This is a genomic window from Novosphingobium tardum, assembly GCF_042652045.1.
In the GTDB taxonomy this organism is placed as follows: domain Bacteria; phylum Pseudomonadota; class Alphaproteobacteria; order Sphingomonadales; family Sphingomonadaceae; genus Novosphingobium; species Novosphingobium tardum.
In genome coordinates this window covers 223,727-336,486 of record NZ_JBHSDR010000006.1, presented here as the reverse complement: position 1 = coordinate 336,486, position 112,760 = coordinate 223,727, and the positions used below count along the sequence as shown (strand labels likewise).

Genomic DNA, 112,760 nt, shown 5'->3' with positions numbered 1-112,760 from the left:
CGGTAGCGGACATCACTGACAGCCCCGCGGGACTGCTCCTCACGCAGGGGGAGCACGGCGAACTATCGCTCTCCGCGCGCTGGCAGTGGCGCACGATCGATGTCCCGGCGACCGCAATGGGCGCGCCGGCGGTCCGCTTCTTCGAACGTGACGGCTTCATTGTCGATCTCGACCAGGTCCGCAGCGGACATAGCCAGCGCGGCGAGTGCGGCGTCTTGCCAGCCTGGCTGGTCGAGGACGAGGCGGCGTGGGCAGTGGTCCCCCTGATCCATTTCGACCGCCTTGTAGGGGTGGTGGTGCTGACTCGTCCGCCGCTTGCCCGCCAGCTCGACTGGGAGGACTTCGACCTCCTGCGCGTGGTCGGGCAGCAGCTTGCCAGCTATCTGGCCGAGCATGCCGGACAGGAAGCGTTGCTCGACGCGAGCCGGTTCGACGAGTTCAACCGTCGCATTGCTTTCGTCATGCACGACATCAAGAACCTGGCTAGTCAACTGACCTTGCTGGCGCGCAATGCCGAGCGGCATGCCGACAACCCGGACTTCCGCGCCGACATGCTCGTGACCCTGCGCAACTCGGGCGAAAAGCTCAATGCGCTCCTGGCGCGCCTCTCGCGCTATGGCGCCAACCAGCTCGACCGCCTTGACGAGGTCGACGCGGTAGACGTTGCCAGGCGGGTCATCGCCTCGCTCAAGCAGCAACATGCGGTCGTGCTGCTCGAAGCTCACGACTGTCGCGTCATCGCCCAGCGCGACACGCTGGAGCAGGTGCTGACGCACCTCGTGCAAAATGCGATTGATGCCAGCGAGGCCAACGCGCCGGTCTACCTCAAGGTGACCAGCAACGGCCTCCACGGGTCGATCGAGGTTATCGACAGCGGCAGCGGGATGAGCGCGGACTTCGTGCGCAATCGGCTGTTCAAGCCCTTCGTGTCGACGAAGGCAGGAGGCTTCGGCATCGGCGCCTTCGAGGCCCGCGAACTCGTCCGCGCGATGCAGGGCCGGCTCGACGTGGAATCGCGCGAGGGCCTAGGCAGCCGCTTCATCGTTCGCCTGCCGCTGCTTGCTGCGGCGTCGCTCCTGCGGGCCTTCGACGAGGGATCGTCGCCAACTTCTTCTGACTCAGAACAGAAAGTCGCCTGATGACACAGAACTCTGCCGGTGCCCGGCCCAAGCTACTGGTGGTCGAGGATGACCCAGGCCTTCAGGCCCAGCTCAAGTGGGCATACGAGGACTTTGACGTAGTGATCGCAGGCGACCGCGCCAGCGCGTTGGCGGCCTTGCGTGCCGAGGAACCCGCCGTCGTCACGCTCGACCTCGGCCTTCCGCCCGATCCGGACGGAACGAGCGAGGGGTTCGCCGTGCTCGACGCGATAATGGCCCTCAAGCCCGATACGAAGGTGATTGTCGCGAGTGGCCACGGTGCCCGCGAAAGCGCGCTCGGCGCGATTAGCCACGGCGCTTACGACTTCTACCAGAAGCCGGTCGATATCGAGGCGCTGGGCCTCATCGTGCGTCGAGCCTTCCACCTTAGCCAGATCGAGGCGGAGAACCGCGCGCTGGCGGTGAAGCTGGGGCAGGAGAACCGCGTACTCGGCGGGCTGATCACCGCCGCGCCGGAGATGATCCGCGTCGCGCGCACGATCGAGCGGGTAGCCAATGCGAACGTGACCGTCATGCTCCTTGGAGCCAGCGGCACCGGCAAGGAACTGCTGGCCCGTGGGCTTCACGATTCGAGTGAGCGCGCCGGGAAGAACTTCGTCGCGATCAACTGCGCCGCAATCCCCGAAAACCTGCTCGAAAGCGAGCTGTTCGGCCATGAGAAGGGTGCCTTCACCGGGGCCGTGAAGACCACCGAGGGAAAGATCGAACAGGCAGACGGGGGCACGCTGTTCCTCGACGAGGTGGGCGACATCCCGCTGCAGTTGCAGGTGAAGTTGCTGCGCTTCCTGCAGGAGCGGACCATCGAGAGGATCGGCGGGCGGCGGTCCATTCCGGTCGACACGCGGATCGTTTGCGCCACGCACCAGGATCTCGAAACGATGATCGGCGACGGCCGCTTCCGCGAAGATCTGTTCTATCGTCTGGCCGAGATCGTCGTGAGAATCCCGAGCCTGGCCGAGCGACCGGGGGATGCGACGCTGCTCGCCAAGGCCTTTCTTGCCCGTTTCGCGCGCGAAATGAACCCGGCGGTCAAGGGGTTCGCGCCGGATGCGCTCGCGACGATCGACGGCTGGAATTGGCCGGGCAACGTGCGCGAGCTGGAGAACCGTGTGAAGCGCGCGGTTATCATGGCGGACGACAAGCTGGTCCACGCGGGCGATCTGGATCTGGGCGACCGCGCCGGCGAGGAGCCTCCGCCGCTCAATCTCAAGTCTGCCCGCGAAAGCTCGGACCGCAAGGTCATCCGCCATGCCCTCGCGCGGAGCGAAGGCAATATTTCCAGCACGGCGAAGCTGCTCGGGATAAGCCGTCCGACGCTGTACGACCTCCTCAAGCAGTATGATCTCCACGCCTGAATACAGCAGGCGGCTCGGCCGGCGGTTCATTCTGGCGGTGGTGCTGCTCGGCGCCACGGCGCCGTCCGAGGCCGAGACTGGTGCGCTCCTGACAGAGGCGAAGGCCGCGCTGCGGGCTGGCGATGGCATCGCGGCACAGGCCCGGTTGCGCGAGGTATTGCGCGACGGTGCCTCGCCAGATGCCGTGCGCGCGCTGATGGGCGAAGCACTGCTCGATCAGGGCGATCGGGTCAGCGCGCGCAAGTGGCTTGCGGCAGCGAGATTCACTCGGGAGACGCGCGGCCTAGGCTATCGGATACTCGGGCGCCTAGAGCAGGCGGATGGCAACCTTCCCGCTGCGGGGAAGGCATACGATCGCGCGCTCGAAAGCGATCCAAGCGATCCTGCATTGTGGAGCGACATCGCTCGCCTGCGTTTTGCCGGGGGTGAATTGAAGGGGGCGATAGACGCAGCTGATCATGCCGTGAGCATCGGCCAGAATTCTGCGCCGGCGCTGACCATGCGCGCGGTGCTGGTGCGTGAACAATTCGGGCTTCGTTCGTCCTTGCCATGGTTCCGCGCGGCGCTTTCCCGCGCGCCGAACGATCCCGATCTGCTGGCGGAGTACGCGGCGACTCTGGGGGATATGGGCCGTGCACGCGAGATGCTCGAGGTCGCACGCCGGCTTGTTGCCGTGTCGCCCGGCGATCCGCGCGGGTTCTTGCTCCAGGCAGCGCTTGCGGCGCGCGCAGGGAATAATCGCCTTGCGCGCACGTTGCTTGACCGGACCGGCGGATCGTTCACCGACCTGCCGGCAGCCATGCTGCTTGAGGGCGTCCTGGCGCTGCGGGAGGGCGATTACAGTGTGGCTGTGGCCCAACTGGATAGACTGGGGCGGCTCCGCCCGGATGATCCAATAGTGCAAGCCCTGCTGGCGCGGGCTCTTGCTGCAGGCGCCGGCCGCGCAGTCCCGTCCACGGTGCGCCCGGTTGGACACGCCAGCGTGTGGTCCGTGCTTGGCGCGGAGGAAGGATTGCAGACCGCGGCCTTGCGCCATGCCGATGCACCCACAGATGCGCAGGCTTGTGCCCGGTATGTGCGCGCGCTGCTAAGGGCCGGCGATAATGCTGCGGCAGCCAAAGTCGCCGCGCAGCTTATGCAAGCGCGGCCGGGATTGCCCGACGCGCATCTCATGGCAGGCGACGTTGCGTTAGCTTCTGGCGATCGGCCCGCGGCATTGCGTGCCTATCAGCAGGGGGCGCGTCTTAGCCTTGGCCGCGAGGAAGCACAGCGGCTTGCAGTCGTCCTGCGCGAGCTCGGCCGCGATGCCGAGGCCGTAGCGGTCTCCCGGCGGTTTGCACGCGAAAATCCCTTGGCCACCTGACTGCGACAGTCGCCGCTAGCGTTCGATTGGCGCTCGACACCCCAGCCGATGCGCGGCAAGGCAAATCGAAATTCAGCGGGAGACAACGAACATGCCAGGCGCGCTCGACGGAATCACGGTCATCGAATTTGCCGGCATCGGCCCGGGGCCGTTCGCCGGGATGATGCTGGCTGACCACGGCGCGCGGGTGATCCGGATCGAACGTCCCGGCAAGGGCGGTCGTTACGGCGATGGCGGCAACCGCGACATCCTCAATCGCAACCGCGAGCGCATCGCTCTCGACATGAAAGACTCTGCGTCGATCACGCGCATTCGGGAAATGGTAAAGCATGCCGATGCGATCGTCGAAGGTTTCCGCCCGGGGGTTATGGAGCGGCTCGGGCTGGGCCCCGACGTCCTCCTCGGTGACAATCCGAAGCTGGTTTACGGTCGCATGACCGGGTGGGGCCAGGAAGGCCCCAAAGCGCCGCTGGCTGGCCACGACATCAACTATATCGCCTTGTCGGGCGCGCTGCACACCTATGGCCGTGCCGGCGAAAAGCCGAGCTTCCCGGTGAATGCCGTCGGCGATTTCGGCGGCGGTGGGATGATGATGGCGTTCGGCATCCTCGCCGGCATCCTGTCCTCCAAGAATACGGGCAAGGGGCAGGTGATCGATTGCGCGATGGTCGATGGTGCGGCGATCCTTTCGGCCATGACCTACACCTTCTTCGGCAACGGCATGTGGAAGGACGAGCGCGGGGTTAACCTCCTCGACAGCGGCGCCCACTTTTACGACACCTATGGCACCTCGGATGGCAAGTGGATCGCGATCGGCTCGATTGAGCCGCAGTTCTATGCGCTTCTCCTCGACCGCGCCGGCCTTTCCGAGGATCCCGATTTCGCGCGGCAGAACGATGCCGCGCAATGGCCTGCCTTGAAAGACCGTCTGACGACCCTTTTCGCGACCAGGACCCGGGACGAGTGGTGCGCGATCATGGAAGATACGGACATCTGTTTCGCTCCCGTCCTGAACCTGCGCGAAGCGCCGTCGCATCCGCACAATGCGGTGCGCAAGACTTTCGTGGAGGCGGACGGAATGGTGCAGCCGGCACCCGCGCCGCGCTTCTCGGCGACGCCGGCTCCGATGCCGTCGCTGGCCGGGAAAGACATCGCCTGATCCGATGAAGCGCCTGCTGGCCCTTGTGCCGGACCCGATGGTCCGGCTGCTGGTCGTCGCTATCGTCATGGCGAGCCTGCTGCCGGTCGAGGGCGGCGCCAGCAAGGTCGCCCAGTGGATCAGCAATGGCGCTGTTTTCCTGCTGTTCTTCCTCAACGGACTACGGCTGCCGCGCCACGAGGTAATCGCCGGTCTCTCGAACCTGCGACTGCTCGGACCGCTCGTCCTGTGGGTGTTCGGTGCCATGGCGTTTGCCGGGTGGGCGATGTCGCACGCGGTGGCGCCTTGGGTGCCCTTGAGCGTCGCAACCGGGTTCGTCTTCCTCGGCGTGCTTCCGTCCACCGTGCAGTCGGCGACCGCCTACACCTCGCTGTCGGGCGGCAACGTCGCCAGTGCGGTGATTTCGGCTGCTTTGCTTAACATCCTCGGCGTCTTCGTCTCGGCTCCGCTCTTCGCACTTGTCGACCACGGCGGTGCGGCCGTTGTGGACGGTTCGGGACTGGCCAAGGTGGTGGGCACCCTGCTGGTTCCGTTTATCCTCGGTCAGGCGGGCCAGCGCTGGCTGCGGCCGTGGGTTCTCGAACACCGCGAACTCGCGACATGGATGGATCGAACCTCCATCGCGATTGCCGTCTATGTCGCGTTTTCGGGAGCTGTCGTCGCAGGGATCTGGAGCCTCGTCGGCATGGACGGGTGGATCGTGGTGACTGCCGCGACCGCGATCTTCCTTGTCTTCGGATATGGGGGTGCCTGGCTGCTGGGCGGTGCGATCGGGCTCGATCGCGGCAATCGGATTACGATGCTCTTTTCGGGCGCGCAGAAGAGCATCGCGATGGGCGCGCCGCTTGCCAGCGTGCTGTTCGATCCGCGCAGCGCCGGAATGATCCTGATGCCGGTCCTCGTCTATCACCTCGCCCAGCTAGTCGTCAGCGCACCGCTGGCGACCCGGCTGTCAGCGCCGGGTCACTCCATGAATGCAACGTCGAGTTCGGCTTCGGGCATGCGCCGCTTGTAGCGGACGGACCACAACAGCGAGGCGGCGATGAGGACCGCGCCGAGCAAGCCGGTGACCGCTTCGGGGATTTCGAACCGGGCGGAGAAAAGCATGATCACGCCCAGCGCGATGATCGCCCAGAATGCGCCATGCTCAAGATAGCGATATTCCGCCAGCGTGCCTTTCTGGACAAGCATGATCGTCATCGACCGCACGAACATCGCGCCGATCGACAGGCCCAGCGCGATCACCAGCATATTGTTCGACAGCGCGAACGCGCCGATCACGCCGTCGAAACTGAACGAGGCATCGAGGACGTTGAGGTAGATGAACCCGGCCAGACCTGAGCGTGCCACGCCGACCGCCGCTTCGTTCTCCTGCATTTCGAGCATCGTTCCGATGCCTTCCACCGCGACGTGCGCCACGATGCCGAGGATTCCGGCCTTGAAGAACGTCAGCGCTTCTTCCGCGGGAAGCATTGTCGAGATGCCGTAAAGCGCCAGGAGGAGAACGCCGATCTCGATCGCATCGATTTCCGAAAAGCGGGTGAGCTGTCGTTCGACCATCTCGATCCAGTGGATGTGCTTGTCGCTGTCGAAGAAGAACCTCAGGCCGACGAGCGACAGGAACGCGCCGCCGAAGCCGGCGATGCTGACATGCGCGCCGCTGACGATTCGTTCGTATTCCTCGGGCCGCGACAGCGAAAGCTGCAGTGCCTCGATCGGTCCGATGCCTGCCGCGATTGCGACGATGGCGAGCGGAAAGGCGATGCGCATACCGAACACGGCAATCAGCATGCCCCAAGTGAGGAAGCGCTTCTGCCAGACGGGCTCGAGTTCGCCCAATACCTTGGCGTTGACCACCGCGTTGTCGAACGAGAGCGAGACTTCGAGCACCGAGAGAACCGCGACGACCCAAAGGATCTCGAGCGTTCCCTCGATCGAGTGGTATCGCGCCCAGCCAACCCACGCAGCCAGCACAAGGCATACGATGGTAAACAGGATCGATCCGCGGAAGAACTTTAACACGGTGGGTCGACTCCGGATTGGCAAAGTGGCGCGCTAGGCGAACCGCGCCAACCCGACAAGGCGGACCGCAACGATCCCCTATTTCGGCTGATAGGTCTGATCGGGTCCGGGAAAGCTTCGTTCGCGCACTTCGCCGGCATAGCGGGCAGCCGCGGCGCCGATCACATCGGCCAGGCTCTCGTAGGTCTTAACAAAGCGCGGAGTCCTTTCGAACATCCCGAGCATGTCCTCGGTCACCAGGACCTGGCCGTCGCAGCGGGCCGAAGCCCCAATGCCGATGGTGGGAATTTCCAGCGTTTCCGTCAGCGCGATCGCAATCGGCTCGATGACCCCTTCGATCACCACGGCGAATGCGCCGGCACGCTGCACGGCCTCGCCGTCTGCGACGATCTTCGCATGCTCTTCCTGGCTGCGACCGCGCGCGCCATAGCCGCCAAGCGCGTTCACCGCCTGGGGGGTGAGGCCAATATGGGCCATCACGGGTATGCCTCGCTGGCTGAGGAAGGCGATCGTCTCGGCCATCGCCTGGCCGCCCTCCAGCTTGACCGCGGCGGCGCCGGTTTCGGCCATGATCCGGCTGGCCGAAGCGAATGCCTGCTGGGGCGACCCTTCGTACGAGCCGAACGGCATGTCGACGATCACGACGCTGTGATAGCTGCCGCGGACTACAGCCGCTCCGTGGGCGCACATCATGTCGAGCGTGACGGACAGGGTCGATGGCAGGCCGTAGATCACCTGCCCGAGCGAATCCCCGACCAGCAGCATGTCGCAGTGTGGATCGAGAAGCTGGGCCTGGCGCGCGGTGTATGCGGTCAGCATGACCAGCGGCTCGCCGGTCGCGCCGCTGGCCTTGCGACGCTGGATCGCCGGAACAGTCAGCCGCTTCATCGGTGCGGGAGTGGGATTGGCGCGGCTGGTCGCGGTGTCGAGCTGGAAGGTCGTGGACATGGGCAAGGTTCTAGACAGTCGGACAAGTCGCGCAAGACGGTCAGTTTGCGGGGGAAAAACACCTTGCGCACCAATTCCAGCCCGCTAGCTTCGCCGCCATAGAGTTTTGTCCGCCGTCGCCGGAAGAGCGACGCCGCGGATCAGGAAGGGAAATTGGATGTTCGGTCGCATCAAATCGCTCGATGCCATTTTGGCGACGGCGGAAAAGAAATCACTGCACCGCTCTCTCGGCGCATTTCAACTTACGATGCTTGGCGTCGGCGGGATCATCGGTACGGGCATCTTCGTCCTCACCGCCGAAGCCGCGCAGAAGGCGGGCCCCGGCATGATGTGGAGCTTCGTCATCGCCGGCTTCGTCTGTGCGGTGGCGGCTCTTTGCTATTCGGAACTGGCCTCGATGGTCCCGGTTTCGGGTTCGGCGTACACGTACACCTACGCAGTGATGGGCGAACTGCTCGCCTGGATGGTGGGCTGGGCCCTGATCCTCGAATATGCCGTTGCGGCGAGCGCGGTTTCGGTGGGCTGGTCGGGCTACTTTGTCGGCCTGATGCGGGATTACCTGGGCATCACGATACCGGCCACGTTGGCCAACGGGCCTTATGCCGGCGGCGTGGTCAACCTGCCCGCATTCTTCATCGCGCTGCTGGTGACCGGGCTGTTGATGATAGGAACCAAGGAAAGTGCGCGGTTCAACGCGATCCTGGTGGTGATCAAGGTCGCTGCGCTGACACTCTTCATCATCGCCACTATCGGCATCATCAATACCGACAACTTCACTCCGCTCACCCCGAACGGCTGGGGAACGATCGGCGTCGGCGGGGCCGCTGCGTCGATCTTCTTTGCCTATGTCGGGTTCGACGCGGTTTCGACGGCTGCAGAGGAAACCAAGAACCCGCAGCGCAACGTGCCGATCGGGCTGATCGGCAGCCTCGTGATTTGCACGGTCTTCTACCTCCTCGTCGCCGCAGGCGCGATCGGGACCATCGGCGCCCAACCCGTCACCGGCCTGGGCGGAGAGGTCCTGTCGCCGGGTTCTCCCGAACTGGCGCAGCGTTGCGCCGCGATCGTGGCGTCGGGCGTGACCGAGCCGCTAGCGTGCTCGAAGGAAGCGCTGGCCCACGTTCTCAAGACCATCGGCTGGAACAAGCTTGGCGCCGTGATTGGCCTCGCTGCCGGTCTGGCACTGCCTTCGGTCGTGCTGATGATGCTGTTCGGCCAGACGCGCATCTTCTTCGTCATGGCGCGTGACGGGCTGCTTCCCGAAAAGCTCGCGACGGTCCACCCGAAGTGGAAGACCCCGTATATCGTCACCGCGATCACCGGCGCCGTCGTGGCGGTTGGCGCGGCCTTCTTTCCGGTAGGTAAGCTGGCCGACGTGTCCAATTCGGGTACGCTGTTCGCATTCCTGATGGTGGCGATCGCGGTCCTGATCATGCGGCGGACCGACCCGGGCCGCAATCGTCCGTTCCGAACTCCGGTGGTGTGGCTGGTCGCCCCGCTGGCGATTGTCGGCACGGTGGCGCTCTACTTCCTGCTGCCGATCGATGCGATGCTGGTTCTGCCAATCTGGGGTGCGATCGGTCTGGTCGTCTATTTCGCCTACAGTCGCCGCAACAGCCATGTCGGGCGCGGGCTGGTCGAGGTTCACGAGGACGATCCGGATGCTCCGCCGCAGCCGGTTCCCCCGATGCCCGGGGCGCCCACTCCGGGCGGCATCCAGGCCTGATCGGAACTTAACAAAAGGAAGGGCCGCTCCTGATGAGGGAGCGGCCCTTTTCTTTTGCTGCTGCGGGGTTCAGAGCGCGGTTTCGGCGTAGCTACCCTTTGCCTCTTCGCGCACGTTCATGCCCAGCGCCATCTTCGCGGTGGCGAGCAGGCCGAGGTCTCCGGCCCAGATCGAGGCATCGCCCAAGTCCATGCGCAGCATCAGAAGGTTGGGATCATCCTTGCCGCCGGGAAACCACGCCTCGACGAAGTTGTTCCATTGCTTGTCCAGCCTTTCGCGGCTCGTCTCCTGGGTCAGCGTGCCGGAGAAGCGGGCGAACACGTCATGCCCCTTGCTTTCGAAGTTGGCCGTGGCGGCGCCAAGCGTGGCGAAGCGGTTGTCCTTCGAGGTGAAGAACCAGATGGCGTGATTGGCATCCTTGTCGAGCTGCGCGGTCATCGGAGCCGTGGAATCGGGGTCGGCGTCGAGCTGGAGCATGACGAAGGGAGAGTCGGCGAGCGCCTTCCAGAACTTCTCCTTCATTTCTTCGGGTTTGCCTTCGGAATACTTCATGGATCGGACCTTCGTTTTTTGCGGGGTGGGCATGGAACGGGAGCGTGAAGGGTTTGGTTCCCCTTGTTCACGAGCGGATTGCCAATGCAGGAGTGTGGGAACATAATAAGAACATAGGAGTCGATTCGTCATGACCGCCACCTCTCTTGCCATCCCGCTGGCACGGGCCCAGCCGACCGTGGGCCAAGGTTTTGCGTCCTTGGCGCGGCGGGGTAGCGATGCGCAATGGCATCCGGGAAGGGCGGATACCTGCCGTCACGGCGAGATTTTCGCGGCGGGACGCGAGGCTGGCGGGGCAGGGATGGCGCTGGCCTTGGCCCAAGATGCGCTGCGGTCCCAGGCAACAGATCCTGCGGCCGATACGCCCGACGAGCGTCCCTGGCTGTGGGTGCAGGATCGCGCCGCCATTCGCCTGGGCGGGCGTCCCTATCGCCACGGACTGCCGCCGGGGCTGCGCCACCGCCTTGTCCACGTTGCGGCGGAAAACTGCGCCGATGCGCTGTTCGCGTTGGAAGAGGGGTTGCGCTGCCGCGATCTTGCCTTCGTGATCGGGGAGATCGCGGGCAATCCCCGCGCGCTCGATTTCACTGCCTCGCGACGTCTGTCGCTCGCGGCGGAAAAGCATGGCGTGCCGCTGTGGCTGGTGCGGTTGGATGCGCGCCGCGATCTGGGGTCGGCACGAATGCGGTGGGAGGCGCGCGCTGCTCCTTCCGTTCCCCCGCGATGGAATGCCCAGGCTCCCGGCAACCCTGCCTGGAACGCCGAATTGTTCCGGGCGCATACGTATCAACCCGGACACTGGATATTGCGCGATGACGACCACGCCCTCGCCGCCGAGCCCTGCGTCGCCGCCACCGCGCCGGATCATGGCGATCTGGTGCATGGCGCTGGCGATGGACCGCTGGCGCCGCACCCGCTGCGCGCCTGATCCCGCCATCGGCAGGGCAAGCGATTACCCTGAGGACCGGCCCCACGCTCTGATCACCGAGACCGCGCACGGGCCGCGGATCGATGCGGTGAATCGTGCCGGGACACTGGCCGGTGCCATGCCCGGGATGATGCTGGCCGATGCCCGCACGCTGTGTCCGCAACTTGCGGTCGATCCGTCCGATCCCGCCGGCGACCTCGCCTTTCTCGAAACGCTGGCGCTCTGGGCGCAGCGCTGGGGACCGTGGAGCGCGATCGATCCGCCTGACGGGCTGATCGTCGACATTACCGGCGCCGCGCATCTGTTCGGCGGCGAGGGCGCTCTGCTGGCCGACGCGGCCGCCCGCCTCGCCGGCCGGGGTCTTGCCGCGCGACTGGCGATCGCACCCACCGCGGGCGCCGCCTGGGCGCTTGCCCATCATGGGCCTGAGCGGGCGATCCTTGGCACGGACGACGATGCGGTGGCGCGGCTCGCGGACCTGCCGGTTGCCGCGCTGCGCCTCGATGCCGATGTCCTGCTGCTGTTGCGCCGGCTGGGCCTGAAGCGCCTGGGCGAACTGGACGGCGTGGCCCGCCATGCCCTGGTGCGTCGTTTCCGCAATCGCCGTTCGCCCGGCGCGAATCCTCTGGTCCGGATGGACCAGCTTGTCGGACAGGTGCCCGAGCCGCTGTTGCCGGTGATTGATCGTCCCGCCCCTCTGGTCCAGCGCCGCCTGCTCGAGCCGATCCGTCATCGTCCGCTACTCGACCAGGTGGTGGCCGATCTGGCCGAAGACATGGCGCGGCTGCTGGAAGGTGCGGGAATGGGCGCGCGCAGGCTTGAGCTGGGCATGTGGAAGGTGGACGGTGATGTCCTCTTCCGCCGTCTCGAACTTGCCGCGGCGGCACGCGATCCGGCGCATATCTGCCGGCTCTTCGCGGCACGCCTCGATGATCTGGATGCCGGTTTCGGGATCGAACTGGTGCGACTTCGCGCCGCCTGGACCGAGCCGCTGGCCTTGGCCCAGCGCGATTTCGAGGCGGCAGCGGAACGCCACGGCACCAGTCTGGCCGCGTTCGTCGACCGGCTCGTGACTCGCCTGGGCACCGATGCCGTGCGCCGCCCCGTCGCTCATGCCAGCCACCTGCCCGAACGCGCCCAGCGCTGGCAGCCGCCGCTGGCCTCGCTGAGCCCCAGCCAGGGCCAGCTCGCGTTCCATGCGCGCCCGCTCAAGATGCTGGATCGGGCGGAAAGCATCGCCGTGCTCTATGCCACGCCCGACGGATTGCCGCGCCGCTTCCGCTGGCGCGGCGAAGTCCACGAGATCGCCCGCGCCGAAGGACCGGAGCGGATCGCGCCCGAATGGTGGCGCGAACGCTCGACCACCCGGCTGCGCGATTACTACCGGGTAGAGGACGATATGGGCCGCAGGTTCTGGATCTACCGCCACGGCATCGCGGGCGATGGCCGTGGCGGTAATCCGGAATGGTTCATGCAAGGGCTCTGCGCCTGAGTGCGAGGGCCTGCAGGATCAGGCGAGCGAGGCCGAACCCGCCATCGATTCGCGCGTCACCTCGTCGATGATCTCCTGCCGCTCGCGCGGGGTCGCGTCGTCCAAGCCGGAAAAGGCGCTGCGGTTGGCGTTGCCGTCGAGGAAGTCCAGGAGGTCTCGGGTCAGTCGCTCGCTCTGGGTGGCGAAGACGCCATGCGGCTCACCGGCATATTCGATCAGGCTCGCCGAAGGGACCTGGCTGGCCACAACGCGCCCCGTCGCATCGATGGGCACCGTCTTGTCGCCTGTGCCGTGGATCACCAGCGTCGGCACATTGAAGCTGGCGAGGTCTGGGCGGAAATCGGTGGTCGCGAATGCCTGCGCCGCCTGCAGGATCGGGCGCAGCCCGGCCTGCATCGTGACCCCCCAAGCCCAGTCCAGCGTCTCGTCGCTCACCGGCTGGCTGACGAAGCCGACGCCGAAAAAGTCCTTGAAGAAGCTGGCGAAGAACTTGCGGTGATCCTTCAGCATGCCTTCCGACATCTGGTCGAACGTGGCCTGCGGCACGCCGTGGGGATTGTCGTCGGTCTGAAGCATGTAGGGCACGACCGACGAGATTAGCGCGGCCTTGGTCACGCCCTTGCCGCCGTGGCGCGACATGTAGCGGGCGATCTCGCCGCCACCCATCGAGAAGCCCACCAGCGCAACATTGTCGGTCGCCCCGGTGGCAGCCATGACGTCGGCCAGGTCGTCCGCATATGTGTTGTAGTCGTTGCCCTGGCTGGGCTGATCCGAGCGTCCGAAACCGCGCCGGTCATAGGCGATGGCCTTGTAGCCCGCGTCCGCGAGCGCATTCATCTGCGGATCCCAGCTATCGGCCGAAAGCGGCCAGCCGTGGATGAGGACCACGGGAGCGCCTTCGCCCCAGGTCTTCACATAGAGACGGGTTCCGTCGCGGGCTTCGATATGGGGCATGCCGGTGGTCCTTGAATTTCCCGTCCGGTTTCAAACCCCCGGCGGATGGTCCGGTTCCGCCCGGCAAGCGGATCGAACAAACCCTTGGGACAAAAGGACTCGCCTGGCGGAGAAATAGAACATATAAGGAACGCATGAGTGCTCAATCCAGTATTCTCGACCGTCTCGGCATTCTGGCCGATGCCGCCAAGTACGATGCCTCGTGCGCCTCGTCGGGCACCGCGAAGAAAAGCAGCGTCGGCGGCAAGGGGATCGGTTCGACCGAAGGGATGGGCATCTGTCATGCCTATGCCCCGGACGGCCGCTGTATCTCGTTGCTCAAGATCCTGCTGACCAATCACTGCATCTTCGATTGCCATTACTGCATCAACCGCAAGAGCTCGAACGTGGTGCGGGCGCGGTTCACCCCGCAGGAAGTGGTCGACCTGACGCTCAGCTTCTATCGCCGCAATTATATCGAGGGGCTGTTCCTCTCCTCGGGGATCGTGAAATCGTCGAACCACACGATGGAGCAGCTGGTCGAAGTCGCCCGCATCCTGCGCGAAGAGCACGATTTTCGCGGTTACATCCACCTCAAGACCATTCCCGAAGCCGATCCCGAACTGCTCGCCCAAGCGGGGCTGTATGCCGATCGCGTGTCGATCAACGTCGAACTGCCGACAGACGCGGGGCTGAAGCGCCTCGCACCCGACAAGTCGGCCCCCCAGATCGCCGGGGCAATGGCCGGCCTGAAGCGCGAGATCGTGGAAGCCAAGGACGCGCGCAAGCGGTTCAGGTCGGCGCCGCAATTCGCGCCTGCCGGCCAGTCCACCCAGATGATCGTGGGCGCCGATGCCGCCAGCGACGCCGACATCGTCGGCAAGGCGAGCACGCTCTATGGCAAGTTCGGCCTGCGCCGGGTCTATTATTCGGCGTTCAGTCCGATCCCCGATGCCAGCGCGGTGCTGCCGCTCAAGCGTCCGCCGCTGATCCGCGAGCACCGGTTGTACCAATCGGACTGGTTGATGCGGTTCTATGGCTACACCACTGCCGAAGTGCAGCAGGCGGCCGACCCGGTGTCGGGAATGCTGCCGGTCGATATCGATCCCAAGCTGGCTTGGGCCCTTGCGTTCCGCGATCGCTTCCCGGTCGATCTCAACCGCGCGCCGCGCGAGATGCTGCTGCGCGTGCCGGGGCTGGGGGTGCGTGCGGTCAATGCGCTGATCGCCGCGCGCCGCCACCGCACCCTGCGCCTCGATGACGTCGCGCGCCTTACCGTCTCGATCGCCAAGCTGCGGCCGTTCGTCGTCACTGCCGACTGGCGCCCGACGTTGCTGGCCGACCGGGCGGACCTGCGCACGATGGTGGCGCCGCCGCGCAGCGAGCAACTTGAACTGTTCGCCGCATGACCGCGCCGTTTCGCGACATGCGGATCGCCACGTCCTATCTCGTGCCGCTCGCCGCGCCCGATGATTTCGAAGGCTGGCGCGATCACGCACGGCGCCTGCTGCGCGGTGATGTGCCGCCCGACCGCGTTGCCTGGAGCGAACCTGGCGGATCAGGCGGCGACCTGTTTGCGGGGGCGGAGAAGCGCCTGCCCACGCCTCCCGCCCATGCCCCGCAGCCGCGCGCTCCCCGCGCCTTCATGCAGCTTGCGCAAAGCGCCATTCTGCACCGCGATCCGCACCGGTTGGCCTTGCTTTACCGGTTGCTGTGGCGACTGCAGGCCAATCCCCGGACGATGGAGGATGCCGCTGACGGGGATGTCCGCAGGATCGGGGAACTGGCGCGCACCGTGCGCCGCGACATCCACAAGATGCGGGCGTTCGTGCGGTTCCGCGCAGTAGAGGAGGAAGACGGGAGCGAGCATTACGTCGCGTGGTTCGAGCCGGAGCATCATATCCTGCGCGCCAACGCGGCATTCTTCGTGCGCCGCTTCACCAACATGAAGTGGTCGATCCTCACGCCGCAGGGCACGCTCCACTGGAATGGGGCGACGCTCCACGAAGGCCCGCCTGCGCAGCGCGGCGACGCGCCGCAGGGCGACCCGGCCGAAGACCTGTGGAAGCGGTACTATGCATCGATCTTCAATCCCGCACGTTTGAAGATCGGGGCGATGCTCAAGGAAATGCCCCGCAAGTATTGGAAGAACATGCCCGAGGCCGCCCTCATTCCCGAGCTGGTCGCCGGGGCGCAGGCACGCGAGGCGACGATGGTGGATGCGGGAAGCAACCTGTTCGAAAACGAGGAGCGGCCGGCGAGCCTGGCCGCGATCGGCAAGGCGATCCAGCAGTGCCGGCGCTGCGAGATCGGCTGCAACGGCACGCGCGCGGTGATGGGCGAGGGGCCGGCCCGCGCCGCGCTGATGATCGTCGGCGAACAGCCGGGCGATGTCGAGGAGCAGCAGGGTCGTCCTTTCGTGGGACCCGCCGGACGGCTGCTGCGCGCGCATCTCGAGGATGCCGGGATCGATCAGGAAGCGGCCTACGTCACCAATGCGGTGAAGCACTTCAAGTTCGTGCCCAAGGTGATGCGGGGTGGCGGCAAGCGCCGGCTCCACCAGTCGCCCACGGCCAAGGAAATCGACGTCTGCCGCTGGTGGGTGGAGGGTGAGCGCACGCTGGTAAAGCCGCAGCTTGTCCTCGCCCTTGGCGCCAGCGCGGCGCGTGGGATGCTGGGCAAGACGGTCAGCGTGCAGAAGGTGCGCGGGGTCCCGCAGGCGCTCGACGATGGCAGCGAGCTATGGATCACCACGCATCCGTCCTATCTGCTGCGCCTGCAAGACGACGCCCGCGCGGGCGAGGAAGCGCGGTTTGCCGCCGACCTGCGTGCGGTTGCAGCACGCCTCGGAGCCCTGGCCAGCGCGTGAGCGTGCCTGCGGCCTATGCCCGAGAACGATCTTCTTGTTCCCCGCCGCCGGATCGAGCTCGATTCTGATGAGGTGACTCAGCCCGAACGCGCGCCGTTCGTCGAGCTGGGGGTGGCAAGCTGCTTTTCATTCCTGCGCGGGGCGTCGGACGCGGTCGACCTGGCGCTCACCGCGCGGGCGCTGGGCTACGACGCGCTCGGCATTGCCGATATCAATTCACTCGCCGGGATCGTGCGGCTTCATTCCGAGGCGGAAACGCTGCGCCTGCGCCCGGTGATCGGCTGCCGGATCGAGACGGTCGAGGGACTGGCGTTCCTCGCCTACCCGGTGGACCGCTCGGCCTATGGCCGGCTCTGCCGCCTGATCTCGGCGGGGCGGATGGGAACGCTCGACGGCGGATGGCAGGACAAGGGCGTGTGCGACATCTCGCTGGCGATGCTGGCAGGAGAGCAGGAGGGGGTGCAGCTGATTCTGATCCCCCCGGCCGATCTCGACCGGCCCTTCACGATAGGCGTGCCCAGCAATGTGGTGGTGCTGGGCGGCGATGCTCCTGCGGGGCAGGAGGTGGAAGTCACCGCGGCTTTTGCCGAACTGCTGCCCCATCTCGCCACGCGGCTGTCCAGCCTGCGCCATGTCGCCGCCAGCCACCTCTATGGGGGAGACGACGTGGCGCGGATCGACCGGCTAGATGCGCTCGCCCGCGCCGCCGGGCTGGGTCTGCTGGCGACGAACGACGTGCTTTACCATGCGGCCGAGCGGCGCCCGCTGCAGGACGTGATGACCGCGATCCGCCACAAGACCACGGTGGCGGCCGCCGGGCACCTCCTGTCGCCCAACGCCGAGCGCCACCTCAAGTCCCCCCAGGAGATGGCCAGCCTGTTCGCCCGCTGGCCGCATGCCATCGCCGCCGCGCGCCAGGTTGCCGACGCATGTACCTTCAGCCTGGCGGAGCTGCGCTACGAATATCCGGAGGAAATTTGTCCCGAGGGCCTCGATCCGCAGGCCTGGCTCGACCGCCTGACCTGGGAAGGCGCGGCGGGGCGCTATCCCGCCGGCGTGCCTGAAAGCGTGGCCGACACCCTGCGCCGCGAACTTGCCCTCATCGGCAAGCTGGAGCTGGCGTGTTACTTCCTTACCATCAAGGACATCGTCGATTTCGCGCGGGGATGCGATCCGCCGATCCTGTGCCAGGGGCGGGGCAGCGCGGCCAATTCAGCGGTCTGCTACTGTCTCGGGATCACATCGGTCGACCCGGCCAAGCACGCACTGCTGTTCGACCGTTTCATTTCGGAAGAGCGAAAGGAGCCGCCCGACATCGACGTCGATTTCGAGCACGAGCGGCGCGAGGAAGTGATCCAGTACATCTACCGCCGCTATGGCCGCCATCGCGCGGGCCTGTGCGCCACGGTGATTCACTACCGCCCGCGCATGGCGATCCGCGAGGTGGGCAAGGCGATGGGACTGTCCGAGGACGTGACCAGCGCTCTCGCGCGGACCGTCTGGGGCGGGCATGGCCGCGAAATCGGCGAAAAGCACGTGGCCGAGATCGGCTTGGACCTGAGCGACCCGCACCTGCGCCGCGTGCTGCGGCTGACCGACCAGATGATCGGGATGCCGCGGCACCTGTCGCAGCACGTGGGCGGGTTCATTCTCACTCACGGGGCGCTGACCGAGACCGTACCGATCGGCAACGGCGCGATGCCCGAGCGCAGTTTCATCGAGTGGGACAAGGACGACATAGACGCGCTCGGCATCCTCAAGGTCGATGTCCTGGCACTGGGCATGCTGACCTGTATCCGCAAGTGCCTCGACCTGCTGGAAGCCTATCACGACCGCGCGCTCGACCTTGCCAGCGTCCCGCGCGAGGATCCCGAGGTTTACGCGATGCTGCGCAAGGGCGATTCGCTGGGGGTGTTCCAGGTCGAGAGCCGGGCCCAGATGAACATGCTGCCGCGCCTGCGCCCGCGCGAATTCTACGATCTGGTCATCCAGGTCGCGATCGTGCGTCCCGGGCCGATCCAGGGCGATATGGTCCACCCCTATCTCAAGCGCCGGCGCGGCGCGGAAATGGTCGAGATCCCGGCGCCGGGTCCGGCGCATGGGCCGCCCGACGAGCTTTCCTCGATCCTCGCGCGGACGCTGGGGGTTCCGATCTTCCAGGAACAGGCGATGAAGATCGCGCTGGATGCGGCCAAGTTCTCGGCCTTGGAGGCCAACCGCCTGCGCAAGGCGATGGCGACGTTCCGCAGCCGGGGGATGGTCGACGAACTCCAGGACATGATGGTCGAGCGGATGGTGGCGCGCGGTTACGACCGCGATTTTGCCCAGCGCTGCTTCAACCAGATCCGCGGCTTCGGCGAATACGGCTTTCCCGAAAGCCATGCGGCCAGCTTTGCCCATCTGGTCTATGTCTCGAGCTGGCTGAAGTGCCACTATCCCGCGGCCTTTGCCTGCGCCCTGCTCAATTCGCAGCCGATGGGATTCTATGCGCCGGCGCAGATCGTGCGCGATGCCGCCGATCACGGGGTCGCCGTGCTGCCGCCCGACATCAATCATTCTCAGTGGGACTGTACGCTGGAGAGCCTGCCCAGGATGCATAGTCAGGGCGCGTCGGGGCAGTCGCTGGATCGCCATCTGGGGCTGCGCCTTGGTCTCCGCCAGATCGACGGGTTTCCCGAACATGCGGCGGCGCTGCTGGTCGCCGCGCGCGAGGAGGGCGGACGCTTTGCCGACGTGGCCGAACTGCGCACACGGGGAGGGCTGACCCCGGCGCTGGTCGAGCGGCTTGCCGCAGCGGACGCGTTCACCTCGCTCGCCCTGTCGCGGCGCCAGGCCTTGTGGGATGCGCGCAGCCTTATCGGCGGCGCGGGCCTGCCGCTGTTCGAGGCGGCCGACGCGCGCGACGAAGGCGCCGAGCCCGAGGCGACGCGCCTGCCCGTGATGCCTCTGTCGGAAGAAGTGGTGGCCGATTACCAGACCCAGCGCCTGTCGCTCAAAGCCCATCCGCTGGCGTTCCTGCGCCCTTCGCTGGCCGAGCGCGGATTTGTCCGCACCTGCGACCTGCGCGCGCGCAAGTTCCGCTCCATCGTCCAGGTCGCGGGCGTGGTCCTGATCCGCCAGCGCCCGGGCAGCGCCAAGGGGGTGTGCTTCATCACGCTGGAGGACGAGACCGGGGTGGCCAATCTGGTGATCTGGCCCGACCTGATGGAGCGCCAGCGCAAGGTGGTGATGGGCGCGCGGCTGATGGAAGTGCGCGGCAGGGTGGAGTACGACGACGAGGTGATCCACGTGATCGCGGCCCACCTGACCGACGCCACTCATGCACTCCACGCGTTGTCGGACGATCTTCTGCCGACAACGATCGCGCGCGCCGACCACTGCAACAACCCGCTTCCGTCGCGCTTCGCTCCGGCCGAGCCGTTCGAGGCGCCGGGACCGGGCAACCGCGATTGCGGGTTCGTCCAGGGTCATCCGCGCGATGTACGGATCATCCCGCGCGTTCTTCCCAATTCACGCGATTTCCATTGAATCTTTCGGGGAGAGCTCGCCGAGATCAATCCATCAGGATGATGCGGCGCATCGAGCGGGGCTGATCCGGCTTGCCCGACATTTCGATCAAGCGCGGATGCCGGCGACCGCGATGGCGACGCTGGACTGAAACCAGCCGAACCATACAGGCAACCAGGACCACGAGGGCGAAGAGCGAGAGTACCGTCACGGCAAAGATCCCCGAAAACGCCCCCGCCAAGGCAGGACAGCGCGACTTCCGGAATAACCCCGGCACCTTTGATCGGTTCCCCCCGATGCGACGAGCTGAAGCGGCGGATCCCTCCATCCACCGCTCCGCCATCAGAGCGAAAGGTCTGCCTGCCTTGCAGGCGGTTCCGTGGCCACGAATGCTTCGGATTTCCCCGAGCTGCCGCGCCAGCCAAGAAGACGCGCCAGAAGCTTCTGGCCCGGCATCCAGCTGCCCAGTCCGGAATGCGCATTGATGTGGCCGAGGTCGCCCGCATCCACGAAGTCACTGCCCCACAACCCGGCAAGCTGGCGTGCGCGCCCCAGCGGCACATAGGGATCGTTCCTGCTCGCCACGACGATCGACGGGAACGGCAACGGAAGCAGCGGCACAGGAGCGAAGCGCAGCAGCCGCCTGTCCGACGCGGCATCCGCATCTGGCGGTGCAACCAGGAGCGCGCCGACGACCTTCTCGCACCATTCTGGACGCTCGTACTCCGCCCACCAGGCAACGGCCATGCAGCCCAGGCTGTGCGCGGCCAGCACGACAGGCTGCCGCGCCCGCTCGATAGCCAGATTAAGGCGGGTGACCCACTGGTTGCGTCGCGGTTCGTCGACATCGCCGAGATTGACGCGCTGGCAATCCTCGCGCGCCGCTTCCCAGTGCGACTGCCAGTGCGCGGGGCCGCTGCCGGCGAGCCCGGGGACGGTCAGAACGAGTGGTCTGGGATCAGGGTGATAGACACTGTTCGAACGAGGGACGTTCATGGTTCGAGTCCTTTGAGGGCGGCCGCCAGCGATGAGCGACCGGTCTCAAATTAACTCAACTGGATTAGTAGACAATGAGCCTGCGACGGTGCGTTACGTATTAGCGCCGCTCCGAAGCTAGACCGCCTCGATCGCGTAACCCGCCGAGCGCACAGTGCGCACAGGATCGGCCAGCCCCGGCCGGTCGATCGCCTTGCGCAGGCGCCGGATGTGAACATCGACAGTGCGAAGCTCGATGTCGCTGCCCGTGCCCCAGACGGCGTCGAGCAGCTGTCCGCGCGAGAAGACCCGGCCCGGATGCTCCATGAAGTGACGCAGAAGCCTGAATTCGGTAGGACCGATGGCGACGGGATGGCCCGCCCGGGTAACGCGGTGCGCGGTCGTTTCGAGCGACAGGTCTCCAACGGTTAGCATTTCGCCTGCCAGCGCCGGCCGCACGCGGCGAAGGACCGCGCCGACGCGGGCAATCAATTCGCGCGGCGAGAAGGGCTTCGTCACGTAATCGTCGGCCCCGGTGTCGAGGCCGCGGATGCGGTCGTCCTCAGCCCCGCGAGCGGTCAGCATGATGATAGGGACATGAGCGGTGGCCTTGTCGCGCCGCAACCGCCGGCAGACCTCGATCCCCGACGTTCCCTCGATCATCCAGTCGAGAAGGACCAGGTCCGGAGTTTCCTCGGAGGCTAGCAGCAGCGCCTCGTCACCGTCGGCCGTTGACCGGACGACGTAGCCTTCTCCGCGAAAGCGATACTCGATCAATTCGGCAAGCGAAGGGTCGTCCTCGACAAGCAGGAGGCGCGGCGATTGCATGATCTGGACTCCTCGGCCCCTCAGGCGGGCGGAATTACTTCCTCGCGTTCGGGCAGGTAGGTGCCGGTAGCGGCATAATGGACCTGCTCGGCGATGTTGGTCGCGTGATCCCCGATCCGCTCGAGATTGCGCGCGACGAACAGGAGTTGTGCCGCACTGCTGACCGTGGTCGGGTTCTCCACCATGTGGCTGACCAGATTGCGGAAAATGCTGTCGTAGAAGGCGTCGACCTTGGCGTCGCGTTGGACGATCTCGCTCGTCGCCGCCCCATCGCGCGCCGCATAGGCAGTGAGCACGTCGTGAACCATGGTGCTCGCGATCTCGGCCATCGCCGGGAGCAGGGTCAAAGGCTCGAACTTCTTGCGGTGGGCGATGTGTCCGACGCGCTTGGCGATGTTCTTGGCGTAATCGCCGATGCGTTCGATCACGCCGGCGATCTTGAGCGCCGCGATCACTTCACGCAGATCGTCGGCCATCGGTGCGCGCAGGGCCAGGACGCGAACGGCGAGACGGTCGACGTCGGCTTCAAGCGCGTCGATCTTGCGGTCGCGCTCGATCACTTCGCGGGCCAGATCCTCGCGCCCTTCGACGAGAGCTTCCATAGCGTCGGATATGGAAACTTCCGCCAGGCCGCCCATCTGTGCGATCAGTCCACGCAGTCGCGTGATGTCCTCGTCGAACGCCTTGACCGTATGTTCAGCCACCATCGTCAGCCTTGCCTTTCGCGCGTCAACCGTAGCGCCCGGTGATGTAATCCTTGGTCCGCTCTTCCTGCGGATTGGTGAAGATGTCGGAGGTGCGGCCGTACTCGACGATCTTGCCGAGATGGAAGAACGCGGTCCGCTGGGAAACCCGCGCGGCTTGCTGCATCGAGTGAGTGACGATGACGATGGCGTAGCGCCCACGCAGTTCGTCGATCAGTTCCTCGATCCTCGCGGTCGCGATGGGGTCGAGAGCCGAGCAGGGCTCGTCCATCAGGATGACTTCGGGGTCGACCGCGATGGCGCGGGCAATGCACAGCCGCTGCTGCTGGCCGCCCGAGAGCGCCGTGCCGCTGTCGCCCAGGCGGTCCTTTACTTCGTCCCACAGGCCGGCCTTGCCCAAGGACTTCTCGACGATGGAGTCGAGTTCGTCCTTGCCGTTTGCGAGGCCGTGGATGCGCGGACCGTAGGCCACATTCTCATAGATCGACTTGGGGAATGGATTGGGCTTCTGGAACACCATGCCGACGCGTGCGCGCAGTTGCACGACGTCCATGCCGGAGGTGTAGATATCCTCGCCGTCGAGAAGGATCTCGCCTTCGACGCGTGCGCTTGGGATCGTGTCGTTCATCCGATTGAGGGAGCGCAGGAAGGTCGACTTGCCGCAGCCCGACGGACCGATGAATGCGGTCACGTAGCGTTGCGGAATGTCGATCGAAACGTCGTCGATCGCCCGTTTTTCGCCGTAATGCACCGAGACGTGCCGCGCGCTCATCTTGGCGGCATCGCCTCCAACGCGATCGGCGGTCGGCGTAACCTGGGGCACTGGAGGAGTTGTCATCGCGTCCATTCTATCGCCGCTGCTCGAACCGGTTACGCAGATAGATTGCAAGGCCGTTCATGGCGAGCAGGAACAGCAGCAGCACCACGATCGCCGCGCTGGTCCGCTCGACGAAGCCGCGGTCGATCTCGTCGGACCACAGGAAGATCTGTACCGGCAGAACCGATGAAGGCGCCGTAAAACCCGCCGGAGGGGTGGCGACGAATGCGCGCATGCCAATCATCAGCAAAGGGGCGGTTTCGCCAAGCGCACGCGCCATGCCGATGATTGCGCCGGTCAGGATGCCGGGAAGGGCTAGCGGCAGGATGTGGTGAAAGACGGTCTGGATCCGGCTCGCCCCGATCGCGAGCGCACCGTCGCGGATCGAGGGAGGAACCGACTTGATGGCGTTGCGGGCCGAAATCACGATCACCGGCATCGTCATCAGGGCCAGCGTCATGCCGCCGATCAGGGGCGCCGAACGATAGTTCGGGAAAATCGCGAGGAACACCGCAAGGCCGAGGAGGCCAAAGATGATTGAAGGCACCGCGGCGAGGTTGTTGATCGAAATCTCGATCAGATCCGTCCAGCGGTTCCGGGGCGCGTATTCCTCGAGATAGACCGCTGCCAGCACGCCCACCGGAAAGGCGAGGACGAGCGTGACCAGCATCGTGAGCATCGAGCCCTTTAGCGCTCCCCAGATGCCCGCTTGCTGCGGGTTAGTGGCATCGGACCGCGTGAGGAACCCCGCGTCGAACTTGAACGCGAGCTTGCCCTGGCGCTGGAGCTGGCGAGCCTGCTCGCGCAACTCGGGTGTTCCGCTGCCCCGCATCGCCCCCGCGATGTCGTCGCTTGCCGGCAGCGAGGCGGTGAAGGGCCGGCGCAGGAGGCCAGGATCGGTCACCAGCGTGGTCGCGACTTCCCGCCATGCCTGATCGCTGATCTGCGCGGCGCCTTCGGGGCCGAGCGCCGCGACCGCCGCGGCGTTTACTGCCTTCGGCAGGCCGGCATTCTCGAGTGCCTGTGCTGCGTCGGTCTGGCCGAGCAACTGCGGGTCGAAGGTCACCATCGAAGTGCGCAAGTCTATGGGCACCGTCACTTCGGCCCGCTGGAACCCGCCGATGCTGTTCGCGGTCATCGTCACGAGCAGGTAAAGCAGGACGATTCCGGAAAACGCGATCGCGGCGAAGCCGAGCAGCCGGAAGCGGCGCTCCGCGGCATAGCGCTTAGCGAGGCGAGCCTTCATCAGCGCGCTACGCGCGTCGGCGGGCGCAGCAACGGGAGCGGCGGGATCACTCATAGGCTTCGCGGAACCGCTTTACGACGCGCAGCGCGATGAAATTGAGCGCTAGCGTAACGAGGAACAGGACCATACCCAGCGCGAATGCGCTTAGCGTGGCGGGGTGATCGAAGCTGCCTTCGCCAGTCAGCATTGCGACGATCTGGAACGTGACCGTGGTCATGCTTTCGAACGGATTGGCCGAAAGCCGGGCAGCGGCACCTGCCGCCATGACGACGATCATCGTCTCGCCGATCGCGCGGCTGACCGCCAGCATGATCCCTGAGACGATGCCCGGCAACGCGGCGGGAATGATCACGCGGCGGATGGTTTCGCTGGTGGTGGCGCCCATCGCCAGGCTGCCGTCGCGCATGGCCTGCGGCACCGCCGCAATGCTGTCGTCGGCCATCGACGAGACGAACGGGATGATCATCACCCCCATCACGAGGCCCGCGGCGAGCGCGCTTTCGCTCGATGCACTGGCGATGCCGATGGCTTGCCCGAAATCGCGGATCGCGGGGGCGACCGTCAGCGCCGCGAAGTAGCCGTAAACCACGGTCGGAACCCCCGCGAGGATTTCAAGCATCGGCTTCATCCAGCGCCGTACGGTGGGCGAGGCGTACTGGGTGAGGAAGATCGCGCTCATCAGGCCCAGCGGGATCGCCACGATCATGGCGATGATCGCGCCGATGAAGATGGTTCCCCAGAATAGCGGAATGGCGCCGAAGTCCTTGCCCTGTCCGGCGCTCGGCGCGCTCATCGGATCGGGCGACCAGTGCGTGCCGAACAGGAAATCGAGCGGCGAGACCATGCCGAAGAACCGGATGGTCTCGAACAACAGCGAAACGACGATCCCCAGCGTGGTCAGGATCGCGACGAGCGAAGCGGCGAGGAGCAGCGCCATGACCGCCCGCTCCACCCGGGTACGGGCGGCAAACTCAGGCTTCAGTCGGGTGAAAGCAAAGGCGCCGCCGGCGAATCCAATGACGAGGGTGAGCGCCACGCCGATCGTGCCGAACAGCGCGTATGCATGACGGAACGGCTCGACGAGCGGATCGGCTGCGGCATTGAACACGCCGAACGCATTGCCCCGGGCGGCGGCGGCAGCCTCGGCAAGTATAGTGTCGCGCTCCATCCCGAAAGCGGGCAACGACGCTGCTGCCGGATCTGAAAGGACTGACTGGATCGCAAGCTGCGGGCTGAATATTGCCCAGGCAATCGCGAATGCCGCCGCCGGTACTGCCGCCCACAGCGCCACGTACCAGCCGTGATAGGCCGGCAGCGAGTGAATCCTGCCGGGGCGACGCTCGCCCTGACGGAAGGCCCACGCCCGCGAACGTGCCGCCAGCCAGCCGACAAGGCCAAGCCCGAGGGCCAGGAGTATCAGGACGGCTGGCGACACGCGGGTTTGCTTACTTGAGTACGGACGGATCGAGCGGGGTAAGGGCGCTCGCGATCTTCGCGCTCGAAGCCTGCACCGCATCGGGTGACACGACCATGCCCTGCTTGGCCAGCAGTCCGTCCTTGCCCCACGACTTGGCCCATTCGGCGACGTATTCCTTAAGGCCCTTGATCGCATTGAGGTGCGCGGCCTTCACGTAGATGAACAGGGGACGCGCGCCGGGGTAGGAGAAGTCCGAGATGCTGGCGTAAGTCGGCACGATCCCGCTCATTGTCAGGCCCTTCAGCTTATCCTGGTTCTCTTCAAGAAAGCTGTAGCCGAAGATGCCGATGGCCTTGGGATTGGCCTCGATCTTCTGGACGATCAGGTTGTCGTTCTCGCCCGAATCGACATAGGCGCCGTCATCGCGCACATCGCCGCAGAACGCGTCGTGCTTTTCCTTGTCGGTGTCCTTGAGTGCCTTCATCGCGGGATCGGACTCGCAGCCCTTGGTCAGGATAAGCTCCTTGAGCGCATCGCGCGTGCCCGAGGTCGACGGCGGGCCGTAAACGAGGATGGGCTCTGCCGCGAGCGCGGGGTTCACGTCCTTCCAGGTCTTGGCGGTGTTGGGCTTGCCGAAGGGCGTCTTTGCCAGCGCCTTGTAAACGTCGGTCGGGGTGAGCGCCATGTCGGGACCGCCGGTGGCCGACGCAAAGGCGATGCCGTCGAGCCCGACCTGAATCTCGACGATGTCCTTCACGCCGTTCGCGGCGCACTCATCGTATTCCGACTTCTTCATCCGGCGCGAGGCGTCCTCGATGTCGGGGAACTGGGCGCCGACGCCGGCGCAGAACAACTTCATCCCCGCGCCCGTGCCGGTCGATTCGATGATCGGGGCCTTGATGTCAGGGTTCGAGCGGGCGAGTTGCTCGGCAACTGCCTTCGCGAAAGGCAGCACCGTGGACGAGCCGACGGCCCGCACCTGATCGCGCGACGTGGTCTGTCCCCCGCCGCAGGCGGCGAGCGAAACGGAGGCGGCAAGAGCGGTCGAAGCGGCGAGGAAACGCTTTGTGGACATGGGAATCAGCCTTTGCGAACGAAACACCCTCGGGCCTTTGTGATAGTCATGTGACGCTATCATGACACTGCGGCAGAAGGCTGTGGAGCGCTATTATCGCCAGCATCGAAGCGCGCGGTCACCGTGGTTCCACGGCCCGGAGTGCTCGCGATGTCCAGCCTTCCATGATGGCGTTCGACGATGTGCTTGACGATCGCCAGGCCAAGGCCGGTGCCGCCGCCCGCGCGGCTGCGTCCCGGATCCGTGCGATAGAACCGGCGGGTGAGATGCGGAAGATGATCGGGTGAGATGCCTTCGCCCTTGTCGGCCACGGTCAACGTCACGCGCTCGCCCTGCCGCTCTACCGTAACCGCGACAGGCTCCGCGGGATCGCCGTACTTGAGCGCGTTGTCGATCAGGTTGCGCAGCAACTGGTCGAGCTGACCCCGATCGCCGAGGATGATCGCCGGCTCGCGCGGCCATTCGATCACCAGGCGACCGTCGCCCGCGACATTGGCGATCTCGCTCGACACGCTGGCGGCGAGTTGCCCCAGGTCAATCTGTTCGCTTGGCCGGTCGTGCTTTTCGGCCTCGATCCGCGACAGCGACATCAGGTCCTGGACAAGGCTCTGAAGCCGCCGCGCCTCGCGCAAGACGGTGGCATGAAAGCGGTCGACCGTCGCCGGATCGACCTTGCCGGAATCGTCGATCAGCGTCTCGATGTAACCGATGATCGAGGCCAGCGGGGTGCTGAGCTCGTGGCTCGCATTGGCGACAAAATCAGTGTGGGCGCGGCTGATGTCAGCTTCCGCCGTCCGGTTGATCAGTTCCAGCATCGCAAAGCGTTCGTCGATCGGGCGCCGAGCGACCTGCCAGATGGACCGGGGCGTGGTCAGGCCGGTGACGTTGGCGCTGCCGCTGCCGCCATGCTCGAGCAGTGCGATGGCCGCAGGATGGCGCAAGGCGATGCGCGCATCCTGGCCAACGATATGAGCGCCCAGCACCTCGCGCGCCGCGGCATTGGCAATTGTGATGCGTTCGCGGTCCAGCAGGATCAGCGGCTGGCCAAGCGGTTCGATCAGCGAATCCATCGTTCCCCGGGTCAGGTTCACGCCCTCGGACATGCGCCGTTCCGGCTGAGGTTCGGGACGGGCCAACCACAGCGAGCCCAACCACAGAAGCAGGATCCCCGCCGAAAGCCAGAAACTGGCTCCGGCCGTCAGCATCCCGGTGACGCCAAGCACGGCGATGACGGCGCTCGGCACGGGAAGCTTCGAGGCCTTCATCGATTTGTCAGTCCGGGTTGATTGGCGTGGAGGCCGAGGCACGGCGCAGCGGTCGGCCGCTCAATAAGGCTGCCCGTGGGGCGACGCAAGCGTGCCCGCGCCGCTGTCAGACTTCAGCGAATGTCACCGCGCCGTCTTGAGCCAGGCTATGATCTTCGCGCGTTCGGCGGGATCGGCGAGGCCGGTGAAGCTCATCTTCGTGCCGGGAACGAGGGTGAGAGGGCTCTTGATCCACGCATCCAGCGTCGCATCGTCCCAGGTCAGGCCCGATTTCTGCAATGCCTGCGAATAGACGTAGGGTCCGGTTGCAGCCTTGCGTCCATAGACGCCCCACAGGTTGGGGCCGATGCCGTTTTGTCCGTCAGGCGCAGCCTGGTGGCAGATGGCGCAGTTGCCGAACGATGCGGGCGGCATCCCCGCGCTGGCAACGGCGGGCGTCGCGGCAGCCGTCGCGAGGGAGGCGGGCTCGGCCGCAGCGGGGGCCTCGTCGTGGCCATCTTCATGTTCTTCTTGCTCGCGCGAGCAGGCGCCGAGGAGCAAGGCGATGGCGATCACGAGATTGGGAAAGTTGCGCACGCGAACCTCGTTATGGCAGGACGGAACCAAGTGGCGCGTAGATGCGCAATCGCACGGCGGCTGGCAATGGCCCTGGCGAAAACCAAGGAGAGTTTCCCGATGACAGCGCCGCAACCGGGCCGTCCCGACACTCCGCGCGATGCCGCTGCCCTGGCCGAGGCGCGCGCCCGCGTCGCCGCCGATCCCGAATCATATTGGCTCGACCAGGCGCGGCGGCTGGATTGGCTGCAATTCCCCACCCGCGCCAATGAGAGCTCGTTCGACGAGGCCGATTTCGGAATTCGCTGGTTCGCAGACGGCAAGCTCAACCTTTCGGTGAATTGCCTCGACCGCCATCTCGATACGCAAGGCGACAGCGTGGCTATCGTCTTCGAAGGCGACGAGCCGGGCGAGGGTCGGGTGCTCACCTATCGCGAGCTTCACGCGGAGGTCTGCCGCTTCGCCAACGTCCTGAAAGCTCATGGGGCCCGCAAGGGCTGCCGGGTCACGATCTACATGCCCATGATCCCCGAGGCGGCAATGGCGATGCTGGCCTGCGCGCGGATCGGTGCGATCCACTCGGTCGTCTTCGGAGGATTCTCGCCTGACAGCCTTGCAGGACGAATCGGTGACTGCGATTCCACCATCCTCGTGACCGCCGACGAAGGCATGCGCGGTGGCAAGCACATTCCGCTCAAGGCCAATGCCGACAAGGCGCTGGAAAGCTGCCCGGGCGTGAAGAGCGTCGTCGTGGTGCGGCGCACGGGCGGCCAAGTGGCGATGCGCGAGGGTCGCGACGTCTGGTACCATGAGGCCCGCGAAACGGTCGATGCGGACTGCGCGCCCGAGCCGATGGACGCGGAGGATCCGCTTTTCATCCTCTACACTTCGGGCTCCACCGGAAAGCCGAAGGGCGTGCTGCACACTACGGGCGGCTACCTGTTGTGGTCCGCGCTGACCTTCGACCAGTTGTTCGGTTGGACGCCGGGCGACCTGTTCTGGTGCACCGCGGACGTGGGCTGGGTCACCGGCCATAGCTACGTCGTTTACGGCCCGCTCGCCAATGGCGCTTCGACCGTGATGTTCGACGGCGTGCCGAACTATCCCGATCACGGCCGCTTCTGGGAAACTGCCCATCGGCTTGGCGTGACGATCTTCTACACCGCGCCGACGGCGATCCGGGCCCTGATGCGCGAAGGCGACAGCTTCGTCAAAGCGCACGACAGGTCGCAGATTCGCCTGCTGGGCACGGTGGGCGAGCCGATCAATCCCGAGGCGTGGCAATGGTACCACGACGTCGTGGGCGAGGGGCGGTGCGAGATCGTCGACACCTGGTGGCAGACCGAGACGGGAGCCGCGCTGATCGCTCCCGTGCCCGGCGCCGTCCCGACCAAGCCGGGCAGCGCGACCCTGCCACTGCCGGGGGTCTATCCCGCGCTGGTCGACGGCGAAGGGCATGTTCTCGAAGGTGCGACCAGTGGAAATCTGATCCTCACGAAAAGCTGGCCCGGGCAGATGCGCACCGTGTGGGGCGATCACGAGCGTTTCTTCACCACCTATTTCAGCACTTATCCCGGTGCCTATTTCACTGGCGACGGGTGCCGGCGCGACGAGGATGGCTATTACTGGATTACCGGGCGGGTCGACGACGTGATCAATGTTTCCGGCCACCGCATGGGCACGGCCGAGGTAGAGAGCGCGCTGGTCGCCCACACGCTGGTTGCCGAGGCGGCGGTCGTCGGGATGCCGCATGACATCAAGGGGCAGGGCATCTACGCCTTCGTGACGCTCAATGCGGGCGAGCAGGGCTCGGAAGACTTGCGGCAGACGCTGCGCCAGTGGGTCCGGCAGGAGATCGGGCCGATCGCGTCCCCGGATGCGATCCAGTTCGCGCCCGGACTGCCCAAGACCCGTTCGGGCAAGATCATGCGCCGGATCCTGCGCAAGATTGCCGAGAACGACACGGGCAGCCTTGGCGACACGTCGACGCTCGCCGATCCTTCGGTGGTGGACGACCTCGTCGCAAACAGGGTTGGTTAAGGCATTTGGCACGCCCGTTTGGACTGTTCGTTCATGCCGTCTGAAAAAGACGGGTTTACCGTGCGCGCCTAGCTTGCTGCGACGTTCGCAAGCAGGACAAGAACATGTTGCGGCACTTTGCTATATTTATGTCCGTCCTCACCCTGGCATGGTGGGCACACGGTTTCGATCCGGCGGCGGTGAAGCAGAAAATCCTGATGATCCGCGACCAGGGAACGAGCCTTGGCATCAACGACGACAGTCCCAATGACTGGGGCACGGGGTAGCGCCGCCAAAGTCGTGTTGGCTCACTGATGGGCCGTGCGCGGCGAGCCGGTGCAGACACCGGATGGTGACCCCTACGGGAATCGAACCCGTGTTTCAGCCGTGAGAGGGCCGCGTCCTAACCGCTAGACGAAGGGGCCTTGAGCCATGCGTTGCCTTGGCTTTGTCCGACCATCGCGTAACGCGGTCAAGCGTCTGGCGAATGGTGACCCCTACGGGAATCGAACCCGTGTTTCAGCCGTGAAAGGGCCGCGTCCTAACCGCTAGACGAAGGGGCCGGTCGGCACGAGCCGCTGGCAGGCCCGCGCGTTTAGGGTCGGGAACGGCGAGGGTCAACCCATGATCGGCACTCTGGCGCGGGCATCCTCGCACAATCGCCTCAGTCGGCCCAGGCGGCATCCTCGACATGGAGTTCGGCGGCGGGGCGACTGCCCCAGTCATCGATCTTCGCGCGTCCGGCGAGCCAGAACCGCCGGCCCTTGCTACCGTGAAGCAGCGCCTGGCCCAGCTCCGTCTCGGCCGCGCGGAAGGCGATCGCCTTGAACGAACGCCCGTCATCTCCCGAAACGATCATTCGCACGTGGTCCGTCCCGACAAGATCGGCCTTCACCATGCGGAGCGGTCCCACCGCCAACCGGGGCCCGGGCCAGCCGACGCCATAGGGACCTGCGCTTTCGAGCTTGTCCACCAGTTCGGGGGTGAGGCCCCCGGGGGCAATCGACAGGTCGAGCAGCAACGCCTGCGCGCCTTGAGCCGCAGTGACGTCGTGCCCCAGTCGCTGGTCGAGCCAGTCGCGCAGGCGGTCGAGGTTGTCGGCCGAAACCGTCAGCCCTGCCGCCATCGCGTGCCCGCCGCCTGCCACCAGCAGCCCCGCCTCGCGCGCGGCGATGATCGCGGCGCCAAGGTCTACGCCCGTGATCGACCGGCCTGAGCCTTTGCCGAGGGTCCCGTCGTCGTCGAGCGCGACGATCACCGTAGGGCGCCCGGTCGATTCCTTGATCCGTCCGGCGACGATTCCGATCACGCCCGGGTGCCAGCCGCGACCGGCGAGGACGACCACCGCCCGATTGTGCTGTGCGGCAAGCTGAAGTTCTGCGGCCGCCTGGACCTCCGCCTCGATCGCACGGCGCTCGTCGTTGAGGCGGCTCAGCTTCCCGGCGATGTCACGGGCCTCGTCAGGGTCCTCGGTCGTCAGGAGGCGGACGCCCAGCGTGGCTTCACCGACGCGGCCGCCTGCATTGATCCGCGGTCCAAGCGCGAAGCCAAGGTCGCTGCACGCGGGGGCGCGGGTCAGCCGGGCAGCGTCGATCAGCGCCGACATGCCGATGTTGTCCCGCCGCGCCATGACCTTCAGCCCTTGCGCCACCATGGCGCGGTTGAGCCCGTGGAGCGCCGCGACATCGGCTACGGTGCCGAGCGCGACGAGATCGAGCAGCGCGAACAGGTCGGGCTCGGGCCGTGCGCCAAAATAACCCCGCGTACGAAGGGTCCGCACCGTGGCGATCGCGAGCAGGAAGGCGACGCCAACGGCGGCGAGATGGCCGTGCGCAGCGGCTTCCTCAGCCTCGTCGAGCCGATTGGGATTGACGAGTGCGGCGGCTACCGGAAGCTCGTCCGAACACTTGTGGTGATCGACGACGATCACGTCGACGCCCGCGGCGTGCGCCATGGCCAGCGCCTCGTGCGCCATCGCGCCGCAATCTACCGTCACGATCAGGCTGCTGCCGCCCTGAGCAAGCGCGACGAGCGCTTCGCCGGAAGGGCCGTAGCCTTCGAGCAAGCGGTCAGGGATATAATGCTGCGCGCCCAGGCCCAGATCGCGCAGAAGACGGATAAGAAGCGCCGCGCTCGTCGCGCCATCGACGTCATAGTCGCCGAAGATCGTCACGCTCTCGCCGGTCAGCACCGCCTGCGCGAGGCGATCGGCGGCGCAATCCATGTCGCGGAAGATCGAGGGGTCGGGCAAGAATGCACGTAGCGTGGGAGAGCGGTGACGCTCGAGATCGTCACGTGACACTCCGCGCGCGAGGAGCAACTGGGTCACGAGATCGTCGCCCAGATCGCCCCGATCGGCTCCCGCGCCGAGGTCCATGTTGCCGCCGCGCCAGCGCCAGGCCTTCCCGCCCAGCGATCGCGCAATGCCCAGAATGCTGCTCATGCGTACGAGCGCTAAACGATGGCAGGGAGCTAGGAAAGCATCGGTTGGTCGAAGTGCGGGGAAAGGGCATCATGGCCATCTTTGGGCAGCGATCGGGTGCCCAAGCGTGCCAGGGGATTACGATGCTTGCTATCATCTGGCACAGCCGAACCGGCGCTTCGCGCGCGATGGCGCAAGCGGCGTATGCCGCGGCGCAGGAGATCGGCCCGGTGCGGCTGCTCCCTGCCGAAGCCGTGGCCGCGGAAGATCTGATTGGCGCGCGAGGCTATCTCTTCGCCTGCCCGGAAAATCTCGGCGCACTGTCGGGCATGATGAAGGAGGCGCTGGACCGTCTCTATTATCCGTTGCTGGGCCGGATCGAGGGGAGGGCCTATGCAACGCTCATCGCCGCTGGTTCGGACGGGACGGGCGCCGAACGCCAGCTTGACCGGATCGTGACCGGGTGGCGGCTGCGCCGCGTTGCCGACAGCCTGATCGTCAATCTCGGAGCCCAGACCCCGGAGGCGATTCTCGCGCCGAAAGCCCTCGATCAGGCGCAGCTGGACCGTTGCGCCGATCTGGGCGGCGCTTTGGCCCAAGGTCTGGCGCTCGGCGTGTTCTGACCAAAATGTCCGATCCGGACACAACCCTTTTCGCGGGACTCGACGACGACGCGTTATTGATGCCAGAACCCGTTAGCTTACGGGTCTAGGGACAACGGGTCATCGGTCAGGGTATTGAAGGGGAAGGGCAGGCGCGCGCGCTGCTTTCGCTGACCTTTGCGGGCGGCGCCATTCCGCGCGTCCAGGATATCGAGCGACTCGCGTCCGAAACAGGGGAGTTTGCCGTTTCTCACGTTCCGTCGGGCGAAGCGGGCTGGTGCGAGCTGCTTGTAAACGGAATGACGTTCGATCTCGCGGGTCTCGCTGGCGTCGGCGGGCCGCAGGAGGCCGAGCCAAGGCTAACATTGGGACCGGGGCCGCATCTGGCCGCGGGGGCTGCGATGATCCCAGTCGTCCGCGGACTTCTGCAACTGGGCGCGATCGTCGCCAGGCTCGAAGGGGTCCAGGCGGCGGGATGGTTGCCCTCGCAGGTTCCGCTCGCCCTGCCTGCGGCGCGGTTTATCGCGCTGGTCGATTCATGGCTGGCGGGCGGGCCGTTTCCCGCCCCGCTTCTGGTGGGCATGTCGTTCGCAGCCGCCGACGGAAATGGAGCTCACGGAGCGGAAATGCTGCACACGACTGGCCTTGCCTTCTTCATCGGCCAGGAGATTGCTCTTGCAGGGTTCGCGGGCGAAACGCGGGCGCAGGTTGCCAAGCGGGCGAACCGGGTAATCGACCGGCTGATTACCCATGGGCCGGTCAGGGACCGTACTTCGCTGGAATTGGCCGATGGCACGACCCTGGTGATCGAGCCTGACGGACCGAGAGTCTTGCGCGTGCGCTCACTCCCGGCATGAAGCGGCCGGCATTACCGTTCGCTTCCGTCAACCGCCGCGACCGTCCCGGATACGAGCCGGGCCTGCAGCGCCATCACCTGCTTCCTCGCCAGCTTCTGGCCCTGCGCTGGTTTCAGCGGATGGCGGATCGTATCTGCACCATCCGGCGGGGATTTCATGATTTCCGCGAGAACGGGATGCTACTTCCCTCGTGCGAGCGCGTGGCGTTGAGAACCGGGCTGCCGCTTCACCGCGGACCGCATCGGTTGTACAACGAACTGGTGGTCGAGCGCGCAGGCGGCATCGAAGCGGGCTGGCGGCAGGGCCGGGCGAGCAGCGAGGTCGAGGTGGTCCAGCGAATATCGCTGCTTCAGCGCGCTCTGCGCCGACGCCTGCTGGCCGAGCGGCGCGGCGCAGGCCTGCTGAACCTGAAGGACCCGCTTCGCGCCGAAGCTGACTTCGCGCTGCTGGACGCCCTGACGGACGATCTCTGGACCGTTACCGACTGAGGGCTCAGTACTTCGACTTTGCCGCCAGCGCTTCGCGGGCCTCGCAGTATTCGGCGTGCAACCGGTTCACCCGTGCTTCCACGGACTCCACGGCATGGACCGCGCCTACACCCTGGCCCGAACCCCAGATGTCCTTCCACGCCTTGGCCTCGGTATTGCCGCCAGAGCCGAAGTTCATCTTGCTGGGATCGCTCTGGGGCAGGTTCTCGGGATCGAGGCCCGCGTTGACGATCGACGAACGCAGGTAGTTGCCGTGTACGCCCGTGAAGAGGTTCGAATAGACGATGTCCGAAGCTTTCGCCTCGACGATCCCCTGCTTGTAACCCTCGGTCGCGTTTGCCTCGACCGTCGCGATCCACGGGGAGCCGATATAGGCGAAATCTGCGCCGAGCGCCTGCGCGGCGAGAATCGAGCGGCCGTGGGCAATCGCGCCCGACAGCGCGATGGGTCCGTCGAACCAGGTCCGCAGTTCCTGCATGAACGCGAAGGGCGAAAGGCCGCCGGCATGCCCGCCGGCGCCCGCAGCGACCGGGATGAGGCCGTCGGCCCCCTTTTCGACCGCCTTGCGGGCGAAGCGGTCGTCGATCACGTCGTGCATCACGATGCCGCCCCAGGCGTGGACCGCGTTGTTGATATCCTCGCGCGCGCCGAGCGAGGTGATCACCATGGGGACCTGCCACTTGGCGCAGAGCTGAACGTCTTCTTCGAGCCGGTTGTTCGACTTGTGCACGATCTGGTTCACCGCGAAGGGCGCAGCGGGACGTTCTGGATTTTCCCGATTGTGCTGGCTCAGTTCCTCGGTAATGCGGTGCAGCCACTCGTCGAGCTGGCTGATCGGGCGAGCGTTCAGCGACGGAAACGATCCCACGATCCCGGCCTTGCACTGGGCAATGACGAGCTCAGGCCCCGACACGATGAACAGCGGCGAACCGATGACGGGCAGGCGAAGATTTTCGAATCCGGCGGGCAATGCCATGAGATCTCCCTGGAAGGTCTGAGCGCTTTTAATCGCGCGGTTAAATTCGCTTAAGCAGCTTCCGTGCAACTGTCAAAGCCGCTAGCGCCCTCGCATGGAAGCGACCGTTATCGCCCTCGCCAGCGACGCCATCCACCGGGTCAGCAAGATCCGGCGCGATAGCCTGCGCCTGATAGCCGGGCTCGGCGTTGAAGCCGATGCCCATGCCGGCCTGACGATGCAGCATCGGTCGCGCTGGGTGAAGCAGCGCACCGTCCCGAACTTGCGCCAGGTTCATTTGATCCACGGCGAATTGTTCGAAGACCTTGCAGGCAAGGGCTTTGACGTCGCCCCGGCGGTGATGGGCGAGAACGTGACGACGCGCGGGATCGACCTGCTGAACCTTTCGCAAGGGGCGCGGCTGCGACTGGGCGGTGCGCTGATCGAAATTACCGGCCTGCGCAATCCATGCTTCAAGCTGAACCAGATCGCACCCGGCCTCATGGAGGCCGTGCTCGAGAAGGGGCCGGGCAAGACTCTGAACCGCAAGGCGGGGATCATGGCGATCGTGATCGAAAGCGGCGAGGTGGCGGTCGGAGACTCGATCACGCTCGAATCCACTCCCGCCATCCGCGTCCCGCTCAAGCCGGTCTAGGCGTCGGGCAGTATGCCTTCGATGCCATAGAACGACGCCGCCGTTCCGGCGAACAGCGCGCGCTTTTCGTCCGCCGAGGCGTCGGCCGCGAGCCGCTTGAAGGTGTTCCACAGCGTCGCGTAGTCGGCGCCCCACTTGTCGACGGGGAAGTTGCTCTCGAACATCGCGCGGTTAGCGCCGAATGCCTCGATGCAGGTTTCGATATAGGGCTTCCACAGCGGAGCGAGCCGCTCTGACGACCAGCCGGCTTCGGGTCCTTCGTCGGGCATCCCGCAGAACGCCATCGCCAGGCCGCCGAGCTTGACCGAGACATTGGGACAGCGCGCGAGCTCGCGGATCGAGCCTTGCCAGCGGGCGAAATTCTCGTCGAGACGGCCGGCGTAGCTGGCGATGTTGAGCGGAGTGCCGCAGTGATCGAGGACGATCGGCGTATCGGGAAAAGCGCGGGCCAGATCGGTCACATCGCCGATCTGGGGTTCCAGGACCCAGGCATCGAAGGTCAATCCCATCTGGCCAAGGTGCGCGAAACCGGCGCGGAACATATCGCTTGCGAGAAGATCGGGCCCGCCATGGAACGGCGGGCCGAGGACGTCTGAATCGGCATCCCATGCCCCCGCATGGCGAATACCGCGAAAACGGCCGTTACCTGCGGCGGCCAGGGCTTCGAGCACCGGCCGCGCCCGGTCGCCCAACGTCAGGTCCGCATGGCCGATGATTGCCGCGCAGGCCCGCAATTCGCCGTAAAGCCCGCTGGCGCTCTGTGCGGCGACGCCATTGACGTACTCGACTTCGCCGACTGGCTTGAATCCCTCGCTCGCGCCCGCACGGTAGAATGCACCGCATTCCATGAAGACGGTGCCGACGACGCGGTGCCCGGTCTGGGTGTCGGCGAGCAGCTCGTTGAACGTGTAGTATGGCGACCGGGCGATCGAATCGACGAACCGGTGGCGCGGCTCGGGGAAGTTTCCGAGCACCGGCCGCAGGTCCCACAAGTGATGGTGCGGGTCGATGATTGGCAAGTCGGCGTCGAGGATGGCTTCAGGCATGATGGCTCCAGGTGGCTTGATGGCGGTCGCTGCCGCCGTTTCGCGCCACCATTGTGCCTGGGCCTACGCCCGTCAATCCCGCCGCCGTTCTGGCGGCGGGTGACGGGGATCACGTCATGCGGAAGGAAGGCCCAGTGCGTTGGCCGCGCTGAGGATCGCACGGACGCTCGCCGTGGCGACATCCTCGTCGATCCCGACGCCCCACACGGTCCGCCCGTCCGAAGCCGCACATTCGACATAGGCGGCCGCTCGCGCGTCGGTGCCCGTCGCCATCGCATGTTCGGAATAGTCGCGAACCTCGACATCGAGACCGAAGCCTTCTCGCAAGGTGGCGACGACCGACGAGATCAGGCCGTTGCCGCGCCCGCTGACGGTGCGGACCTTGCCCTCGACCGCGAGCTTTCCGGCAAACACCCGGGTGCCGTCGGCGGCGCGGGTCTCTTCGTAGTCGACCAGTTGCAGTGGCTGCGGAGTGCCGAGCCGATAGACCCGCTGGAACACGCTCCAGATGTCTTCGGCCTGGAGTTCGCGACCGAGTTCGTCGGCGAGTTGCTGGACGTGGCGCGAAAAGTCCGCCTGCATCCGCTTGGGCAGCTTCAGGCCCTGGTCCTGCTCGAGCACCCAGGCAAAGCCGCCCTTGCCGCTTTGCGAGTTGACCCGGATGACCGCTTCGTAGCTGCGTCCCAGGTCGGCCGGATCGATCGGCAGATAAGGAACCTGCCACAGCGCATCATTGCGCTGTTCCTGCGCCGCGAACCCCTTCTTGATCGCGTCCTGGTGGCTGCCCGAAAATGCGGTGAAGACGAGTTCGCCGCCATAAGGATGGCGTGCCGGCACGGGCAGCTGATTGCAGTGTTCTACGACCGAGATCACCTGGTCGATGTCCGAAAAGTCCAGCCCGGGGTCGATGCCCTGGGTGTACATGTTGAGCGCCACGGTAACGAGGCAGCAGTTTCCCGTGCGCTCGCCGTTGCCGAACAGGCAGCCTTCGACCCGGTCGGCACCAGCCATGAGGCCCAGCTCCGCCGCGGCCACGCCGGTGCCACGGTCGTTGTGGGTGTGCAGGCTGATCGCAACCGTCTCGCGCCGCGGAATGTTGCGGCCGAAGTACTCGATCTGGTCCGCGTAGATGTTGGGCGTAGCCGCCTCGACCGTCGCCGGCAGGTTCAGGATCAGCGGACGCTCGGCCGTGGGCTGGAGAATATCCATCACCGCCTCGCAGCACTCCAGGCTGAAATCTAGTTCGGCCGTCGAAAACGTTTCGGGGCTGTATTCGAAATGCCAATCGGTATCGGGGAAGCGAGCCGCCTGGTCGCGCAGGACCTTGGCCCCGGCCACCGCGATCTCCTTGATCTGCGGGCGCTCCAGCCCGAACACGATCTGCCGCCAGGCAGGCGAAATGGCGTTGTAGAGGTGCACGATCGCCTGCTTCGCGCCCGCGAGGCTCTCGAACGAAGTGACGATCAGGTCATCGCGGCTTTGCGTCAGGACCTGGACCAGAACGTCGTCGGGGATCCGGCCGGAGCGGACGAGACCGCTGATGAAGTCGAACTCGGTCGATCCCGCGGCGGGAAAGCCCACCTCGATCTCCTTGACCCCGATCTTCACCAGAAGATCAAAGAAGCGGTTCTTCTTCTCGGAATCCATGGGATCGATGAGCGACTGGTTGCCGTCGCGCATGTCGGTGGAAAGCCACCGCGGCGGCGCGGTGATCGTTCGCGAGGGCCATTGGCGGTCGCTCAGGTTTACCTGGGGAAAGGGTCGGTATTTGACCGAAGGGTCGGCAAGCATAGGCATGACAGGTCTCGCGCTTGGGCGTGGCGTCGGGGGCGATCAGCCCCGGTTCTGGCAGGTCCCTTGGGCGCCGCGGCGCCGCCTCGAGGACGACGCGTCAGCTCACGCCCAAGGGCGTGTAAGTCGCAGAAGCAGGCCGAGCGGCGTGGTCATGCGGCGCGATATGCGGGGCGAGGGCGGGCTTGTCCAGCCCCTAGCCTCGTTGAAACGCGAAAACACCTGGAATTGGATCGGTCAGGCCTCCGCCTCGACCTCCTGCTTCGCTTCTTCGGCGATTTCCTCGGCCTTCTCGATCTCGCGTTTTTTCTTGGGGTTCAGGAGGTACTGCCACACGCCCCAGGCGTTGATCGCGAGGAGGATGCCGTTCTGCGCGATCAGCGGCACGGTGTGATTGATCACGCCCGAAACGATCCACACCACGGAGACCGCAACGAACAGCACGAAGCCCCAGCCGGTGACCCGGCGCCCGAGATCGAGCGCGATCATCGCGGCCGCCACGATGGCGCCGATCGCTCCAATCCATTCCAACGGTCCGTTCATGTCCGATGCCCCTTCGACCCCGTGGTTGCTCCAAGCCGCGACGCCTCATAAGGTTCCTTGCAAAAGGAGAGGACATGGCAGCATTCCCGGCGCATCCCGATGCGGTCGATACCGCATGGCTGAATGATCGCCTGCGTTCGGCCGGTGTGCTGCAGGATGGCGAGGTAACCGCCCTGACCTGGCAGGCGATCGGGACAGGGCAGGTGGGCGACAGCGTGCGCTTCGCGCTCGAATACGACCGCCCAGGGGCCGGTCCCGCGACGATCGCCGGCAAGTTTCCCGCTGCCGATCCGACGAGCCGCGCTACCGCCGCGGCGCACGCGCTCTATGCAAAGGAAGTGGCGTTCTACCGGGAACTGAGCGCTGCGCTCGACGTGCGCACTCCCCGCGCGCTGGCTGCCGAGGTAAGAGACGACGGTGCCGACTTCGTCCTTCTGTTCGAGGATCTCGGCCCGGCGCGTGGGGGCAACCAGCTTGCCGGTTGCAGCGCCGACGATGCTCGCGAAGCGGTGCGCCAGATAGCCGGTCTGCACGGGCCGAGCTGGGACAATCCGGCGATGATCGACAAGCCGTGGCTCAGGCCCAGGCCCGAATCGCTGGCCATGCTGTCCCAGGCCTATCCGCACGCGCAGGCGGTCTTTCGCGAACGCTATGCCGACCAGCTCGAGCCCGAGCTCATGGCGGTATGCGAGGATCTGGCGGCGACGTCGGCAAGCTGGTTCGGGCGCGACGGGCCGGTGCGCTGTATCGTTCATGGCGACTACCGGCTGGACAACATGCTCTTCGACATACGCGGAGGCGCCGAACCGCTCGGAGTGCTGGACTGGCAGACGGTGACGGCCGGCAACGGAATGACCGACATCGGTTATTTCCTCGGCGCCGGCATCGGAACGTCGCTGCGCCGCGCGATGGAGGACGAGTTGCTCGACCTCTATTGCGCCGCGATGTCCGCGCATGGCGTGTCCCTATCCCGCGCGGCGATCTGGGACGATTATCGCCGCGGCGCGCTGCACGGCGTTTCCACCGCCGTCTTCAGCGCCGCCTTCGTCGAGCGTACCGAGCGCGGCGACGCGATGTTTCTCCACATGGCCCGCGGCGCCTGCCAGCTTGCGCTCGACCATGACAGCCTTTCCACGATCCGGGAGTGATGTGAATGTTGAGCAAGGGCGACGATTATCCGCTGCACCAGACCCCGGAGCCGGTCGCTTTTGCCGGGACCGACCGCAATTTTTACGACCGCTACTTCTTCAACGGCTACAACCCCGATGGCACCGGCTTCTTCGCCGTGGCGTTCGGGGTCTATCCGCATCTCAACGTCGCCGATGCTCACTTCTGCGTGGTGCGGGATGGGGTGGAGCATTGCCTTCATGCCTCCCGCGAGCTGGGGATGGAGCGCCTCGACCTCGAGGTCGGGCCGATCAGGATCGAGATCATCGAGCCCCTGCGCATCCTGCGCGTGACCGTGGCCGAGCATTACGGCATTTCAGCCGAGCTGACCTTTACCGGGCGTTCGTTTCCGATCGAGGAGCCGCGCTTCACCCACCGGATCGGGCCGCGCACGTTCATGGACTACACCCGGATGACGCAGAACGGGCACTATGAGGGCTGGATATCGGTCGACGGCAAGAAGGAGGCTGTCAGCCAGGATTGCGCCGGAACACGCGACCGAAGCTGGGGCGTGCGGCCCGTCGGCACGCCCGATACGCAGCCTCATGCGGGCGGCCGGCCGACGGGCTTCTTCTGGCAATGGACCCCGCTCAACTTTCCGAACCGCAGCGTGTTCTTCCATCTCAACGCAGATGCCGCCGGCGACGCGTGGAACATCCGCGCGGTCGTGCTGCCTGACCATGCGAATGCCCATGGCGGCTTCGAGACGGTACAGGCGAAAATGGCCGCGCCCCTGACAGGTGGAACGCGCTGGCCCGAGGGCGGGGAGCTGGAAATCGAACTGCCCTCGGGGCCGATGCGGCTGAAGTTCGAGCCCCTGGGCCGCTTCCTGATGCGCGGACTGGGCTACACGTCTCCGACCTGGGGTCACGGCCTGCATCACGGGCCGCTCGACGTCGCGCGTGAGGATATCGATCTTTCCGCTCAGGACCCCGCACGGATGGACAACTTCCACGTGCAGCTTCCGTGCCGCGTCACCGTGCTTTCAGGCGAGGGCGCGGGCGAGGTGGGGGCCGGTGTCTTCGAACAGCTTATCCTGGGCGACTACGCACCGATGGACCTCAGCGGAATGGAGGTCGCTCCGGCCTAGCCGGCTCCCGCGGCAGTTAGCGCGGCGAGGTGCGCGTCGTCGAGCTTTAGGCGCGCGCCCTCAATCAACTGGTCGAGTTGCTCGACCCGACTGACACTGGCGATAGGCGCTGCGACGCCGGGTTGGGCATTGATCCAGGCTAGGGCGATCGCAGCGTGGCTCGCGCCCGTTTCAGCGGCGATCCTGTCCATCACGGCCAGAACCGGCGCACCCTGTTCCAGAAGGCCGGTCAGTGTCGTGCCGCGGGGGGACTGGCCGAGATCCTCCTTCGTGCGATATTTCCCCGTGAGGTAGCCCGAGGCAAGGCCGTAATAGGGCAAGAGGGCGACACCCTCGGCAACACAAAGCTCTTGCAAGGGGCCTTCGTATTCCTTGCGGGCAACCAGGTTGTATCGGTTCTGAAGCACGCCATAGCGCGCCGCGCCCACTGCATCCGCAGCGGTGAGCGCGCCGGCCAACCTCTCGGAACGGAAGTTTGATGCACCGGCCTCGCGCACCTTGCCCGCGCGGATCAGCGCGTCGAATCCGCCTGCGACGTCTTCCTGCGGCGTCTCCGGATCGTCGCGGTGGGCGTAGAACAGATCGACGTAGTCGGTTTGAAGCCGCCTGAGCGAACCGTCGAGATGCGCGGTGACCTTGCCCGGTGCCAGGCCGCCGGCTTCTCCGAGCACATTCGTCTTCGTCGCCACGAGCATGTCCGAACGGCAGCCACGATCGGCGAACCATTCGCCCAGCACGGTCTCGCTTTCGCCGCCCTTGTGTCCCGGAACCCACGCCGAATAAGCCTCGGCGGTATCGATCATGCGGCCGCCGGCCTCGCGGAACGCGTCGAGGATAGCAAAGCTGGCCTCGCGGTCGGCAGTCCAGCCGAACACATTGCCGCCAAGCACCAGAGGCAGCCCGCCTATGGCAGGGTGCGCCGCCGGGCCCGCGATGGTCACGCCGCGAACCGCTCGCGCAACTCGAGCAAGGCCAAGGCCGCCTCGGCCGCCTCGCCGCCCTTGTTCTTCTGTGCCGGATCGGCGCGAATGAGCGCCTGCGCTTCGTTCTCGACAGTCAGGATGCCGTTCCCGATTGCAGTGCCGTCCATCGTCAGCGCCATGATCCCGCGGGCGCTTTCGCCGGCGACGATCTCGAAGTGGTAGGTTTCGCCGCGGATTACCACGCCGATCGCCACGTAACCGTCGAAGTCGCCGCTTTCCTCGGCCAGCGCTATCGCGCCGGGAATCTCCAGCGCGCCGGGCACCGTGATCACCTCGGCTTCGTGTCCCGCGGCCTTGATCGCGGCGCGGGCACCCTTGATCAGCATGTCGTTGAGATGGTCGTAGAAGCGCGCCTCGACGATGAGAATTCTTGCCATAACTACTCCGCTGGCCGCCCTTGAAGGGCGAGGGCCGCGCCGTGATAGCGCGGGTCGTGGGTGATGTCGCGAACCGTCCTGGCCGTCGAAGTCAATTCCGGCAAGCCAAGGTCTGCCGGCGTCCCGGCCTCATTCCGCCGGGATCGGGCGTTCGCCGACGATGTTGATGCCGTACCCTTCGATCGCCACCACGTTGCGGTGGGCGTTGGTCAGCAGGATCATGTCGTGGACGCCCAGGTCCGCGAGAATCTGCGCCCCGATGCCGTAACTGCGCAGATCCATGTCTGGGGCTTCGCCGCCACCTTCAGGGCCGCTTTCGCGCGGGCGGATAAGAAGGACGATCACCCCCGCACCTGCGCGGCCGACTTCGTCCATGGCGCGCTGGAGCGTGCGCTTGCGCGGGCCGGGCTGGCCCAGCATGTCGTCGAGCAGCGAGATGGTGTGGACGCGCGACAGGGTGGGCTGGGCAGGATCCACCTGGCCCTTCTGCAGCACGAAGCTGACGCTGCCGTCGATCTTGTTGCGATAGGTGATGAAGCGCCATTCGCCGCCGTAGTCCGAGGTGAAGGTGCTTTCGGCGACACGGGTCACCAGGTGATCGTTGCGACGACGATACTCGATAAGGTCGCGGATGGTCCCGATCTTGAGGTCGTGGTGGCGGGCGAAGGCGACGAGGTCGTCCATCCGCGCCATCGTTCCGTCGTCCTTCATGATCTCGCAGATCACTCCGGCGGGATTGAGGCCGGCCAGGCGCGAGATGTCGACCGCCGCTTCGGTATGCCCTGCACGGACCAGCACTCCGCCCTCCCGCGCGACAAGGGGGAAGACGTGGCCGGGCGTGACGATGTCGGCGGCGCCCTTGCCGGCGTCGATCGCGACCGAGACCGTGCGCGCGCGGTCTGCCGCGGAGATGCCTGTGGTGACGCCTTCGCGCGCCTCGATCGAGACGGTGAAGGCGGTCTCGTGGCGGGTGCCATTGTTACGGCTCATCAACTCGAGACCGAGATGGTCCACCCGGTCCTTGGCCAGCGCGAGGCATATCAGCCCCCGTCCGTGAGTGGCCATGAAGTTGATCGCATTGGGCGTGGCCATCTGCGCGGGGATTATCAGATCGCCCTCGTTCTCGCGGTCCTCGTCGTCGACAAGGATGAACATGCGCCCGTTGCGCGCTTCGTCGATGATCTCCTCGATCGGGACAAGCGCGGGCGACTCGTCGCTGGAAAACAGGAACCGCTCGAGCTTGCCGAGCGTGTCGGCAGTCGGGTTCCATGCGTCGTCCGTAAGGTCGCGCAGGGTGTTGGCATGGAGCCCCGCGGCACGGGCAAGGCCGGAGCGGGACATTCCACCGTCTACGACAAGGCGGCGGACGCGATCTATGAGCTGACTGGACATGACTGCATAGTTTCACATCGCAATGTGAATGTGAAGAGAAAAGAATCACATTGCCATGCACGTTTACCTGACCGACGTCATGCGTCCCTCAGTGGGACGAGCATGCCTCAACACTGGCGAAACGGCTCCGAAGCGTCCACACCATGGTCAACAGGAGCTTAACGATGAGCCGACAGGCGCGCCGAACGATCTGGACCGGAGGCAGCATTCTCGCTGCGTTCCTGGCCTTTGTCGCGGCGTTTCTCCTGCTCGAGGCCATTCCCAGCGGAGGCCAGGCGGCGGTCTCGGGAAAAGTTGAGCCCCAGCGACCGGCCGTAGCGCCCGTCGCTGCCACTGCTCCCGCCGACAGCCGCTTCGTCGTGAAGCGTATACTCCCCATCTCCGGGCCGATCAGGTTCGGCGAATGGCATTGGGACGAAAGCGGCGTGCCTGCGGGACCCGTAGTGATCACGGTCGATCTTCAGGCAAACGTGCTTTCGATATTCCGCGACGGCTACGAGATCGGGGCGACCGCGGTGCTGCTGGGCGACGACGACAAGCCCACGCCTGTCGGAACCTTCCCGATTTCGCAGAAGGATGCCGATCACGTCTCCAACCTCTACGATGCGCCGATGCCCTACATGCTGCGCCTCACCGACGACGGGGTGACGATCCACGCGACGAAGGTCGAGAACGGATACGTGACGCATGGCTGCGTCGGCGTGCCGGAGGACTTCGCGCGCAAGCTCTATGCGGCAACCAAGCTGGGCGACAAGGTGATCATCACCGACGGCGCGCGGATGGGCCTGGGCGACAAGATCATCTGACCTCGGCGTGCGCCCGCGCGTGACAAGAGGTGCAATCTCGCCGGGGAGCGGCTAGGGCGCTTGGCACGATGGATGCCGCCGAAGCCGTACATTCCGCCTTCCTTGCGCGCCTAGCCGCCGGCGATCTGCCGCGGCCGCGCTCCAACCTTGGCCTCAATGCCCTCGGCATTCCGCCGGCCCGGCTCGCCGCGCTCTTTCGCAGTCAGGCGACGAGCCGCCAGATGGACCGGTTGTCGCGCAAGCTTCAGGCTCGGGGCGAAGGTTTCTATACGATCGGCAGCTCCGGCCATGAGGGCAATGCCGCGCTGGCCGAAGTGCTGCGAACCGACGACATGGCGTTTCTGCACTACCGGTCGGCCGCCTTCCAGCTCCATCGGGCCGGGCGCATGGCGGGCGAAACGCCAACCTGGGACATGCTGCTGAGCTTCGTCGCCAGCGCCGAGGACCCGATCTCGGGAGGGCGGCACAAGGTCCTGGGCTCGAAGCGCCTGGCCATTCCTCCGCAGACCAGCACGATTGCCAGCCATTTGCCCAAGGCGGTCGGCGCGGCGTTCAGCATCGGCATCGCCTCGGCACTGGGAATCGAGGATACCCCGCTTGCCCCCGACGGCGTCATCCTTGCCAGTTTCGGCGATGCCTCTGCCAATCATTCGACCGCGCAGGGCGCGTTCAATACGGCGCTTTGGGCGTCCTACCAGGGCACGGCGATGCCGATCGTGTTCCTGTGCGAAGACAACGGCATCGGAATTTCCACGCGCACGCCGCAAGGGTGGATCGCGCGCAGTTTTTCGACCCGCGCCGGTCTCCACTACGTCGCGTGTGACGGGTGTGACATCGCCGATGCGCTGCGCGGGGCGAGCGAGGCGGTCGAGCATGCGCGCACCAAGCGCAAGCCCGTGTTCCTGCACATGCGCACTGTACGCCTCTATGGTCATGCCGGGTCGGACGCGCAGAACGTCTATCTCGCGAAGGAAGAGATTCGCCGCGACGAGGAACGGGACCCGCTGCTTGCCACCGCCGCACTCCTGATCGCCGAAGGGGTGATGAGCGCGGCCGAGATCGCCGAAGAATACAACGCGATCGAGGCCACGCTGGCCCGGCAGGCGGAACTCGCGATCGCCCGTCCAAAGCTGGCCGATGCGCATCAGGTCATGGCCAGCATCGTTCCTCCGCGGACCGCATGTCCGGTCCCTGCGCGGCCCGCAGAGGCGGCGCGAAGCGCGCTGTTCGCCGGTGACGCCACGCTGATCGACAAGCCGCAGCACATGGCGCGCCTTCTTTCGTGGGCGCTTGCCGACATCCTGCTGGCCTATCCCAATGCGATCGTCTGCGGCGAGGATGTCGGACCGAAGGGCGGCGTCTACAACGTCACCGCCAAGCTTCACCAGCGTTTCGGGCCCGCCCGTGTCATCAACACCCTGCTCGACGAGCAGGCGATCCTTGGCCTCGCCATCGGGGCGGGTCACAACGGGTTGTTGCCGATCCCCGAGATCCAGTTCCTCGCCTACGTTCACAATGCCGAGGACCAGATCCGCGGCGAGGCAGCAACGCTCAGCTTCTTCTCCAACGGCCAGTACACGAACCCGATGGTCATCCGGATCGCGGGTCTGCCCTATCAGAAGGGCTTCGGCGGCCACTTTCACAACGACAACAGCCTGGCGGTGTTTCGCGACATACCAGGGGTCGTCCTTGCGGTGCCGTCGAAGGGCGCGGACGCGGTGGCGATGCTGCGCGAATGCGTGAGGCTGGCTCACGACGAGGGCCGCGTTGTTGTCTTCGTCGAACCGATCGCGCTCTACATGACCCGCGATCTCCATGCCGAGGGCGACGGATTGTGGACCGCCACGTATTCCCCGCCCGGCGATGGCGGGATCGCGCTGGGCGAACTGGGCGTCCACGGCGATGGTACCGACCTTGCCATCGTCAGCTACGGCAACGGCTATTATCTGTCGCGCCAGGCCGAAGCGCTGCTTGCGGACGACGGGGTGCGGGCGCGCGTGATCGACTTGCGCTGGCTCGCGCCGCTGGCCGAGGACGCACTGCTGGCCGCGGTTGCGCCGTGCGATCGCATCCTGATCGTCGACGAATGCCGGATCACCGGTTCGCAAAGCGAGGCGCTGATGGCCCTTTTTGCCGAGCATGCTTCGGGCAAGAAGGTCGGGCGCATCGCGGCGACCGACAGCTTCATCGCACTCGGACGCGCCGCAACCCATACACTGCCTAGCCGGGATACGATCCTGGCCGCGGCGCGCGACCTGCTCGCCCGGTGAAGCGCGAGACGGTCCTTGTCGTGTGTCCGGGCCGAGGCACCTACAACGCGCCCGAGCTCGGTTACCTGAAGCGCCATCATGCCGGCCGACGCGACCTCATCGAGGCTTTCGACGCCGTCCGCACCGCGCGCGGGGAGGAGGCGCTTTCAGCCGCGGACGGAGCGGCCGCGTTCGATCCCGCTCACCACTTGCGCGGGGAAGTCGCGACCCCGCTGATCTACGCTTCCGGCATTCTCGACTTTCTCAGCATCGACCGGATGCGGTTCGAGATCGTCGCCGTCACAGGCAATTCGATGGGCTGGTACACGGCTCTTGCCTGCGCGGGCGCGGTCTCTCCCGTCGACGGTTTCGCGATCGCCGCGGCGATGGGTACCAACTCTCAGAAGCACGGGCCGGGTGGCCAATTGCTGCTGACCCTGGTGAACGAAGACTGGCATCTTGACCTAGCGCTGCGCGCGAAGGTCGAGGCGCTGATGCCCCGGTTCGGGATCGCTCGCTCGATCGAGCTGGGCGGCATGCTCGTCGTAGCCGGTGCGCCTGACGATCTCTTAGCTTTCGAGGCGGCCCTCCCGGCGATGCAAACGCGTGCGCCATTGCATCTGCCGGGTCACGGCCCGTTCCACACGGCGCTGATGGCCGCAAGCTCGGCAGCGGCACATGTGGAGCTCTCGCCCTCGTTGGTGGGCCAGCCCGCGATACCGCTGGTCGATGGCAGGGGCGGCATCTGGCGCAGGTTCGAAACCGATCCGGCGGCTCTTCACGAATATACCTTCAGCGGTCAGATCCTGACGCCATACGATTTCACTGCTGCGATCGATGTCGGGCTGAAGGAGTTCGCACCCGACCGGATCGTACTGGTCGGGCCGGGAGATACGCTTGGCGGCGCGATTGGGCAGGCGCTGGTTGCGGCGCGCTGGTCGGGCATCGTGGACAAGGCGTCCTTCGCCACCCGGCAGGAGCGCGACCCGTTCCTCGTCGCGATGGGCAAGCCGGCTCAGCGGGCCCTGATCGTTTGAGCTATTCAGACAGCGACGGCGGAATCTGCGCCGATTGCGGCCTGTGTTGCGACGGCACCTTGTTCTCCCTGTCCACGGTGCCGTCCGGCGAACGACAAAGCGTCGAAGCGGCCGGGCTTGCTGTCGAGGAGATCGACGGCGTGCCCTCGTTCAGGCAACCGTGCAGGCAGCTCTGCGGTACGCGTTGCCAGATATATCCCCAGCGCCCGCGATCATGCCGGAAGTTTCGCTGCCCCACGCTGCGGAATCTGGATGCGGGCGAAATTGATGCGGCCGAGGCTGGCCGACGGATCGCAACGGCGCGCGAAGCCGCCTCGCGTTTCAGAAACGAATTGCTCCCGGGCGAGACCATCCCGCAAGCGCGCGTGAGGCTGGAACAGTCTGCGCGCTCGGGGAGCAAGAGCCGTGCGGACGACCGCGCACGGCTGATGCTCGGCGCGCTCGAGATCGTCCTCGGCCGCAACTTCCGGGCTGCCCGGCAGCAGGCGATGACGACGGACGACTGATGCAACGCTCTTGCGGTGGTCAGTCGAACTGGACTTTCGCGTTGACCGACAATCCGGGGCGCAGGCTCTCAAGCTGGGGTTGGCCGGGATGGAGCCGGATCCGCACCGCGATCCGTTGCACGATCTTGGTGAAATTGCCCGATCCCGGCTCGAAGGGCAGGAGGGTGAACTCGCTTCCCGAACCCGGCGCCAGGCTCTCGACGACGCCGGCAAGCTTCGCGCCGCCAAGCGCATCGACGAAAACTGCAACCTTCTGGCCGGGGCGCATCTTGCGCGTCTGGGTCTCCTTGAAATTGGCGACGACGTAAAGATCGTGGACGGGCACGACGCTGAGCATCAGCGATCCGGGTTGCACGTAATCGCCGACCCGTACCTGGCGATTGCCCACGACACCGTCGATCGGGGCGACGATCGTCGCGTAGCCGCGCTCCTGCCCCGCGAGGGTCAGCGCCGCGCGCGCCTTGAGCGCTGCAGCCTCGGCCTGCGCGAGCGCCGCGGCGAGGACGGGGCCTTGCGCGCGCACGACGGCTGCTTGCTCGCCGGCGATGGCGGTATCGGCGCGGGCCCTCGCACGCAGGGAGGCCGCGCCCACGGCTGCCGCTTCAAGCCGTTCGATGTCGCGCCGCGTCGCAAAGCCGCGGGCGCCCAACGCCTCGAACCGGGAACTGTCGGCCGCCGCGCGCGCGTATTCGGCGTCTGCCGCGGCGATCGAAGTACCTGCGGCACGCTGCTGCGCCGCGGCCAGGCCCTGCTGCGGGCCAAGTGCGGCAAGCCCGGCGCGCGCATTGGCGACGTTGGCATCGGCATCGGCCACCGCGGCGCGCGCCCCCTGAAGGCGCGCTTCATAATCCTGGGCGTCGATCCGGACGAGCGGATCGCCGGCATGCACGAACTGGTTGTCCTTGACGAGAACGGCCGCGACCTGTCCGCTGATGCGGGGAGCGACCGCGGACGAATCCGCCTGGAGATAGGCATTGTCGGTGCTCTCGCTCGTGCGAGGCGAAAGCAGCCAGGCAATCCCCGCTACCGCGACAATCAAGGCCAGCGCGCCGGCGATCAACGGCTTGCGCGACAGCCTTTGCCAGCGTCGCTGCCCAGCAGGCTCGCTTGCCTCATCGGGTGCGACGATCGCCGTCTGCACGTTCATCGGTCTTCCAGTCCGTAGAGCGCAAGAAGCTGATCTTGAGTATCCTTCAGCATGGCGTCGGATGCTTCGCCCGAACCCAGCGCGCGGGCCAGCGAAACGGCGCCGACAAGCTGAGCGAGAAGGGCGTTGCCCTGGCGCTCCGCATCCTCGACGCCGATGCGGGAAAGCAGCCCGGCCAATAGGCCCGCAAGCCCCTTTATTCCTGCACGAAACCTGTCCGAGCCCGGTCCCGTCAAGCGCGCGACGTCGCCGGTCAGTGCGGGCAGGGGACAACCGCGATCGCGTCCGTCGCGATGGGCGGGCGACAGGTAGAACGCGAAATACCCGCGCAGCGCATCGCGGGGATTCTCGATCTCCTGGAACGTGCGCGCCCGCCCGCGCGCGTCGTCGAACATCGCCCCGATGGCCTCGGCCACCAGGGCCTCCTTGGATGCGAAGTGCGCATAAAAGCCGCCATGGGTCAGCCCGGCGCGCGTCATCACCCCGGCGACGGCAAAATCGTGAGGACCCTTGGTGCGGATCTCCTTCGTCGCTTCCTTCAGAACCCGCGCGCGGGTTTCCTGCTTGCGGTCGCTGGAATAGCGCACTTGCCGATCTCCTTTATATGATGCATGTAATATAAAGAGCAGACCGAGGCAAGCCGTGGCATCGATACCGATCAATACCCCGGCCTTGCCGACACCCGCTTCGGCGCCTGACGACCCTGCGACGATGAGCTCGCGGCTGAAGTTCACCATTTTCGGGGTGATGGCCTTTGGCCAGTTCATGGCGCTGATCGACATTCAGATCGTCGCCGCATCGCTGAACGAGGTTCAGGCCGGACTTTCGGCTGCTCCGGACGAGATAAGCTGGGTCCAGACGGCATACCTGATGGCCGAGCTGGTGATGATTCCCTTTTCGGCCTTCCTCACCCAGGCGCTTTCTACGCGCTGGGTCTTCGCCGCGTCGGCCGGGCTGTTTACGCTGTCGAGCGTGATGTGCGGAATGGCGTGGAACATCGAATCGATGATCGCTTTCCGCGCAGTCCAGGGCTTCGTCGGCGGGGCGATGGTTCCGACTGTCTTCTCCACCGGCTACGTGCTGTTCACCGGCAAGCAGCGGGCGATGATACCCGCGATACTCGGGATGGTGTCCGTCCTTGCGCCCACGTTGGGCCCCACGGTAGGAGGATGGATCACCGACGCCTGGGGCTGGCGCTGGATCTTCTATATCAACGTCGTGCCCGGGGCCCTGGTCTGCCTTGCGAGCCTTTCCCTGATCCGTATCGACCGCGCCGACTTCTCGATGCTCGGGAGGATCGATTGGGTCCACCTTGGCGCCATGGCCAGCTTCCTCGCAGGGCTTGAGTACGTGCTGGAAGAGGGGCCGAAGAACGGTTGGCTGGACGACAGCGGCATCGCCGTCGCTGCATGGCTGACGGCGGTCGCCTTCGTGTTGTTTCTCGAGCGCTCGTTCCGGTCCAGCGGCCCGATCGTGGTGCTGTCGCCGTTTCGGAACGCGACCTTCGCCTTTGCCTGCGTGTTCAACCTGGTGATCGGCTTCGGCATCTACGCGGGCACGTACTTGGTCCCGCTCTTCCTAGGTCGGGTTCGCGGTTACAATGCGAGCGAGATCGGCACGACGGTCTTCATTTCCGGTGTCGCGCAGCTGCTCGGCGTGCCGCTTGCGGCAGCGCTATCGCAGCGCGTCGACCCCCGTCTCGTCATAACCGTCGGCCTCACTCTCTTCGCCGCGGGCCTGTGGCTGTTCAGCTTCATGACCCCCGATTGGGGCTTTTCGGCGCTGCTGTGGCCGCAGGTCGTGCGAAGTTTCGCGATCATGCTGTGCATCGTGCCCTCCGTCGGGCTGGCGCTGGGGCACTTCTCGGGCCCGGAACTGCGCTATGCGTCGGGGCTGTTCAACCTCATGCGAAACCTGGGCGGCGCGATCGGCATCGCGATGGTCACCACCTGGCTGGGCGATTTCAGCCGATTGCATTACCTGAGGCTGGGTGAGGCGATGGGCGCATCCGCGCGCCAGGCGGGCATGGCGATCCACCTGCTTGCACACCGCATGGGAACCTACACACCCGACCCCGAACGCGCGCGCCAGATCGCCGAAAGCGTGCTGGCGCGCATTGCAGGCCGCGAGGCGCTGACCTTGGCGTTTGACGACGTATTCCGCGTCATGGCGTGGGCGTTCCTCGCGGCGCTGGTCCTGGTGCCGTTCTGCCGTCCGGCTCCAGTCGATCAGGGAACGACGCCAGAGCCCGCGCACTAGTCCTCGGCGTTGGACGCCTTCCAATCGCGCTTGATCTTCTTGGCCAGGCTCCATTTGTGGACCTCGGTCGGGCCGTCGTAGATCCGGAAGGCGCGGATCTCGCGAAACACCTGCTCGACGATGGTTGCGTCGGTCACTCCGGTTCCGCCCATGACCTGCACGCAGCGATCCGCAATCCGCATCAACGCTTCGGAGACCGAGACTTTCGTCATCGAGCTTTCCACCGTCCCGAGCGATCCGGTGTCGAGCACCGTGGCGCACCAGTCGATCATCAGTTCTGCCGTTTTCAGGTCGATGAGATTTTCGGCGAGCATGAAGCCCACACCCTCGTGGTCGATCAGGGCCTTGCCGAACGCCATGCGCCGGTTGGCGTAATCGGACGCGATCTCATGCGCGCGGACGCAGCACCCATACCACCGCATGCAGTGCGACAGGCGGGCGGGGGAGAGGCGGATCTGGGCGTACTTGAACCCTTCGCCCGCTTCGCCGAGCATTTGGTCGGCAGGCACCCTGAGGTTGTCGATGATCACCGTCGCGTGCCCGCCGGGCATCGAGTTGTCGATCGTGTTCGGCACGTGCTCGATGCGGATCGCCGGATCGGGCAGGTCGACCAGGAACATGCAGGCCCCGCCCGCTGCGGCACCATCAGCGGCCTTGGCCATCACGATGCCGACCTTCGCGCCGTCCGCGCCCGTGATGAACGCCTTGCGGCCGTTGATCACCCAGTGATTGCCATCCAGCCGGCAGGTCGTCTGCATCATCGAGGGATCCGACCCGGCCCCACCGGCCGCCGCCGGCTCGGTCATGAAGAACGCCGAACGCGCGCTGCCATTGACGAGCGGAGCGAGAAACCGCTCCTTGATCATGTCGCTGCCTACCTTGCCGAGCAGGTACATATTGCCCTCGTCCGGAGCCATGACGTTCACAGCCAGCGGCCCCAAGGGCGAGAGACCGGACTTCTGAAGCACCACCGCCGTTTCGCGCTGGGTCAGGTGGTCTCCATCGTCGAGGATATGCGGAGTCAGGACGCCTGCGGCGCGAGCCTTCTCGCGCATTTCCATCACCAGCTCGTCGGTCGGCGCGCCATGGTGGTCGCGGCGCGGGTCGCCTTCGTAAGGAACGATCACGTCGCGGACGAAAGTCTCGACCTTTTCGGCGATCGCACTGGCGCGGTGGGAAATGCTCATGCTGGAAACCCCTGTCCTGTTCACGCGATCGGTACGGACGCCGGCCGGTATCGAATGATCGCCGCCGAAGACCACCGTCCGGCCTTCACGGTCAACTCATAAAAAACATGTTCTCTAATGGGCCCGCTGCATGAGCTCGCCCGCCTCTGGTCAGGGGCTAGGCAGGGAAGTGCGGCAAAATTGCCACATATTAATTCCCATCAACCTTCATTCGGAACGAGTGCCGGCGAACTCGGTTCACTCCTCGGGCAGTCGACGAACCGCCCTGAAGATAGGGAACGCTGACATGAAAAAACTCCTAACCGCTATGGCGCTTGCGTCGACCGCGCTTTCCGCGCCCGCATTCGCCCGCGACGGCGCCATGTACGTCGAAGTCGACGGCGGCGTTATGAAGGTCGAGGACTTCGACTTTGACATCGCCGGCGTCAAGAATGCCGTGAAGCTCGATAACGACACCTGGGGTTACGACTTCGGTGGCATCGTCGGATACGACTTCGGTCCGTTCAGGCTCGAAGGCGAGGTCGGTTATCGCGGCGTCAGCAATGACCAGCTGAAGTCGACCGTATTCATCCCCGCAACCAACACGACGGTCACCGGACGGGCATTGCCCGGTAGCTACGACGCTGGTGGTGACAGCACGGTCCTCAGTCTCATGCTGAACGGCCTGGTCGACGTGGGTCAGGACGATGGTCTTCAGTTCTTCGCCGGTGGCGGCGTCGGCAAGGCGAAGATCGATGTGAACACCTCGATCAACTCTGTCGGGCCCGGGTTCGTGAACGATCACGACTGGACCTTCGCCTGGCAGGCGCTCGCCGGCGTCCGGGCACCTCTGTCGGACAACATCGATGTCGGCGTGAAGTATCGCTATTTCAACGCTTCCGGCTTCGACCTGAATGACACTGCCGGTCGCGCGGTCAAGGGTGATTGGCGCTCCCACTCGCTGATGGGCACCTTCGCGGTAAACTTTGGCGGACGCGAGCCGATGATGGAGCCGGTTGCCGCTCCGCCGCCGCCTCCGCCGCCGACGTACACGCCGCCTCCCGCGCCCGTCTACACGCCGCCGCCGCCGCCGCCCGAGCCGCCGGTCAAGTCTGGCGAACGGGGTTAACGACCCAAGAATGGAGGAACGCGTCGAGGTGCGGAACTAAAAGAAGTTTCATGCACTTAGATGGTGTTCCTCCATTCCCCTTTTTGGAGAACCCTGGGGCCTTTGTCATCGATTAGAGGCCCCTTTTTTTTGGCTCCTTCACGGGATGAACGACGTGGCAAGGGCCGTTCCGGCCAGGGTGAGTGAGACAATGGCGAACAAGAAGTTCCTCGGACGGTCTCAGTGGAAAGCGGCGGTTGGAGCGTTGCTTGCTGCCGGTTTCCTTTTCCCCGCCGCCGCTGAAGCGAGCGCACCCGTCACTCCGGCGCTATTAAGGGCCGAACTGACCGATGCCCAGTTGGGCGCGTTCTATCAGTCGCGCGGCTTCCGGCCGCTGTGGCTTACCCCAGATGGTATCGATCCAGCTGCTGAATTTTTGCTGCAGCTCGTCAGCAGTTCCGATTTCGATGCGATCCCGGCCGACGCGCAGGAAATCGGGCGACTGACTGCTGCGATTGCCGCGGCGCGGTCCGGCGATTCCCCTGCATCGAGAGCGCGCGCGGAGCTCGCGATTTCCAAGGCTTTTGCGTGGTATGTGAAGGCAACCCGGGCCGCGCCCGCCGCAGAGATGATCTTCGAGCATGAATCGCTGCGGCCACGCGTCCCGAACGATTATCAGGCGCTTCAGGACGCTGGCGCCGCGTCATCGCTGGGTGATTACATTGCCGGGATGCGCTGGATGCACCCCTTCTACGCTCCGCTCCGACGTGCGGTCGCCGAGGCTCAGGATGACTCGTCAAGGCGGGTGCTGCAGAACAATCTGGACCGCGTGAGGACGCTTCCGGCCTCGGAAAGCGGCCGGTACATCCTCGTGGATGCGGCCAATGCCCGCCTGTGGATGTACGAAAATGGGCGGCCCGTGGATTCCATGCGGGTCGTGGTCGGCAAACCCAGCCTCCCGACGCCGATGATCTCGGGATACGTTCGCTACGCGATCGTCAATCCCTACTGGAACGTCCCGACCGATCTCGTGCGCAACAAGGTCGCGCCGAACGTGCTTCGCCAGGGTGTGTCGTACCTCAATTCGGTGCGTTACCAGGTCCTGTCCGACTGGGGGCCCAGTGCGACGCCGGTCGATCCGCGAAAGGTGGATTGGAAATCAGTCGCGAACGGCTCCATCGAAGCGCGTGTCCGCCAGCTTCCGGGCGCGGGCAATTCGATGGGCAACGTCAAATTCGAGTTCCCCAACCAGCTCGGAATTTACTTGCACGACACGCCCGAAAAGAACCTGATGCTGAAGGAGGACAGGCATTTCAGCTCCGGTTGCGTCCGGCTCGAAGACGCCGACAGGTTGGGACGCTGGCTGATGCGGGGCGAACTGCCGACCGCGTCCGCCTCGCCGGAGCAAAAGGTGGATTTGCCTGCTCTGGTGCCGGTCTACGTTTCTTACCTCACCGCCTTTCCCGATAACGGCAAGATAGCGCTCGGCCCCGATCCCTATCGCCGCGACGGCACCGACATTGGCCGAATGGCGCGAGGCGAAGTAACCCCCGGCACCGGGCAGTTGCAGGCACCAGGCGCAAAGCTCGGCGTTGCTACACGTTGATGGGGCAGTGATTCCCCGACAGTGCCCGCCCATCAGCGGACACGATCACGTTCAATTCATGGGAAAAATGGTGGACGCACTAGGGCTCGAACCTAGGACCCGCTGATTAAGAGTCAGCTGCTCTACCAACTGAGCTATGCGTCCGTAACACCATTCGATCCGGCCGGCGGGCGGCGGGAAGGCGTCGCCTATAGCGGCTCGTCCGTGGCTTGCAACCCTTCAAATGCAATCGCATCGCACGATTACAGCAGGCCGCTGCTCCCGCGCCGCTGATGGCCCCAGCGCTGCACCGCCATGATCACGCCGATGCAGATCATGTTCGTCATCATGGAACTGCCGCCGTGGCTCATGAAGGGAAGAGGGATGCCGACGACGGGCGCCAGGCCCATCACCATCATGAGGTTGATCGCGACGTAGAAGAAGATCGTGAGCGTCATCCCTGCGGCCAGCAGGCGCGAGAAGCGATCGGGCGCGGCCTGGGCAACCCGGATGCCCCAGCGCAGGACGAGCGCGAACACTCCCAGCACGAACAGGCCGCCGAGCATGCCCCACTCTTCCGCCATCGTTGCAAAGACGAAGTCGGTATGCGGTTCCGGCAGGTAGTTGAGGTGGCTCTGCGAGCCCATGCCGAACCCCTTGCCGAAGAAGCCGCCCGAACCGATCGCGATCTTGGACTGGGTGATGTGGTAGCCGGTGCCCAGCGGATCGCTTTCCGGATCGAGGAACACGAGAACGCGATTGCGCTGATAATCGTGGAGCAGCGTGAAGAACGCGATCGGTGCGGCGATCAGGCCAGCGAGGCCCCCACCTACGAACCAGCGCAACGGCAGGCCCGCGAGGAACATGACGACGATCCCGCCGAAGCCGATCGCGAGCGCGGTGCCGAGGTCGGGCTGGAGCATGACGAGGCCCATCGGCAGCCCCATGATCGCGAACGCGGGAACGACTGCGCGCCAGCCGGAATTCTCGCTGGGCGGCAACAATTCGTAGAACCTGGCCAGGGCAAGGACGATGCCAGGCTTCATCAGTTCCGACGGCTGAAGCGTCATGAATCCCAGGTTGAGCCAGCGCTGGCTGCCGCCGCCGATCGCGCCGAGCGCTTCGACGAGGACGAGCAGGATGCATATCGCGACGTATCCGGGAAACGCCGCAAGCTGGAACAGGCGCTGCGGCAGTCGCGCGATGACCATCGCCATGACCAGGAAGACGAGGAAGCGCAGCACGTGGGTCAGGGCCCACGGCTCGAGACTGCCGCCGGCCGCGGAATAGAGCACGGTCGCCCCGAACAGGACGAGCGCGAGCAGCGGGAGGACGACGTGCCAGGGCTGGCGCGCGATGACGGTAGGGACGACCGAAGCCTGCATCAGTTCGGGCCTCCTGCCGGAACGGGAGAGGGCAGGACGATCGCTGGCACCGGCGCCGGTTGGGGCTCGGCTGGAGCGGCGACGGCCACCGGCTCGGGCGCGGGGGACGCGGCGGCGGTTTCGGCGGTGCGCGGCTCCTGCACCACGTTGCCGACGGGGTTCACGGCGCTTTCGATCTGCGATTCGACGGGGCGAGGGGCGCTGGTGCCATACTTTGCCTCGGCCGCGGCATACTTGGCCCCCATCCGCTGCTCGATGTTGCCGCCCCAGCCCTTTTCGTAGCCTTCGAGGACTTCCATCGCCTTTGCCGGATCGAACAGGAACGTCATCACGTCACGCGCGACGGGGTAGGCGGCACCCGAACCTCCGCCGTGCTCGATCACCACTGCGCAGGCATATCGCGGCTTGTCGAACGGGGCAAAGCAGATGAAGTGGCCGTGGTCGCGGTGCTTCCACAAGCCGCCCTTGCCGTTGCCGATATTCAGGCCGACGACCTGCGCGGTGCCGGTCTTGCCCGCGAGCAGCACGTCGGGCACCGGCAAGCGCGCCTTTCCCGCGGTGCCGCGGCCGTTGACGACCTCGCTCATCGCCGCATGGACAAAATCGAGATGATCCTGCGGGATCCCCAGCGACTGGATCTGCGGCGGCCGCCGGTCGAGGAGAAGGCGGGGCATCAGGGCGTTGCCGCTGGCGATGCGGCTCGCCATCACCGCCTGCTGCAGCGGGTTCACCAGCATGTAGCCCTGTCCGATCGTGGCGTTGACGGTGTCGTAGATCGCCCACGGTTGATCGTACTTGCGCTGCTTCCACGCCGGATCGGGAACGGTGCCATAGGACTGGCCTGCAACGGGCAAGGGGAATTCGTGGCCCAGGCCAAGCCGGCGCGCCATCGCCGCGATCTTGTCCATCCCGATCTGCTGGGCGAAGTGATAGAAGTAGACGTCGCAGCTCTGGTAAATGCCCTTGGCCATGTCGGTCGAGCCGTGACCGCGATGGTTCCAGCAGTGGAACACGCGGTTGCCGACGCGAAGTCCGCCCGCGCAATTCACCGCGGCATGGGGATCGAGACCCGCCTCCAGGAACGACAGCGCGACCATCGGCTTGACCGTGGAGCCCGGCGGGTAGAGCCCGCGCAGGACCTTGTTGCGCAAGGGCACATGGTCGTCGTCCGACAGCATCTTCCATTCGATCCGGCCGATGCCGTCCGAAAAGCTGTTCGGATCGAAGCTGGGCATCGAGGCGGCGCAAAGGAGGTCGCCGGTCAGGCAGTCGATCACCACCACCGATCCGGATTCGATGCCAAGGCGGCGGGCGGCATAATGTTGCAGCGGACCATCGATCGTAAGCTGGACCGACTTGCCTGGCACGTCCTCGCGCGTGTCGAGGTCCTTCACCACCCGGCCGCCGGCGGTCACTTCGGCCCGGCGCGCGCCTGGAATGCCGCGCAGCCGCGCCTCGAACTGTTTTTCGATGCCGTCCTTGCCAATCTTGAAGCCGGGCGTGATCAGGAGCGGATTGCGCTCGCGCTCGTATTCCTCGGCCGATACCGTCCCGACGTAGCCGATAAGGTGGCCCACCGCGGCGCCGGTGGGGTAGAAGCGGCTGAAGCCCCGCTGGGGCACGACGCCAGGCAGATCGGGCAACCGCACGCTGACCGCCGCGAACTTGTCCCAATCGAGCCCGCTGGCGACCTCGACCGGCTGAAAGCCATGGGCCTTCTCGAGCTTGTCGGTCAGGTCCTGGATCGCCGTGGGCGAAAGCTCGAGAAGCTGCGCAAGCTCAGCGATCGTGGCCTTGGGATCGACGAGCCGGTCGGGGACCAGATCGACCCGGAAGTCCGCGCGGTTCGATGCCAGCGGAGCGCCGTTGCGGTCCAGCACCCAGCCGCGCCGGGGCGGGATCAGCGTCAGGTTCACCCGGTTGCTTTCCGAGGCCAGCCGGTATTTCTCGTTCTCCGCGACGGCGAGATAACCCATCCGCGTCGCCAGCAGGATCCCGACCCCGCCCTGGACCGCACCGAGGACGAAGCTGCGCCGGTTGAAGGTCTGGGTCAGCGCGATCGACGTCGGCGCGGGGCGGGCGGGACGCGCGCCCTTGCGGCGAAACGGCAGCTTCATCGGCCGACCGTTCGGATCGGCACGAGCCGGAGGCGGTCAAGCATGGCGACCAGGCGGGTAACGATGGGATGCGCGACGATCGAAAGCACGAGCTGCGGCGCGATCGTGCGCAGCGGGCTCGATCCGCCGGTCATGTTGGCAAAGGCGAGGCTGAGGACGAGGTAGGCGATGATCAGCCCGCTCGCGACCAGCCAGTCCTGGAAGAACCCGCGCCACGGCACGCGCACGTCGACGAACTCCATCAGGATCATCGCGCCGGACCACAGCAGGATGGCGCTGCCGAACGGTTGCCCGCTGAACAGGTCGTCCCACGCGCCGAGGGGAAAGCCGGCCCAGATCGGCAGCATTCCCGGCCGCAGCATCCGCCAGCCGAGCAGCGCCATGAAGCCCAGCGGGGGTAACAGCGGGCTGGACGTGAACATCGGGGAATAGGGGCTCATCGAAAGGAGCATCACCGAGACCCACGGTACTACGGCCGCGAGCAGCGGCGAAGGGGCGCGGTTGATGCGCTTGCGAAAACGCCCGCCAACCCGGTCCTGAACCCCGCGGGTAAGCGTCGCGGGCCGGAGCGCCTTCACGGGGCCGCACCTTCCCCCGGCACTACCGGGCGCTCGGGGGCCGTCGTGGGCTCGGGCAAGGGCACGAACACCGGGTCGACTATGACGAAATCGGCGGCGGCGGGGTCGCTGACGATCCGCGCGATCGCTCCGTCGCGGGTAAGCGTCTCGACCACCGCCACGGGGATGTTCGGCCGATAGAGCCCGCCCGAGCCAGAGGTCACGAAGACATCCCCGATCTTGAGCGGATTGATCCCCATGTTGATCAGCTTCACCACCAGCCGACCGTCCGAGCGGCCCTGCGAAAAGGCCGCGACCCCGTCGCTTGCGCGGCGGATCGGCACGACGTTCTCGGGATCGGTGACGAGGAGGACGCGCGCGGTGTCGGGACCGACTTCGAGCACGCGCCCGATCAGGCCGGTTGCCGAGCGGATAGGCTGGCGCACGCTCACGCCTTGCCGCGCGCCGGCGTCGATCGTAGCGAAGCGGCGCGTGCTGCTGGTAGTCGAGGCGATCAGCCGGGCGGCGGCCACGGGCTTGCCATCACGTTCGATCACCCCGAGCAATGCCTTCAACCGGCGGTTCTCCTGGGCCAGCGCGGCGGTTTCTACCTGCCGCGCGCGCGCCATGTCGACTTCGCGACGGAGCGACGCGTTTTGGCTCGCCGCCTGGAAGTAATCGCCGATCCCGGCGAAGAAGCCGCGGCTTGCGGTGCGGGTGTGCGATCCCGCGACGCCCAGCGGCGCCGCTGCTTCGGCCGCGCCGCGGCGGAGAAAGGCGAAGCTGCCCGGGTCGACTACCGAGACGATCAGCAGCACCAGCCCGGCGCCAGCCCCCAACACCGCGAGGACATAGCCAGTAAAGATGCTGTACTGCGCCCTGCGCGAAAAGCCCGGGCGCCGGTCGCTGCGCGGCGCCATTTACAAGTGTCCCCTTTCGCCGCCCCCGCTAGCGAAAATCCCCCAACGATGGATGAACGTGCCCCGCCTCAAGCGGTCATCAGCACGCCGCGATAGACCGGGTCTTCCATGGCGCGCCCCGTACCCAGCGCCACGCAGGACAGCGGGTCTTCGGCCACGCTGACCGGCAGGCCCGTCTCCTCGCGCAGATGTTCGTCCAGCCCCTTGATCAGCGCGCCGCCGCCGGTGAGCACGATACCCTGGTCGACGATGTCGGCGGCCAGTTCGGGCGCCGTGTTCTCCAGCGCGATCCGCACGCCTTCGACGATCTGGCCGATGGGTTCGGACAGCGCTTCAGCGACGTTGGCCTGGCTGATGGTGATTTCCTTGGGCACGCCGTTCACGAGGTCGCGGCCCTTGATGTGGATCGTCTCGCCCACGCCGTCGGCGGGAACGATGGCGGTGCCGTAGTCCTTCTTGATCCGCTCGGCGGTCGCTTCGCCGATCAGCAGGTTGTGATGGCGGCGCACGTAGCTGACGATGGCTTCGTCCATTTTGTCGCCGCCGACGCGCACGCTGGTGGTGTAGGCGAGGCCGCGCAGCGAAAGCACCGCGACCTCGGTCGTGCCGCCGCCGATGTCGACGACCATGCTCCCGACAGGCTCGGTCACCGGCATGTCGGCACCGATCGCCGCGGCCATCGGCTCGACGATCAGGAAGACCTGACTGGCGCCGGCGTTCGACGCAGCATCGCGGATCGCGCGGCGCTCGACCGAGGTGGAGCCCGACGGCACGCAGATCACGATTTCCGGATAGCGGAACATCGACTTCTTGCCGTGTACCTTCTGGATGAAGTGCTTGATCATGGCCTCGGCCACCTCGATGTCGGCGATCACGCCGTCGCGCAGCGGGCGGATCGCCTCAATGCTGTCCGGGGTCTTGCCCATCATCATCTTGGCGTCGTCGCCGACCGCCTTGACCTTCTTGATGCCGTTGATCGTCTCGATTGCCACCACGGACGGTTCGTTCAGCACGATGCCGCGATCCTGAACGTAGACGAGGGTATTGGCCGTCCCCAGATCGATGGCCATGTTCTGGGAACCGAACTTGAAGAATCGCGAGAACATCGATGCCATCTATGCGTTCCGTAAGCTATCCAGCCGCTTATCGAGTTTGGTGCACGACAAGCGCTCGCCGGTAAAAAGGCGGGAGAAGGCGCGGCCATAACCGAAGCGGCGGGGAAAGGCCAAAAATTTGTCCGCAGCCTCCGGGTTATCCCCACCGACCGTCTCGAAAAACCGTTAACTCGTCGCTACGCAGGGGACATGGCCAGAATCCGCCGCCTTCCCGAAACGCTGGTCAACCGCATCGCCGCCGGCGAAGTGGTCGAACGCCCCGCGGCCGCGCTCAAGGAACTGGTCGAAAACGCGATCGACGCAGGCGCTGCGCGAATCGCCGTGCGCATCGGCGAGGGCGGTCTTTCGCTGCTCGAAGTGACCGACGACGGTTGCGGCATGGACCGCGACGAGATCGCGCTCGCGCTCGAACGCCACGCGACCTCGAAACTGCCCGACGAGGCGATCGAGAACGTCGCGTCGCTGGGCTTTCGGGGCGAGGCGCTGCCTTCAATTGCCAGCGTCGCGCGTCTCACGGTCGAAAGTCGGTCGCAGGGATCGGACGAAGGCTGGCGGCGGGTGGTCGACCATGGCGACGTGGTTGCCGACGAGCCCGCGGCAGTGCCGCCGGGTACGCGCATCCGGGTCGAAGACATCTTCGCCCGCGTCCCTGCACGGCGCAAGTTCCTGCGCTCGGCGCGCAGCGAATACGCCGCCTGCCTCGACGTGATGCGCCGGCTTGCCTTGGCGCGGCCGGGCGTCGGCTTCCTGTTCGAGCATGACGGACGCCGCGCGATCGACGTGCAGCCCACCACCGACATGGCCGCGCGTGCGGCGCAATTGATTGCCCGCGAGCTTGCCGACAACGCAGTGGCGGTGGATTTCGAGCGCGGGCCGGTGAGGCTGAGCGGCATCGCGGGGCTGCCCACTTACAACCGCGGCGTGGCGGACCATCAGTACCTGTTCGTCAACGGCCGCCCGGTGAAGGACCGGCTACTCGTGGGCGCGGTGCGCGGCGCCTATTCCGACATGCTCGCGCGCGACCGGCACGCCGTGCTCGCCCTGTTCGTCGACGTTCCGCCGAGCGAAGTCGACGTGAACGTCCATCCGGCCAAGACCGAGGTGCGCTTCCGTGATCCGGCCGCGATTCGTGGGCTCATCGTCAGCGGCCTGCGCGAGGCGCTCGGCACCGCCGACCGGCGCAGCGCCCAGGCGCCCGCAGCATCGGCGATGCGGCAGTGGCAGTCCGAGCCGCTCGCGCCCGACGCTATGGCGCGCGGAATCTTCGGCGGCGCCGGATGGGGCGGGGACGGCGCCGGCGCTGCAGCGACGCTGCGCGAGGCCGAGCCTCCCCGCGCATGGCAGGGACAGCCGCTGCAAGGACGTGCCGAGCCCGCTTTGGAGGCGGCGCCCGTTACCGAAGAGCACCCGCTGGGCGTCGCGCGCGGGCAGATCGCGAACACCTACATCGTGGCGGAGGCGGCCGATGGGCTTGTCCTCGTCGACCAGCATGCCGCGCACGAGCGCCTCGTCCTCGAACGCCTGCGTGCCGGCGGGGCGGGCGAGGGACCCGCAGCGAGCCAGGCGTTGCTTCTTCCCGAGGTAGTCGAACTCGACGAGCCCGACTGCGACAGGATCGAGGCGCAGGCCGAGACGCTGGCGCGGATGGGTCTGGTCGCCGAACGATTCGGCGCTGCCGCGATGCTCGTTCGCGCGGTCCCCGCCGCGCTCGCCAAGGGCGATCCCCACGCGCTGCTGCGCGACATTGCCGACGACCTGGCACAAAACGGCGACGCGCTGCTTCTTGGCGAGCGGCTCGACCTGGTGCTGGCGACGATGGCCTGCCACGGTTCAGTGCGGGCGGGGCGCGTCCTTTCGGTCGCCGAAATGAATGCCCTGCTGCGCGAGATGGAAGTGACGCCGCGTTCGGGCCAATGCAACCATGGCCGCCCTACGTGGGTTAAGCTGTCGATGGCGGAAGTGGAGAAGCTGTTTGGCCGACGTTAAAGCCGCGATGGCACTTGGCCTTGCGATCCTTGCAGGCGGGTGTTCGTCCGAACCCGATGCGGCCGAGAAGGCGCGCCGCGAAGCGCGCGACATCGCGCAAGTCGAGGCGATACAGAAGCAGAAGCCGCCCCCGCGAATGATCGCGCCGCAACCGATTCTCTACGGGGATATCGAGCGCAATCACCTGTTCGGCACGGGCTGCAGCTTCGCTCCGGGATCGAGCATGGGCGCGGTCCTGCTGACCAGGGCCAAGGTCTCTTACATGAAGCTCGACGACCGGATCGTGCGGCTTGCCTCGGACCCCGGCAGCGCGAAACTGCCCATGGGAACGTGGTCGCATTATTCGGGCAAGGAACTGTCGGTCGCGCTGACCCGGTCGACGGAGAGCGGCGACCGGCTCGGCAGCGAGACGCTGCGTTGGCCAGGCCACCTGACCGTGACCGATCCGTTCGACCAGGTCGTTTACGACGAGGACGGTCAGGTCCAGTGCGGCTCCTGATCGCGGGCTAGGCCTCGGCTGCCGCCTGATCCCGTACCTGGATCAAACCGGTGGTGCGCATGCTCATCACCATCTCGTCGTTCTGGTTGAAGACGCGCACGTCCGACCGCATGATCCCCATTTCAGGGCGAGAGGCGCTGCGCCGCTTTTCGAGCAGTTCGACCTCGCAGCGCAGCGTGTCGCCGGGATAGACCGGCTTGATCCAGCGCAAATTCTCCATCCCCGGCGATCCGAGCCCGGCCTGCTTGTTGGCCTTGAGATTGTCGACCATCATCCGCATCGACATCGCGCCGGTATGCCAGCCGCTGGCCGAAAGCCGCCCGAAGTGGGTCTGGGCCGCCGCCTCGTCGGACAGGTGAAACGCCTGCGGGTCGTACTTGGAGGCAAATTCCAGCACCTCCTCGCGCGTCACCGCATAGCTGCCGAACCGCTGGATGCTGCCGGGGACAAGGTCTTCGTAATACTGCATGGTCGCGCGTGCTCCTGATCGTGCGCGCATAAAGCACGGCCGCGGTTGCCCGCAAAGCCGTGCATTTTGCCAATCGGTCAGTCGCCCAGGCTGAGCTTCGCGAAGACGGTATAGCCCATCGGGTGACGGCCATAGTAGGGATCGAGCGCGTCGGGTTTCATGAACGCCGCGACCGTCCCGCCCAGCGCCAGGTTGAACGTCTCGCCCAGCGGCAGCCGGTAGGCATAGCCGGCCTGCAGCTTGGTCACGCGAAACTTCTGGTCGTGCAGGGGGCTTGCGTGATCAGGAAACAGCTCGTCGTTCGCGACGTTCTCGGCCCGCGCGAAAAGCGTGTGATGCTTCGTCAGGTCCCAGTTCGCCTCGCCCAGCCATGCGGTCAGCGTCGTCCCGGGCGACCGGTCCTTGGCGCTGAACGCGGCCATTGCGGAAAGGCCGTTGCCGCTGTTGTAGTGCGCCGAGACGGTCGTGCGGTTCTCGTCCTCGCCCGGATGCGTCTCCTCGGGCTCCTTGATGTGGCCGTAGCTGGCCTGCACGAGCCAGGCAGGAGAGGGGGCAAAGCTCGCCCGAACGCTCCAGCTGTCCAGCTTTGGCGATTCGATGTTCCAGCGGAACTCGTCGGGCTCGCGTCCGCGAAACGCGCTACCCTCGAACTGGAAGCGTTCATTCGCGATGCCGGCGGTGACGACGCCGTAAGTGATGTGGGTCGAATCGAACCAGTGATGGGTGATCGGCGCTTCCGGATTATATTTGGCGGAAGCGCGGTGCATGAACGCGCTGGGTCCCAGCGCGGGCTCGCCCACCGGGCCGCCATAAATGAAAACGCGGGTTCCCTCGGCGACATCGAGGTCGAGGCGGGCAGCAAGCTCCATGAACAGGTCGTGCGGATGCTGGCGGTCGACAAGCGGCTCTCCATAAGCGACCTCGCCCGTGGCAAACAGGTTGGGGTAGCCATCGTGGCGCATCAGCGGCTCGGCGCTCATCATCGTGCGTGCGGTTAACTTGCCGCCTTCGAACGGACGCTCGTAGGTGAGCATGGCCATCGACTGGACATAGGTCTTGTCGTCGCCGCGCGGACCGCCCTGGTCGGTGTGGACGCCCCAGGCAAAGCCGTGAAGCATCAGCGATCCTTTACCCAGCGGCAGGTGAAGACCATGATCCATCGCTTCGTTGGCCGGGAGGCGCGACGTGCCGGAACCCTCGCCGCCCATTGCCATCCCTGCCATCGCGGCGTCGCTTCCATGGTCCATGCCGGGCATCGAATCCATGGACTCCATGCCGGAGTGATCCATCTTCGAGTGGTCCATCTTCGAATGGTCCATCGTCGAATGGTCCATGGCGGAATGGTCCATGCCGCTCATGTCCATCGGAGCCGGAACCGGGGCCGAAGAAGGGCTGGGGGCCGGCGCCGGTGTGGGCGAAGGTGTTGGAGCGGGGGCCGAATGGGCGGAGTGGTCCATCGGCGCCATCTGCGCGTACGCGGGGCTGGCCATGGCGATCGCCAGTGCGGTCGCCGCAGTGGCGGTAAGTTCAAGCTTCACAAGTTACTCCCTGTCAGAAATGTCGGGCCAGCATCCACAGCGCCATCGCCACCATCATGACGTTCTCCGTCAGCGAGACGAAACCCAGGGGAACGTTGCTGGATCCCCCGACGCACGCGCACTTGATTTCGCGCTTCTGGATATAGACGGCGTAATAAACCGAAATCGCCCCGACGCTGCCGATGAACAGCGCGACCGGGATGGACAGCCAATCGAGCGCATGCGCCGCCATCAGCACTCCCGCGCCCGCTTCGGCGAAGGGGTAGATCGTCGCATATGGCACCCAGCGACGGGCGAAGAGATCGTAGCCCAGGAACATCGTCGCAAAGCGGTCGACGTCCTGAAGCTTGAGCATGGCCAGCAGCGCCATCGCAAAGGCGATGCACCATTCCCCCGCGCGGACCGTGAAGGGCTGCCCGAAAGCGGCGTAGCTCGCCGCCAGCGCCAGCGCCGCCGCGATCGCGAACACGGCAATGACCGGACGATAGCTGGTCGCATCGGGATCGGCGACTTTCAGCCCGAAGTGCCGGCGCAGGTCGTCGTGGCCGCCGATGCGCTTGCCGTCGATAAAGGTCTGCGGCGTGGTCTTGACGCGATGCTTGGCCTTGAAGGCATCGGTCTCCTCGCGCGTCGTCAGCCAGCGGTCGTCCACCTTGTAGCCCCGCTTGCGCAGGAGGTGCAGCGACTTGAGGCCATAGGGACAGACGTGCTTGGGCATGACCATGCGGTAGAGCGTGGCGGTTCCTTCTGGGGCAGACTTGTGTTCCATGGCGGGGCCTGTAGCATCCGTACCGTGGTACGGAGTCAATAGGGAGTGTCCGCATGCCGGCGCTGACGATCTCGGAACTTGCCCGCGCGGGTGGGGTGGGCGTGGAAACGGTCCGTTACTACCAGCGCCGGGGCCTGATCGACAATCCTCGCGCCGGGGGCGGTACGACATCGGGCATCCGCCACTATGGCGAGGACGACACGCGGCGGCTTCGTTTCGTCCGTTCGGCCCAGAAGGCGGGATTCACCCTTGAGGAAATCCATGAGCTGCTGGCGCTGGACCGTACCGGGGACCGGCCGCGAGCGCGCCGGATGGCGCAGGAGCGGATCGCACTTCTCGACGCCCAGATCGCCGAACTTTCCAAGGCTCGCGAATCCCTCAGCCGCCTGGCGCGTGAATGCGCTGGAAGCGCGGCGGGACCCTGCCCTATTCTCGAGGCGTTCGGCGTCGACTAGCTGGCGAGTGCGGCCGCCTTGGCCCTGCCGGCCTTCACGACGTCGACCGGCGGCACGATGCGGTAGCGCGCGAGAAGAAGGCTGAACACGCCGAACAGGATCATCCCCGCCGCCGCCAGGACATAGGCGGTGTCGTGGCCGCGCAGCGCCGCCAGCGCGCTGCCAAGCCCGCGCGCGGCATGGTGATCCTCTGTCCACGCGGCGCGAAGGAACGACCAGCCGACGATGGCGAAGACGACGGCGCGAGAGGCCAGACCGATCTGGCCGATGGTGCAGACGAACGGCGGCGCTTCGGCCGAGCAGCCTTTCATGTGGCTCTTCCTCCAGGCCTTGCGCAACTGCTCGGCCGCCGCGCCGAAGAACACGATCCCCACCAGGATCAGCACCCACGAACCCATCGGCATCGACAGCACGGTCTGCGCGGCCTGCTCGCTTGTCCGGTCGCCAGCATTGTTGGCTGGCTTGGCGCCCTGAAGGTATTTCCATCCCGTGAAGGCCAGGAAAAGGTGAGTGAATCCGCTGCCCACCTGCAGGGCTCGACCGCCAAGGCCCTTGGGCTCGGAACCCTTGTGATCGATGTCGAAAACGCCGCAGGCGAGGCGGTAGATTCCATAGGCGACGAGCCCGACAAGCGTCGCGCCGAGGATCAGGGAGCCCGCCGGCATGTCATGCAGGGTATCGAACACCGCGCCCTGGCCCTCGTCGGTTCGCGAACGGGTGTTGAGCGCGATCCAGCCCAGCAGAATGTAGAGAACCCCACGCGCGGCGAATCCGAACTTCGCCAGCCAGTCCAGCCGGCTTATCTTTGCCATCGGGCACTCCTCTCGATCCCTGTCATCGCGAACGCGCGCCGCGCGCGCCCGGTTCCGGTGAAGGAGCGCAAAGTTGCGCGTCAGACGTTGAACTTATAGTTGCGCGTCAGACGTTGAACTTGAAGTGGAGCACGTCACCGTCCTTGACGACGTATTCCTTGCCCTCCTGGCGTAGCTTGCCCGCGTCGCGCGCGCCGCTTTCGCCGTTCAGCGCGACATAGTCGTCATAGGCGATGGTTTCCGCCCGGATGAATCCGCGTTCGAAATCCGAATGGATCGCGCCAGCCGCCTGGGGCGCTTTGGCGCCTTTCTCGACCGTCCAGGCCCGCGCTTCCTTGGGGCCGACGGTAAAGAAGGTGATGAGGTGCAGCAGATCGTAGCCGGCGCGGATGATGCGGGCGAGGCCGGCTTCCTCCAGGCCGAGCTCGGCCAGAAACTCGCCGCGGTCCTCGACCGGCATCGTCACGATATCGGCCTCGATCGCGGCGGAGACGACGACCGCGTTCGCGCCCTCGGCCTTGGCCTTCGCGAATACGGCTGCCGAGTGGGCGTTGCCTTCGCCTGCCGCCGCTTCCTCGACGTTGCAGACATAGAGGACCGGCTTGGCGGTGAGGAGCTGGGCCTGCGCGAACAGGCGCGTTTCCTCCTCGTCGGCCAGTTCGACCAGCCGTGCGGGCTTGCCGTCGCGTAGCAGGTCGAGCGCGCGGTCGAGGACCGCGGCCGATGCCTTGGCCTCCTTGTCGCCCTGCTGGCCCTTCTTGATGAGGTTAGGGACGCGCTTTTCCAGGCTGTCGAGGTCGGCGAGCATCAGCTCGGTCTCGACCGTCTCGGCATCGCTGATAGGGTCGACCTTGTTCTCGACATGCTGGATGTCGTCGTCCTCGAAGCAGCGCAGGACGTGGACGATGGCGTCGACCTCCCGGATGTTGCCGAGGAACTGGTTGCCGAGGCCCTCTCCCTTCGATGCGCCGCGGACGAGGCCGGCGATGTCGACGAAGCCGAGCTGGGTCGGAATGATCTTCGCGCTGCCGGCGATCCCGGCAAGCGTGTCGAGCCGGGGATCGGGAACGCCGACATTCCCGACGTTCGGCTCGATCGTGCAGAACGGATAGTTCGCCGCCTGCGCCGCCTGCGTTTCGGTCAGCGCGTTGAACAGGGTGGATTTGCCGACGTTGGGCAGGCCGACAATTCCGCAACGAAAACCCATTGGATGCTCCGATAATCCGTGAAAGCGCGGCCCATAGGGCAGGGGCGGGGCAATTTCCATCGCCGTCGGAAGGGGGCGGGCGAGCAATGCCGCCGCCTTCACCCAAATTTCAGTCCTTGATGGCACAAGCGCGGCGATGAAAACCACGATTCCCCTTGCTCTAGCACTGCTGCTCGCCGGTTGCGGCGCCGATCCCCAGACCCGGGTGGACCGCGCCGAAAAGGCGATGGCGGCGCATGACCACCGGGCGGCGCAGATCGATCTTGCCGCCGTCCTGGCGGATGACCCGGGCAACGCGCGCGCACTCCTGCTCTCGGCTCGCAACGCGCTGGCGCAGGGCGACGGCGATGGCGCCCGCGCGGCACTGAACAAGATACCGCAGGTGTCGCGGCCTCGGGACTGGTCGCTGCTGGCAGCCGAGGCCGCGCTGCTGCGCGAAGAGCCCGACGAGGCGCTCCAATTCGTGGCATCGCAAAGCTCTGCCGAGGCCCTGCGCCTGCGCGCGCTGGCGCAAGCGGTGACGGGCGACGACGAGGCAGCGGCACAGACCTTTGCCGCAGGGCTGGGCGCGCCGGGCGACAAGGCACGGCTCTATGCCGACTATGCCCGCTTCCGCCTGCGCAGTGGCGACACGGGCGGCGCGCGGCAGATGGCGGACCGGGCGCTTGCGCTGGCTCCGGCCACGCTCGATTCGCTGCTCGCCGATGCTCAGGTCGCGACCGAACAGGGCGATCTTGCCCGCGCCCTGCGCAGCTATGACAAGGCTGCGGCGGGCTATCCCGGCAACCTTGCCGCAATGACCGGACGAGCGGGCGTGCTGGGCGACCTGGGCCGCACGGCCGAAATGGATGCCGCGATCGCGCAGATCGCCGCACTTGCTCCCGATTCACCGCAGGTCGCCTACCTGCGCGCGCGCTCTGCTGCGGCGCGCAAGGACTGGGCGAAGGTCCGCGATATCCTCCAGCCCGGAGAGGCGACGCTGGCGAGCCGGCCGGACGCGCTGCTGCTCTATGCCGAGGCGATGCTGGGGCTGGATCAGTCCGAACAGGCCCGCGCCTTGCTTGCGCCGTTGGCCCGGCGCGAGCCGGGCAACCGCATCGCCGCGCTTCTGCTTGCCCGCGCCCAGTTCGATGGAGGAGACCCGAAGGCCGCCGTGCAGACGCTGTCTCCGCTCGCGTCGCGGCCCGAAGCCGCGCCCGAGGTGCTGACGTTGATGGCGCGCGCGGCCCAGGCTGCGCAAGACCCGCGCGCCGGCGAGTTTGCGGCGAGGGCGAAAAGTCCGACGCCGCAGGCGCTGGCGGCGGAACTCGCGCGCGGCGACAGTGCGCTCAAGGCCGGCAACTGGCAGGCCGCCAGCACGGCCTACGAGCGGATCCTGGCGGTCACGGACGGACGCAACGTGCTCGTGCTTAACAATCTGGCCTTCGCGCAGGGCAAGCTCGGCAACGGCAAGCGCGGCCTCACCTACGCGTTGCGCGCGCTCAAGCTGGCGCCGGCCAACCCGGCTGTGATGGATACGGCGGGCTGGCTGATGGTCGAGACCGAAAGCGATCGCTCGCAGGGAACCGCCCTGTTGCGTGAAGCGGCGGCCAAGGCCCCTGGCAATGCCGCCATCGCCGCGCACCTGGCGCAGGCCGAGAAGGGCTGAAACGAAAAAGGGCCCGGCGCGAGCCGAGCCCTTTTTTGTCGGGAACGCGTGCGATCAGGCGTAAGCGACGCGCGTCCGTACCTGCGGCGCCGCGCGACGGCGACGCATGAGGGCGATTCCGATCAGGCCCAGGCCGAAAAGTCCCAGCATGCCCGGTTCCGGCACCGGGGTGCCGCCAGTGCTGGTCATCGTGCCCGAGCCGCTGGCGGAGCTGATGTTGCCCGCGCCGGTGATCGACTGATAGCGAATGTAGAAGTCGCTGAGCGTAAGCGATGAAACCGGCTGCGAGAAGTTGAGCGAGAAGCTGCCCGTGCCGGTCTGGTTCTGCGCGATGCCTCCGCTGCCGCCGCCCGAGCAGGCGCCGGTCGCTGCATCCTTGAAACACACGTCGACCGAGCCGATCCCGTTCGGATAGCTCGACGAGACGGTGGGATAGGCATAGGCGCCAGTGCTGGTCGCGCTGGTGATGTCGGGGTTCGTGTTGAACGCGAAGCTCGAGATCCGCGAGGTCAGCGGCGCGCTGGTGGTGTTCGTGACGCTGTAGTCGAAGTTGTAGGTATTGCCGTCGATCCCGGTCAGCTTGAAGCTGGTCGAGCCGGTGAGACCATCGACTGTCGTTCCGTCGGAGAACCCGTTGTAGGTCAGCGAGAAGGTCTGCCCGATGTCGCCCGAATCCAAGGTGATCGCATCGGCCCATGCGGGCGTGGCGGCGAGGATGGCGGCGCCGGCGAATGCCATGGCGAGGTTGCGGCAGGTCAGCATGGCGTTTCGCCCCCAGAAAACTGAAACAAGGTTGACGCCACAAGACGCAAACAGCGTGCCAGTTGCAGGTTTCCAGCGCGGGCGATGGTTAACGCAGAGGCCGTATGTAAGCTGGGCCGACGGCTTGCAGCTATTCGCCCAAGCGCATAGCCAGGTCGTTCATGAAACGGACGTCGTCACCCCTGGCCAACCAATCGGCCTCTGATGCGATCGCGCCGAGCAGGTCCGCCAGCGGATCGAGTTCGGACTTCGCATAATTGCCGAGAACGTGACCGGTCACGCGGTCCTTGTGGCCGGGGTGGCCGATGCCGATGCGCACGCGGCGGAAATCGGGGCCGAGGTGCTGGTCGATCGAGCGCAGCCCGTTGTGGCCCGCGGTACCGCCGCCTTGCTTGACCTTGACCTTGAACGGCGGAAGATCGAGCTCGTCGTGAAACACGGTCAGCGCGTCGGTGCCGAGCTTGTAGAAACGCAGCGCCTCGCCGACCGAGCGGCCGCTTTCGTTCATGTAGGTAGCGGGCTTGAGGAGGACGATCCGCTCGCCCCCGATGCGCCCATCCTGGACCCAGCCCAGAAATTTCTTCTGCACCGCTCCGAAGCCGTGAACCTCGGCAATCGTGTCGGCCACCATGTAGCCGACGTTGTGCCGCTGCATCGCATGCAGCGCGCCCGGGTTACCGAGGCCGACCCAAAGTTGCATGGCGGAGGAGGGACGCCCCTTCCCGTTCGCGTGGCGACGGGAAGGGGACTGTCCGGATTACTCGCCGTCGCCTTCGGCGGCAGGCGCTTCTTCGTTGTCGCCCGCTTCGGACTTCAGGGCCGAGGGAGCAACGATCGTCGCGATGGTGAAATCGCGGTCGGTGATCGCGCTGGCCGAACCGGTCGGCAGCTTGACCGCCAAGATGTGGATCGAATCGCCGACATCGAGGCCGGTCACGTCGATTTCGATCTCGCCGGGGATCTTGTCCGCGTCGCAAACCAGATCGAGCTCGTGGCGCACGACGTTGAGCACGCCGCCGCGCTTCAGGCCCGGTGAATCGTCTTCGTTCACGAAGATCACGGGCACCGCGACTTCGACCGTCGCGTCCTTCGCCAGGCGGAGGAAGTCGACATGGAGCGGACGGTCGTTGACCGGGTGGAAATGGACGTCCTTGGGCAGCGTGCGGATCGACTTGCCGCCGACTTCGACCATGACGATCGAGTTGGAGAAGTGTCCGGTGCCGAGCATGCGCGAAAGGACGCGCTCTTCGACATGGATGCCAAGGGGTTCTTCCTTGCCGCCATAGACGACACAGGGGACGCGGCCTTCACGACGAAGCGCGCGGGAGGCTCCCTTGCCAGCCCGCTCGCGCTTCTCGGCCGCCAGGGTAAGAGCTTCGCTCATGATCCAGGCTTTCTATTACGAGGTTGCACGTTTCCGCCGCCACGCCTCCAGGGATGACCATGGCCGGGGAAGTGCGCGCGGTTAGGGGCAAATCCCGGAAAAAGCAAGCACGGCGGCGGGCGGGGTGATATGTCCGCCCCGATGCCGGTTGTCGCGATCGACCACGTTCAGCTTGCCATGCCGCCCGGCGGAGAGGATCGGGCGCGTGCGTTCTATAACGCGCTCCTCGGAATTCCGGAGGTTGCAAAGCCGTCGGCGCTGGCCGCGCGCGGCGGATGCTGGTTCGAGGCTGGCGCCCTCAAGCTCCATCTCGGGGTCGAGGCTGACTTTCGCCCGGCGCGAAAGGCCCATCCGGCGTTGCGCGTGGAGGGCCTGCGCTCTCTCGTCGCCAAGATCGACGCTGCCGGTTACCGGGTGACCGAGGATGCCGGCCTGGCGGGGCACGACCGGGTCTATGTCGACGATCCCTTCGGCAACCGGATCGAGCTGCTCGAGCCTATTGGACCCGATTGACCGTGAACCCTCGCGCGCCGAGCAGCGCGGGAAGCCCGTCGATCCCCGCCACGTGCGCTGCGCCGACCGCGACGAAGGGACGGTGGCCTTCGCGCATCATCCGTTCGACCGCTGCCGCCCACGCCCGGTTGCGCTGGACGAGGAGGGGGCCGCGCAGCCGCTCGTCGGCGAGCATTCCGCCATGCGCCTCGCGGTCCATCGCGGCCATGTCGCCGTCGCTCCACGCCTTGATCAGGCGCGCGGACTCCTGCTTGTCGGTCGTTTCGGCGACCACGGAATCGAGCAATGCCCGTTGCGCCGGGGCGGGCAGCGCGTCGAACACGCCGAGCTGCCCTTCGATGGTTTCCAGGCCCACGACCGGCCGCTTCCCGGCCTTGGCCAGGAGCGCCTTGTCCGCGCCGTTGGCGTTGTCGTAGCCCTCGTCACTCTCCACCGCGAGGCTGAGGGTGAGCGCGGCAGCCCAGTCCTCGAGATTGGCGAACTGGCCGGGATCGAGCCGCGTCCGTGCCATCGCGGCGCGCAGGGCCTCGCGCAGCGGCGGGCTCACCCGGTCGGCGAGCGGGGGCTGACCCGGCGTGGTACCGAGCCTCAGGAAGGCATCGCGCGCGGCCGGGCCGTCGTCGACCCCGGCGACCTCGAGCACGATCGTGTCCGATGCGGCCAAGGCCCCGTCGATCGCGGGACTCTGCCAGGCAAGGTCCGCGGGCAGGGCGTGGACGGTTCCGAAGACCCAGGCGCGGGCGCCCGACGGTCCGCTCACTTCCCATAATGCCGGATGCGCGGTCTGGGCGGCCTCGCGCTTGCAGCCCGCGAGGGCGAGCAGCGCGAAGACCGCGGCGATGATCGGTGCGCGGCGCACTCCTGCTATTGCAGACGCTGGGCAGCGATGCCCTTTGCTGCAAGCGCGGTCTGGACGCTGTCCGGGCCGGCGAGGTGGCCTGCGCCCACCGCAAGGAACACGGTGCCGGGCTGCTCCATCCGCTTGCCGATCCAGTCGGCCCAGGCATGGTTGCGCTGGGTCAGCAGCGCCTTGACGAGGACGGGATCGCTGGTGTCGGCGTTCATTTCCTGCGCCAGCTTGTCGGCATCGCCCTTGCTCCATTCGCCGATCAGCGATTCGATCTGGGTGGTCACGTTGTCGAGGTTGGCGACGACCTGGCGCAAATAGGAAAGCTGGCTGGCCTCGGGCAGCGAATCGAACAGCCCGAGCTGGTAGGCAACCGTCTCGAGCGCACCCTGCTGCTTCTGCTGCGCCTTCGCCTTGGCGGCGAGCTGGATTTCCACGCCCTGGTCGATCGCATAGCCGGCTCGCATCAGCGGGAGTGATGACAGCGCGACCGCGGCGTACCAGGGCTTGAACTTGTCGATCGCGGCCGCGGGGATCGAGGCCTTGGCCAGCGCCGCGTCATAGGCCGCCCGGTCAGCGTCGCTGAGCTTGGCGCGCAGGCTCTCGCCCTCGGGCAGCAGGGCCCGCGACATCAGGGTCTGCGCGGCGTCGAGGCTGCCGACGTCGGCGACCTCCGTCACCAGTTCCTGCGACCCGTCGAAGGCCTTGGCGACCGGGCCGTCGAACCAGGCGATTCCCGGTTTGAGCGCGTGGATCGTCCCAAACAGGTAGATCGTGGTGTCGGCGTCCTTGACCGCCCACAGCGCGGGGCGGGCTGCGACGGCAGGAACCGGCGCCACGGGCGCGGCAGGCTTTAGCTGGGTTGGAACCGCGGCAGGCAGCGCCTGCGGATCGGCGAGGGCAGGCGATCCCAGCGAAAGCAGGCCAAGCGTCGCGGCCGCCTTGCGCAGGATCGATTTCCAGGTCCGCATCGTCTTGGTTTCCTTTGCTCGCTGCATTTCGCAATGCGCTATGCTGTCGGTGCCTTAACGGGTCATGTCCGCTCCGTCAGCAGCGCTTGCTGCGGCGCAGCGGGATTGACCGCGTTTCGGCCATCGGCCATGGCGCTGCGCCATGACTGACGGCGTTCCCGCGGCCCATCCGGGCAAGTCCTTCCAGGACATGATCCTGACGCTCCACGCGTTCTGGAGCGCGCAGGGGTGCCTCATTCTCCAGCCCTACGACATGCGCATGGGCGCCGGCACCTTTCACACCGCCACGACCCTGCGGGCGCTTGGCCCGGATCCGTGGAACGCCGCGTTCGTCCAGCCCTGCCGCCGCCCCACCGACGGGCGCTATGGCGAGAACCCCAACCGCCTGCAGCACTATTACCAGTACCAGGTGATCCTCAAGCCGAGCCCCGCGAACCTTCAGGAGCTTTATCTCCAGAGCCTCGCCGCGATCGGGATCGACCCGCTGCTCCACGACATCCGCTTTGTCGAGGACGACTGGGAATCGCCCACGCTCGGCGCCTGGGGGCTAGGTTGGGAAGTGTGGTGCGACGGGATGGAGGTGACCCAGTTCACCTATTTCCAGCAGATGGGCGGGTTCGACTGCAAGCCGGTCGCGGGCGAGCTCACCTATGGGCTCGAGCGCCTGGCGATGTACATCCAGGGCGTCGACAGCGTCTACGATCTCGATTTCAATGGTCGCGGAACGACTTACGGCGACGTCTTCCTGGAAAACGAGAGGCAGATGTCGAAGTGGAACTTCGAAATCGCTGACACCGAGACGCTGTTCGACCAGTTTCGCAAGGCAACCGCCGAGTGCGAGAACTGCCTTGCCAACAACCTGCCGATCCCGGCCTACGAGCAGGCGATCGAGGCGAGCCACACCTTCAACCTGCTCCAGGCGCGCGGGGTGATCTCGGTCCAGGAGCGCGCGAGCTACATGGGCCGGGTGCGCGACCTCGCCAAGGGCGCCTGCGCGGCGTGGATGACGCATAACGGGTGGGCGGCGTGAAGGACTTCCTGCTCGAGCTGCGCTGCGAGGAAATCCCCGCGCGAATGCAGGCCGGCGCGCGCCGCGACCTCGAGCGCCTGTTCCGCGATCACATGGCCGCCGCCGGCGTCACGCATGGCGACGTTACGGTCTTCTCGACGCCCCGCCGCCTTGCGCTGATCGCGCGCGCCCTGCCGGCCCAGACCGCCGCGGTGCGCGAGGAATTGAAAGGGCCGCGGATCGGCGCGCCCGAACAGGCAATCGACGGCTTCCTGCGCAAGACCGGGCTGACCCGCGAAGTTCTCGAGGAACGCGGCGGAACTTATTACGCGACAATCGAAAAAGCCGGACGGTCGACCGCCGACGTGCTGGCCTGGGCGATCACCGCCATCGTGCGCGCGTTTCCCTGGCCCAAGGCGATGCGCTGGGGCGCCGCGTCGATCTCGACCGAGAGCGCGCGCTGGGTGAGGCCGCTTTCGGGGATCGTCGCGATCCTGGGCGAAGACCTGGTGCCGCTGGAGATTGCGGGCATCGCCAGCAGCTTCGCCACACTGGGCCACCGCTTCCACCATCCCGGCGCGATCACCATCGGCGGGGCCGACGATTACGCCGAGAAGCTGCGCGCGTGCCACGTGATCGTCGACCATGCCGAGCGCGAGGCGCTGATCCGCGAACGGGCGGGCGAGGTCGCGGCCGCGGCAGGGTTCACGCTGGTCGCGGACGAGGGGCTCGTGGTCGAGAATGCGGGCCTCACCGAATGGCCGGTCCCGCTGCTTGGCCGGTTCGACGCCGCGTTTCTCGAGGTTCCACCTGAAGTCATCCAGCTCACCGCGCGTACGAACCAGAAGTATTTCGTCTGCCAGGACGGCTCGGGCAAGCTCGCCGACGCGTTCGTCTGCACCGCCAACATCGAGGCGCGCGATGGCGGCGCCGCGATCGTCGACGGCAACCGCAAGGTCCTTGCCGCCCGGCTCTCCGACGCGCGCTTCTTCTGGGAGCAGGATCGCAAGACTAGCCTTGCCGGTCACGCAGAGAAGCTCGAGCGGATCACCTTCCACGAGAAGCTTGGCACCGTCGCGCAACGTCAATTGCGCTTCGTTGCTCTAGCGGATGATTTCCAGGGGCAACTCCCTGGAGCCGTCAACGCTGCGAAATTGGCAGCTGCAATTCTAAAGGCTGACCTAGTTACCGAGATGGTTGGGGAGTTCCCCGAACTTCAAGGGCTTATGGGCGGCTATTACGCTGAGGCCGAAGGCCTGCCTCGGGAAGTCGTGGCTGCCGTTCGGGATCATTACAAGCCCGTAGGCCAATCGGACGCTCTGCCAATTGAAGATAGCGCAGTACTTACGGCGCTCATCGACAAGACTGACGCGCTTGTTGGCTTTTTCGGAGCGGATTTGCGACCGACGGGCTCGAAGGACCCGTTTGCACTGCGCCGCGCTGCTATTGGCGTTATTCGGCTCGTTACCGAGCGCGGCTTGCGTCTGTCGTTGACGCGCCTGTTCGATGCAGCCGCCCAGCTTTACAGAAATCAGAATATCGATGTCGCGAATTCGTCGAGCGATTTGCTCGAGTTCTTCGCCGACCGCCTCAAGGTCCAGCAGCGCGAGGCCGGCGTCCGCCACGACCTGATCGACGCCGTGTTTGCGCTCGGCGGGGAGGACGACCTTGTTCGCCTGCTCGCGCGCGTCCACGCGCTTCAGGCGTTCGTCGCCACGCCCGATGGGGCGAACCTGCTCGCCGGCTACAAGCGCGCGGCCAATATCCTCAAGAAGGAGGATTTTGCCGTGGCCGGGGAAATTGCGCTTTCCTACCCGCTCGAACCCGCCGAAAGCGCGCTGATCGAGGCGCTCGATGCTGCCGAACCGAAGGCCCGCGAGGCGATCGGGGCCGAGGACTTCGCAGCCGCGATGAGCGCGCTCGCCAGCCTGCGGGGTCCGATCGATGCGTTCTTCGATGCCGTTATCGTCAACGACCCCGACCCGGCGCGCCGCACGTTCCGGCTCGGCCTGCTCGACCGGTTCCGCCGGGCGGTGCACCAGGTCGCCGACTTCGGAAAGATCGAGGGTTAGGATATTTCAATTCCGCGCTCGCGCGAAAATCGCCGAAGCGCCGGAACTAGCTAGGTTGTTCAAGGACTTGGCCAGATGACACCGAGAGTTACAGGTGTCACTTGTGTCACCCTGGGAGACGGTACGCGATGAAGCAGGTCTATACCTTCGGCGGCGGCGAGACGGCTGACGATCCGCGCACGCGCGACAAGACCATCGTCGGGGGCAAGGGCGCCAACCTGGCCGAAATGGCCGGGATCGGCCTGCCCGTGCCGCCGGGCTTCACCATCACCACTGAAGTCTGCACTCGCTACAACGCTGCCGGCCGCAGCTTCGACGACGGCCTTCGCGAGGCGGTGGCGCAAGGCGTCCGGCATATCGAGACGACTACCGGCCGCCGCTTTGGCGATCCCGACAATCCGCTGCTGGTGTCGGTGCGTTCGGGCGCGCGCGTCTCGATGCCGGGCATGATGGACACCGTGCTCAACCTCGGTCTCAACGACGCCACCGTGGCTGGCCTTGCTGCCGCATCCGGCGACGCGCGTTTCGCGTGGGACAGCTATCGCCGCTTCATCCAGATGTATTCCGACGTCGTCCTTGGCCTTGACCACCATAGGTTCGAGGATGCGCTGGAAATCGTCAAGGAAGACAACGGCTTTTACAACGATGTCGAACTGGGTGCGGAGCATTGGCAGGCCCTCGTGGCCGAGTACAAAGGCATCGTCGCCGAAGATCTCGGGCGCGAATTCCCGCAAGATGTCGACGTGCAGCTATGGGGGGCGATCGCTGCGGTTTTCGACAGTTGGAACGCGGAACGCGCAAAGGTCTATCGCCGGCTTAACGCAATCCCGCATGATTGGGGCACCGCCGTCAACGTTCAGGCAATGGTCTTCGGCAATATGGGCGACACCTCAGCCACCGGGGTTGCCTTCACCCGCGATCCGGCGACGGGCGAGCGCGCCTGGTACGGCGAATGGTTGGTCAACGCGCAGGGCGAGGACGTCGTCGCCGGCATCCGCACTCCGCAATACCTGACTCGCGCGGCGCGCGAACGCGCCTCGGCCAAGCCGCTGAGCATGGAAGAGGCCATGCCCGAAGCCTTCGCGGAGCTGGGCCGCGTGTTCGATCTGCTCGAGCGTCACTATCGCGACATGCAGGACATCGAGTTCACCGTGGAGCAGGGCAAGCTCTGGATGCTCCAGACCCGCAGCGGCAAGCGCACCGCCAAGGCGGCCTTGAAGATGGCGGTCGACATGGCGGGCGAGGGCCTGATCACCGAGGCCGAGGCCATCGGGAGGATCGACCCGATGGCGCTGGACCAGCTTCTTCATCCGACGCTCGACCCCGCCGCCACGCGCGACGTCCTGACGCGGGGACTTCCCGCATCGCCCGGCGCGGCATCGGGGGCAGTAGTGTTCGACGCGGATTCCGCCGAGCGCCGTGCCGCGATTGGCGAGGCAGTCATCCTTGTTCGTGTTGAGACTTCACCTGAGGATATTCACGGAATGCACGCCGCACGCGGTGTTCTTACCGCGCGCGGGGGCATGACCAGTCACGCCGCGGTCGTCGCGCGCGGGATGGGGCGTCCGTGCGTGTCGGGTGCATCGGCGCTGTCGATCGACATGGCCGCCCGCACCGCGCGGATCGGCGACCGCGTGCTTCACGAGGGCGACGTCATCACCCTCGACGGCGCCAGCGGCGAAGTGATGGCCGGCGAAGTGGCGACGATCGAGCCCGAGCTGGTTGGCGATTTCGGCGTCCTCATGGGTTGGGCCGACCGCCACCGCCGCATGAAGGTGCGCGCCAACGCCGAGACTCCGGCCGACTGCCGGGTCGCTCGCCAATTCGGGGCAGAGGGCATCGGCTTGTGCCGGACCGAGCACATGTTCTTCGATGCCGCGCGCATCAGCGCGGTGCGCCAGATGATCCTGGCCGAGAACGAGGCCGGGCGCCGGGCCGCGCTGGCCAAGCTTCTTCCCGAGCAGCGGGCCGACTTCGCCGCGATCTTCGACGTCATGGCCGGCCTGCCGGTGACAATCCGCCTGCTCGACCCGCCGCTGCACGAATTCCTGCCGCAGGGCGACGCCGAGTTCGAGGAGCTTGCGACGATCACCGGCCTGGGCGTCGCGCATCTGCGCCGGCGCGCCGCCGAACTCCACGAATTCAATCCGATGCTCGGCCATCGCGGCTGCCGTCTCGGCATCACGTACCCCGAGATATACGAGATGCAGGTCCGCGCGATCTTCGAGGCCGCATGCGACGTCGCGAAGTCCGCCGCCGAGGCGCCGATCCCCGAGATCATGATCCCGCTGGTCGCCACCGCGCGCGAGCTCGAAATCATGCGCGCGCTCGTCGACCGGGTGGCGCACGAGCTCTTCGCCGAGCGCGGGGCCAGCGTCGAATATCTCGTCGGCACGATGATCGAATTGCCCCGCGCGGCGCTGATGGCGGGCGAGATCGCCGCCGACGCGGCGTTCTTCTCGTTCGGAACGAACGACCTCACCCAGACGACACTGGGCGTATCGCGCGACGACGCGGCAAGGTTCCTCGGGCCCTATGTCGACCAGGGGATCTATGCCCACGATCCTTTCGTCACGCTGGACATCGACGGTGTCGGGCAGCTCGTGGCACTGGCGGCCGAACGCGGGCGTGCGGCGCGGCCCGGGATAAAGCTCGGGATCTGCGGCGAGCATGGCGGCGATCCGGCGAGCATCGCGTTCTGCGAGGCGCAGAAGCTCGATTACGTCTCGGCGTCACCGTATCGCGTGCCCATCGCCAGGCTTGCGGCCGCGCAGTCGGCACTGCGCTAGATCAGGCTTCTTTCCAGCCGCTTAGGGTCAGTATCTCGAAGGTTTCTTCGGTCCGTCCCTCGGTTCCTGCGGCAGAGAAGGCGGCCCGCGCGCGGTCGCGCATGGCGCGGGTAAGGGCGGGGCCGGGTCGGGCAAGAACGCTGCCAAGGCCCTGCGCGCGCAAGTCAGCGACGAGGCGGTCAAGGCTGCCGAACCGGACTGTCAGTGTGCGGCTGTCGATCACTGGGCGGGCAAAGCCGCAGCGCTGCAGCAGCATGCCCCCGGCGCGGACATCGACCTGCGGGTGGATCCGTGGGGCCGGCCGCTCTGCATCCCCCGCGGCCATCGCCTCGCGCAGCCGGCCCAGCGATCCCGCGCCGAGGAAGCTGGCAATCATCAGTCCCCCGGGAGCGAGCGCATGGCGCAAGTGCACGAGCGCTCCCGGCAGGTCGTTCACGGTGTCAAGTGTGCCCAGACTTACCGCGAGATCGAACTGGCCAAGCTCAAGAGGATGTTCCTCGTCGATCGACTCCTCGCCGGCGCCTGGAACCGGGTCGGCCGAGACGACGGCTGCGTCCTGGCGCGCAAGGGTTTCAGCGACCCGCCCGGTCCAGTCGCCGATGACCAGCGCCCGGGCAGGAGCATGGCGCAGGAACGCCAGGCGCTCGATGACGTCGTCGTCCATGTCGTCGATGACGTAGCGGGGCGCTTCGGTCCCGCGCTGGAGGACGCGCATCCTGCGGCGGGCCGCCGCCCGGCGTCGAGGAGAGAAGATGGTTGGCGGGGCGGTCATGCGCTTCGTCTCCTGCCGCCCCGCAGCCATCGGCGCAACCGCTTGCCAAACCGCCATAGCGCTTGCCAGAAGCGAGACATGGCGTCGCCGCACCTGCTTACCCCCTTGATCGATCTCGTCTTTCCGCCCCGTTGCCCGCTTTGCGGCGACGCCGTGGCGGAACAGGGCGGACTGTGCGCGGCGTGCTGGCAGACGCTGCCGGCGCCGGGCGAGCCGGCTTGCGCGCTGTGCCAACGGCCGATGCCCGACACCGTGACGCCGGGCGAGGGCGCAATCTGCGCGCCCTGCATGAAGGAGCCACCACGCCACGACGGCATTGCGGCGGCCACGCTCTATGCCGAATCGTCGCGGAAGCTCGTTCTTGCCCTGAAGCACGGCCGCAAGCTTGCGCTGGCCACACTGCTTGGCCGAATCATGGCGTCACGGATGCCGCCACTCGACGGCGACTGGCTGGTCGTTCCGGTGCCGCTGCATCGCTGGCGGATATGGCGTCGCGGCTTCAACCAGTCGGACCTCCTGGCCGAACACATCGCAAGGGCGCGCGGCGCTGTCCTGGCAGTCGACGCATTGCAGCGCCATCGCGCCACTCCGTCGCTGGGCGGATTGTCGCGACGCGAGCGTGCCGTGGCTCTCAAGGGAGCCATCGTCGCGAACGCCCGATGGCGCGAGCGGCTGCGGGGCGCCCGGGTCCTGCTCGTGGACGACGTCATGACCAGCGGGGCAACAACAGATGCCTGCGTCACAGCCCTGCGGAAGATCGGCGTCGGGCAGGTGCGGATTGCATGCTTTGCTCGCGTTATCGACGAGGTTTTGCCGCCGGCGTGATGAGAGGGTGGTTGAGCGGCGCGTTGAGGGAGCCCAAACGAAAAGCGCCCGGAACCGCAGTTCCGGGCGCTCTCGTGACGATTCCAAACCGGCGCCGCGCTTGTTTGCGCTGGCGGCGATCATTCGATCGCTTCGCCGAAACCCCTCATTCTACCGAAAGTGGAGCGGCGCTTAGCGCCTGCATCCGCCTTCGCGGTATCCCTGAACTTTGGCGCGTGCCGCACCCGGCTCCCTCAAGCCGTGAGCGTCTTGTTCCTCAAGCCGCGCGACGGTGAAAGGCCAATATGCGGTCGCGATGGATTTTGAAGAGTACATGTGGTTATCGTGCAACAAGCACCTTTCGAGCTGAATCGTGCATTCCGGGAGCCCGATCATCGCCGCCCAACCCCCTGAAAACTATGCAATTGAGCCATTCGCGCCGCGATTTGATGCTGCCGGACTGATCACTGCGGTAGCGGTCGACGATCGGACGGGCGCTCTGCTCATGCTTGCTCACATGGATGCCGAAGCGCTTGCGCGGACCCGCGAGACCGGGAAGGCACACTTCCATTCACGCTCCCGCGGCCAGTTGTGGATGAAGGGCGAGTCGTCCGGCAACGTCCTTCACGTCACCGAGATCAGGGTCGATTGCGACCAGGACGCGATCGAATTGCGCTGTCGACCGGCAGGCCCGGCTTGCCACACGGGCGCGACGAGTTGCTTCTACCGCAAACTGGAAGACGACGGCCTGCACCGGGTTTTGGATTGACGTTAACGTAAAGGGAAAGTACGGGCGGCGCATGTCCCGTCAATCCGCAAGCACGCCCAAATCGGGCAACAGCGGCGCGCATCTCGAGCGTCTCGATGCGCTTGCCCGCGATTCCTATTCCATCTCCGACCTATCGGGCGAATTCGGCGTTACTGCGCGAGCGCTCCGATTCTACGAGGACGAGGGACTGATTTCCCCGACGCGTGCGGGCAAGTCCCGCGTCTACGACAAGCGCGCCAGGGCGCGACTTGCGTGGATCATGCGGGCCAAGAACGTCGGGTTCAGTCTAGCCGAGATCCGCGAGCTAATCGACCTCTACGATCTTGGTGACGGCCGGATCGAGCAGCGCAGGGTTACCATAGCCCGTTGCCGTGAGCGGATCGAGGCACTGACCCAGCAAAAGCGCGACATCGAAAGCGCCATCGCCGAACTGACCGATTTCGTCGCAACGCTGAGCGACGCCGAACCGAAGGAAACCTGATCATGCCCGTTTACAAGGCGCCCACCCGCGACTGCCGCTTCATCGCCAACGAAGTTCTGAACCTTGAAAGCTATGGCAACCTGCCGGGGTTCGAGAACGCCGGGCAGGACATGACCGACGCGGTCATCGAGGAAGCCGGCCGCTTCGCCGCCGAAGTGCTCGCTCCCCTGAACATGGCGGGCGATGCGGAAGGCTGCAAACGCAATGCCGACGGCTCGGTCACCACGCCCACCGGGTTCAAGGCGGCTTTCGAGCAGTTCCGAGAGGCGGGTTGGGGCACGCTCGCTGCGCCCGAGGCCTTCGGCGGGCAGGGCCTCCCCCACGTCGTCGGATTCGTGATGGAGGAATTCCTCGCCAGCTCCAACCAGGCGTTCGCGATGTATCCCGGCCTGACGAACGGCGCGGTCTCGGCGATCATCGCAAAGGGTTCGGCCGAGCAGCAGGCCAAGTATCTGCCCAAGATGGTCGCCGGTGAGTGGCTGGGCACGATGAACCTTACCGAGCCGCAGTGCGGCACCGACCTCGGCATGATCCGGACGCGGGCGGTCCCGCAGGCCGACGGGAGCTATGCGATCACCGGAACGAAGATCTTCATTTCGGCAGGAGAGCACGACCTGACCGAGAACATCATCCACCTCGTGCTTGCCAAGACGCCCGACGCGCCCGATTCGACGAAGGGTATCTCACTGTTCATCGTGCCCAAGGTGATGGTCAACGACGACGGCTCGCTGGGGGCGCGCAACGCGGTTTCTTGCGGCAGCCTCGAGCACAAGATGGGCATCCACGGAAACGCCACCTGCGTAATGAACTACGACTGCGCTACCGGGTACATGGTCGGCGAGGAGAACAAGGGCCTTGCCGCGATGTTCATCATGATGAACGCCGCGCGCCTCGGAGTTGGCATCCAGGGTCTCGCGCAAGGCGAGGTCGCCTATCAGAACGGGGTCGCCTACGCCCTCGAGCGCCGGCAGGGCCGGGCGCTGACGGGTCCTGCAGAGCCGCAGGAAAAGGCCGATCACCTTTTCGTGCACCCGGACGTGCGGCGGATGCTGATGGACGGCAAGGCGCTGACCGAGGGTCTGCGTGCGCTCTGCATGTGGGGTGCGCTCCAGGTCGATCTTTCCCACAAGGCAGCGACCGAACAGGAGCGACAGACCGCCGATGACCTGATCAGCCTCCTGACGCCCGTCATCAAAGGCTACGGCACCGACATGGGCTACAAGGTCGCTACCGACATGCAGCAGGTCTGGGGCGGGCACGGCTACATCGTCGAGAACGGCATGGAGCAGTTCGTGCGCGATGCGCGGATCGCGATGATCTACGAGGGCGCGAACGGGGTCCAGGCAATGGACCTCGTGGGCCGCAAACTGGCGCTGAACGGCGGGCGCGCGGTTCAGGCCTTCTTCGCTGTCGTGGATGCCGAGGTCGCCGCGTCAGCCGGCGATGCGACGCTTGCTCCGATCGCCGAAAAGCTGGGCAAGGCCGTTGCCGAGATGAAGGCGGCCACGATGTGGTTCATGCAGAACGGCATGGCCAACCCCAACAATGTGGGGGCCGGGGCCTATTCCTACATGACCATCACGGGGATCGTGGCGGTCGGCCTGATGTGGCTGCGCATGGCCAAGGTGGCAGGCGCCAAACTGGCGAGCGGGGGCGGCGAAGACAGTGCCTTCTACGAGGCAAAGCTCGTCACCGCGCAGCACTTCGCCAACGCCATGATGCCAGAGGCAGGATCCCTTCGGCGCAAGATCGAAGCCGGATCGGACATCCTGATGCGACTTCCCGCCGAAGCGTTCGCCACCGCCTAGGCGGCGGCACTGGCGCTTATTCGGGCAGGAAGTCAGGCACCGAGAGGTAACGCTCGCCGGTATCGTAATTGAACCCCAGAACGCGGGCCTTGGGGTCGATTTCTGGGAGCTTCTGCGCGATTGCAGCGAGCGTAGCCCCGCTGCTGATGCCCACGAGGATGCCTTCCTGAGCGGCGCAGCGGCGAGCCATCTCCTTGGCCTTGCCGGCGTCGACCTGGATCGCTCCGTCGATCGCCTGGGTATGCAGGTTCTCGGGGATGAACCCGGCGCCGATGCCCTGGATCGGGTGCGGCGCAGGCTGGCCGCCCGAAATGACGGGGGAAAGCGTCGGCTCGACCGCGTATGCCTTCAGACCCTTCCAGGTCTTCTTGAGTTCCTCTGCGCATCCGGTGAGGTGACCGCCCGTGCCTACGCCGGTGATCAGGACATCGATCGGCGCATCGGCGAAATCGTCGAGGATCTCATGCGCGGTGGTTCGAGCGTGAATCGCGATGTTGGCGGCGTTTTCGAACTGCTGGGGCATCCACGCGCCCGGCGTCTCATCGACGATCTGCTGCGCACGTTCCAAGGCCCCCTTCATCCCCTTTTCCCGCGGGGTCAGGTCGAAGCTCGCGCCATAGGCCAGCATCAGGCGGCGGCGCTCGATCGACATGGAGTCGGGCATGACCAGCACGAGCCGGTAACCTTTGACGGCGGCGACCATCGCCAGGCCGATGCCGGTGTTGCCGGAAGTAGGCTCCACGATCGTGCCGCCCGGCTTCAGGCTGCCGTCCGCCTCGGCCGCCTCGACCATGGCGAGCGCGATCCGATCCTTGATCGAACCGCCGGGATTCGAGCGTTCCGACTTCACCCAGACCTCGTGATCGGGAAACAGCTTCGACAGCCGGACGTGCGGAGTGTTGCCAATGGTGGCGAGGATGTTGTCAGCCTTCATGTCGCGGACTCCTTCAGCGTTTCAGCCGCATTGCCGGGCGGCGCGGCGGCGCGATACTGCGGCGCGAACGTCTTTGCCCGGCGCAATTCGGGAAAGATCGCGGCCCAAACCGCGGTAACGATAATGGCTGCGGCGCCGCCAAATACAACCGCCCCCGTCGCGCCGAGCAGCGCGGCGGCCAGTCCAGACTGCATCTCGCCCAGTTCGTTCGACGCGGAAATGGCGAGGCCGGAAATCGAAGATACGCGCCCTCGCATTTCGTCCGGCGTGTTGAGCTGGACGAGGCTGGAGCGGATGAAGACCGAAACCATGTCCGCTGCCCCAAGCAGCGCGAGGAGGGCCAGTGACAGCGGGAAATGGCGCGAAAGCCCGAAGCCGATCGTCGCGCCGCCGAACACCACGACCGCCCACAGCATCTTCGAGCCCACGTTGCGGTGCAACGGTCGGAACGCGAGGGTGAGAGCGACGACCGCGGCACCGAGTGCCGGTGCGGCGCGCATCTGGCCAAGTCCTTCGGGGCCGACCTGCAGGATGTCGCGGGCATAGACGGGCAACAGCGCGGTCGCGCCCCCCAGAAGGACGGCAAACAGATCGAGGGTGATGCACCCGAGCAGGAAGCGCTCGTTCCATACAAACGACAGGCCTTCACCCATCTGGCGCACAGGATGCACGTCGCGGCGAACAGCGGGCAACGCGAGCTTCCTGATCGTCAGGATCAGGCCGGCCGACAGCCCGAGGAGGACGGCCGCGGTCCAATAGGGAAGTTCGGGATGCGCGGCGAACAGCAGTCCCCCGGCAGCTGGACCGGTGACCGACGCGCCCTGCCAGGCGATGGAGTTGAAGGCGATCGCGCGAGGTAGCAGGGAGGGCGGCACGATATTTGGCGCGATCGCGCTCAGAGCCGGCCCACTGAACACGCGCGCGGTGCCGTGCGCGGCGGCAAGGCCGAACAGCAACGGCAGATTGAGCGCGTCGAAATGGGTAAGGGCACCGAGCGCGAGCGCGATGCACAGATCGATGGAGTTGGCGAAGGCGGCCAGCTTTCGTCTGTCGAACCGGTCGGCGGCCAGACCGGCGACAGGTGTGAGGAAGAACAGCGGAACGAACTGGAACAGGCCGAGCAGGCCGAGCTGGAACGCCGCTGCGGCGCGGCTCATGCCATAATCGCTGCGGGCGATGTCGTAAGTCTGCCAGCCGATCACCACGACCATCGCCATCGTGGCCAGGACCGCCATGAAGCGGGCCAGCCAGAAGCGTCTGAAATCACGGATCTGCAGTGGCGAAGTCGGCTCGGTCACGGTCGAGCGATGACATCCGCGCGGCCGGTTGCCAAGCCGCGATTATACGCGGCCGGGCAAATGATTTCTTGTTGGCCTAGCGCGCGCTGCGCAAGCGCGGGTTGGGCTGCAGCGCGTCGATCATCTTCATGAAATCGTCGAGGCGCAGGATGCGTTCGAACTGGAAGCCGGCACGATCCTCGCTGCTCCAGATCAGGAACGCCTCGATCCTGCCGATGGCGGGGAGGCGAATCGTCACACGATCGCCCTTGCCGAGATCGAGCTGGCCATCGACCATGAACCCGTTGGCCGAGATATTGACCACGTGCAGCATCACATCGCCCAGCACGCGATGCTCCCCGATCACCGGATAATCGACCGGGTGCCGCGCGGCGCGGCGAAGATCGGTAACCGAAAGATTTGCTCCGGCGGACATGAATACTCCCTCGTGACGACCCCTATGCCGACATGATGAGGGAGAATGGCGAATATTAGGTAAACTCGCTGGCCGAGCCTTCCCGCAATTTGATCACGCTCGGCGCAAGATGCCGTGACGCTTCTTGCCCGAGGAAAGGCGGATGTCGTCGGTCCCCAACGCGATCACGTGAGCTTCGTCCGTCACCGGCGACCCATCGACGCGCGCCCCGCCGCCCGCGACGAGGCGCTTGGCTTCGCCACGGCTGGTCGCGAACCCGATCCCGACCAAGGCATCGACAATCGTCAACGAAGGCACATCGACGACGTGCACCGGCAAGTCCTCGCCGATCCCGCTGCCGCTGAATGTCGCCTCGGCCGTCGCTTGCGCGGTGCGGGCGGCTTCCTCGCCCCGGCACAACGCGGTGGCAGCGTTGGCCAAAGCGACCTTGGCGGCGTTGATCTCGCTTCCCTCAAGCGCCTCGAGACGGGCAATCTCGTCCAGCGGAAGGTCGGTGAACAGCCGAAGAAACCGTCCGACATCGCGGTCATCGGCGTTGCGCCAGAATTGCCAATAATCCCAGTCAGGCAGCTGGTCGCCGTTGAGCCACACCGCGCCGGCGGCGGTCTTGCCCATCTTGGCGCCATCGGCCGTGGTCAAGAGCGGAGTGGTCACGCCATACAGGTGCGTCCCGTCGATCCGGCGGGCAAGCTCGATTCCGTTGACGATGTTGCCCCACTGGTCCGACCCGCCGAGCTGGAGGCGACAGGCGGCGCGCCGTGAAAGCTCGAGGAAGTCGTAGGCCTGAAGGATCATGTAGTTGAATTCGAGGAAGGTCAGCGGCTGCTCGCGGTCGAGCCGCAGCTTCACCGAATCGAAGCTGAGCATCCGGTTGATCGTGAAGTGCCGGCCCACGTCACGCAGGAAAGGCACGTATTCCAGCGCGTCGAGCCAGTCGGCATTGTCGATCATCACAGCGTCGGTCGGGCCGGTTCCGAAGGTCAGGAACCGTTCGAATACGCGGCGGATCGAGGCAATGTTGGCGTTGATCTGGTCCGACGAGAGCAACTGGCGGCTTTCGTCCTTGCCCGAAGGATCGCCCACTTTGGTGGTTCCCCCGCCCATCACCACGATCGGCTTGTGACCGGTCTGCTGCATCCGCCGGAGCATCATGATCTGGACCAGGCTGCCGACATGGAGCGATGGCGCGGTGGCATCGAAGCCGATATAGCCGGGAACGACCTGGGCCATGGCGAGGGCATCCAGGCCCGCGCCGTCAGTGAGCTGGTGGACATAGCCGCGCTGGTCGAGCACGCGGAGCAGATCGGACTTGAAAGCGTTCATGGCGCGCGCGCCTAGCACGCCACGACCGAACACGAAAGGACAGTGCCTTTGGCAACGCATCGACTGATTCCCCATCCGGCCATGCCGCCCGCGACCGTTCGCGGGGTCGAGGTGCAGTGGATCGAGACAGGGAAGGACCAGTTGCTTCTGCGTTACCGGGTGGACGGGCACGACGAGGTGGTCCTGCCAGATTTCGCCGGAAAGGGCCGGGCAGACGGACTGTGGCAGACCACCTGCTTCGAAATGTATGTCCAGGGAGCGGGCGAGCCCGGCTATCTGGAATTCAACTTTTCGCCGTCGCAGCGCTGGGCCGCATATCGTTTCGACGATTATCGCGAAGGCATGCGCGAGCAGCCGCTCGATCACGAACCCTTGTGCGAAGGCAGCGCGGGCGAGCGGTTCTTCGTGCAGGAAGTCACTCTGCCGACGGCCGGCTTTCCTACAGGACCGCTTCACGTCGGCCTGTCCGCGGTGATCGAGGAAGGCGACGGGACCAAGTCGTACTGGGCGCTGGCGCATCCGTCCGACAAACCCGATTTCCACCATCCGGCTTGCTTCACGCTGGAAGTGCCGCCAACGGCCACCGCATGAACTTCGGCATCGACCGCCTGCTGGCGGACCCTGAACTGCGTCGCCCGCTCGAAGGCAAACGTGTCGCGCTGGTGGCGCACCCCGCTTCGGTCACGGCCGGTCTCGTGCATTCGCTCGACGCCCTCGCCGCTTGTCCCGGGATCACCCTGTCCGCCGCCATGGGCCCACAGCACGGGCTGAAGGGCGACAAGCAGGACAACATGGTCGAAACCGCGGACTTCACTGACCCGGTGCTCGGCATTCCGGTATTCAGTCTCTACGGCGAGGTGAGGCGGCCGACCGGCCAGATGATGTCGTCTGCGGACGTGTTCCTGTTCGACCTGCAGGACCTCGGCTGCCGGATCTACACCTTCGTCACGACACTGCTCTATCTGCTCGAGGCCGCGGCGGCGCAGGGCAAGGCGGTATGGGTGCTGGACCGTCCGAATCCCGCCGGCCGCCCGGTCGAGGGGACGACATTGCTGCCGGGCTGGGAAAGCTTCGTCGGGGCAGGGCCCATGCCCATGCGCCACGGGATGACGATGGGCGAGATGGGCCGCTGGTTCATCGATCACTTCGCCCTCGACGTCGAATACCGCGTGATCGAGATGGAAGGCTGGCGACCGGACGAAGCGCCCGGTTTTGGATGGCCGCAGGACAGGCTGTGGATCAACCCGAGCCCCAACGCCGCCAACCTCAACATGGCGCGCGCCTACGCCGGCACAGTCATGCTCGAAGGCACCACTTTGAGCGAGGGGCGCGGAACGACCCGTCCGCTCGAACTGTTCGGCGCGCCGGACATCGACGCGCGCGCCGTCCTTGCCGAAATGCGCCGTTTCGCTCCGCAATGGCTGGAGGGCTGCGCGATCCGCGAGGTGTGGTTCGAGCCGACCTTTCACAAGCATGCGGGCAAGCTCAACAACGGCCTTCAGTTGCACGCGGAAGGCCGCTTCTACGATCACGCCGAGTTCAAGCCCTGGCGGCTTCAGGCGCTGGCGTTCAAGGCGATCCGGACGCTTTATCCCGACTATCCGCTGTGGCGGGATTTTCCGTACGAGTACGTCTTCGACAAGCTGGCGATCGACGTGATCAACGGCGGTCCGCAGCTGCGCGAATGGGTCGACGATGCCGGCGCCGCTCCCGGCGACCTTGACGGACTGGCGCGTGCCGACGAACATGCCTGGATAACAGAAAGGCGAGCGTTCCTCGCCTACTAGGCAGAGGAGCGGGAATGGCCGCGACAACACCGGCGGTGCCGCTTCGCGCGGCAACCGCACCCCGGCTCGTGCTGTGGCTCTTGCTGATCGTCTACATCTTCAATTTCATCGATCGCCAGATCGTGAACATCCTGGCCGAGCCGATCAGTCGCGACCTTGGCCTGTCGGACACACAGATCGGCCTGATGACCGGGATCGCGTTCGCGCTTTTCTATACCTTTCTGGGCCTGCCCATCGCTCGCTATGCCGACCGGCCTTCGACCAACCGCATCGGGCTGATCGCGGTGGCGCTGGCGGTGTGGTCTGCGATGACCGCGCTGTGCGGACTGGCGCAGAACTTCGTCCAGCTTCTGCTCGCCCGCGTCGGCGTGGGAGTGGGCGAGGCGGGTGGCACACCCGCTGCCCATTCGCTGATCAGTGATATCGTCCCGCCCGAGCGGCGCTCTTCCGCACTGGCATTCTACGCGCTCGGCATCCCGATCGGCTCGCTCCTGGGCTCGATGATCGGCGGCCTCCTGGCAGACAGCGTGGGCTGGCGCGCGGCGTTCCTGTTCGTCGGATTGCCGGGAATCCTCCTAGCGGTCCTGCTTCTAGTACTGCTCCGCGACCCGCGTCGCACCGGCCTCGCCGCGCGCCCGCAAGCCGCAATCGCGGCGCAAGCGGCGTTGTCGAACCGCGAGGCACTGAAGCAGATCTTGGGCTCGCGCGTCTTCGTACTGCTGCTTTGCGCTGCCTCGGCGGCCTCGTTTCTCAGCTACGGCAAGGCGACCTGGGCCATCATCTTCTTCCAGCGCACTTACGGCCTCAGTCCGGGGATGGTCGGTTTCTGGTTCGGGATATGGGCCGGTTTGGCCGGCATCCTCGGGACATTGGCGGGTGGCTGGCTTGCCGACCGGTTCGGGCGCAGCGACAGACGCCATGTTCTGACCGCTCCGGCAGTCGGCATGGTGATCGCGGTCCCGCTGTCCTACGCCGCCTACATGGCCAGCGACTGGAAGGTTTCGCTCGCGCTCCTGATGGTGCCGACCTTCCTCAATTCGCTCTATTACGGGCCGACGTTCTCCAGCGCACAGGGTCTTGTCCGGCCAGAGGCGCGCGCGATGGCGAGCGCTACGCTACTGTTCTGTCAGAACCTGATCGGACTGGGCCTCGGGCCACTGTTCTTCGGGATGTTGTCCGACCTCTTCAGGCCCACCGCCGGCGAGGATTCAGTTCGCTGGGTGCTGTATGGGGCAGCCTGGCTGGGACTTGTCCCGGCTTTCTTCTTCTGGCGGACGAGCCTGCGTTTGCACGCCTCGCTCGACCGCCATTCCTGATCAGACGTAGTAGGCGATCCAGGCGATCGCCGCGGCGGCGGGCACGAAGAACAACTGCGCCAGAACGGTGCCAACCAGGCGGCTGAGCGAAATCCACACGATCGTGCGCCGGAACAGCGGCTCGGCGATGCGGCCCTCGACCACGTCGTCGGTCATCACCGAAAGCTGCGGGTCGATCAGTGCGAACAGCATGATCGTGGCAAATCCGTTGATCACCGCCGAAAGCTGCGATGCGGTGACGCGGAAATCGGGGTTGAGATATCCGGCATAAAGCGAGGCAAGCACGCCCACGGTGATCAGCGCCTGGGCCAGTACATTGGCGAGAAGGACGCCCCAGCCCACGCCGCGCGGTTTGCTGAGCGCCCCGATGTGCATGACCGAAGGCGTGGTAATCGATTCGCGGATCGTGCGCAGGCCTGCCGGGCTGGCGCTGCGCAGGATCATCCGCGCGGTCGACCGATTGCGCTGGAAGTGGCCGATGGCGCTCGCGAACAGGCGCTGGCCCGTCGGGACCAACAGGATGCCGACGAAGACCGCGATGCTGGCCGACATCAGCACGAGCCTGAAGTCCCAAATCAGCTCTTCGCCGCCCCCGCTTGCCAGGCGCGTCTCGATTCGCTTGGCCAGAAACGGCCCGAGAAAGCTGTTCGAGGTGCGGCTGACGAGGACGAGGATGTTGAACAGGGCAAAGCTCATTGCGATCCGCCGCGTGCGGACGCCGGCGATTCGCGCGGCGTAGGCCAGCGTGCCGATGAGGTTGATGCCCGCCGTCAGCAGGCAGATGATGAGCAATTGCAGGTCCATGGGCGCGGCCCTTACGAGCCTGCGCGCCGCAACACCAGCGGCTTGCTCAGGCGGCCGCGGCTAGGTCCAGGGGCTGGCCTATGAGGTACGAGGTCATCGACAGCGCCCCGTCGAGGGTGTCGCTGAAGACCTGCACCTCGTCGCCGGGAAGCCGTGCGCCCAACAGGTAGAGCAGCGGCAGGAAGTGCTCGCCGCTATTCACCGCCAACGACGCAGCCCGGTCGTCCGAGGCAAAGGCGGTCAGCGCGGTTCGGTCGCCATCGCGCATGCCGGCATTGACGCGGGCGCGAAACTCCTCGGCCCAATCGGGGCGGGTTCCGGCGGCTTCCCGCCAGAGTGCCAGATTGTGAACGACGTTGCCGCTTCCGACGATAAGCACCCCTTCGTCGCGGAGCGAGGCCAGGCTTTCACCCAGCGCAAGATGCTGTTCTGGCGTCAGCGCGCGATCGAGGCTCATCGCCACCAGCGGAATGTCGGCTGCCGGATACATCGGCTGAAGCACGCCCCAGGCGCCGTGGTCGAAACCCCAGCTCTCGTCGACCCGAACCTGTTCGGAACCCAGCAGTTCGATCACCCGCCCCGTCAGCCAGTCTGATCCCGGTGCGGGATAGCGGATATCGAACAGCTCCTGGGGAAAGCCGCGGAAATCGTGGATCGTCCGGGGTTTTTGGCCGCCGGTCAGATGCGTCTGGCCACTGGTTTCCCAGTGCGCGGTGATGGCCAGGATTGCGCGCGGGCGCGGAAGCGAGCGACCGAGCGCCTGCCACGCGCGGCGCTCCGGTCCGTCGGTGATTGTGGTCATCGGCGAACCGTGGCCAAGGAACAGGGCGGGCAGGCGGGCGGTGGTCATGTCCGTAAGATGGTGAGCCCGCCGAACGGCTGCAAGGGTTAGGCGGACCGCGGCAGCGCCCCTACAGAAGCGGTCCCCCCGCGCCGCCGGCAGTCAGCAGGGAAGTGGGCTCAGTGCTTCTTGCGCGTCAGCTCGCGCATTGCGTCGTCCAGTCCGTCGAGCGTCAGCGGGTACATCTGGTCGCCCACCAGCTCGCGGATCATCTTGGTGGATTGCGAATAGCCCCACTGCTTTTCGGGCACGGGATTGAGCCACACAGTGGCCGGGTAGGTGTTGGCCACCCGGTGCAGCCAGACCGCGCCCGATTCCTCGTTGAAATGCTCGACCGAACCGCCGGGATGGCTGATCTCGTAAGGGCTCATCGCGGCATCGCCGACGAAGATGATCTTGTAGTCGTGGCCGTACTTATGGAGAATGTCCCAGGTCGGCGTGCGCTCCGAAAAGCGGCGGCGGTTGTCCTTCCAGACGCCCTCGTACAGGCAGTTGTGGAAGTAGAAGAACTCCATGTTCTTGAACTCGGTCGTCGCTGCCGAGAACAGTTCCTCGACCAGCTTGATGAACGGGTCCATCGACCCCCCGACGTCGAGAAACAGCAGCAACTTGACCGCGTTGTGCCGTTCCGGCCTCATCCGGATGTCGAGCCAGCCCTGGCGAGCGGTGCCGTCGATCGTGGCGTCGAGGTCGAGCTCGTCCGGCGAGCCCTCGCGCGCGAAGCGCCGCAGCCGGCGCAGCGCGACCTTGATGTTCCGAGTGCCCAGCTCGCGCGTATTGTCGAGGTTCTGGAACTCACGCTTTTCCCAGACCTTGAGCGCGCGTTTGTGCTTGGATTCGCCGCCGATCCGCACGCCTTCCGGGTTGTAGCCCGAGTTGCCGTAGGGACTGGTGCCCCCGGTTCCGATCCACTTGTTTCCGCCCTGGTGGCGTTTTTCCTGTTCTTCCAAACGCTTCTTGAGCGTTTCCATGATCTCTTCCCAGGAACCGAGCGACTTGATCGCTTCCATTTCCTCGGGTGAGAGAAACTTCTCCATCACCGCCTTCAGCCATTCCTCGGGCACGTCGACGACCTTCTGGCCATAGTCGGTCAGCAGGCCCTTGAAGACCTTGTTGAAGACCTGGTCGAACCGATCGAGCAGCCCTTCATCCTTCACGAAGGTCGCGCGGCTGAGGTAGTAGAAAGCTTCTGGCGTCTGGTCGATTACGTCCTTGTCGAGCGCTTCGAGCAGGGTCAGATGCTCTTTGAAGGACGCCTTGATACCGGCCTCGCGGAGCTCGTCGATGAAATTGAAGAACATTGGTTCATTCCTTGGGCGAGGGGGCGGGCGGCTGACGATCGTAGCACTCGAGAGCCGGATCCTCGAGCGCCCAGCCGGGCTTCTCGTCGAGCCAGATTGCCACGGTGGGCCTCAGCCCGTGCGGTTCGTCCAGAAAACCGAGGCGCAGGGTGCGGAATTGCGGACGCGCCGACGATTCACCCATGATCGGCGTCGCGCAGGCAGGGCAGAAGCTCTGCGTCAGCGTGTTGCCGCTTTCGGCGACATAGGCCCAGCTTCCCAGACTGCCCTGGAACGCGATGTCGCCCGTCGCGAACATCGCGTTGGTGGTCGCTCCGCCGGCCGCGATCTTCTGGCATTGGCGGCACCAGCAGCGACGCACCGCCACCGGCTCGCCCGCAATGGAGGCCGTGACCGCTCCGCAGTTGCAGCGTCCGGTGTAGGCCACCGCGGATTACCCCTGCCGGCGAGCCATGAACGCCAGGCGCTCGAACAGCATCACGTCCTGCTCGTTCTTCAGCAGGGCACCGTGGAGCGGCGGGATCGCCTTGGTGGGGTCGCGGTTCTGGAGCACATCCAGCGGCATGTCCTCGTTGAGAAGGAGCTTGAGCCAGTCGAGCAGCTCGGACGTCGACGGCTTCTTCTTCAGGCCCGGAACCTCGCGGACCTCGTAGAAGATATCCATCGCCTTTGAGACGAGGGTCTTCTGGATGTCGGGGAAGTGTACGTCGATGATCGCCTGCATCGTGTCGCGATCGGGGAACTTGATGTAGTGGAAGAAGCAGCGGCGCAGGAACGCGTCGGGCAGCTCCTTCTCGTTGTTCGAGGTGATGACGACGATCGGGCGCTCCTTGGCGGCCACGGTCTCGTGCGTCTCGTAAACGTCGAAGCTCATCCGGTCGAGCTCCTGGAGGAGATCGTTGGGAAACTCGATGTCGGCCTTGTCGATCTCGTCGATCAGCAGGACGGGAAGCTGGGGCGAGGTGAACGCTTCCCACAGCTTGCCCTTGCGGATGTAGTTCGAAATGTCGTGAACCCGCTCGTCGCCGAGCTGGCCATCGCGCAGCCGGGCGACCGCGTCATATTCGTAGAGGCCTTGCTGCGCCTTGGTCGTCGACTTGACGTTCCATTCGATCAGCGGAGCGCCGACCGCCTTGGCGATCTCGTGCGCCAGCACGGTCTTGCCTGTCCCCGGCTCGCCTTTGACCAGCAGCGGGCGCCGCAGCAGCACCGCGGCGTTGACCGCGACCTTGAGGTCGTCGGTTGCAACGTAGTCATCCGTGCCTTCGAAGCGAGTGGTCGGGGTCGTCATGCTGGCCTGTTCCTGTGCGTTTAACCGTTCGATTAAGCGGTAAGTCGCGACGGGGGGACTGGCAAGCCGATTTCAGATAGGCACGACAAGCTTGTGACAGGTGCCGCGAGCGCGCTCGACGCGCTCGACCTTGCTGTGCAGGCTGCGCGAGATCGCGCCGATAATGCGCATGCCGAGCCCGGTGCCCTGGACCGGGCCCCCATTGGCAAAGCCGTCTCCATCGTCGCCGACCGAGACGCAATAGCCGTCAGCCTCGCGCCGCAAAACGACGTCGATGGTCCCGCCCTGGCCCTTCGTGAAGGCGTACTTGGCGGCGTTGCTGATCAATTCGTTGACGATGACCCCGATCGACACCGCCTGATCGGGCGAGACGTCGACGGGTTGCGCATCGAGCGTGAGTGACACTTCGCCTCGCCCGCGCGGCAGGCTGTTGCGCAAATCCTCGATCAGGGTGCCGAGATATTCGTCGAGGTCGATCGTGCCCACATCGCTGCGCGTGTAGAGCCGCCGGTGGACCTGGCTTACTGCCTGAATGCGATTTTGCGTCTCGGCCAGCGCCTCGCGCGCGGCGGGATCGGCGGTCTGGCCCGCTTGCATCGACACGAAACTGGACACCATCTGCAAACTGTTGGCGACCCGGTGGTGAACTTCGCGCACCAGCATCTCGAGCCGTTCGTTGGCGTCGCGCAGGTCCGCCTCGGCCGCCTGGTTCGCGCGTTGCAGCGTTACCCGCTCGAGCGCCTGGCGAAAGCTGCTGTCGAGCAGGTCGAAGAAGCTTTCGCCCACGGTCTTGATCACGAAGTCGAAGGCGCCGGCCTTCATCGCGTCAACCGCGACCTGCGGTTCGTCGGTACCGGTCACGAAGACCACCGGCGGGGCGTCTGGCAGAGCGCGGATTTCGGCGAGCATTGCCAGGCCGTCCTTGCCCGGCATGTGGTGATCGATCGCGGCCAGGTCGAACCGTTCGCCGCGCAGCCGGGCGAGGCCCGCATCGGCGTTTTCGGCTATCTCGACGGCAAATCCGCGCCGTTGCAGCGCGCGCTGCACCAGCCGCCGGAGACCGGCGTCGTCGTCGACATAAAGGATCCGGGGAGAATCGCTCAGCTTTCGATCTCGGGGACCTGGATCACTGCCAGGAACAGGCCGAGCTGGCGGATCGCGTCGGCGAAACTCTCGTAGTTGACCGGCTTGGTGATGTAGACATTGCAGCCCAGGTCGTAGCAGCGCTGGATCTCGACCTTGTCGTCGGTCGTGGTCAGCACCACCACCGGCGTGCGGCGCAGCACGGGATCGGTCTTGATCTTTTCGAGGATCGCCGTCCCGCTCATGTCGGGGAGGTTGAGGTCGAGCAGCACCATCGCAGGACCGTTGAGCCGGGGGCCGTCAGGCGATTCGAAGAGGTATTCGAGCGCCGTCGTCCCGTCGAGAAAATGGCGGATATCGTTGGAAATGCCCGCGCGGCGGATGTTCTTTTCGATCAGCCGGGCGTGGCCTTCGTCGTCCTCGATCATGACGATACCGACCGGGTTGTGCGGGCTCATGCTGTCGTTTCCGTTGCTACGAATTTCGCGGGGACTGAAAGCCTGAAACGCGCGCCCTGGTCAAGCTGCGAGTCGACCTCGACGTTCCCGCCAAGCCGGTAGGCCAGCGCCCGCACATTGGCGAGTCCGATCCCCTCACCAGGCTGGTCCTGGCTGCCCGCGCGGCGGAACAGTTCAAAGATCCGCTCGTGGTCCGCCGGGGCGATGCCCCGGCCGTTGTCGGTCACGTCGACCAGGACCATCGGGCCTTCGCGGCTGCCTTCAATCGTGATCTGGCCGGCTCGATCGGGGCTGAGATACTTGAGCGCGTTCTCCACCAGGTTCGAAAGGATCTGCTCGATGGCCATGCGGTCGCTTTCGACCGGCGGAATCGGCCTGACCGTGATTGTCGCGCCCGCGTCTTGGGTCCGCTGAAACAGCGTGGAAACAACGGCTTCGGCCAACGCGTTCATGTCGAGCATCTCGGGATTCAGCTGGCGCCGGCCCTGACGGGACAGGGCGAGGATCGAGCTGATCAGCCGGTCCATCTTCTCGGTCGAGGTGCGGATGAAGCCGACGGCTTCGGGAAGGTCCTCCTCCACCGCCAGCCACGCCGCCTCGTCGCGCAGGCCTGGATGCTTCTCGAACAGGTTGGCGAGGTACTTGTGGATGGTCTTGCGCGCCTCGTCGAGTTCGGCGGTGAAGCCCAGAACGTTGACGAGCGGGGAGCGCAGATCGTGGCTGACGATATAGGCGAAGCGCTGGATTTCCTGGTTCGCGCGGACCAGCTCGATGGTGCGCGCGGATACCGCGGTCTCCAGCCCTTCGTTGGCGAAACGCAGCCTTTCCTGCGTCGCGGCAAGGTCACGGTTGTAGCGCAGGATGAGCAGGATGACCGTGCCCATGACCGAGATCAGCAAAAACGTGGCCGTCCCGCCGACAAGGTAGAACCGCACGAGCGATCCGTACTGGAGCCCGGTGCGCACGCGCAGAAGCTCGGCCTCCTCGGCCGCCATCCGGTCGGCCTGCGCGCGAATCCTGCGGGTCAGGCGGACGCCCATGTCGCTATCGAAGTCTGTGGCGCGCAGCGCACCGGCCGTGGCTTGGGGAGAGGCAATAAGCTGCTGCAACAACGCCGCGCGTTGCGCCTTGAGATCGGCCAGTTCCGCTATCTTTCGGGCCTGGCGTGGATTGTCGGACGTCAACTCGGCCAGGCGCGCGTGCTCTGCATCGAACGACTTGCTGGCCTCCTCGACAACCTTGGCAAAGGTGTCGCCGGGCTGAATGATGAAACCTCGCCGGCCGGTCTCGATCTGTTCGTTGAAGGCGGCGAGGCGATTGATCGAAGCTTCGACCTTCAGCGTATGCTCGACCCGTGCGGTATCCTCGTTGATGTTGCCCATCGTGACGAAAGCGGCGCCCAGCGCGATAACCAGGAGCGCCAGTCCCAGCGCGAGCAACGATATCGCGCGCCGGTTGCCCGCCAGTCGGAATGCCGTTGGAGCGACCGGTCCCATTCGCTCAGGCGTCGATCAGTTCGGGATCGATCTCGCCCGCGCGATTCTGGATGAACATGAAGCGTTGCGCGGGATCACGGCCCATCAGGCGGTCGACAAGATCCTTCACCGCCGCGCGTCCCTCGTATTCCGGAGGCAGCGTGATCCGCACCAGCGAGCGGGAAGCGGGGTTCATCGTCGTTTCGCGGAGCTGCTGGGGGTTCATTTCGCCCAGGCCCTTGAACCGCCCCACCTCGACCTTTCGGCCCTTGAACAGTGTCGTCTCAAGCTCGGCGCGATGCGCGTCGTCGCGAGCATAGGCCGACTGGTTGCCCGCGGTCAGGCGATAGAGCGGGGGCTGCGCCAGGTAGAGATGACCGCGCCGCACCACCTCAGGCATTTCCTGGAAGAAGAACGTCATCAGCAGGGTCGCGATATGTGCGCCATCGACATCGGCATCGGTCATGATGACGATCCGGTCGTAACGCAGGTTGTCGGGGTTGCAGTCCTTGCGCATCCCGCAGCCCAGCGCGAGCGCCAGGTCGGCGATCTCGGTATTGGCGCGGATCTTGTCGAGCGTGGCCGAGGCGACGTTGAGGATCTTGCCGCGGATCGGAAGGATCGCCTGGGTCTTGCGATCGCGCGCCTGCTTGGCGCTGCCGCCCGCCGAATCGCCCTCGACGATGAACAGCTCGGTCTCGCCCGATCCTTCGCCGGTGCAGTCGGTGAGCTTGCCCGGCAGGCGCAGGCGCTTGGCGCTGGTGGCGGTCTTGCGCTTGATCTCGCGCTCGGCCTTGCGCCGCAATCGCTCGTCCATCCGCTCGAGGACGTGGCCCAGCAAGGCCTTGCCGCGTTCCATGTTGTCCGAAAGGAAATGGTCGAAATGGTCGCGGACCGCGTTCTCGACCATCCGCGCCGCTTCGGGCGACGTCAGTCGATCCTTCGTCTGGCTCTGGAACTGGGGGTCGCGGATGAACAGCGACAACATGATCTCGCTGCCCGTCACGATGTCCTCGGGCGCGATGTCCTTGGCCTTCTTCTGACCGACCAGATCGGCGAAGGCCCGGATGCCCTTGGTCAGCGCGGCACGCAGTCCCTGTTCATGGGTGCCGCCATCGGGCGTCGGGATCGTGTTGCAATACCAGCTATAGGAACCGTCGGACCACAACGGCCAGGCGATCGCCCATTCGGCACGGCCCTGGTCGGTGCCGGGAAAATCCTGGCTGCCGGCGAAGAACTTGGTCGTAACGCACTCGCGCTCGCCGACCTGTTCGGCGAGATGATCGGCCAGTCCGCCGGGAAACTGGAATACTGCTTCTGCCGGAACGTCGCCCGATGCCAGCGAAGCGGCGCATTTCCACCGGATCTCGACCCCGGCGTAGAGATAGGCCTTGGACCGCGCGAGCTTGAACAGCCGCGCCGGCTTGAATGTCGCATCGTCTCCGAAGATCTCGGTGTCGGGGATGAAGCTGACGGTGGTGCCGCGCCGGTTGGGCGTGGGACCCAGCTTCTTGAGCGGTCCGGTGGGAATGCCGCGCGCGAATTCCTGCGCGTACAGTTCCTTGTTCCGCGCGACCTCGATCCGGGTGAAGCTCGACAGCGCGTTGACCACCGAAACACCCACGCCGTGCAGGCCGCCGCTGGTGGCATAGGCCTTGCCCGAAAACTTCCCGCCCGAGTGCAGCGTGGTGAGGATGACCTCCAGAGCCGACTTGCCGGGGAACTTGGGATGCTCGTCGACCGGGATGCCGCGGCCGTTGTCGGTGATCGTCAGGCGGTTGCCTTCGTCAAGCGTCACCTCGATCCGGTTGGCATGGCCGGCGACGGCTTCGTCCATCGCGTTGTCGAGCACCTCGGCGGCAAGGTGGTGCAGCGCGCGCTCGTCGATCCCGCCGACATACATACCGGGGCGGCGACGGACGGGTTCCAGCCCCTCGAGCACCTCGATCGCCGAACCGTCATAGTCGCCGCCGCTTCCTGCGGGCAGCTTGTCGAAAAGATCATCCACCATGACGAAGGCTATAGGTGGCGCGGAGTCGCGCAAGCAAGCACCGTCCCCGCGTTTTCCGCAGCCGTACTATCCCGTTCGTCGTTACGGTCAGTCGTTGAAGCGGGCAGGGGCAGGGGAGACTACGCTGACCGATCCCGCCGTCACTTCCCGCACTTCGAGCGAACGCTCCGCGACGCCGTTGCGGGCGAAGCGGAACGCGCCATCGAGGCCGAGGAAGCCGCCGCGGTCGAACAGCTTGGACGTCGGGAAGGCCGATCCCGGCCGCCAGTCCCGCGCAATGCGGATGGTAAGCAGGACCGAATCGTAGCCCAGTGTGGCGATCCGATGCGGCTGGCTGCCGAACCGCGAGCGATAGCTCGACACGAACTGTCGAAACCGCGCGTCGGAAACGCTGGCGAACCACGCGCCGCGCAGGGCGGGCGAAGACATGATCGCAGATTCGCCGCTCCACAACTCGTTGCCGAGGATCCTTGGCGATGCGGCGCCGGTGGCTTTCAGCAACGGAGCGGCTTGGACCGAAACCCGGCTGGTGTCGGCGATCAGGATCGAATCGAACGGTCCCTTGGTCTTCAACCGCCGCGCGGCGCTGGCCACCGAGGTGTTGCCCCGGTCGTAGGTCTCGGTCGCAACGATGGTCCCGCCGGCATTGCGCACCGACGAAAAGAACGCCGCAGAGGCGCGCTGGCCGTATTCGCCCGCTGGGATCAGGGCGCCGAAGCGCCCCATGCCCTTCGCCTTGGCGTAACTGACGACACGTTCGACCGCCTGCCCGGGAACATGGCCGAGCACGAACACATCCGGCGCGGCGACGCCAATGTCGTTCGAATAGGTGATCATCGGAACGCGGGCCGGACGAGCGACCGAGGCCACGGTCTTCACGTCGTCGCCCAGCAGGGGCCCGAGGATCAGCTTGTTGCCGTCGGCGATCGCCCGCGCAGCGGCGCTCTGCGCGCCAGTCGCGGTATCGTAGGTGGTGATGCGCAGCGATTTGGCATCGGTGTCGATCAGCGCCATCGTCGTCGCATTGGCGATCGACTGGCCGACCGCGGCATTCGCGCCCGACATCGGCACCAGCAGCGCAACGCGGTGGCGCTGGCTGTCGCTGGGAAGGATGCCGCCGCTAGGGGTTTCGGTTTCGGGGCGTGGGGGAGGCGCGCTTTCGGCGGGACCGCGGGGAATGACCTTGCACCCCGCCAGAACGGCAAGCCCCGCTGCGAGGGACACCGTGCGCAGCATTTGCCGCCGTTGGATCATTTGCTTGCCGCTCCCCGTGGCCGTGGTCCATGAGCCGGCGATGATGCCGCCCGCCGAACCAGCCGTTGAATTACCTGCTCTTAGCCCGGGCCTCTACATCGTGGCTACGCCAATTGGCAATCTAGGCGACATCACGCAGCGCGCCGCAGACACGCTCCGCCGCTGCAAGGTGATCGCGTGCGAGGATACGCGCGTGACGGCCAAGCTTCTGCGTCACCTCGGCATAGCGGTGCCGATGCGCCGTTACGACGATCACAGCGATGCCGGGGCGCGCGCCGAGCTGCTGGCGGAGATGACCCAGTCCCCGGTGGCGCTGGTCAGCGACGCCGGAACCCCGCTGATCTCGGACCCCGGCTACCGCCTAGTGCGCGATGCGCGCGCGCAAGGGATCGCAGTGACCAGCCTCCCGGGAGCGAGCGCGGCGACGGTGGCGCTGACGCTTGCGGGCCTGCCGACCGATCGCTTCCTGTTCGCCGGATTCCTGCCGCCCAGGGACAAGGGGCGCGCCGACGTTCTGGCCGAGCTTGCGACCCTGCGCGCAACCCTGGTTTTCTACGAGACTGGTCCGCGCCTCGTGGCCTCATTGGCCGCGATCGACCATTCCCTGCCGGGGCGCGAAGTGGCGGTCGCGCGCGAACTGACCAAGACCTTCGAAGAATGCCGCACAGGCAATGCCGCCGAGCTCGCCGACCATTATCGCGCGCATCCGCCCAAGGGCGAGATCGTCCTCCTCGTCGGACCGCCGCCTGCGGAAAGCCTGATCTCCGCGCCCGCCGATATCGACGCGCTGCTGGGCGAGGCGCTGAAGCGGATGAAGGCTTCGCAGGCGGCGACAACGCTCGCCAACAGCCACGGGCTCGACCGCAAGATGCTCTATGGCCGCGCGCTCGAGTTGCGATCCCGCCAGACATGAACAGGGCCGAAGCCGAACGTCGCGGTCGCCGCGCCGAAACGCTCGCCGCGTGGTGGCTGCGGCTGCGCGGCTGGCGGATCCTCGGGCGCCGGCTGAGGGTTTCGGCGGGCGAGGTCGATATCGTCGCGCGCAAGCGGCGGACGGTGGCGTTTTGCGAGGTGAAGTGGCGAGCCACTGCAACCGAGCGGGACTGGGCGGTCGACGAGCGCCGGCTCCAGCGCGTGGCGCGGGCAGCGGAGGCATTGGCGCCGCGTTTCGTCCGGCCCGACGACGAACTGCGCATCGACGTCCTCCTCCTCGCGCCCGGGACCTTGCCGCGCCGGATCGCGAACGCCTGGCAGCCCTTGCGCTAGGAAGCGTGGATTCCTTTCCCGAAGCCGCTAAAGGCCAAGACATGACCCTTCGCGTAGCAGTCCAGATGGACCCCATGGCCGGGATCAACATTTCCGGCGATTCCAGTTTCGCGCTGATGCTCCGCGCGCAGGAGCGCGGGCATGAGCTGTGGCATTACGACGTCCGCACCCTCACGTGGCGGGCCGACGATTCGGGAGCTGGCCGGGTGACTGCCTGGGCCGCGCCCGTCACCGTCCAGCGGATCGAGGGCAACCACTTCCAGATGGGCGAGCATCGCACCCTGGACCTCGGCCGCGACATGGACGTCGTGCTCATGCGCCAGGACCCGCCGTTCGACCTGGGCTACCTTACCGGGACCTGGCTGCTTGAGCGGTTGGCGGGTGAAACGCTGGTGATCAACGACCCCGTTGCGGTGCGCAACGCGCCGGAAAAGGTCCTGGTGCTGGACTATGCGCAGTTCATGCCGCCCACGCTCGTCACCCGGCGGGTTGAGGAAGTGAAGGCCTTTCACGCCGAGCACGGTTCGATCGTGATCAAGCCGCTGCACGGCAATGCCGGCAAGGCCGTCTTTCTCGTCGGCGAGGACGGTGCGAACATCTCGGCGCTGGTGGAGTTGTTCGGCCAGGTCTGGCCCGAACCGTTCATGGTGCAGAAGTTCCTTCCGGAAGTTGCCGAAGGCGACAAGCGCATCGTCCTGATCGATGGGGTTGTCGCGGGCGCGATCAACCGCAAGCCGGGCGAGGGCGAGTTCCGCTCGAACCTTGCCGTCGGCGGCTATGCCGAAGGCACCACGCTCAGCCCGCGCGAGCAGGAAATCTGCGACACCCTGGGGCCCGATCTGAAGCGCATGGGCCTGCTCTTCGTCGGAATCGACGTGATCGGGGGGCGATGGCTGACCGAGATAAACGTCACCTCGCCCACCGGGATCGTCGCGATCGACCGCTTCAACGGGACCGACACCGCGGGAATGATCTGGGACGCTATCGAGGCGCGGCTCTGAGCCGGGACCAAAGCGCCGTTGGCGCGTTGGGCATTTCGTGAGCGACTGGATTACCCATCTGATCGAAGCCGGCGGCTATTGGGGAATCGCATTCCTCATGGCGCTGGAAAACGTGATCCCGCCGATCCCGTCCGAACTGATCATGGGGCTGGGCGGGATCGCCGTGGCCAAGGGACGGATGGAGTTCTGGCCGCTGCTGATCGCGGGCACGATCGGTTCGACTGTGGGCAACTACGCCTGGTTTCTCCTCGGCCGGCAGCTTGGCTACCAGCGGCTCAAGCCTTTCGTCCTGCGCTGGGGACGCTGGCTCACGCTCGACTGGGCGGCGGTCGAGACGGTGGCCGCGTTCTTCAAGCGCCACGGCCAATGGGTGGTGTTCGCGCTGCGTTTTTCGCCGTTCCTGCGCACGATCATCTCGCTGCCCGCGGGCCTTGCCCACATGGGGCACTTGCGCTTCGTCATTTTCACCTTTGCGGGTGCGGCGGTGTGGAACGCGGTGCTGATCGGGGGCGGCCACTTTCTTGGCGCCAACGTCGCGAACATCGAGAAGTACACCGGGCCGATCGTGCTGGCGACCGTGGTGCTGATCACCGCTCTCTACATCTGGCGGCTCGTCACCTGGAAGCCCGCGCAGGTCGAACCCTAGGCGCTCTCGCGCGGGTGGGCGCTGCGATAGACGTCGAGCAGCGTGGCGGCATCGACCTTGGTGTAGATCTGGGTTGATCCAAGGCTCGCGTGGCCGAGCAGTTCCTGAAGCGAGCGCAGGTCGGCCCCCGCGCCCAGCAGGTGAGTGGCAAAACTGTGCCGTAATGCGTGCGGCGTCGCCGTTGCGGGGAGACCGAGTCCGGCACGCGCCCGCGCCATCGCCTTCTGGACAATCCCGGGAGAGAGCGGGCCGCCCTTTGCACCGCGAAACAGCGCCGTGCCCGGCAGCAGGGTGTAGGGGACCTTCGCCGCGTAATCGTCGATCGCCGCGCGTACGAGCGGAAGGATCGGAACGTCCCGCTGCTTCGATCCCTTGCCGGTGACGCGGAGCACGTCGCCAAGCGGGAGAACATCGAACGGCAATGCCAGCGCCTCGGCAATCCGAAGCCCGGCGCCATAGAGCAGCAGCAGGACGGCGCGGTCCCGCGCGCCGATCCACGGCTCCGCCGCATCCTCCGAAACGGCGACCGCGACGTTCACCGCATCGTCGGGCGTAAGCGGGCGCGGCAAGGCCTTTTTCACCCTCGGCCCGCGCAGCCGGGGCGCTGCTGCCTCTGCCAGGCCGGCCTTGGTTCGCGCAAAAGCGATGAACGCCTTTATCGCCGAAAGCTCGCGCGCCGCGGAGACGTTGCCGATCCCTTCGCCGCGGCGCGCCGCCAGGTGGCCCCGCAGGGCGCTGGAATCGAGCAGGGCGATCCGCGTCCAGTCGACTTCGCCCAGCGCGGCAAGCAGGCGTGCGGCGGCGGCATGATAGGCGCGCACCGTATGCGGGGACCGCCGGCGGTCTAGCGCCAGGTGATCGTGCCATTCCTTCAGGGCATCGCCGGAATTCATGCCGCGACCAGCGACGCGGGGACAAGCTCGCCCAGAAGGGCGTCGAGCAGCGGCATTCCCGCCTCGGTCACCATGACGCGCTGATCCGTTCCGCGGACGAGGCCAAGGCTTTCGTAGAGGGCGAGCCGACCGGGGTCGATCAGTGCTTCATGCGGCAGGCCAAAGCGGCGGGACAATCCGGCGATGTCGATACCTTCGTCCAGCCTCAGGCCCATCATCAGCGCTTCTGCGGCCTGGGTTTCAGGCGTCAGCGGCCGGGCCTCGGCAATCCCGTGGCCTGCGGCGGAAACGGCGGAAAGGAAATTCTCGGGCTTGCGGTGACGGGTCGTGGCGACCGCTCCGCGACGCCCGTGCGCGCCCGGCCCGATCCCGATATAGTCCCCATAGCGCCAGTAGGTCAGGTTGTGGCGGCTCTGCTCGCCCGCGCGCGCGTGGTTGCTCACCTCGTAGCGGGGAATGCCGGCAGAGGCGGTAATTGCGCCGGTGAGCGCGAACATCTCGGCGCTCGGGTCCTCCTCCAAGGGTACGAGAGAGCCTTCGCGCGCCAGCGTGGCGAAGCGTGTGCCGGGTTCGATCGTGAGCTGATAGAGGGAGAGATGGCCCGTGCCGAAGCCGAGCGCGCGGGTCAGTTCGGCCTCCCACGCGGCGGTGGTCTGGCCCGGACGGGCATAGATGAGGTCGAAGCTGACGCGGCGGAAGTGGCGCTGGGCGACGTCGAGCGCGGCAAGCCCCTCGGCGGAATCGTGCAATCGACCTAGAAACTTGAGCGCCTCGTCGTCGAGCGCCTGCAGACCCAGCGAGACGCGGTTCACCCCGGCGAGGGCAAGATCGGCAAACCGTGCGGCTTCGACCGACGAGGGGTTGGCCTCGAGCGTGATCTCGACGTCGTCGGCAAGCGTCCAGTGACCCGCGGCGGCGCCGATCATGTCGGCGACGAGGCCGGGAGGCATCAGCGACGGGGTGCCACCGCCGAAAAAGATCGAGCCGATCGTGCCGGGTCCGGCAGCCGCCGCCTCATGTGCCAGGTCCGCCAGAAGCGCTGCGCGCCACTGCTCGATGTCCACCGCATCGCGGACATGGCTGTTGAAATCGCAGTAGGGGCACTTCGCCAGGCAGAACGGCCAGTGAATGTATAACGCCAGCGTCATGGTTTTCTTTCAGCGTTCGTTAAGCAACCCAAGTCAAGTTTTTGCGGTGAGGGACGAAGGGGAATTTCGGGTCATGAATCGGGTTCGACGGGGCTGGGCGGCGTGCGCCGCGCTTGGGTTTTTTGCCATCGCGGGAATTTCCGCCACGCCAGCCGGGGCATCGTCGGCACAATCGTTCGCCGAGGTGATCCCGGGCAATTCCTTCGCCTACCATCTCCTCGCGGCGCACAATCTCGAGCGCGAGCAGCGCGGTGTCGCACCTCTCAAATGGAGCGCTCGCCTCGCCGGACAAGCGCAGCAGTGGGCCGATCGCCTGGCCAGCGCTAACCGCTTCGAACATGCCACCGACCGCGCGGGGGCGGGCGAGAACCTGTGGATGGGCCCGGCGGGGCGCTATTCCGCCGAAGCCATGATCGGCGGCTTCATCGACGAGCGCCGCTATTTCCGCCCCGGCCAGTTCCCCAACGTGTCCAAGACGGGAAGCTGGCACGACATCGGCCACTACACCCAGCTCATCTGGCCCGCGACGAAGGAGGTCGGCTGCGCCGTCTCCAAGAGCGGGATCAACGATATCCTGGTGTGCCGCTATTTCCCGGCCGGCAACGTGATGGGCGAAAGGATCGGCTAGCCTTTCGCGCCGAACTGGTCGGCCACCAGCTTGGCGAACGCATCGGCGCGGTGGCTGATGCGGTGCTTTTCGGCCGGGTCCAGCTCCGCGAAAGTGGCTAGGCCGCCCTTGGGCACGAACACGGGGTCGTAGCCGAAGCCCATCGTTCCGCGGGGCGGCCAGGTCAGCGTGCCCTCGGCCCGGCCCTCGTACACCACGCTCTCGCCATCGGGCCAGGCGATCGCCAGCACGCAGGCGAACCAGCAATCGCGCGGGGTGTCGGGGCCAAGCTCGGCGAGCTTTCCCTCGACCTTGCCCATTGCCATGTACCAGTCGCGCCCCGGCCCGCCTTCATAGGGCGCGGCCTCGGCCCAGTCGGCGGTATAGACCCCGGGGGCTCCGCCCAGCGCAGCGACGCAAAGCCCCGAATCGTCGGCAAGGGCGGGAAGCTGGGCGCTCTGGGCCGCGGCGCGCGCCTTGATCAGCGCGTTCTCGGCAAAGGTCGTTCCCGTCTCCGCCGGTTCGGGCAAGCCCAGTGCTCCGGCGGAGAGGCACGTCATGCCGTAAGGCGCGAGCAGCGCCTGGATCTCGCGCAGCTTGCCCGCGTTGTGCGTGGCGATGACCAGCGAGCCGCCGCCCAGCGTTCGGCTCATTGCACCGCTGCCGCCTGCGCCGAAAAGATCTGGTCGCAGCCCATGCGTGCCAGGCGCAGCAGGCGCAGCAGCGCCTCCTCGTCGTAAGTCGCGCCCTCGGCGGTGGCCTGGACTTCGGCGATCTTGCCACCTTCGATCAGGACGAAGTTTGCATCGGCATCGGCCTTGCTGTCCTCGGCATAGTCAAGGTCGAGCACGGGGTTGCCCTCGAATATCCCGCATGAGATCGCCGCGACCTTCTCGGTCAGCGGATCGTCGCCAATCGCGCCACTTGCCATCAGGCCCTTGACCGCCAGGCGCAGGGCCACCCAGGCGCCCGAAATCGCCGCAGTGCGCGTGCCGCCATCGGCCTGGATCACATCGCAGTCGAGGGTGATCTGGCGTTCGCCCAGCTTCCTGAGGTCTGTCACCGCGCGCAGGCTGCGCCCAATCAGGCGCTGGATTTCCTGGGTGCGGCCGGATTGCTTGCCTTTCGCCGCCTCGCGCTGGCCGCGGGTGTGCGTGGCGCGGGGAAGCATGGAATACTCCGCCGTGACCCAGCCTTCCCCCTTGCCGCGCAGCCACGGCGGCAGGCGCTCCTCGACGCTGGCGGTCACCAGCACCCTGGTGTCGCCGAACCCGACGAGGCACGAACCCTCGGCATGCTTGGTGAAATTGGTCTCGATGGTGATTGCGCGCATCTCGTCGGGTGCGCGGCCTGAAGGTCGCATGTGGGATCCTTGTGCAAAGAACGTGGCGCGCGTTAGGCGCATAAGGCTTGAGGCCGCAAGCCTTGGCCCTACATTGCGCGCGATGTCGCAAGCCCCCGTCACCGAACTGAACGACCGCGCCCGGGACATCTTCCGCCTGGTGGTCGAGAATTACCTCGCCAACGGGCAACCGGTGGGCTCGAAGACCCTGGCCGGGGGCAATACCGGCCTCAACCTCTCGCCGGCCTCGATCCGCTCGGTCCTGCAGGAACTGCAGGATGCCGGGCTTCTGGCCGCGCCGCATACCAGCGCGGGCCGGATGCCGACCGACGTGGGCCTGCGCCTGTTTGTCGACGGCATGATGCAGGTGGCCGAGCCGAGCCGGGCCGAACGGGCCGCGATTGCGCGGGGGCTGGCTGCTGGCCCCGCAGGCGGAGGGACGATCGAGGCTGCCCTGGCGGCGACAAGCGCGGCGCTTTCCGATCTCTCGGCATGCGCGGGCCTTGTCATGGTCCCGCGCCGCGAGCCGCGCCTTGCCCAGCTCTCGTTCGTCGCGCTGACCCGGACCCGCGCGCTGGCCGTCCTGGTCGCCGAGGACGGGCAGATCGAGAACCGCGTCATCGAATTGCCCGAAGGATTCGCATCCACCGCGTTGGAGCAGG

106 protein-coding genes and 3 tRNA genes (2 of these 109 running past the window's edge) are annotated in these 112,760 nt (G+C 66.0%); 47 read left to right on the top strand and 62 right to left on the bottom strand.

Annotated features, from left to right (window positions below; genetic code table 11):
* The 5 genes from prsK to ACFO0A_RS09570 all read left to right on the top strand — a co-directional run.
* Positions 1-1,139 carry the 3' portion of an XrtA/PEP-CTERM system histidine kinase PrsK gene (gene prsK, locus ACFO0A_RS09590; protein ID WP_379538787.1) on the top strand. The gene continues 1,000 nt to the left of window position 1, outside the view, so the window shows 1,139 of its 2,139 coding nt (coding positions 1,001-2,139); the start codon falls outside the window, past its left edge; its stop codon occupies positions 1,137-1,139.
* Positions 1,139-2,515 (top strand): PEP-CTERM-box response regulator transcription factor, encoded by a 1,377-nt coding sequence (gene prsR / locus ACFO0A_RS09585; protein WP_379538786.1) that lies wholly within the window; start codon positions 1,139-1,141, stop codon positions 2,513-2,515. Before prsK ends, prsR begins: the two co-directional genes overlap by 1 nt.
* On the top strand, positions 2,499-3,878 hold the full coding sequence (locus ACFO0A_RS09580; RefSeq protein WP_379538785.1) for a tetratricopeptide repeat protein: 1,380 nt from the start codon (positions 2,499-2,501) through the stop codon (positions 3,876-3,878). Before prsR ends, ACFO0A_RS09580 begins: the two co-directional genes overlap by 17 nt.
* A gap of 91 nt (positions 3,879-3,969) precedes the next feature.
* Entirely contained in the window at positions 3,970-5,037 is a 1,068-nt protein-coding gene (locus ACFO0A_RS09575) for a CaiB/BaiF CoA transferase family protein (RefSeq protein ID WP_379538784.1), read from the top strand.
* Between the two features lie 4 nt (positions 5,038-5,041).
* Positions 5,042-6,052 (top strand): bile acid:sodium symporter family protein, encoded by a 1,011-nt coding sequence (locus ACFO0A_RS09570; protein ID WP_379538783.1) that lies wholly within the window; start codon positions 5,042-5,044, stop codon positions 6,050-6,052.
* On the opposite strand, the gene ACFO0A_RS09565 is transcribed toward ACFO0A_RS09570, so the two are convergent.
* Both ACFO0A_RS09565 and panB read right to left on the bottom strand, forming a co-directional pair.
* Entirely contained in the window at positions 6,001-7,059 is a 1,059-nt protein-coding gene (locus tag ACFO0A_RS09565) for a DUF475 domain-containing protein (protein WP_379538782.1), read from the bottom strand. The two genes, ACFO0A_RS09570 and ACFO0A_RS09565, sit on opposite strands and share 52 nt — an antisense overlap.
* A 78-nt stretch (positions 7,060-7,137) precedes the next feature.
* Complete coding sequence (gene panB / locus ACFO0A_RS09560; RefSeq protein WP_379538781.1) at positions 7,138-8,007, bottom strand: 3-methyl-2-oxobutanoate hydroxymethyltransferase; 870 nt, start codon at positions 8,005-8,007, stop codon at positions 7,138-7,140.
* Positions 8,008-8,164: 157 nt separating this feature from the next.
* Here panB and ACFO0A_RS09555 point away from each other — a divergent pair, with 157 nt between their 5' ends.
* On the top strand, positions 8,165-9,733 hold the full coding sequence (locus ACFO0A_RS09555; RefSeq protein WP_379538780.1) for an amino acid permease: 1,569 nt from the start codon (positions 8,165-8,167) through the stop codon (positions 9,731-9,733).
* Positions 9,734-9,802: 69 nt separating this feature from the next.
* On the opposite strand, the gene ACFO0A_RS09550 is transcribed toward ACFO0A_RS09555, so the two are convergent.
* Positions 9,803-10,285 (bottom strand): pyridoxamine 5'-phosphate oxidase family protein, encoded by a 483-nt coding sequence (locus ACFO0A_RS09550; RefSeq protein WP_379538779.1) that lies wholly within the window; start codon positions 10,283-10,285, stop codon positions 9,803-9,805.
* 130 nt (positions 10,286-10,415) lie between these two features.
* Here ACFO0A_RS09550 and ACFO0A_RS09545 point away from each other — a divergent pair, with 130 nt between their 5' ends.
* Entirely contained in the window at positions 10,416-11,213 is a 798-nt protein-coding gene (locus tag ACFO0A_RS09545; protein ID WP_379538778.1) for a hypothetical protein, read from the top strand.
* Positions 11,152-12,705, top strand: coding sequence for a DUF6504 family protein (locus ACFO0A_RS09540; protein ID WP_379538777.1), 1,554 nt, complete (start codon positions 11,152-11,154; stop codon positions 12,703-12,705). The genes ACFO0A_RS09545 and ACFO0A_RS09540 overlap by 62 nt, the downstream gene beginning before the upstream one ends.
* 18 nt (positions 12,706-12,723) lie before the next feature.
* Here the strand turns inward: ACFO0A_RS09540 and ACFO0A_RS09535 are convergent, their stop codons facing one another.
* On the bottom strand, positions 12,724-13,659 hold the full coding sequence (locus tag ACFO0A_RS09535) for an alpha/beta fold hydrolase (protein WP_379538776.1): 936 nt from the start codon (positions 13,657-13,659) through the stop codon (positions 12,724-12,726).
* Positions 13,660-13,793: 134 nt separating this feature from the next.
* Here ACFO0A_RS09535 and ACFO0A_RS09530 point away from each other — a divergent pair, with 134 nt between their 5' ends.
* Genes ACFO0A_RS09530 through ACFO0A_RS09520 form a run of 3 tightly spaced genes read left to right on the top strand, consistent with a single transcriptional unit; the run spans position 13,794 to position 20,035 of the window.
* Entirely contained in the window at positions 13,794-15,047 is a 1,254-nt protein-coding gene (locus ACFO0A_RS09530; protein WP_379538775.1) for a putative DNA modification/repair radical SAM protein, read from the top strand.
* Positions 15,044-16,507 (top strand): UdgX family uracil-DNA binding protein, encoded by a 1,464-nt coding sequence (locus tag ACFO0A_RS09525; protein ID WP_379538774.1) that lies wholly within the window; start codon positions 15,044-15,046, stop codon positions 16,505-16,507. Before ACFO0A_RS09530 ends, ACFO0A_RS09525 begins: the two co-directional genes overlap by 4 nt.
* 15 nt (positions 16,508-16,522) lie before the next feature.
* Entirely contained in the window at positions 16,523-20,035 is a 3,513-nt protein-coding gene (locus tag ACFO0A_RS09520; RefSeq protein WP_379538773.1) for an error-prone DNA polymerase, read from the top strand.
* A gap of 25 nt (positions 20,036-20,060) precedes the next feature.
* On the opposite strand, the gene ACFO0A_RS09515 is transcribed toward ACFO0A_RS09520, so the two are convergent.
* The 10 genes from ACFO0A_RS09515 to ACFO0A_RS09470 all read right to left on the bottom strand — a co-directional run bounded on the left by ACFO0A_RS09515 (position 20,061) and on the right by ACFO0A_RS09470 (position 28,917).
* Entirely contained in the window at positions 20,061-20,225 is a 165-nt protein-coding gene (locus tag ACFO0A_RS09515; protein WP_379538772.1) for a hypothetical protein, read from the bottom strand.
* Positions 20,226-20,356: 131 nt separating this feature from the next.
* Positions 20,357-21,010 (bottom strand): RBBP9/YdeN family alpha/beta hydrolase, encoded by a 654-nt coding sequence (locus ACFO0A_RS09510; protein WP_379538771.1) that lies wholly within the window; start codon positions 21,008-21,010, stop codon positions 20,357-20,359.
* Positions 21,011-21,127: 117 nt separating this feature from the next.
* On the bottom strand, positions 21,128-21,817 hold the full coding sequence (phoB, locus tag ACFO0A_RS09505) for a phosphate regulon transcriptional regulator PhoB (protein ID WP_379538770.1): 690 nt from the start codon (positions 21,815-21,817) through the stop codon (positions 21,128-21,130).
* A gap of 20 nt (positions 21,818-21,837) precedes the next feature.
* Entirely contained in the window at positions 21,838-22,524 is a 687-nt protein-coding gene (gene phoU / locus ACFO0A_RS09500; RefSeq protein WP_379538769.1) for a phosphate signaling complex protein PhoU, read from the bottom strand.
* Positions 22,525-22,546: 22 nt separating this feature from the next.
* On the bottom strand, positions 22,547-23,293 hold the full coding sequence (gene pstB, locus ACFO0A_RS09495; RefSeq protein WP_379539638.1) for a phosphate ABC transporter ATP-binding protein PstB: 747 nt from the start codon (positions 23,291-23,293) through the stop codon (positions 22,547-22,549).
* A 76-nt stretch (positions 23,294-23,369) separates the two neighbouring features.
* Complete coding sequence (gene pstA / locus ACFO0A_RS09490; protein ID WP_379538768.1) at positions 23,370-24,638, bottom strand: phosphate ABC transporter permease PstA; 1,269 nt, start codon at positions 24,636-24,638, stop codon at positions 23,370-23,372.
* Positions 24,631-26,019 carry a phosphate ABC transporter permease subunit PstC gene (pstC, locus tag ACFO0A_RS09485; protein ID WP_379538767.1) on the bottom strand — a complete coding sequence of 463 codons (1,389 nt, stop codon included), beginning with the start codon at positions 26,017-26,019 and terminating at the stop codon, positions 24,631-24,633. The genes pstA and pstC overlap by 8 nt, the downstream gene beginning before the upstream one ends.
* Before the next feature lie 10 nt (positions 26,020-26,029).
* Positions 26,030-27,076: a substrate-binding domain-containing protein gene (locus tag ACFO0A_RS09480; RefSeq protein ID WP_379538766.1), complete on the bottom strand. Its 1,047-nt coding sequence runs from the start codon at positions 27,074-27,076 to the stop codon at positions 26,030-26,032.
* A 59-nt stretch (positions 27,077-27,135) separates the two neighbouring features.
* The gene (locus tag ACFO0A_RS09475; protein WP_379538765.1) at positions 27,136-28,341 is read right to left on the bottom strand and encodes a sensor histidine kinase; all 1,206 of its coding nucleotides are present in this window, start codon (positions 28,339-28,341) and stop codon (positions 27,136-27,138) included.
* A 123-nt stretch (positions 28,342-28,464) separates the two neighbouring features.
* Entirely contained in the window at positions 28,465-28,917 is a 453-nt protein-coding gene (locus ACFO0A_RS09470; protein ID WP_379538764.1) for a c-type cytochrome, read from the bottom strand.
* A gap of 99 nt (positions 28,918-29,016) precedes the next feature.
* On the opposite strand from ACFO0A_RS09470, the gene acs reads away from it, so the two are divergent.
* The gene (acs, locus tag ACFO0A_RS09465) at positions 29,017-30,936 is read left to right on the top strand and encodes an acetate--CoA ligase (RefSeq protein WP_379538763.1); all 1,920 of its coding nucleotides are present in this window, start codon (positions 29,017-29,019) and stop codon (positions 30,934-30,936) included.
* Between the two features lie 128 nt (positions 30,937-31,064).
* Positions 31,065-31,202, top strand: coding sequence for a hypothetical protein (locus tag ACFO0A_RS09460; protein ID WP_379538762.1), 138 nt, complete (start codon positions 31,065-31,067; stop codon positions 31,200-31,202).
* A gap of 63 nt (positions 31,203-31,265) precedes the next feature.
* On the opposite strand, the gene ACFO0A_RS09455 is transcribed toward ACFO0A_RS09460, so the two are convergent.
* From ACFO0A_RS09455 to recJ, 3 genes are all read right to left on the bottom strand, one after another.
* Positions 31,266-31,340 (bottom strand) — tRNA-Glu (locus tag ACFO0A_RS09455).
* A gap of 63 nt (positions 31,341-31,403) precedes the next feature.
* Positions 31,404-31,478 (bottom strand) — tRNA-Glu (locus tag ACFO0A_RS09450).
* A 101-nt stretch (positions 31,479-31,579) separates the two neighbouring features.
* Positions 31,580-33,358, bottom strand: a complete 1,779-nt coding sequence (recJ, locus tag ACFO0A_RS09445) for a single-stranded-DNA-specific exonuclease RecJ (protein ID WP_379538761.1) — start codon at positions 33,356-33,358, stop codon at positions 31,580-31,582.
* Between the two features lie 122 nt (positions 33,359-33,480).
* Here recJ and ACFO0A_RS09440 point away from each other — a divergent pair, with 122 nt between their 5' ends.
* The 3 genes from ACFO0A_RS09440 to ACFO0A_RS09430 all read left to right on the top strand — a co-directional run bounded on the left by ACFO0A_RS09440 (position 33,481) and on the right by ACFO0A_RS09430 (position 35,284).
* Positions 33,481-33,960, top strand: a complete 480-nt coding sequence (locus tag ACFO0A_RS09440; RefSeq protein WP_379538760.1) for a flavodoxin family protein — start codon at positions 33,481-33,483, stop codon at positions 33,958-33,960.
* A gap of 380 nt (positions 33,961-34,340) precedes the next feature.
* Positions 34,341-34,796, top strand: a complete 456-nt coding sequence (locus ACFO0A_RS09435; RefSeq protein WP_379538759.1) for a hypothetical protein — start codon at positions 34,341-34,343, stop codon at positions 34,794-34,796.
* The gene (locus ACFO0A_RS09430) at positions 34,793-35,284 is read left to right on the top strand and encodes an AHH domain-containing protein (RefSeq protein ID WP_379538758.1); all 492 of its coding nucleotides are present in this window, start codon (positions 34,793-34,795) and stop codon (positions 35,282-35,284) included. The genes ACFO0A_RS09435 and ACFO0A_RS09430 overlap by 4 nt, the downstream gene beginning before the upstream one ends.
* A 4-nt stretch (positions 35,285-35,288) precedes the next feature.
* On the opposite strand, the gene ACFO0A_RS09425 is transcribed toward ACFO0A_RS09430, so the two are convergent.
* Positions 35,289-36,260, bottom strand: a complete 972-nt coding sequence (locus ACFO0A_RS09425; RefSeq protein WP_379538757.1) for an NAD(P)H-dependent flavin oxidoreductase — start codon at positions 36,258-36,260, stop codon at positions 35,289-35,291.
* A 94-nt stretch (positions 36,261-36,354) separates the two neighbouring features.
* On the opposite strand from ACFO0A_RS09425, the gene ACFO0A_RS09420 reads away from it, so the two are divergent.
* Positions 36,355-36,894 (top strand): MOSC domain-containing protein, encoded by a 540-nt coding sequence (locus ACFO0A_RS09420; protein ID WP_379538756.1) that lies wholly within the window; start codon positions 36,355-36,357, stop codon positions 36,892-36,894.
* On the opposite strand, the gene ACFO0A_RS09415 is transcribed toward ACFO0A_RS09420, so the two are convergent.
* The 3 genes from ACFO0A_RS09415 to ACFO0A_RS09405 all read right to left on the bottom strand — a co-directional run bounded on the left by ACFO0A_RS09415 (position 36,891) and on the right by ACFO0A_RS09405 (position 40,274).
* The gene (locus tag ACFO0A_RS09415) at positions 36,891-37,940 is read right to left on the bottom strand and encodes an amidohydrolase family protein (protein ID WP_379538755.1); all 1,050 of its coding nucleotides are present in this window, start codon (positions 37,938-37,940) and stop codon (positions 36,891-36,893) included. The two genes, ACFO0A_RS09420 and ACFO0A_RS09415, sit on opposite strands and share 4 nt — an antisense overlap.
* Positions 37,941-38,054: 114 nt before the next feature.
* A complete protein-coding gene (gene leuA / locus ACFO0A_RS09410) occupies positions 38,055-39,737 on the bottom strand; it encodes a 2-isopropylmalate synthase (RefSeq protein WP_379538754.1) in 1,683 nt (560 codons plus the stop codon).
* A 231-nt stretch (positions 39,738-39,968) separates the two neighbouring features.
* A complete protein-coding gene (locus tag ACFO0A_RS09405; protein WP_379538753.1) occupies positions 39,969-40,274 on the bottom strand; it encodes a hypothetical protein in 306 nt (101 codons plus the stop codon).
* A 74-nt stretch (positions 40,275-40,348) separates the two neighbouring features.
* Here ACFO0A_RS09405 and ACFO0A_RS09400 point away from each other — a divergent pair, with 74 nt between their 5' ends.
* Together ACFO0A_RS09400 and ACFO0A_RS09395 are read left to right on the top strand one after the other, a co-directional pair.
* Complete coding sequence (locus ACFO0A_RS09400) at positions 40,349-41,422, top strand: phosphotransferase family protein (protein WP_379538752.1); 1,074 nt, start codon at positions 40,349-40,351, stop codon at positions 41,420-41,422.
* Positions 41,423-41,427: 5 nt separating this feature from the next.
* Positions 41,428-42,531 carry an Rv3169 family protein gene (locus tag ACFO0A_RS09395; protein ID WP_379538751.1) on the top strand — a complete coding sequence of 368 codons (1,104 nt, stop codon included), beginning with the start codon at positions 41,428-41,430 and terminating at the stop codon, positions 42,529-42,531.
* Here the strand turns inward: ACFO0A_RS09395 and ACFO0A_RS09390 are convergent.
* The 3 genes from ACFO0A_RS09390 to ribB form a co-directional block, all read right to left on the bottom strand.
* Positions 42,528-43,472, bottom strand: coding sequence for an aldo/keto reductase (locus tag ACFO0A_RS09390; RefSeq protein WP_379538750.1), 945 nt, complete (start codon positions 43,470-43,472; stop codon positions 42,528-42,530). The two genes, ACFO0A_RS09395 and ACFO0A_RS09390, sit on opposite strands and share 4 nt — an antisense overlap.
* On the bottom strand, positions 43,469-43,891 hold the full coding sequence (gene ribH / locus ACFO0A_RS09385; protein ID WP_379538749.1) for a 6,7-dimethyl-8-ribityllumazine synthase: 423 nt from the start codon (positions 43,889-43,891) through the stop codon (positions 43,469-43,471). Before ribH ends, ACFO0A_RS09390 begins: the two co-directional genes overlap by 4 nt.
* A 129-nt stretch (positions 43,892-44,020) precedes the next feature.
* Entirely contained in the window at positions 44,021-45,283 is a 1,263-nt protein-coding gene (gene ribB, locus ACFO0A_RS09380; protein WP_379538748.1) for a 3,4-dihydroxy-2-butanone-4-phosphate synthase, read from the bottom strand.
* A 164-nt stretch (positions 45,284-45,447) separates the two neighbouring features.
* On the opposite strand from ribB, the gene ACFO0A_RS09375 reads away from it, so the two are divergent.
* The 4 genes from ACFO0A_RS09375 (at position 45,448) to ACFO0A_RS09360 (ending at position 49,881) form a co-directional block, all read left to right on the top strand.
* Positions 45,448-46,089 (top strand): L,D-transpeptidase family protein, encoded by a 642-nt coding sequence (locus ACFO0A_RS09375; RefSeq protein ID WP_379538747.1) that lies wholly within the window; start codon positions 45,448-45,450, stop codon positions 46,087-46,089.
* Between the two features lie 68 nt (positions 46,090-46,157).
* Positions 46,158-48,359, top strand: coding sequence for a dehydrogenase E1 component subunit alpha/beta (locus tag ACFO0A_RS09370; protein ID WP_379538746.1), 2,202 nt, complete (start codon positions 46,158-46,160; stop codon positions 48,357-48,359).
* Entirely contained in the window at positions 48,356-49,375 is a 1,020-nt protein-coding gene (locus ACFO0A_RS09365; RefSeq protein WP_379538745.1) for an ACP S-malonyltransferase, read from the top strand. Before ACFO0A_RS09370 ends, ACFO0A_RS09365 begins: the two co-directional genes overlap by 4 nt.
* Complete coding sequence (locus tag ACFO0A_RS09360) at positions 49,372-49,881, top strand: YkgJ family cysteine cluster protein (RefSeq protein WP_379538744.1); 510 nt, start codon at positions 49,372-49,374, stop codon at positions 49,879-49,881. Before ACFO0A_RS09365 ends, ACFO0A_RS09360 begins: the two co-directional genes overlap by 4 nt.
* A gap of 19 nt (positions 49,882-49,900) precedes the next feature.
* Here ACFO0A_RS09360 and ACFO0A_RS09355 read toward each other — a convergent pair whose 3' ends face one another.
* Complete coding sequence (locus ACFO0A_RS09355) at positions 49,901-51,028, bottom strand: HlyD family secretion protein (protein ID WP_379538743.1); 1,128 nt, start codon at positions 51,026-51,028, stop codon at positions 49,901-49,903.
* Positions 51,025-51,615 (bottom strand): TetR/AcrR family transcriptional regulator, encoded by a 591-nt coding sequence (locus ACFO0A_RS09350; protein WP_379538742.1) that lies wholly within the window; start codon positions 51,613-51,615, stop codon positions 51,025-51,027. The genes ACFO0A_RS09355 and ACFO0A_RS09350 overlap by 4 nt, the downstream gene beginning before the upstream one ends.
* Before the next feature lie 55 nt (positions 51,616-51,670).
* Between ACFO0A_RS09350 and ACFO0A_RS09345 the strand changes: the two genes are divergently transcribed.
* On the top strand, positions 51,671-53,287 hold the full coding sequence (locus ACFO0A_RS09345) for a DHA2 family efflux MFS transporter permease subunit (protein WP_379538741.1): 1,617 nt from the start codon (positions 51,671-51,673) through the stop codon (positions 53,285-53,287).
* On the opposite strand, the gene ACFO0A_RS09340 is transcribed toward ACFO0A_RS09345, so the two are convergent.
* Positions 53,284-54,474, bottom strand: coding sequence for an acyl-CoA dehydrogenase family protein (locus ACFO0A_RS09340; protein ID WP_379538740.1), 1,191 nt, complete (start codon positions 54,472-54,474; stop codon positions 53,284-53,286). The two genes, ACFO0A_RS09345 and ACFO0A_RS09340, sit on opposite strands and share 4 nt — an antisense overlap.
* Before the next feature lie 286 nt (positions 54,475-54,760).
* On the opposite strand from ACFO0A_RS09340, the gene ACFO0A_RS09335 reads away from it, so the two are divergent.
* Together ACFO0A_RS09335 and ACFO0A_RS09330 are read left to right on the top strand one after the other, a co-directional pair.
* Positions 54,761-55,582 (top strand): outer membrane protein, encoded by an 822-nt coding sequence (locus tag ACFO0A_RS09335; protein WP_379538739.1) that lies wholly within the window; start codon positions 54,761-54,763, stop codon positions 55,580-55,582.
* Positions 55,583-55,772: 190 nt separating this feature from the next.
* Positions 55,773-57,167, top strand: coding sequence for a L,D-transpeptidase family protein (locus ACFO0A_RS09330; protein ID WP_379538738.1), 1,395 nt, complete (start codon positions 55,773-55,775; stop codon positions 57,165-57,167).
* A gap of 68 nt (positions 57,168-57,235) precedes the next feature.
* Here ACFO0A_RS09330 and ACFO0A_RS09325 read toward each other — a convergent pair.
* From ACFO0A_RS09325 to ACFO0A_RS09300, 6 genes are all read right to left on the bottom strand, one after another.
* A tRNA-Lys gene (locus ACFO0A_RS09325) sits at positions 57,236-57,311 on the bottom strand.
* 98 nt (positions 57,312-57,409) lie between these two features.
* Positions 57,410-58,531: a rod shape-determining protein RodA gene (gene rodA / locus ACFO0A_RS09320; RefSeq protein WP_379538737.1), complete on the bottom strand. Its 1,122-nt coding sequence runs from the start codon at positions 58,529-58,531 to the stop codon at positions 57,410-57,412.
* Complete coding sequence (mrdA, locus tag ACFO0A_RS09315) at positions 58,531-60,648, bottom strand: penicillin-binding protein 2 (RefSeq protein WP_379538736.1); 2,118 nt, start codon at positions 60,646-60,648, stop codon at positions 58,531-58,533. The genes rodA and mrdA overlap by 1 nt, the downstream gene beginning before the upstream one ends.
* Positions 60,645-61,226: a rod shape-determining protein MreD gene (locus tag ACFO0A_RS09310; protein WP_379538735.1), complete on the bottom strand. Its 582-nt coding sequence runs from the start codon at positions 61,224-61,226 to the stop codon at positions 60,645-60,647. Before ACFO0A_RS09310 ends, mrdA begins: the two co-directional genes overlap by 4 nt.
* On the bottom strand, positions 61,223-62,125 hold the full coding sequence (mreC, locus tag ACFO0A_RS09305; RefSeq protein WP_379538734.1) for a rod shape-determining protein MreC: 903 nt from the start codon (positions 62,123-62,125) through the stop codon (positions 61,223-61,225). Before mreC ends, ACFO0A_RS09310 begins: the two co-directional genes overlap by 4 nt.
* A 68-nt stretch (positions 62,126-62,193) precedes the next feature.
* Positions 62,194-63,240 (bottom strand): rod shape-determining protein, encoded by a 1,047-nt coding sequence (locus ACFO0A_RS09300; protein WP_379538733.1) that lies wholly within the window; start codon positions 63,238-63,240, stop codon positions 62,194-62,196.
* Positions 63,241-63,429: 189 nt separating this feature from the next.
* Between ACFO0A_RS09300 and mutL the strand changes: the two genes are divergently transcribed.
* Both mutL and ACFO0A_RS09290 read left to right on the top strand, forming a co-directional pair.
* Entirely contained in the window at positions 63,430-65,226 is a 1,797-nt protein-coding gene (gene mutL, locus ACFO0A_RS09295) for a DNA mismatch repair endonuclease MutL (RefSeq protein WP_379538732.1), read from the top strand.
* On the top strand, positions 65,213-65,725 hold the full coding sequence (locus ACFO0A_RS09290) for a hypothetical protein (protein ID WP_379538731.1): 513 nt from the start codon (positions 65,213-65,215) through the stop codon (positions 65,723-65,725). Before mutL ends, ACFO0A_RS09290 begins: the two co-directional genes overlap by 14 nt.
* Positions 65,726-65,732: 7 nt before the next feature.
* On the opposite strand, the gene ACFO0A_RS09285 is transcribed toward ACFO0A_RS09290, so the two are convergent.
* From ACFO0A_RS09285 to ACFO0A_RS09275, 3 genes are all read right to left on the bottom strand, one after another.
* Positions 65,733-66,194 (bottom strand): MaoC family dehydratase, encoded by a 462-nt coding sequence (locus ACFO0A_RS09285; protein ID WP_379538730.1) that lies wholly within the window; start codon positions 66,192-66,194, stop codon positions 65,733-65,735.
* Positions 66,195-66,271: 77 nt separating this feature from the next.
* A complete protein-coding gene (locus ACFO0A_RS09280) occupies positions 66,272-67,732 on the bottom strand; it encodes a hypothetical protein (protein ID WP_379538729.1) in 1,461 nt (486 codons plus the stop codon).
* A 13-nt stretch (positions 67,733-67,745) separates the two neighbouring features.
* On the bottom strand, positions 67,746-68,501 hold the full coding sequence (locus ACFO0A_RS09275) for a MauE/DoxX family redox-associated membrane protein (RefSeq protein ID WP_379538728.1): 756 nt from the start codon (positions 68,499-68,501) through the stop codon (positions 67,746-67,748).
* 53 nt (positions 68,502-68,554) lie between these two features.
* Here ACFO0A_RS09275 and ACFO0A_RS09270 point away from each other — a divergent pair, with 53 nt between their 5' ends.
* Entirely contained in the window at positions 68,555-68,956 is a 402-nt protein-coding gene (locus tag ACFO0A_RS09270) for a MerR family transcriptional regulator (RefSeq protein ID WP_379538727.1), read from the top strand.
* On the opposite strand, the gene ACFO0A_RS09265 is transcribed toward ACFO0A_RS09270, so the two are convergent.
* The gene (locus tag ACFO0A_RS09265; RefSeq protein WP_379538726.1) at positions 68,953-69,768 is read right to left on the bottom strand and encodes a DUF1206 domain-containing protein; all 816 of its coding nucleotides are present in this window, start codon (positions 69,766-69,768) and stop codon (positions 68,953-68,955) included. The genes ACFO0A_RS09270 and ACFO0A_RS09265 overlap by 4 nt on opposite strands.
* Positions 69,769-69,874: 106 nt before the next feature.
* Positions 69,875-70,975: a redox-regulated ATPase YchF gene (ychF, locus tag ACFO0A_RS09260; RefSeq protein ID WP_379538725.1), complete on the bottom strand. Its 1,101-nt coding sequence runs from the start codon at positions 70,973-70,975 to the stop codon at positions 69,875-69,877.
* A 136-nt stretch (positions 70,976-71,111) separates the two neighbouring features.
* Between ychF and ACFO0A_RS09255 the strand changes: the two genes are divergently transcribed.
* On the top strand, positions 71,112-72,623 hold the full coding sequence (locus tag ACFO0A_RS09255; RefSeq protein WP_379538724.1) for a tetratricopeptide repeat protein: 1,512 nt from the start codon (positions 71,112-71,114) through the stop codon (positions 72,621-72,623).
* A gap of 54 nt (positions 72,624-72,677) precedes the next feature.
* On the opposite strand, the gene ACFO0A_RS09250 is transcribed toward ACFO0A_RS09255, so the two are convergent.
* The 3 genes from ACFO0A_RS09250 to ACFO0A_RS09240 all read right to left on the bottom strand — a co-directional run bounded on the left by ACFO0A_RS09250 (position 72,678) and on the right by ACFO0A_RS09240 (position 74,769).
* Positions 72,678-73,385, bottom strand: coding sequence for a cistern family PEP-CTERM protein (locus tag ACFO0A_RS09250; protein ID WP_379538723.1), 708 nt, complete (start codon positions 73,383-73,385; stop codon positions 72,678-72,680).
* A 130-nt stretch (positions 73,386-73,515) separates the two neighbouring features.
* Positions 73,516-74,085: an aminoacyl-tRNA hydrolase gene (gene pth, locus ACFO0A_RS09245; protein ID WP_379538722.1), complete on the bottom strand. Its 570-nt coding sequence runs from the start codon at positions 74,083-74,085 to the stop codon at positions 73,516-73,518.
* Between the two features lie 57 nt (positions 74,086-74,142).
* Positions 74,143-74,769: a 50S ribosomal protein L25/general stress protein Ctc gene (locus tag ACFO0A_RS09240; protein ID WP_379538721.1), complete on the bottom strand. Its 627-nt coding sequence runs from the start codon at positions 74,767-74,769 to the stop codon at positions 74,143-74,145.
* Positions 74,770-74,898: 129 nt separating this feature from the next.
* Between ACFO0A_RS09240 and ACFO0A_RS09235 the strand changes: the two genes are divergently transcribed.
* On the top strand, positions 74,899-75,282 hold the full coding sequence (locus ACFO0A_RS09235) for a VOC family protein (RefSeq protein ID WP_379538720.1): 384 nt from the start codon (positions 74,899-74,901) through the stop codon (positions 75,280-75,282).
* On the opposite strand, the gene ACFO0A_RS09230 is transcribed toward ACFO0A_RS09235, so the two are convergent.
* Positions 75,266-76,141, bottom strand: a complete 876-nt coding sequence (locus ACFO0A_RS09230) for a TraB/GumN family protein (RefSeq protein WP_379538719.1) — start codon at positions 76,139-76,141, stop codon at positions 75,266-75,268. The genes ACFO0A_RS09235 and ACFO0A_RS09230 overlap by 17 nt on opposite strands.
* Before the next feature lie 5 nt (positions 76,142-76,146).
* Positions 76,147-77,100 carry a TraB/GumN family protein gene (locus ACFO0A_RS09225; RefSeq protein WP_379538718.1) on the bottom strand — a complete coding sequence of 318 codons (954 nt, stop codon included), beginning with the start codon at positions 77,098-77,100 and terminating at the stop codon, positions 76,147-76,149.
* 142 nt (positions 77,101-77,242) lie between these two features.
* On the opposite strand from ACFO0A_RS09225, the gene ACFO0A_RS09220 reads away from it, so the two are divergent.
* The 3 genes from ACFO0A_RS09220 (at position 77,243) to ppdK (ending at position 82,970) form a co-directional block, all read left to right on the top strand.
* The gene (locus ACFO0A_RS09220; RefSeq protein WP_379538717.1) at positions 77,243-78,130 is read left to right on the top strand and encodes a glycine--tRNA ligase subunit alpha; all 888 of its coding nucleotides are present in this window, start codon (positions 77,243-77,245) and stop codon (positions 78,128-78,130) included.
* Positions 78,127-80,181 (top strand): glycine--tRNA ligase subunit beta, encoded by a 2,055-nt coding sequence (glyS, locus tag ACFO0A_RS09215; protein ID WP_379538716.1) that lies wholly within the window; start codon positions 78,127-78,129, stop codon positions 80,179-80,181. The genes ACFO0A_RS09220 and glyS overlap by 4 nt, the downstream gene beginning before the upstream one ends.
* Before the next feature lie 128 nt (positions 80,182-80,309).
* A complete protein-coding gene (gene ppdK / locus ACFO0A_RS09210) occupies positions 80,310-82,970 on the top strand; it encodes a pyruvate, phosphate dikinase (protein ID WP_379538715.1) in 2,661 nt (886 codons plus the stop codon).
* Between the two features lies 1 nt (position 82,971).
* Here the strand turns inward: ppdK and ACFO0A_RS09205 are convergent, their stop codons facing one another.
* Positions 82,972-83,742: a class I SAM-dependent methyltransferase gene (locus ACFO0A_RS09205; RefSeq protein ID WP_379538714.1), complete on the bottom strand. Its 771-nt coding sequence runs from the start codon at positions 83,740-83,742 to the stop codon at positions 82,972-82,974.
* A gap of 78 nt (positions 83,743-83,820) precedes the next feature.
* Between ACFO0A_RS09205 and ACFO0A_RS09200 the strand changes: the two genes are divergently transcribed.
* The 4 genes from ACFO0A_RS09200 (at position 83,821) to ACFO0A_RS09185 (ending at position 87,604) form a co-directional block, all read left to right on the top strand.
* A complete protein-coding gene (locus ACFO0A_RS09200) occupies positions 83,821-84,567 on the top strand; it encodes a double zinc ribbon domain-containing protein (protein WP_379538713.1) in 747 nt (248 codons plus the stop codon).
* A gap of 373 nt (positions 84,568-84,940) precedes the next feature.
* On the top strand, positions 84,941-85,315 hold the full coding sequence (hisI, locus tag ACFO0A_RS09195; RefSeq protein ID WP_379539637.1) for a phosphoribosyl-AMP cyclohydrolase: 375 nt from the start codon (positions 84,941-84,943) through the stop codon (positions 85,313-85,315).
* A gap of 31 nt (positions 85,316-85,346) precedes the next feature.
* Positions 85,347-85,796: a MerR family transcriptional regulator gene (locus ACFO0A_RS09190; RefSeq protein WP_379538712.1), complete on the top strand. Its 450-nt coding sequence runs from the start codon at positions 85,347-85,349 to the stop codon at positions 85,794-85,796.
* A 2-nt stretch (positions 85,797-85,798) separates the two neighbouring features.
* Entirely contained in the window at positions 85,799-87,604 is a 1,806-nt protein-coding gene (locus ACFO0A_RS09185) for an acyl-CoA dehydrogenase C-terminal domain-containing protein (protein WP_379538711.1), read from the top strand.
* 16 nt (positions 87,605-87,620) lie between these two features.
* Here ACFO0A_RS09185 and cysK read toward each other — a convergent pair whose 3' ends face one another.
* From cysK to tyrS, 4 genes are all read right to left on the bottom strand, one after another.
* Positions 87,621-88,538, bottom strand: coding sequence for a cysteine synthase A (gene cysK / locus ACFO0A_RS09180; RefSeq protein ID WP_379538710.1), 918 nt, complete (start codon positions 88,536-88,538; stop codon positions 87,621-87,623).
* Positions 88,535-89,836, bottom strand: a complete 1,302-nt coding sequence (locus ACFO0A_RS09175) for an MFS transporter (protein WP_379538709.1) — start codon at positions 89,834-89,836, stop codon at positions 88,535-88,537. The genes cysK and ACFO0A_RS09175 overlap by 4 nt, the downstream gene beginning before the upstream one ends.
* 76 nt (positions 89,837-89,912) lie before the next feature.
* Positions 89,913-90,251, bottom strand: coding sequence for a PilZ domain-containing protein (locus ACFO0A_RS09170; protein WP_379538708.1), 339 nt, complete (start codon positions 90,249-90,251; stop codon positions 89,913-89,915).
* 93 nt (positions 90,252-90,344) lie between these two features.
* Positions 90,345-91,574: a tyrosine--tRNA ligase gene (gene tyrS / locus ACFO0A_RS09165; protein ID WP_379538707.1), complete on the bottom strand. Its 1,230-nt coding sequence runs from the start codon at positions 91,572-91,574 to the stop codon at positions 90,345-90,347.
* A gap of 48 nt (positions 91,575-91,622) precedes the next feature.
* On the opposite strand from tyrS, the gene ACFO0A_RS09160 reads away from it, so the two are divergent.
* Genes ACFO0A_RS09160 through ACFO0A_RS09150 form a run of 3 tightly spaced genes read left to right on the top strand, consistent with a single transcriptional unit; the run spans position 91,623 to position 94,677 of the window.
* Complete coding sequence (locus ACFO0A_RS09160; RefSeq protein WP_379538706.1) at positions 91,623-92,165, top strand: DOMON-like domain-containing protein; 543 nt, start codon at positions 91,623-91,625, stop codon at positions 92,163-92,165.
* Complete coding sequence (locus ACFO0A_RS09155; protein WP_379538705.1) at positions 92,162-93,361, top strand: exo-beta-N-acetylmuramidase NamZ family protein; 1,200 nt, start codon at positions 92,162-92,164, stop codon at positions 93,359-93,361. Before ACFO0A_RS09160 ends, ACFO0A_RS09155 begins: the two co-directional genes overlap by 4 nt.
* A gap of 14 nt (positions 93,362-93,375) precedes the next feature.
* Complete coding sequence (locus ACFO0A_RS09150; RefSeq protein WP_379538704.1) at positions 93,376-94,677, top strand: spinster family MFS transporter; 1,302 nt, start codon at positions 93,376-93,378, stop codon at positions 94,675-94,677.
* Here ACFO0A_RS09150 and ACFO0A_RS09145 read toward each other — a convergent pair whose 3' ends face one another.
* The 10 genes from ACFO0A_RS09145 to ACFO0A_RS09100 form a co-directional block, all read right to left on the bottom strand.
* Entirely contained in the window at positions 94,678-95,481 is an 804-nt protein-coding gene (locus ACFO0A_RS09145; protein WP_379538703.1) for a lipid II flippase Amj family protein, read from the bottom strand.
* Positions 95,482-95,527: 46 nt separating this feature from the next.
* Positions 95,528-96,331, bottom strand: coding sequence for a 4,5-DOPA-extradiol-dioxygenase (ygiD, locus tag ACFO0A_RS09140; protein ID WP_379538702.1), 804 nt, complete (start codon positions 96,329-96,331; stop codon positions 95,528-95,530).
* A gap of 110 nt (positions 96,332-96,441) precedes the next feature.
* Positions 96,442-97,623 (bottom strand): vWA domain-containing protein, encoded by a 1,182-nt coding sequence (locus tag ACFO0A_RS09135; protein ID WP_379538701.1) that lies wholly within the window; start codon positions 97,621-97,623, stop codon positions 96,442-96,444.
* Between the two features lie 4 nt (positions 97,624-97,627).
* The gene (locus ACFO0A_RS09130; RefSeq protein ID WP_379538700.1) at positions 97,628-98,050 is read right to left on the bottom strand and encodes a GFA family protein; all 423 of its coding nucleotides are present in this window, start codon (positions 98,048-98,050) and stop codon (positions 97,628-97,630) included.
* A 6-nt stretch (positions 98,051-98,056) separates the two neighbouring features.
* Positions 98,057-98,914 (bottom strand): AAA family ATPase, encoded by an 858-nt coding sequence (locus ACFO0A_RS09125; RefSeq protein ID WP_379538699.1) that lies wholly within the window; start codon positions 98,912-98,914, stop codon positions 98,057-98,059.
* Between the two features lie 72 nt (positions 98,915-98,986).
* Positions 98,987-100,000, bottom strand: coding sequence for a sensor histidine kinase (locus ACFO0A_RS09120; protein WP_379539636.1), 1,014 nt, complete (start codon positions 99,998-100,000; stop codon positions 98,987-98,989).
* A gap of 14 nt (positions 100,001-100,014) precedes the next feature.
* Positions 100,015-100,455: a response regulator gene (locus ACFO0A_RS09115; protein ID WP_379538698.1), complete on the bottom strand. Its 441-nt coding sequence runs from the start codon at positions 100,453-100,455 to the stop codon at positions 100,015-100,017.
* Entirely contained in the window at positions 100,452-101,951 is a 1,500-nt protein-coding gene (locus ACFO0A_RS09110) for a sensor histidine kinase (RefSeq protein ID WP_379538697.1), read from the bottom strand. Before ACFO0A_RS09110 ends, ACFO0A_RS09115 begins: the two co-directional genes overlap by 4 nt.
* A 4-nt stretch (positions 101,952-101,955) precedes the next feature.
* On the bottom strand, positions 101,956-103,941 hold the full coding sequence (parE, locus tag ACFO0A_RS09105) for a DNA topoisomerase IV subunit B (protein WP_379538696.1): 1,986 nt from the start codon (positions 103,939-103,941) through the stop codon (positions 101,956-101,958).
* 87 nt (positions 103,942-104,028) lie between these two features.
* Positions 104,029-105,195, bottom strand: a complete 1,167-nt coding sequence (locus ACFO0A_RS09100) for a penicillin-binding protein activator (RefSeq protein ID WP_379538695.1) — start codon at positions 105,193-105,195, stop codon at positions 104,029-104,031.
* Between the two features lie 40 nt (positions 105,196-105,235).
* Here ACFO0A_RS09100 and rsmI point away from each other — a divergent pair, with 40 nt between their 5' ends.
* From rsmI to ACFO0A_RS09080, 4 genes are read left to right on the top strand one after another with little or no spacing between them, the layout of a single operon-like run.
* Complete coding sequence (gene rsmI, locus ACFO0A_RS09095; protein ID WP_379538694.1) at positions 105,236-106,108, top strand: 16S rRNA (cytidine(1402)-2'-O)-methyltransferase; 873 nt, start codon at positions 105,236-105,238, stop codon at positions 106,106-106,108.
* The gene (locus ACFO0A_RS09090; RefSeq protein ID WP_379538693.1) at positions 106,105-106,461 is read left to right on the top strand and encodes a YraN family protein; all 357 of its coding nucleotides are present in this window, start codon (positions 106,105-106,107) and stop codon (positions 106,459-106,461) included. The genes rsmI and ACFO0A_RS09090 overlap by 4 nt, the downstream gene beginning before the upstream one ends.
* A gap of 41 nt (positions 106,462-106,502) precedes the next feature.
* Positions 106,503-107,462, top strand: a complete 960-nt coding sequence (gene gshB / locus ACFO0A_RS09085; protein WP_379538692.1) for a glutathione synthase — start codon at positions 106,503-106,505, stop codon at positions 107,460-107,462.
* A 37-nt stretch (positions 107,463-107,499) separates the two neighbouring features.
* A complete protein-coding gene (locus ACFO0A_RS09080) occupies positions 107,500-108,108 on the top strand; it encodes a DedA family protein (protein ID WP_379538691.1) in 609 nt (202 codons plus the stop codon).
* Here ACFO0A_RS09080 and ACFO0A_RS09075 read toward each other — a convergent pair.
* Entirely contained in the window at positions 108,105-109,001 is an 897-nt protein-coding gene (locus ACFO0A_RS09075) for a tyrosine recombinase XerC (RefSeq protein ID WP_379538690.1), read from the bottom strand. The two genes, ACFO0A_RS09080 and ACFO0A_RS09075, sit on opposite strands and share 4 nt — an antisense overlap.
* A complete protein-coding gene (hemW, locus tag ACFO0A_RS09070; RefSeq protein ID WP_379538689.1) occupies positions 108,998-110,149 on the bottom strand; it encodes a radical SAM family heme chaperone HemW in 1,152 nt (383 codons plus the stop codon). The genes ACFO0A_RS09075 and hemW overlap by 4 nt, the downstream gene beginning before the upstream one ends.
* A gap of 73 nt (positions 110,150-110,222) precedes the next feature.
* On the opposite strand from hemW, the gene ACFO0A_RS09065 reads away from it, so the two are divergent.
* On the top strand, positions 110,223-110,777 hold the full coding sequence (locus tag ACFO0A_RS09065) for a CAP domain-containing protein (protein ID WP_379538688.1): 555 nt from the start codon (positions 110,223-110,225) through the stop codon (positions 110,775-110,777).
* Here ACFO0A_RS09065 and rdgB read toward each other — a convergent pair.
* Positions 110,774-111,409, bottom strand: coding sequence for an RdgB/HAM1 family non-canonical purine NTP pyrophosphatase (rdgB, locus tag ACFO0A_RS09060; RefSeq protein WP_379538687.1), 636 nt, complete (start codon positions 111,407-111,409; stop codon positions 110,774-110,776). The two genes, ACFO0A_RS09065 and rdgB, sit on opposite strands and share 4 nt — an antisense overlap.
* On the bottom strand, positions 111,406-112,119 hold the full coding sequence (rph, locus tag ACFO0A_RS09055; protein ID WP_379538686.1) for a ribonuclease PH: 714 nt from the start codon (positions 112,117-112,119) through the stop codon (positions 111,406-111,408). The genes rdgB and rph overlap by 4 nt, the downstream gene beginning before the upstream one ends.
* 82 nt (positions 112,120-112,201) lie before the next feature.
* On the opposite strand from rph, the gene hrcA reads away from it, so the two are divergent.
* Positions 112,202-112,760, top strand: the 5' portion of a protein-coding gene (gene hrcA, locus ACFO0A_RS09050; protein WP_379538685.1) for a heat-inducible transcriptional repressor HrcA. 521 nt of this gene lie beyond the right edge of the window; only the first 559 of its 1,080 coding nucleotides appear in the window; its start codon is at positions 112,202-112,204; its stop codon lies beyond the right edge, outside the window.

Bases quoted from the DNA above. Each gene is read 5' to 3' on its own strand.
- ACFO0A_RS09510 (WP_379538771.1), bottom strand. From the start codon at position 21,010: ATGAACGTCCCTCGTTCGAACAGTGTCTATCACCCTGATCCCAGACCA.
- parE (WP_379538696.1), bottom strand. From the start codon at position 103,941: ATGGTGGATGATCTTTTCGACAAGCTGCCCGCAGGAAGCGGCGGCGAC.
- phoB (WP_379538770.1), bottom strand. From the start codon at position 21,817: ATGCAATCGCCGCGCCTCCTGCTTGTCGAGGACGACCCTTCGCTTGCC.
- recJ (WP_379538761.1), bottom strand. From the start codon at position 33,358: ATGAGCAGCATTCTGGGCATTGCGCGATCGCTGGGCGGGAAGGCCTGG.
- ACFO0A_RS09460 (WP_379538762.1), top strand. From the start codon at position 31,065: ATGTCCGTCCTCACCCTGGCATGGTGGGCACACGGTTTCGATCCGGCG.
- ACFO0A_RS09090 (WP_379538693.1), top strand. From the start codon at position 106,105: ATGAACAGGGCCGAAGCCGAACGTCGCGGTCGCCGCGCCGAAACGCTC.
- ACFO0A_RS09185 (WP_379538711.1), top strand. From the start codon at position 85,799: ATGCCCGTTTACAAGGCGCCCACCCGCGACTGCCGCTTCATCGCCAAC.
- hemW (WP_379538689.1), bottom strand. From the start codon at position 110,149: ATGACGCTGGCGTTATACATTCACTGGCCGTTCTGCCTGGCGAAGTGC.
- prsR (WP_379538786.1), top strand. From the start codon at position 1,139: ATGACACAGAACTCTGCCGGTGCCCGGCCCAAGCTACTGGTGGTCGAG.
- ACFO0A_RS09235 (WP_379538720.1), top strand. From the start codon at position 74,899: ATGTCCGCCCCGATGCCGGTTGTCGCGATCGACCACGTTCAGCTTGCC.
- ACFO0A_RS09540 (WP_379538777.1), top strand. From the start codon at position 11,152: ATGGCGATCTGGTGCATGGCGCTGGCGATGGACCGCTGGCGCCGCACC.
- acs (WP_379538763.1), top strand. From the start codon at position 29,017: ATGACAGCGCCGCAACCGGGCCGTCCCGACACTCCGCGCGATGCCGCT.
- ACFO0A_RS09575 (WP_379538784.1), top strand. From the start codon at position 3,970: ATGCCAGGCGCGCTCGACGGAATCACGGTCATCGAATTTGCCGGCATC.
- ychF (WP_379538725.1), bottom strand. From the start codon at position 70,975: ATGGGTTTTCGTTGCGGAATTGTCGGCCTGCCCAACGTCGGCAAATCC.
- ACFO0A_RS09415 (WP_379538755.1), bottom strand. From the start codon at position 37,940: ATGCCTGAAGCCATCCTCGACGCCGACTTGCCAATCATCGACCCGCAC.
- phoU (WP_379538769.1), bottom strand. From the start codon at position 22,524: ATGGTGGCTGAACATACGGTCAAGGCGTTCGACGAGGACATCACGCGA.
- ACFO0A_RS09190 (WP_379538712.1), top strand. From the start codon at position 85,347: ATGTCCCGTCAATCCGCAAGCACGCCCAAATCGGGCAACAGCGGCGCG.
- rsmI (WP_379538694.1), top strand. From the start codon at position 105,236: ATGATGCCGCCCGCCGAACCAGCCGTTGAATTACCTGCTCTTAGCCCG.
- ACFO0A_RS09545 (WP_379538778.1), top strand. From the start codon at position 10,416: ATGACCGCCACCTCTCTTGCCATCCCGCTGGCACGGGCCCAGCCGACC.
- ribH (WP_379538749.1), bottom strand. From the start codon at position 43,891: ATGGCAAGAATTCTCATCGTCGAGGCGCGCTTCTACGACCATCTCAAC.
- rodA (WP_379538737.1), bottom strand. From the start codon at position 58,531: ATGCAGGCTTCGGTCGTCCCTACCGTCATCGCGCGCCAGCCCTGGCAC.
- ACFO0A_RS09205 (WP_379538714.1), bottom strand. From the start codon at position 83,742: ATGACCGCCCCGCCAACCATCTTCTCTCCTCGACGCCGGGCGGCGGCC.
- ACFO0A_RS09200 (WP_379538713.1), top strand. From the start codon at position 83,821: ATGGCGTCGCCGCACCTGCTTACCCCCTTGATCGATCTCGTCTTTCCG.
- ppdK (WP_379538715.1), top strand. From the start codon at position 80,310: ATGAAGCAGGTCTATACCTTCGGCGGCGGCGAGACGGCTGACGATCCG.
- ACFO0A_RS09555 (WP_379538780.1), top strand. From the start codon at position 8,165: ATGTTCGGTCGCATCAAATCGCTCGATGCCATTTTGGCGACGGCGGAA.
- gshB (WP_379538692.1), top strand. From the start codon at position 106,503: ATGACCCTTCGCGTAGCAGTCCAGATGGACCCCATGGCCGGGATCAAC.
- ACFO0A_RS09475 (WP_379538765.1), bottom strand. From the start codon at position 28,341: ATGAAGGCCTCGAAGCTTCCCGTGCCGAGCGCCGTCATCGCCGTGCTT.
- ACFO0A_RS09395 (WP_379538751.1), top strand. From the start codon at position 41,428: ATGTTGAGCAAGGGCGACGATTATCCGCTGCACCAGACCCCGGAGCCG.
- ACFO0A_RS09170 (WP_379538708.1), bottom strand. From the start codon at position 90,251: ATGTCCGCCGGAGCAAATCTTTCGGTTACCGATCTTCGCCGCGCCGCG.
- ACFO0A_RS09550 (WP_379538779.1), bottom strand. From the start codon at position 10,285: ATGAAGTATTCCGAAGGCAAACCCGAAGAAATGAAGGAGAAGTTCTGG.
- ACFO0A_RS09270 (WP_379538727.1), top strand. From the start codon at position 68,555: ATGCCGGCGCTGACGATCTCGGAACTTGCCCGCGCGGGTGGGGTGGGC.
- ACFO0A_RS09370 (WP_379538746.1), top strand. From the start codon at position 46,158: ATGGATGCCGCCGAAGCCGTACATTCCGCCTTCCTTGCGCGCCTAGCC.
- ACFO0A_RS09075 (WP_379538690.1), bottom strand. From the start codon at position 109,001: ATGAATTCCGGCGATGCCCTGAAGGAATGGCACGATCACCTGGCGCTA.
- rdgB (WP_379538687.1), bottom strand. From the start codon at position 111,409: ATGAGCCGAACGCTGGGCGGCGGCTCGCTGGTCATCGCCACGCACAAC.
- ACFO0A_RS09125 (WP_379538699.1), bottom strand. From the start codon at position 98,914: ATGACGACCCCGACCACTCGCTTCGAAGGCACGGATGACTACGTTGCA.
- ACFO0A_RS09520 (WP_379538773.1), top strand. From the start codon at position 16,523: ATGCCCGAGAACGATCTTCTTGTTCCCCGCCGCCGGATCGAGCTCGAT.
- ygiD (WP_379538702.1), bottom strand. From the start codon at position 96,331: ATGACCACCGCCCGCCTGCCCGCCCTGTTCCTTGGCCACGGTTCGCCG.
- ACFO0A_RS09300 (WP_379538733.1), bottom strand. From the start codon at position 63,240: ATGGCATCGATGTTCTCGCGATTCTTCAAGTTCGGTTCCCAGAACATG.
- ACFO0A_RS09065 (WP_379538688.1), top strand. From the start codon at position 110,223: ATGAATCGGGTTCGACGGGGCTGGGCGGCGTGCGCCGCGCTTGGGTTT.
- ACFO0A_RS09580 (WP_379538785.1), top strand. From the start codon at position 2,499: ATGATCTCCACGCCTGAATACAGCAGGCGGCTCGGCCGGCGGTTCATT.
- ACFO0A_RS09340 (WP_379538740.1), bottom strand. From the start codon at position 54,474: ATGAGCATTTCCCACCGCGCCAGTGCGATCGCCGAAAAGGTCGAGACT.
- ACFO0A_RS09285 (WP_379538730.1), bottom strand. From the start codon at position 66,194: ATGCAGTATTACGAAGACCTTGTCCCCGGCAGCATCCAGCGGTTCGGC.
- ACFO0A_RS09405 (WP_379538753.1), bottom strand. From the start codon at position 40,274: ATGAACGGACCGTTGGAATGGATTGGAGCGATCGGCGCCATCGTGGCG.
- ACFO0A_RS09570 (WP_379538783.1), top strand. From the start codon at position 5,042: ATGAAGCGCCTGCTGGCCCTTGTGCCGGACCCGATGGTCCGGCTGCTG.
- ACFO0A_RS09150 (WP_379538704.1), top strand. From the start codon at position 93,376: ATGGCCGCGACAACACCGGCGGTGCCGCTTCGCGCGGCAACCGCACCC.
- ACFO0A_RS09525 (WP_379538774.1), top strand. From the start codon at position 15,044: ATGACCGCGCCGTTTCGCGACATGCGGATCGCCACGTCCTATCTCGTG.
- pth (WP_379538722.1), bottom strand. From the start codon at position 74,085: ATGCAACTTTGGGTCGGCCTCGGTAACCCGGGCGCGCTGCATGCGATG.
- ACFO0A_RS09535 (WP_379538776.1), bottom strand. From the start codon at position 13,659: ATGCCCCATATCGAAGCCCGCGACGGAACCCGTCTCTATGTGAAGACC.
- ACFO0A_RS09250 (WP_379538723.1), bottom strand. From the start codon at position 73,385: ATGCTGACCTGCCGCAACCTCGCCATGGCATTCGCCGGCGCCGCCATC.
- rph (WP_379538686.1), bottom strand. From the start codon at position 112,119: ATGCGACCTTCAGGCCGCGCACCCGACGAGATGCGCGCAATCACCATC.
- ACFO0A_RS09435 (WP_379538759.1), top strand. From the start codon at position 34,341: ATGATCCCAGTCGTCCGCGGACTTCTGCAACTGGGCGCGATCGTCGCC.
- ACFO0A_RS09110 (WP_379538697.1), bottom strand. From the start codon at position 101,951: ATGGGACCGGTCGCTCCAACGGCATTCCGACTGGCGGGCAACCGGCGC.
- cysK (WP_379538710.1), bottom strand. From the start codon at position 88,538: ATGAAGGCTGACAACATCCTCGCCACCATTGGCAACACTCCGCACGTC.
- ACFO0A_RS09420 (WP_379538756.1), top strand. From the start codon at position 36,355: ATGGAAGCGACCGTTATCGCCCTCGCCAGCGACGCCATCCACCGGGTC.
- tyrS (WP_379538707.1), bottom strand. From the start codon at position 91,574: ATGAACGCTTTCAAGTCCGATCTGCTCCGCGTGCTCGACCAGCGCGGC.
- ACFO0A_RS09355 (WP_379538743.1), bottom strand. From the start codon at position 51,028: ATGAACGTGCAGACGGCGATCGTCGCACCCGATGAGGCAAGCGAGCCT.
- ACFO0A_RS09480 (WP_379538766.1), bottom strand. From the start codon at position 27,076: ATGTCCACAAAGCGTTTCCTCGCCGCTTCGACCGCTCTTGCCGCCTCC.
- mreC (WP_379538734.1), bottom strand. From the start codon at position 62,125: ATGGCGCCGCGCAGCGACCGGCGCCCGGGCTTTTCGCGCAGGGCGCAG.
- ACFO0A_RS09265 (WP_379538726.1), bottom strand. From the start codon at position 69,768: ATGGCAAAGATAAGCCGGCTGGACTGGCTGGCGAAGTTCGGATTCGCC.
- ACFO0A_RS09135 (WP_379538701.1), bottom strand. From the start codon at position 97,623: ATGTTCTTCAATTTCATCGACGAGCTCCGCGAGGCCGGTATCAAGGCG.
- ACFO0A_RS09440 (WP_379538760.1), top strand. From the start codon at position 33,481: ATGCTTGCTATCATCTGGCACAGCCGAACCGGCGCTTCGCGCGCGATG.
- pstA (WP_379538768.1), bottom strand. From the start codon at position 24,638: ATGAGTGATCCCGCCGCTCCCGTTGCTGCGCCCGCCGACGCGCGTAGC.
- ACFO0A_RS09225 (WP_379538718.1), bottom strand. From the start codon at position 77,100: ATGCGGACCTGGAAATCGATCCTGCGCAAGGCGGCCGCGACGCTTGGC.
- ACFO0A_RS09430 (WP_379538758.1), top strand. From the start codon at position 34,793: ATGAAGCGGCCGGCATTACCGTTCGCTTCCGTCAACCGCCGCGACCGT.
- mrdA (WP_379538736.1), bottom strand. From the start codon at position 60,648: ATGAAGCTGCCGTTTCGCCGCAAGGGCGCGCGTCCCGCCCGCCCCGCG.
- ACFO0A_RS09425 (WP_379538757.1), bottom strand. From the start codon at position 36,260: ATGGCATTGCCCGCCGGATTCGAAAATCTTCGCCTGCCCGTCATCGGT.
- ACFO0A_RS09255 (WP_379538724.1), top strand. From the start codon at position 71,112: ATGAAAACCACGATTCCCCTTGCTCTAGCACTGCTGCTCGCCGGTTGC.
- ACFO0A_RS09275 (WP_379538728.1), bottom strand. From the start codon at position 68,501: ATGGAACACAAGTCTGCCCCAGAAGGAACCGCCACGCTCTACCGCATG.
- ACFO0A_RS09400 (WP_379538752.1), top strand. From the start codon at position 40,349: ATGGCAGCATTCCCGGCGCATCCCGATGCGGTCGATACCGCATGGCTG.
- ribB (WP_379538748.1), bottom strand. From the start codon at position 45,283: ATGTCCAGTCAGCTCATAGATCGCGTCCGCCGCCTTGTCGTAGACGGT.
- ACFO0A_RS09240 (WP_379538721.1), bottom strand. From the start codon at position 74,769: ATGAGCGAAGCTCTTACCCTGGCGGCCGAGAAGCGCGAGCGGGCTGGC.
- ACFO0A_RS09145 (WP_379538703.1), bottom strand. From the start codon at position 95,481: ATGGACCTGCAATTGCTCATCATCTGCCTGCTGACGGCGGGCATCAAC.
- pstB (WP_379539638.1), bottom strand. From the start codon at position 23,293: ATGAGCGCGCGGCACGTCTCGGTGCATTACGGCGAAAAACGGGCGATC.
- ACFO0A_RS09335 (WP_379538739.1), top strand. From the start codon at position 54,761: ATGAAAAAACTCCTAACCGCTATGGCGCTTGCGTCGACCGCGCTTTCC.
- ACFO0A_RS09530 (WP_379538775.1), top strand. From the start codon at position 13,794: ATGAGTGCTCAATCCAGTATTCTCGACCGTCTCGGCATTCTGGCCGAT.
- mutL (WP_379538732.1), top strand. From the start codon at position 63,430: ATGGCCAGAATCCGCCGCCTTCCCGAAACGCTGGTCAACCGCATCGCC.
- ACFO0A_RS09100 (WP_379538695.1), bottom strand. From the start codon at position 105,195: ATGATCCAACGGCGGCAAATGCTGCGCACGGTGTCCCTCGCAGCGGGG.
- ACFO0A_RS09375 (WP_379538747.1), top strand. From the start codon at position 45,448: ATGAGCCGACAGGCGCGCCGAACGATCTGGACCGGAGGCAGCATTCTC.
- ACFO0A_RS09330 (WP_379538738.1), top strand. From the start codon at position 55,773: ATGGCGAACAAGAAGTTCCTCGGACGGTCTCAGTGGAAAGCGGCGGTT.
- ACFO0A_RS09155 (WP_379538705.1), top strand. From the start codon at position 92,162: ATGAACTTCGGCATCGACCGCCTGCTGGCGGACCCTGAACTGCGTCGC.
- leuA (WP_379538754.1), bottom strand. From the start codon at position 39,737: ATGCCTATGCTTGCCGACCCTTCGGTCAAATACCGACCCTTTCCCCAG.
- ACFO0A_RS09220 (WP_379538717.1), top strand. From the start codon at position 77,243: ATGACTGACGGCGTTCCCGCGGCCCATCCGGGCAAGTCCTTCCAGGAC.
- ACFO0A_RS09115 (WP_379538698.1), bottom strand. From the start codon at position 100,455: ATGAGCCCGCACAACCCGGTCGGTATCGTCATGATCGAGGACGACGAA.
- panB (WP_379538781.1), bottom strand. From the start codon at position 8,007: ATGTCCACGACCTTCCAGCTCGACACCGCGACCAGCCGCGCCAATCCC.